This window comes from Hydrogenophaga sp. BPS33 (assembly GCF_009859475.1).
In the GTDB taxonomy this organism is placed as follows: Bacteria; Pseudomonadota; Gammaproteobacteria; order Burkholderiales; family Burkholderiaceae_C; genus Hydrogenophaga.
Map to the genome: position 1 here is coordinate 5,757,501 of NZ_CP044549.1, position 112,093 is coordinate 5,869,593.

The 112,093-nt window shown below is 66.9% G+C and carries 104 protein-coding genes and 5 tRNA genes (2 of these 109 only partly in view); 42 read left to right on the top strand and 67 right to left on the bottom strand.

From position 1 onward, the window contains the following. Both abc-f and F9K07_RS26685 read left to right on the top strand, forming a co-directional pair. Nucleotides 1-1,109, top strand: the 3' portion of a protein-coding gene (gene abc-f, locus F9K07_RS26680) for a ribosomal protection-like ABC-F family protein (RefSeq protein WP_159596273.1). The gene continues 796 nt to the left of window position 1, outside the view; only the last 1,109 of its 1,905 coding nucleotides appear in the window; the start codon falls outside the window, past its left edge; its stop codon occupies nt 1,107-1,109. A gap of 52 nt (nt 1,110-1,161) precedes the next feature. After that, nucleotides 1,162-3,360 (top strand): PAS domain-containing hybrid sensor histidine kinase/response regulator, encoded by a 2,199-nt coding sequence (locus F9K07_RS26685; RefSeq protein ID WP_159596274.1) that lies wholly within the window; start codon nt 1,162-1,164, stop codon nt 3,358-3,360. 18 nt (nt 3,361-3,378) lie between these two features. Here F9K07_RS26685 and F9K07_RS26690 read toward each other — a convergent pair whose 3' ends face one another. After that, nucleotides 3,379-4,773, bottom strand: coding sequence for an aminotransferase-like domain-containing protein (locus tag F9K07_RS26690; RefSeq protein WP_159596275.1), 1,395 nt, complete (start codon nt 4,771-4,773; stop codon nt 3,379-3,381). 138 nt (nt 4,774-4,911) lie between these two features. Between F9K07_RS26690 and F9K07_RS26695 the strand changes: the two genes are divergently transcribed. The 12 genes from F9K07_RS26695 to F9K07_RS26750 all read left to right on the top strand — a co-directional run bounded on the left by F9K07_RS26695 (nt 4,912) and on the right by F9K07_RS26750 (nt 15,731). Next, entirely contained in the window at nt 4,912-5,526 is a 615-nt protein-coding gene (locus F9K07_RS26695) for a LysE family translocator (protein WP_159596276.1), read from the top strand. 61 nt (nt 5,527-5,587) lie between these two features. Then, entirely contained in the window at nt 5,588-6,553 is a 966-nt protein-coding gene (locus F9K07_RS26700; RefSeq protein WP_159596277.1) for a DMT family transporter, read from the top strand. Continuing rightward, nucleotides 6,550-7,764 carry an aminotransferase-like domain-containing protein gene (locus F9K07_RS26705; protein ID WP_159596278.1) on the top strand — a complete coding sequence of 405 codons (1,215 nt, stop codon included), beginning with the start codon at nt 6,550-6,552 and terminating at the stop codon, nt 7,762-7,764. The genes F9K07_RS26700 and F9K07_RS26705 overlap by 4 nt, the downstream gene beginning before the upstream one ends. A gap of 2 nt (nt 7,765-7,766) precedes the next feature. Further along, a complete protein-coding gene (locus F9K07_RS26710; RefSeq protein WP_159596279.1) occupies nt 7,767-8,381 on the top strand; it encodes a glutathione S-transferase in 615 nt (204 codons plus the stop codon). A 16-nt stretch (nt 8,382-8,397) separates the two neighbouring features. Then, nucleotides 8,398-9,252 carry a PhzF family phenazine biosynthesis protein gene (locus F9K07_RS26715; RefSeq protein WP_159596280.1) on the top strand — a complete coding sequence of 285 codons (855 nt, stop codon included), beginning with the start codon at nt 8,398-8,400 and terminating at the stop codon, nt 9,250-9,252. Continuing rightward, nucleotides 9,249-9,725, top strand: coding sequence for a cupin domain-containing protein (locus F9K07_RS26720; protein ID WP_236581587.1), 477 nt, complete (start codon nt 9,249-9,251; stop codon nt 9,723-9,725). The genes F9K07_RS26715 and F9K07_RS26720 overlap by 4 nt, the downstream gene beginning before the upstream one ends. After that, complete coding sequence (locus tag F9K07_RS26725; RefSeq protein WP_159596281.1) at nt 9,718-10,416, top strand: VOC family protein; 699 nt, start codon at nt 9,718-9,720, stop codon at nt 10,414-10,416. Before F9K07_RS26720 ends, F9K07_RS26725 begins: the two co-directional genes overlap by 8 nt. After that, nucleotides 10,413-11,381: a threonine dehydratase gene (locus F9K07_RS26730; protein WP_159596282.1), complete on the top strand. Its 969-nt coding sequence runs from the start codon at nt 10,413-10,415 to the stop codon at nt 11,379-11,381. Before F9K07_RS26725 ends, F9K07_RS26730 begins: the two co-directional genes overlap by 4 nt. Before the next feature lie 108 nt (nt 11,382-11,489). After that, a complete protein-coding gene (locus tag F9K07_RS26735; protein WP_159597124.1) occupies nt 11,490-12,188 on the top strand; it encodes a response regulator transcription factor in 699 nt (232 codons plus the stop codon). Then, nucleotides 12,185-13,558 (top strand): HAMP domain-containing sensor histidine kinase, encoded by a 1,374-nt coding sequence (locus tag F9K07_RS26740; RefSeq protein WP_159596283.1) that lies wholly within the window; start codon nt 12,185-12,187, stop codon nt 13,556-13,558. Before F9K07_RS26735 ends, F9K07_RS26740 begins: the two co-directional genes overlap by 4 nt. A gap of 152 nt (nt 13,559-13,710) precedes the next feature. Next, nucleotides 13,711-14,196 carry a tripartite tricarboxylate transporter TctB family protein gene (locus F9K07_RS26745; protein ID WP_159596284.1) on the top strand — a complete coding sequence of 162 codons (486 nt, stop codon included), beginning with the start codon at nt 13,711-13,713 and terminating at the stop codon, nt 14,194-14,196. 23 nt (nt 14,197-14,219) lie between these two features. Then, nucleotides 14,220-15,731: a tripartite tricarboxylate transporter permease gene (locus tag F9K07_RS26750; RefSeq protein ID WP_159596285.1), complete on the top strand. Its 1,512-nt coding sequence runs from the start codon at nt 14,220-14,222 to the stop codon at nt 15,729-15,731. Nucleotides 15,732-16,036: 305 nt separating this feature from the next. On the opposite strand, the gene F9K07_RS26755 is transcribed toward F9K07_RS26750, so the two are convergent. Continuing rightward, a complete protein-coding gene (locus tag F9K07_RS26755) occupies nt 16,037-18,337 on the bottom strand; it encodes a hybrid sensor histidine kinase/response regulator (protein ID WP_159596286.1) in 2,301 nt (766 codons plus the stop codon). Between the two features lie 191 nt (nt 18,338-18,528). Between F9K07_RS26755 and F9K07_RS26760 the strand changes: the two genes are divergently transcribed. Then, on the top strand, nt 18,529-19,215 hold the full coding sequence (locus F9K07_RS26760; RefSeq protein ID WP_159596287.1) for a histidine phosphatase family protein: 687 nt from the start codon (nt 18,529-18,531) through the stop codon (nt 19,213-19,215). A gap of 20 nt (nt 19,216-19,235) precedes the next feature. On the opposite strand, the gene F9K07_RS26765 is transcribed toward F9K07_RS26760, so the two are convergent. Together F9K07_RS26765 and F9K07_RS26770 are read right to left on the bottom strand one after the other, a co-directional pair. Next, nucleotides 19,236-20,087 (bottom strand): creatininase family protein, encoded by an 852-nt coding sequence (locus F9K07_RS26765; protein WP_159596288.1) that lies wholly within the window; start codon nt 20,085-20,087, stop codon nt 19,236-19,238. A 38-nt stretch (nt 20,088-20,125) separates the two neighbouring features. Further along, nucleotides 20,126-21,349 (bottom strand): SAM-dependent methyltransferase, encoded by a 1,224-nt coding sequence (locus tag F9K07_RS26770; RefSeq protein WP_159596289.1) that lies wholly within the window; start codon nt 21,347-21,349, stop codon nt 20,126-20,128. A 246-nt stretch (nt 21,350-21,595) separates the two neighbouring features. Between F9K07_RS26770 and F9K07_RS26775 the strand changes: the two genes are divergently transcribed. The 3 genes from F9K07_RS26775 (at nt 21,596) to priA (ending at nt 27,682) form a co-directional block, all read left to right on the top strand. After that, complete coding sequence (locus F9K07_RS26775) at nt 21,596-23,782, top strand: protein-disulfide reductase DsbD family protein (protein WP_201451484.1); 2,187 nt, start codon at nt 21,596-21,598, stop codon at nt 23,780-23,782. Between the two features lie 213 nt (nt 23,783-23,995). Continuing rightward, complete coding sequence (hemE, locus tag F9K07_RS26780) at nt 23,996-25,099, top strand: uroporphyrinogen decarboxylase (RefSeq protein ID WP_159596291.1); 1,104 nt, start codon at nt 23,996-23,998, stop codon at nt 25,097-25,099. Between the two features lie 444 nt (nt 25,100-25,543). Continuing rightward, on the top strand, nt 25,544-27,682 hold the full coding sequence (gene priA / locus F9K07_RS26785; protein ID WP_159596292.1) for a replication restart helicase PriA: 2,139 nt from the start codon (nt 25,544-25,546) through the stop codon (nt 27,680-27,682). A 126-nt stretch (nt 27,683-27,808) separates the two neighbouring features. Here the strand turns inward: priA and F9K07_RS26790 are convergent, their stop codons facing one another. Both F9K07_RS26790 and F9K07_RS26795 read right to left on the bottom strand, forming a co-directional pair. Further along, nucleotides 27,809-28,222 (bottom strand): hypothetical protein, encoded by a 414-nt coding sequence (locus F9K07_RS26790; RefSeq protein ID WP_159596293.1) that lies wholly within the window; start codon nt 28,220-28,222, stop codon nt 27,809-27,811. Next, complete coding sequence (locus tag F9K07_RS26795; protein ID WP_159596294.1) at nt 28,219-28,722, bottom strand: GAF domain-containing protein; 504 nt, start codon at nt 28,720-28,722, stop codon at nt 28,219-28,221. The genes F9K07_RS26790 and F9K07_RS26795 overlap by 4 nt, the downstream gene beginning before the upstream one ends. 141 nt (nt 28,723-28,863) lie before the next feature. On the opposite strand from F9K07_RS26795, the gene F9K07_RS26800 reads away from it, so the two are divergent. Next, nucleotides 28,864-29,832, top strand: a complete 969-nt coding sequence (locus F9K07_RS26800; protein ID WP_236581589.1) for an MBL fold metallo-hydrolase — start codon at nt 28,864-28,866, stop codon at nt 29,830-29,832. Here the strand turns inward: F9K07_RS26800 and F9K07_RS26805 are convergent, their stop codons facing one another. Beyond that, nucleotides 29,833-30,840: a porin gene (locus F9K07_RS26805; RefSeq protein ID WP_159596295.1), complete on the bottom strand. Its 1,008-nt coding sequence runs from the start codon at nt 30,838-30,840 to the stop codon at nt 29,833-29,835. Between the two features lie 133 nt (nt 30,841-30,973). Continuing rightward, nucleotides 30,974-31,936, bottom strand: a complete 963-nt coding sequence (locus tag F9K07_RS26810; RefSeq protein WP_159596296.1) for an AEC family transporter — start codon at nt 31,934-31,936, stop codon at nt 30,974-30,976. Nucleotides 31,937-32,026: 90 nt separating this feature from the next. Here F9K07_RS26810 and F9K07_RS26815 point away from each other — a divergent pair, with 90 nt between their 5' ends. The 3 genes from F9K07_RS26815 to F9K07_RS26825 all read left to right on the top strand — a co-directional run bounded on the left by F9K07_RS26815 (nt 32,027) and on the right by F9K07_RS26825 (nt 35,470). Beyond that, nucleotides 32,027-34,099 (top strand): ATP-dependent helicase, encoded by a 2,073-nt coding sequence (locus F9K07_RS26815; RefSeq protein WP_159596297.1) that lies wholly within the window; start codon nt 32,027-32,029, stop codon nt 34,097-34,099. Next, the gene (locus F9K07_RS26820; protein WP_159596298.1) at nt 34,096-34,608 is read left to right on the top strand and encodes a hypothetical protein; all 513 of its coding nucleotides are present in this window, start codon (nt 34,096-34,098) and stop codon (nt 34,606-34,608) included. Before F9K07_RS26815 ends, F9K07_RS26820 begins: the two co-directional genes overlap by 4 nt. Nucleotides 34,609-34,723: 115 nt before the next feature. Continuing rightward, a complete protein-coding gene (locus F9K07_RS26825; protein ID WP_159596299.1) occupies nt 34,724-35,470 on the top strand; it encodes a tectonin domain-containing protein in 747 nt (248 codons plus the stop codon). A gap of 13 nt (nt 35,471-35,483) precedes the next feature. Here the strand turns inward: F9K07_RS26825 and F9K07_RS26830 are convergent, their stop codons facing one another. From F9K07_RS26830 to F9K07_RS26975, 30 genes are all read right to left on the bottom strand, one after another. Continuing rightward, complete coding sequence (locus F9K07_RS26830) at nt 35,484-35,876, bottom strand: hypothetical protein (protein ID WP_159596300.1); 393 nt, start codon at nt 35,874-35,876, stop codon at nt 35,484-35,486. A gap of 99 nt (nt 35,877-35,975) precedes the next feature. Continuing rightward, nucleotides 35,976-36,051 (bottom strand) — tRNA-Phe (locus tag F9K07_RS26835). A gap of 58 nt (nt 36,052-36,109) precedes the next feature. Next, nucleotides 36,110-36,805: a response regulator gene (locus F9K07_RS26840; RefSeq protein ID WP_159596301.1), complete on the bottom strand. Its 696-nt coding sequence runs from the start codon at nt 36,803-36,805 to the stop codon at nt 36,110-36,112. A gap of 31 nt (nt 36,806-36,836) precedes the next feature. After that, nucleotides 36,837-39,125 (bottom strand): ATP-binding protein, encoded by a 2,289-nt coding sequence (locus F9K07_RS26845; RefSeq protein ID WP_159596302.1) that lies wholly within the window; start codon nt 39,123-39,125, stop codon nt 36,837-36,839. A 17-nt stretch (nt 39,126-39,142) separates the two neighbouring features. Beyond that, complete coding sequence (locus F9K07_RS26850) at nt 39,143-39,853, bottom strand: DUF4390 domain-containing protein (RefSeq protein ID WP_159596303.1); 711 nt, start codon at nt 39,851-39,853, stop codon at nt 39,143-39,145. A gap of 4 nt (nt 39,854-39,857) precedes the next feature. After that, complete coding sequence (gene rsmB / locus F9K07_RS26855) at nt 39,858-41,219, bottom strand: 16S rRNA (cytosine(967)-C(5))-methyltransferase RsmB (RefSeq protein ID WP_159596304.1); 1,362 nt, start codon at nt 41,217-41,219, stop codon at nt 39,858-39,860. A gap of 78 nt (nt 41,220-41,297) precedes the next feature. After that, nucleotides 41,298-42,368 (bottom strand): M48 family metalloprotease, encoded by a 1,071-nt coding sequence (locus F9K07_RS26860; RefSeq protein WP_159596305.1) that lies wholly within the window; start codon nt 42,366-42,368, stop codon nt 41,298-41,300. Between the two features lie 42 nt (nt 42,369-42,410). Continuing rightward, the gene (locus F9K07_RS26865) at nt 42,411-43,004 is read right to left on the bottom strand and encodes a LemA family protein (RefSeq protein ID WP_159596306.1); all 594 of its coding nucleotides are present in this window, start codon (nt 43,002-43,004) and stop codon (nt 42,411-42,413) included. Between the two features lie 186 nt (nt 43,005-43,190). After that, nucleotides 43,191-47,405, bottom strand: coding sequence for a DNA-directed RNA polymerase subunit beta' (rpoC, locus tag F9K07_RS26870; protein WP_159596307.1), 4,215 nt, complete (start codon nt 47,403-47,405; stop codon nt 43,191-43,193). 26 nt (nt 47,406-47,431) lie between these two features. After that, nucleotides 47,432-51,556, bottom strand: a complete 4,125-nt coding sequence (rpoB, locus tag F9K07_RS26875; RefSeq protein WP_159596308.1) for a DNA-directed RNA polymerase subunit beta — start codon at nt 51,554-51,556, stop codon at nt 47,432-47,434. A 306-nt stretch (nt 51,557-51,862) separates the two neighbouring features. Next, complete coding sequence (gene rplL, locus F9K07_RS26880) at nt 51,863-52,243, bottom strand: 50S ribosomal protein L7/L12 (RefSeq protein ID WP_159596309.1); 381 nt, start codon at nt 52,241-52,243, stop codon at nt 51,863-51,865. Nucleotides 52,244-52,286: 43 nt separating this feature from the next. Beyond that, nucleotides 52,287-52,814 carry a 50S ribosomal protein L10 gene (gene rplJ / locus F9K07_RS26885; RefSeq protein ID WP_159596310.1) on the bottom strand — a complete coding sequence of 176 codons (528 nt, stop codon included), beginning with the start codon at nt 52,812-52,814 and terminating at the stop codon, nt 52,287-52,289. 266 nt (nt 52,815-53,080) lie between these two features. Beyond that, nucleotides 53,081-53,776 carry a 50S ribosomal protein L1 gene (rplA, locus tag F9K07_RS26890; RefSeq protein ID WP_137922450.1) on the bottom strand — a complete coding sequence of 232 codons (696 nt, stop codon included), beginning with the start codon at nt 53,774-53,776 and terminating at the stop codon, nt 53,081-53,083. Then, nucleotides 53,777-54,208 carry a 50S ribosomal protein L11 gene (gene rplK / locus F9K07_RS26895; RefSeq protein WP_137922451.1) on the bottom strand — a complete coding sequence of 144 codons (432 nt, stop codon included), beginning with the start codon at nt 54,206-54,208 and terminating at the stop codon, nt 53,777-53,779. Between the two features lie 114 nt (nt 54,209-54,322). Beyond that, nucleotides 54,323-54,886, bottom strand: a complete 564-nt coding sequence (gene nusG, locus F9K07_RS26900; protein WP_201451485.1) for a transcription termination/antitermination protein NusG — start codon at nt 54,884-54,886, stop codon at nt 54,323-54,325. After that, entirely contained in the window at nt 54,886-55,269 is a 384-nt protein-coding gene (secE, locus tag F9K07_RS26905; RefSeq protein ID WP_137922453.1) for a preprotein translocase subunit SecE, read from the bottom strand. The genes nusG and secE overlap by 1 nt, the downstream gene beginning before the upstream one ends. A 158-nt stretch (nt 55,270-55,427) precedes the next feature. Next, nucleotides 55,428-55,503 (bottom strand) — tRNA-Trp (locus tag F9K07_RS26910). Nucleotides 55,504-55,585: 82 nt separating this feature from the next. After that, nucleotides 55,586-56,776 (bottom strand): elongation factor Tu, encoded by a 1,191-nt coding sequence (gene tuf / locus F9K07_RS26915; RefSeq protein ID WP_159589020.1) that lies wholly within the window; start codon nt 56,774-56,776, stop codon nt 55,586-55,588. A gap of 49 nt (nt 56,777-56,825) precedes the next feature. Continuing rightward, a tRNA-Thr gene (locus tag F9K07_RS26920) sits at nt 56,826-56,900 on the bottom strand. A 75-nt stretch (nt 56,901-56,975) separates the two neighbouring features. Continuing rightward, a tRNA-Gly gene (locus F9K07_RS26925) sits at nt 56,976-57,049 on the bottom strand. 77 nt (nt 57,050-57,126) lie between these two features. Further along, a tRNA-Tyr gene (locus F9K07_RS26930) sits at nt 57,127-57,212 on the bottom strand. Between the two features lie 70 nt (nt 57,213-57,282). Continuing rightward, nucleotides 57,283-58,014 carry a uracil-DNA glycosylase gene (locus tag F9K07_RS26935; RefSeq protein ID WP_159596312.1) on the bottom strand — a complete coding sequence of 244 codons (732 nt, stop codon included), beginning with the start codon at nt 58,012-58,014 and terminating at the stop codon, nt 57,283-57,285. A 7-nt stretch (nt 58,015-58,021) separates the two neighbouring features. After that, a complete protein-coding gene (gene trpC / locus F9K07_RS26940; protein ID WP_159596313.1) occupies nt 58,022-58,822 on the bottom strand; it encodes an indole-3-glycerol phosphate synthase TrpC in 801 nt (266 codons plus the stop codon). Nucleotides 58,823-58,836: 14 nt separating this feature from the next. Continuing rightward, on the bottom strand, nt 58,837-59,889 hold the full coding sequence (gene trpD / locus F9K07_RS26945; RefSeq protein ID WP_159596314.1) for an anthranilate phosphoribosyltransferase: 1,053 nt from the start codon (nt 59,887-59,889) through the stop codon (nt 58,837-58,839). A 15-nt stretch (nt 59,890-59,904) separates the two neighbouring features. Continuing rightward, nucleotides 59,905-60,543 (bottom strand): LysE family translocator, encoded by a 639-nt coding sequence (locus tag F9K07_RS26950; RefSeq protein ID WP_159596315.1) that lies wholly within the window; start codon nt 60,541-60,543, stop codon nt 59,905-59,907. 13 nt (nt 60,544-60,556) lie between these two features. Continuing rightward, nucleotides 60,557-61,630: a low-specificity L-threonine aldolase gene (gene ltaE, locus F9K07_RS26955; RefSeq protein WP_159596316.1), complete on the bottom strand. Its 1,074-nt coding sequence runs from the start codon at nt 61,628-61,630 to the stop codon at nt 60,557-60,559. Further along, the gene (locus F9K07_RS26960) at nt 61,627-62,235 is read right to left on the bottom strand and encodes an aminodeoxychorismate/anthranilate synthase component II (protein ID WP_159596317.1); all 609 of its coding nucleotides are present in this window, start codon (nt 62,233-62,235) and stop codon (nt 61,627-61,629) included. The genes ltaE and F9K07_RS26960 overlap by 4 nt, the downstream gene beginning before the upstream one ends. After that, complete coding sequence (gene trpE, locus F9K07_RS26965) at nt 62,232-63,731, bottom strand: anthranilate synthase component I (protein ID WP_159596318.1); 1,500 nt, start codon at nt 63,729-63,731, stop codon at nt 62,232-62,234. The genes F9K07_RS26960 and trpE overlap by 4 nt, the downstream gene beginning before the upstream one ends. 277 nt (nt 63,732-64,008) lie before the next feature. After that, a complete protein-coding gene (gph, locus tag F9K07_RS26970) occupies nt 64,009-64,686 on the bottom strand; it encodes a phosphoglycolate phosphatase (RefSeq protein ID WP_159596319.1) in 678 nt (225 codons plus the stop codon). Nucleotides 64,687-64,716: 30 nt separating this feature from the next. After that, nucleotides 64,717-65,568, bottom strand: coding sequence for a LysR substrate-binding domain-containing protein (locus F9K07_RS26975; protein WP_159596320.1), 852 nt, complete (start codon nt 65,566-65,568; stop codon nt 64,717-64,719). A gap of 99 nt (nt 65,569-65,667) precedes the next feature. On the opposite strand from F9K07_RS26975, the gene F9K07_RS26980 reads away from it, so the two are divergent. From F9K07_RS26980 to F9K07_RS26995, 4 genes are read left to right on the top strand one after another with little or no spacing between them, the layout of a single operon-like run. Beyond that, entirely contained in the window at nt 65,668-67,290 is a 1,623-nt protein-coding gene (locus F9K07_RS26980) for an AMP-binding protein (RefSeq protein ID WP_159596321.1), read from the top strand. 34 nt (nt 67,291-67,324) lie between these two features. Continuing rightward, nucleotides 67,325-68,116, top strand: coding sequence for a citryl-CoA lyase (locus tag F9K07_RS26985; RefSeq protein WP_159596322.1), 792 nt, complete (start codon nt 67,325-67,327; stop codon nt 68,114-68,116). 45 nt (nt 68,117-68,161) lie between these two features. Beyond that, a complete protein-coding gene (locus tag F9K07_RS26990; RefSeq protein ID WP_159596323.1) occupies nt 68,162-69,133 on the top strand; it encodes a tripartite tricarboxylate transporter substrate binding protein in 972 nt (323 codons plus the stop codon). Nucleotides 69,134-69,135: 2 nt separating this feature from the next. Next, nucleotides 69,136-69,972, top strand: coding sequence for a nitroreductase family protein (locus tag F9K07_RS26995; protein WP_159596324.1), 837 nt, complete (start codon nt 69,136-69,138; stop codon nt 69,970-69,972). Between the two features lie 22 nt (nt 69,973-69,994). Here the strand turns inward: F9K07_RS26995 and F9K07_RS27000 are convergent, their stop codons facing one another. The 5 genes from F9K07_RS27000 to F9K07_RS27020 form a co-directional block, all read right to left on the bottom strand. Continuing rightward, nucleotides 69,995-70,795 carry an amino acid ABC transporter permease gene (locus F9K07_RS27000; RefSeq protein ID WP_159596325.1) on the bottom strand — a complete coding sequence of 267 codons (801 nt, stop codon included), beginning with the start codon at nt 70,793-70,795 and terminating at the stop codon, nt 69,995-69,997. Next, nucleotides 70,792-71,454 (bottom strand): amino acid ABC transporter permease, encoded by a 663-nt coding sequence (locus F9K07_RS27005; protein ID WP_159596326.1) that lies wholly within the window; start codon nt 71,452-71,454, stop codon nt 70,792-70,794. Before F9K07_RS27005 ends, F9K07_RS27000 begins: the two co-directional genes overlap by 4 nt. A 15-nt stretch (nt 71,455-71,469) precedes the next feature. Further along, on the bottom strand, nt 71,470-72,372 hold the full coding sequence (locus tag F9K07_RS27010; RefSeq protein ID WP_159596327.1) for a glutamate ABC transporter substrate-binding protein: 903 nt from the start codon (nt 72,370-72,372) through the stop codon (nt 71,470-71,472). A gap of 164 nt (nt 72,373-72,536) precedes the next feature. Next, nucleotides 72,537-72,905, bottom strand: a complete 369-nt coding sequence (locus tag F9K07_RS27015) for a DUF1428 domain-containing protein (protein WP_159596328.1) — start codon at nt 72,903-72,905, stop codon at nt 72,537-72,539. Between the two features lie 129 nt (nt 72,906-73,034). Continuing rightward, on the bottom strand, nt 73,035-73,307 hold the full coding sequence (locus tag F9K07_RS27020; protein WP_159596329.1) for a 2Fe-2S iron-sulfur cluster-binding protein: 273 nt from the start codon (nt 73,305-73,307) through the stop codon (nt 73,035-73,037). 63 nt (nt 73,308-73,370) lie between these two features. On the opposite strand from F9K07_RS27020, the gene F9K07_RS27025 reads away from it, so the two are divergent. Next, nucleotides 73,371-73,718 (top strand): hypothetical protein, encoded by a 348-nt coding sequence (locus F9K07_RS27025; RefSeq protein ID WP_159596330.1) that lies wholly within the window; start codon nt 73,371-73,373, stop codon nt 73,716-73,718. A gap of 38 nt (nt 73,719-73,756) precedes the next feature. Here F9K07_RS27025 and rpe read toward each other — a convergent pair whose 3' ends face one another. Then, on the bottom strand, nt 73,757-74,446 hold the full coding sequence (gene rpe / locus F9K07_RS27030; protein WP_159596331.1) for a ribulose-phosphate 3-epimerase: 690 nt from the start codon (nt 74,444-74,446) through the stop codon (nt 73,757-73,759). Between the two features lie 98 nt (nt 74,447-74,544). Between rpe and apaG the strand changes: the two genes are divergently transcribed. From apaG to thiL, 3 genes are read left to right on the top strand one after another with little or no spacing between them, the layout of a single operon-like run. Beyond that, nucleotides 74,545-74,940 carry a Co2+/Mg2+ efflux protein ApaG gene (gene apaG, locus F9K07_RS27035; RefSeq protein ID WP_159596332.1) on the top strand — a complete coding sequence of 132 codons (396 nt, stop codon included), beginning with the start codon at nt 74,545-74,547 and terminating at the stop codon, nt 74,938-74,940. Nucleotides 74,941-74,981: 41 nt separating this feature from the next. Continuing rightward, nucleotides 74,982-77,018 carry a site-specific recombinase gene (locus F9K07_RS27040; RefSeq protein WP_159596333.1) on the top strand — a complete coding sequence of 679 codons (2,037 nt, stop codon included), beginning with the start codon at nt 74,982-74,984 and terminating at the stop codon, nt 77,016-77,018. Beyond that, nucleotides 77,011-77,988, top strand: coding sequence for a thiamine-phosphate kinase (gene thiL, locus F9K07_RS27045; protein WP_159596334.1), 978 nt, complete (start codon nt 77,011-77,013; stop codon nt 77,986-77,988). Before F9K07_RS27040 ends, thiL begins: the two co-directional genes overlap by 8 nt. Before the next feature lie 18 nt (nt 77,989-78,006). Here thiL and F9K07_RS27050 read toward each other — a convergent pair whose 3' ends face one another. Beyond that, the gene (locus F9K07_RS27050) at nt 78,007-79,575 is read right to left on the bottom strand and encodes a hypothetical protein (protein WP_159596335.1); all 1,569 of its coding nucleotides are present in this window, start codon (nt 79,573-79,575) and stop codon (nt 78,007-78,009) included. A 97-nt stretch (nt 79,576-79,672) separates the two neighbouring features. On the opposite strand from F9K07_RS27050, the gene F9K07_RS31985 reads away from it, so the two are divergent. From F9K07_RS31985 to F9K07_RS27065, 4 genes are read left to right on the top strand one after another with little or no spacing between them, the layout of a single operon-like run. Beyond that, a complete protein-coding gene (locus F9K07_RS31985; RefSeq protein WP_236581590.1) occupies nt 79,673-80,200 on the top strand; it encodes a phosphatidylglycerophosphatase A family protein in 528 nt (175 codons plus the stop codon). After that, complete coding sequence (locus F9K07_RS31990; RefSeq protein WP_442907356.1) at nt 80,197-80,685, top strand: CinA family protein; 489 nt, start codon at nt 80,197-80,199, stop codon at nt 80,683-80,685. Before F9K07_RS31985 ends, F9K07_RS31990 begins: the two co-directional genes overlap by 4 nt. Before the next feature lie 6 nt (nt 80,686-80,691). Further along, nucleotides 80,692-81,843, top strand: a complete 1,152-nt coding sequence (locus F9K07_RS27060) for a DNA alkylation repair protein (protein ID WP_159596337.1) — start codon at nt 80,692-80,694, stop codon at nt 81,841-81,843. A gap of 28 nt (nt 81,844-81,871) precedes the next feature. Next, a complete protein-coding gene (locus F9K07_RS27065) occupies nt 81,872-82,543 on the top strand; it encodes a glutathione S-transferase family protein (RefSeq protein ID WP_159596338.1) in 672 nt (223 codons plus the stop codon). Nucleotides 82,544-82,616: 73 nt separating this feature from the next. Here the strand turns inward: F9K07_RS27065 and F9K07_RS27070 are convergent, their stop codons facing one another. The 4 genes from F9K07_RS27070 to F9K07_RS27085 form a co-directional block, all read right to left on the bottom strand. Continuing rightward, the gene (locus F9K07_RS27070) at nt 82,617-84,839 is read right to left on the bottom strand and encodes a xanthine dehydrogenase family protein molybdopterin-binding subunit (protein WP_236582074.1); all 2,223 of its coding nucleotides are present in this window, start codon (nt 84,837-84,839) and stop codon (nt 82,617-82,619) included. A 54-nt stretch (nt 84,840-84,893) separates the two neighbouring features. Beyond that, entirely contained in the window at nt 84,894-85,355 is a 462-nt protein-coding gene (locus tag F9K07_RS27075) for a (2Fe-2S)-binding protein (RefSeq protein ID WP_159596340.1), read from the bottom strand. A gap of 90 nt (nt 85,356-85,445) precedes the next feature. After that, nucleotides 85,446-86,018 carry a TetR/AcrR family transcriptional regulator gene (locus F9K07_RS27080; RefSeq protein ID WP_159596341.1) on the bottom strand — a complete coding sequence of 191 codons (573 nt, stop codon included), beginning with the start codon at nt 86,016-86,018 and terminating at the stop codon, nt 85,446-85,448. A 55-nt stretch (nt 86,019-86,073) separates the two neighbouring features. Further along, the gene (locus tag F9K07_RS27085; protein WP_159596342.1) at nt 86,074-86,880 is read right to left on the bottom strand and encodes a YecA/YgfB family protein; all 807 of its coding nucleotides are present in this window, start codon (nt 86,878-86,880) and stop codon (nt 86,074-86,076) included. 66 nt (nt 86,881-86,946) lie between these two features. On the opposite strand from F9K07_RS27085, the gene F9K07_RS27090 reads away from it, so the two are divergent. Further along, nucleotides 86,947-88,566 carry an FMN-binding glutamate synthase family protein gene (locus F9K07_RS27090; protein WP_159596343.1) on the top strand — a complete coding sequence of 540 codons (1,620 nt, stop codon included), beginning with the start codon at nt 86,947-86,949 and terminating at the stop codon, nt 88,564-88,566. 19 nt (nt 88,567-88,585) lie between these two features. On the opposite strand, the gene F9K07_RS27095 is transcribed toward F9K07_RS27090, so the two are convergent. The 12 genes from F9K07_RS27095 to F9K07_RS27150 all read right to left on the bottom strand — a co-directional run bounded on the left by F9K07_RS27095 (nt 88,586) and on the right by F9K07_RS27150 (nt 99,595). Continuing rightward, complete coding sequence (locus F9K07_RS27095) at nt 88,586-88,942, bottom strand: GFA family protein (RefSeq protein WP_159597126.1); 357 nt, start codon at nt 88,940-88,942, stop codon at nt 88,586-88,588. Between the two features lie 70 nt (nt 88,943-89,012). After that, complete coding sequence (locus tag F9K07_RS27100) at nt 89,013-89,402, bottom strand: DUF488 domain-containing protein (protein WP_159596344.1); 390 nt, start codon at nt 89,400-89,402, stop codon at nt 89,013-89,015. Between the two features lie 36 nt (nt 89,403-89,438). Continuing rightward, nucleotides 89,439-90,569: a toxin-antitoxin system YwqK family antitoxin gene (locus F9K07_RS27105; protein ID WP_159596345.1), complete on the bottom strand. Its 1,131-nt coding sequence runs from the start codon at nt 90,567-90,569 to the stop codon at nt 89,439-89,441. Continuing rightward, on the bottom strand, nt 90,562-90,990 hold the full coding sequence (locus F9K07_RS27110; RefSeq protein ID WP_236581591.1) for a putative toxin-antitoxin system toxin component, PIN family: 429 nt from the start codon (nt 90,988-90,990) through the stop codon (nt 90,562-90,564). Before F9K07_RS27110 ends, F9K07_RS27105 begins: the two co-directional genes overlap by 8 nt. A gap of 5 nt (nt 90,991-90,995) precedes the next feature. After that, on the bottom strand, nt 90,996-92,327 hold the full coding sequence (locus tag F9K07_RS27115; protein ID WP_159596346.1) for a THUMP domain-containing class I SAM-dependent RNA methyltransferase: 1,332 nt from the start codon (nt 92,325-92,327) through the stop codon (nt 90,996-90,998). Beyond that, the gene (rpoN, locus tag F9K07_RS27120) at nt 92,324-93,964 is read right to left on the bottom strand and encodes an RNA polymerase factor sigma-54 (RefSeq protein WP_159596347.1); all 1,641 of its coding nucleotides are present in this window, start codon (nt 93,962-93,964) and stop codon (nt 92,324-92,326) included. Before rpoN ends, F9K07_RS27115 begins: the two co-directional genes overlap by 4 nt. A 10-nt stretch (nt 93,965-93,974) precedes the next feature. Beyond that, a complete protein-coding gene (lptB, locus tag F9K07_RS27125) occupies nt 93,975-94,715 on the bottom strand; it encodes an LPS export ABC transporter ATP-binding protein (protein ID WP_159597128.1) in 741 nt (246 codons plus the stop codon). Nucleotides 94,716-94,771: 56 nt separating this feature from the next. Beyond that, nucleotides 94,772-95,404, bottom strand: coding sequence for a lipopolysaccharide transport periplasmic protein LptA (lptA, locus tag F9K07_RS27130; protein WP_236581612.1), 633 nt, complete (start codon nt 95,402-95,404; stop codon nt 94,772-94,774). Nucleotides 95,405-95,558: 154 nt separating this feature from the next. Further along, complete coding sequence (locus tag F9K07_RS27135; RefSeq protein ID WP_159596349.1) at nt 95,559-96,203, bottom strand: thiol:disulfide interchange protein DsbA/DsbL; 645 nt, start codon at nt 96,201-96,203, stop codon at nt 95,559-95,561. A 72-nt stretch (nt 96,204-96,275) separates the two neighbouring features. Then, on the bottom strand, nt 96,276-96,977 hold the full coding sequence (locus F9K07_RS27140; protein ID WP_159596350.1) for an SPOR domain-containing protein: 702 nt from the start codon (nt 96,975-96,977) through the stop codon (nt 96,276-96,278). Nucleotides 96,978-96,991: 14 nt separating this feature from the next. Further along, nucleotides 96,992-98,665 carry an arginine--tRNA ligase gene (argS, locus tag F9K07_RS27145; protein ID WP_159596351.1) on the bottom strand — a complete coding sequence of 558 codons (1,674 nt, stop codon included), beginning with the start codon at nt 98,663-98,665 and terminating at the stop codon, nt 96,992-96,994. 12 nt (nt 98,666-98,677) lie between these two features. Beyond that, entirely contained in the window at nt 98,678-99,595 is a 918-nt protein-coding gene (locus tag F9K07_RS27150; protein WP_159596352.1) for an HTH-type transcriptional regulator ArgP, read from the bottom strand. Nucleotides 99,596-99,712: 117 nt separating this feature from the next. On the opposite strand from F9K07_RS27150, the gene F9K07_RS27155 reads away from it, so the two are divergent. The 3 genes from F9K07_RS27155 to F9K07_RS27165 are packed head-to-tail and all read left to right on the top strand — an operon-like array spanning nt 99,713 to nt 102,841. Further along, complete coding sequence (locus F9K07_RS27155; RefSeq protein WP_159596353.1) at nt 99,713-100,342, top strand: LysE/ArgO family amino acid transporter; 630 nt, start codon at nt 99,713-99,715, stop codon at nt 100,340-100,342. A 16-nt stretch (nt 100,343-100,358) separates the two neighbouring features. Next, nucleotides 100,359-102,029, top strand: a complete 1,671-nt coding sequence (locus F9K07_RS27160; RefSeq protein WP_159596354.1) for a flavin monoamine oxidase family protein — start codon at nt 100,359-100,361, stop codon at nt 102,027-102,029. 5 nt (nt 102,030-102,034) lie between these two features. Then, nucleotides 102,035-102,841 (top strand): carbon-nitrogen hydrolase family protein, encoded by an 807-nt coding sequence (locus F9K07_RS27165; RefSeq protein WP_159596355.1) that lies wholly within the window; start codon nt 102,035-102,037, stop codon nt 102,839-102,841. On the opposite strand, the gene F9K07_RS27170 is transcribed toward F9K07_RS27165, so the two are convergent. Together F9K07_RS27170 and F9K07_RS27175 are read right to left on the bottom strand one after the other, a co-directional pair. Beyond that, nucleotides 102,820-103,347 carry a GNAT family N-acetyltransferase gene (locus F9K07_RS27170; RefSeq protein WP_159596356.1) on the bottom strand — a complete coding sequence of 176 codons (528 nt, stop codon included), beginning with the start codon at nt 103,345-103,347 and terminating at the stop codon, nt 102,820-102,822. The two genes, F9K07_RS27165 and F9K07_RS27170, sit on opposite strands and share 22 nt — an antisense overlap. Nucleotides 103,348-103,363: 16 nt before the next feature. Then, nucleotides 103,364-104,002 (bottom strand): LysE family translocator, encoded by a 639-nt coding sequence (locus F9K07_RS27175; protein WP_159596357.1) that lies wholly within the window; start codon nt 104,000-104,002, stop codon nt 103,364-103,366. Between the two features lie 169 nt (nt 104,003-104,171). Here F9K07_RS27175 and F9K07_RS27180 point away from each other — a divergent pair, with 169 nt between their 5' ends. Beyond that, nucleotides 104,172-104,939, top strand: coding sequence for an SDR family oxidoreductase (locus F9K07_RS27180; RefSeq protein WP_159596358.1), 768 nt, complete (start codon nt 104,172-104,174; stop codon nt 104,937-104,939). Between the two features lie 6 nt (nt 104,940-104,945). Here F9K07_RS27180 and F9K07_RS27185 read toward each other — a convergent pair whose 3' ends face one another. The 3 genes from F9K07_RS27185 to trxA form a co-directional block, all read right to left on the bottom strand. Next, nucleotides 104,946-106,109 (bottom strand): HPP family protein, encoded by a 1,164-nt coding sequence (locus tag F9K07_RS27185; protein ID WP_159596359.1) that lies wholly within the window; start codon nt 106,107-106,109, stop codon nt 104,946-104,948. 14 nt (nt 106,110-106,123) lie between these two features. Then, on the bottom strand, nt 106,124-107,722 hold the full coding sequence (locus F9K07_RS27190) for an MFS transporter (RefSeq protein ID WP_159596360.1): 1,599 nt from the start codon (nt 107,720-107,722) through the stop codon (nt 106,124-106,126). A gap of 193 nt (nt 107,723-107,915) precedes the next feature. Next, complete coding sequence (gene trxA, locus F9K07_RS27195) at nt 107,916-108,827, bottom strand: thioredoxin (RefSeq protein ID WP_159596361.1); 912 nt, start codon at nt 108,825-108,827, stop codon at nt 107,916-107,918. A 113-nt stretch (nt 108,828-108,940) separates the two neighbouring features. On the opposite strand from trxA, the gene purE reads away from it, so the two are divergent. Genes purE through F9K07_RS27210 form a run of 3 tightly spaced genes read left to right on the top strand, consistent with a single transcriptional unit; the run spans nt 108,941 to nt 111,688 of the window. Then, nucleotides 108,941-109,429 carry a 5-(carboxyamino)imidazole ribonucleotide mutase gene (gene purE, locus F9K07_RS27200; protein WP_159596362.1) on the top strand — a complete coding sequence of 163 codons (489 nt, stop codon included), beginning with the start codon at nt 108,941-108,943 and terminating at the stop codon, nt 109,427-109,429. After that, complete coding sequence (locus tag F9K07_RS27205) at nt 109,426-110,667, top strand: 5-(carboxyamino)imidazole ribonucleotide synthase (protein ID WP_159596363.1); 1,242 nt, start codon at nt 109,426-109,428, stop codon at nt 110,665-110,667. The genes purE and F9K07_RS27205 overlap by 4 nt, the downstream gene beginning before the upstream one ends. Nucleotides 110,668-110,680: 13 nt before the next feature. Beyond that, the gene (locus tag F9K07_RS27210) at nt 110,681-111,688 is read left to right on the top strand and encodes an L-threonylcarbamoyladenylate synthase (RefSeq protein ID WP_442907454.1); all 1,008 of its coding nucleotides are present in this window, start codon (nt 110,681-110,683) and stop codon (nt 111,686-111,688) included. A 24-nt stretch (nt 111,689-111,712) separates the two neighbouring features. Here F9K07_RS27210 and F9K07_RS27215 read toward each other — a convergent pair whose 3' ends face one another. Next, nucleotides 111,713-112,093, bottom strand: partial view of an SGNH/GDSL hydrolase family protein gene (locus F9K07_RS27215; protein ID WP_159596365.1) — the final stretch only. 723 nt of this gene lie beyond the right edge of the window; 381 of the gene's 1,104 nt are visible here — the last part of the coding sequence; its start codon lies off the right edge, out of view — the gene reads right to left on this strand; the stop codon is at nt 111,713-111,715.

The window sequence follows — 112,093 nt, forward strand, 5'->3', positions numbered from 1 at the left end:
CGCGACGCACCCGCGCCCAAGGGCGCATCACGCGCCTTGAGCGCCTGCGCGAACAACGGGCCAACAGGCGCGATGCCATCGGCAGCGTGAAACTGGAGGTGGCGAGCGGTCAGGCCAGCGGCAAGATCGTGGCGGAACTGGACAAGGTCACGCAGTCGTTTATCTCGCCAGACGGCAACCTGCGCACGGTCGTCAGCAACTTCTCCGCCACGATCCTGCGCGGCGACAAGATTGGACTTATCGGCCCGAACGGCGCCGGAAAAACCACCTTGCTCAAGATCATCCTGGGTCAATTGACACCCACCAGCGGCACGGTCCGCCAGGGCAGCAAGATCAGCGTGGCGTATTTCGATCAGATGCGCGACCAGCTCAATCTGGACGCGACGCTGGAGGATTTCATCAGTCCAGGCAGCGAGTGGATCGAAATCGGGAGCAAGCGCACCCATGTCAAGAGCTATCTCAGCGATTTCCTGTTTTCACCTGCCCGGGCCAATGCGCCGGTGCGCACGCTCTCGGGTGGCGAGCGCAACCGCCTGCTGCTGGCGCGCCTGTTTGCACGACCAGCCAATGTCCTGGTGCTGGACGAGCCGACGAACGACCTGGACATCGAGACCCTGGAACTCCTGGAAGACCTGCTTCAACAATATGAGGGAACGGTGTTTCTGGTCAGCCATGACCGGCGCTTCCTGGACAACGTGGTCACCAGCACGCTGGTGTCTGAAGGCGAGGGGCGTTGGCGCGAGTATGTGGGCGACGTGCAGGACTGGTTGACGCAGTCGGCGCGCGCGGCTGCGCTTCAGCGTGATCGCGAGACGCCTGCGCCGGCGGTTGCCGCCAAACCCATCTCGCCAGCGACACCCAGCGGCACGCCACCGCCCCGCGGCAGCAAAAAGAAGCTCAGTTACAAGGAGCAGCGCGAGTTTGACGCGCTGCCTCAATTGCTGGCTGCCCTGGAAAGCGAACAAATCAATATCAGCAAGGCGCTGGAAGATGGCAGCTTATTTCACAGCAATCCCGAACGAGCCACTCAACTTGGCGCCCGACATGCCGAAGTGGAGGAAGAATGGCTGCTGGCTCTTGAACGCTGGGAAGCGCTGGGTGGAGCCTGACCTCACGCCTTGATCGCGCCCCGCGACCTTCGTTTCTCATTTCACACACCCCATGACGCCCGATCGTCTTGCCTTTGATCTGCAGCGAACGCTCGACGAGCTTCAGGCGGAGCGCGAGCGTACGCAAAAGCTCATGGGTGAGCTGGAACTCCAGCGCCGCGAGCTCGATGGCCTGCGCGAAGAAACCCATCGCGAGTCGCACGGTCGTTCATTGGCCGAAGACGCTCTGGACGAGGCCCGCGACCGGCTGCAATTGGCGGTCGACGCAGCCGGGCTTGCGCTGTGGGAATGGCAGCCTCCGGCCTTGGAGGTCTTCCTGACGGCCCGCTGGGGAGAGCTTTTGGGTGACATTTCCGCCGATGGTCACTGGGCCGTGTCCGCCTTGTACGACCGTCTCCACCCGGAGGATCTGGAATCGCTTCGCGGGGAGATGCTGGCGCTGCTGGAAGGACGCAGTCAGCGCTCGGTGGTGCAGCATCGGGTGCGCGCGGCCGAGGGCTGGATCTGGGTGGAGACGCATGGCATGGTGGCCGAGCACGACGCCCAGGGGCGGCCGCTTCGGTTCATGGGCACCGTCGCCGACATTCGCGAGCGCAAGCGCCTGGAGCAAGACAGCTCGCGTGCTCGCGAGCTGTCCGCACAGGCCAGCCGTGCCAAAAGCGAATTTCTGGCCAATGTCAGCCACGAGGTGCGCACGCCGCTGAACGCGCTTATGGGTTTGACGCGCATGCTGATGGATTCGCCGCTCAGCGCCGAGCAAGCCCAGTGGCTCACGTTGATGGACACGTCGGCCCACGCGCTGGCCCAGTTGCTCAACGATATTCTCGATCTCTCGCGCATCGAGGCTGGCAAGCTCGACATCGAGCATGCCCGCTTCGATTTGCACCAGGTGCTGGAGCAAGTCGTATCCAACCACGCAGAAGAGGCGCGCGCCAAACCGCTGGACGTGCGTGTCAATCTGTCACCCGCGCTGCCTCAATGGGTGATGGGCGATGCGGCGCGATTGCGCCAGGTGATGAACCAGTTGCTCTCCAATGCCGTGAAGTTCACGCCGGCCGGCGGCCGGGTCGATGTGAAGGCAAGTGCGGAACATCCGCAGGGCGATGCGCCGTACCAATTGGAGGTTCAGGTTCGCGACACGGGCGAAGGCATTCCGCGCCACCAGCAAGCCGCGATTTTCGAAGCGTTCACACAGGCCGATGCCTCCACGACGCGCGAGCACGGCGGCAGCGGCCTGGGCCTGGCCATCTCAGCGCGTCTGGCCGCGCTCATGGGAGGTGCGATTGCGCTGGACAGCGAGCCCGGTCATGGCAGTACGTTCACGTTGTCGCTGCCGCTTCGCGACGTGCCCACGTTGGACAACGGACCCCAGAGCGCTTCGGCCGAGTTGATGGAAGTGGCGCAGGCCGGGCCTCGCTACGTGGGTCTGGTGGTGCTGCTGGCCGAGGACCACCCGGTCAACGAGTTGATGATGCGCCAGCTGTTGCTGCGCCTGGGTTGCACGGTGCGCGTGGCACGCGGTGGCGTGCATGCCGTGGCGCAGTGGGAACAGGGCGGCATCGACCTGGTGTTGATGGATGTGCAGATGCCAGGCATGAGCGGCTTGCAGGCGACGCAGGAAATTCGCAGCATCGAGGCACGGCGCAAGCTGCCGCGCACGCCCATCGTGGCCGTCACGGCCAATGCCATGCCGGGCGACCGCGCGGCCTGCCTCGCGGCCGGCATGGACGGGTACACGCCCAAGCCAGTGAGTCCACAAGCCTTGATCCATGAAATGGACCGCGTGCTGCAAGGAGCCGATGACACGAACGCACCGGAGCCAGCGCTCGACGTGCAACTGCCACCCGTGCCCGAGGCCAGCCCGGTACAAGCTGCGACGCGCCAGGCGCCACTGGACATCGAGAAGCTGCTGCGCCGCCTCGATGGTGACGAGGAAACCCTGGGTCAGCTCGCCCAGGCCATGCGGGTCGACCTCGCGTCGCGCCAGCACCGCATGCGGCGCGCGCTCAACGAGCGCGACAGCGCGGCGGCTGTCGCCCATGCCCACGGTCTGAAGGGGTCGCTGGCCAGCATGACGGCCGAACGCGGCGCGCGTCTGGCCAAGGGCCTGGAGCTGGCTGCGCGGGCGGGCGACTGGAATTTGTTCGCGCGCGCCTTGCCCCTTATGCAGGCGGAGGCCAAGCAGATCGATCTGGCTCTGGCCGAGGTGTTGGACGCGCAGGCTCGCGATCTGTTCGATTCGCGCCGATAGGCAAGCTGCGCAAAGCCGCTACATCTGCTCCTTCAAGCGCGCGAACACGCGCCAGAATGCCGCGTCCTGCGTGGTCGCAAAGTTGATGCGCATCAGCGTGCTTGGCGCCCGCGCGGCGTGGAACAGCGCGCCGGGCGCGATGAGGTAGCCCTCGTCCAGCATGCGCTGGGCCAAGATGTCGGTATCCACACCGGTGTCCACCCAACCAAACAGCCCGACGGGTTCAGCGGCAAAGGTGCAGCCCGCGCCCAGCGCCAGCTTCACACTCCGCGCGCGTGCCACATCGAGGCGCGTGCGAATGCGTTCGGCGTGCCGGCGCAATTGGCCCTGCTCGATGCACAGCGCCAATGCTTTCTCCAACAAGGCGGGCGTGGTCAAGGTGCTGAGCAGCTTGGTGTCCAGCAAGGGCTCCACCAACCCCGGGGGCGCTGCCAGGTAGCCGATGCGCCAGTTGGGCGCCAGGATCTTGGCGAACCCGCTCACGTAGACCGTGCGCTGCAGGCCATCAAGTGCGGTCAGGCGGGTGGCGTGCTCGGGAGCGATGTGGCTGTAGGTGTCGTCTTCGACGATGTGGAAGTTGTGCTGGTTGGCCAGTTGCAGGAGGCGGTGTGCGCCGCCGGGCGTCAGGCAGTAGCCGGTCGGGTTGTGGAACACGCTCACGCTGACGTACAGCTTGGGTTTGTGCGCCTCGCAGTACTTCGCCATCACCTCCAGATCGGGGCCGTCGGCGCGTCGCGGCACCGGCAGGATGCGCATGCCCAGCGCGGCCAGGCGGGCAAACTCCATCGCCCAGCCCGGCTCCTCCACCATCACCGGGTCGCCCGCTCGCAGCAAGGTGCGGCTCACGATGTCCAGCGCGTGCGTGGCACCCACGGTGGTGATGATGTGGTCGGGATCGGTGTGCACATTGAGTGTGGCGAGCCGCTGCGCCAGCACACGGCGCAAGCCGACGTCTCCCAGCGGCTCGCCGTACTGGAGCGAAAAGTCCTGCAACGCACGCGTGTGGGTGACCTTGCGCACCGCCGCCGGCATGAAGGTGGACTCGAGCCAATCGGGCGGAAACACGCCCATGCCAGGGTGGGGCTTGTTGTTGACCTTGTGGAACATGCCGCGCATCAGCGCGGCAGCGTTGACCGGCGCGTCCCCCACGCGGGAGGTGGTCTTGGCGCCAGCGCCGCGCGCGGCCCTTTCGCGCACGTAGAAACCACGGTTCTTGCGCGCCTCCACCAGGCCTTGGGCCAGCAACTGGTCGTAGGCTGCCACCACCGTCGATGGGCTCACCTGGTTTTGCTCGGCGCATTGGCGCACCGATGGCAAGCGCTCACCCGGTGCAAGCAGGCGGCTGCGGATGCGGTCGGCGAACCGGGCCGCAAGCTGCTCGGTCAGCGATTGGGTGGGGGTCTTCAACAACATGGTGGCGACTTTCCAGCCGATCTGTATGGCCAGTACAAACCATACAGTTTGATAACTGAGCTGCCAAACTGTATTGGTCGTGTACTGACACCGAAGACTACATTGATCGTCCGACTTTCACAAGCCATCCCATTCACCATGAGCACCTCCGAGCTGACCGCCCTGCTGCTGTTCTGCACCGCCATGAGCTTTTCGCCGGGGCCGAACAACACACTGGCCACCGCGCTCGCGGCCAACCGTGGTCTGCGGCACGCGCTGCGCTTCTGCATAGCGGTGCCCACCGGCTGGACCTTGCTCATGCTTGTCACCGGGCTCGGCCTGGGCACCTTGGTGCTGAGCGTCCCCGTGCTGCGCTGGGGTGTGAAGTTACTGGGTGTGGTCTACATGCTGTGGCTGGCGTGGAAGCTGGTGGGGTCGGCGCAACTGGTCGATGCCGGCCACGTGCGGCTCGACGTCACGTTTGCCCAAGGCGTGGGCTTGCAGTTTCTCAACATTAAGGCCTGGATGCTGGCGCTCACCCTGAGCGCGGGCTGGATCGTCAACGCCGCCGGCCAGCCAGCGCCGAACCCGGGCGAGCGCCTGGCCATCGTCTGCGCCGCGATGGTGCTGTTCGCCTTCACGAGCAACTTCGCCTATGCGCTAACGGGCTCCCTGCTGCGGCAATGGCTGTCGCACGGCACGCGCCTGCGCTGGTTCAACCGCGTGCTGGCCGCGGTGCTGGTGTTCACTGCCCTGTGGATGCTGACCGTATGAGCGCCGCCCGGCCGTTCCGAAGGCGCTCAGCCCCGCAGTGCGCAGCACGGAGGGCAGTCCCATGAACACCGTGCCCGTCCTGGCGCCACAGCGCTGGCTGGAGCGCCCCGCCAACAAGGGCTTGTTGCTCGGCTTGCTCGGCGTGGCGCTGTTCGCGCTCACACTGCCCATGACGCGGCTGGCTGTCGGCACGGTGGACGCGCCGCAGATGTCGGGCGTGTTCGTGGCCGTGGGCCGCGCCGTCGTGGCGGCCGGGCTGTCCATCGTTTTCCTGCTCGCCACGCACGCCCCGCTGCCCCGGCGCGAAGACCTGTTGCCCCTGGCCATCACCTCGGCGGGCGTCGTGTTCGGCTTTCCTCTGTTCACCTCGGTGGCCATGCGCTATGTGGAGGCGGTGCACGCCAGCGTGATCGTGGGTGTGCTGCCGCTGGCCACGGCCGCGGTCGCGGCATTGCTGCACCGCCAGCGCCCGTCCGGCGGTTTCTGGCTGTGCGCGGCCCTGGGCAGCGCCATGGTGGTGGGCTTCGCGGTGCTGCGATCGGGCAGCGCGGGCCTCGCGCTGCACCCCGCCGATGCGCTCCTGCTCGCCGCCATGCTGTGCGCTGCCGTCGGCTACGCTTACGGCGCACGCATGTCGCAGCGCATGCGCGCCGAGCACGTGATCTGCTGGGCGCTGGTGATCGCGCTGCCGATCACACTCCCATTGGCCTTCGCCACGCGCCCGCAGGCCGCGCTGCAGGCCTCGGCCTGGTGGGGCTTTGCCTACACCGCGGTGTTCTCGATGTGGATCGGCTTCTTCGCCTGGTACCGCGGCCTGGCACTGGGGGGCACGGTGCGCGTGAGTCAGGTGCAACTGGTGCAACCCTTTCTGGGCATGTTGTTCGCGGTTCCCCTGTTGGGCGAACGGCTGGACGCTGTCACACTGGGTTTTGCCGTTGCGGTGATCGCTACGGTGTTCATTGGCAAGAAAATGCCCGTGCATGCCACCAGCCCCCGCATCGAAGACGTTGAAACGGAGACCTCATGAAACCCAACGACCTACCCCATCCCACGGACACCGGCTGGACCCTGGCCCGCCGCGCCGAGCGCATGAACCCCTCGGTGATCCGCGAGATTCTCAAGGTCACCGAGAAGCCGGGCATCATCAGTTTCGCTGGCGGCCTGCCCTCGCCCAAGACCTTTCCCGTCACCGCGTTCTCCGAGGCCTGTGCCAAGGTGCTGCGCGAAGACGGGCAGGCCGCGTTGCAATACGCCGCCAGTGAAGGCTACGGCCCCCTGCGCGAAGCGGTCGCCGCGCACTTGCCCTGGGCGGTGGACCCGGCACAGGTGCTCATCACCACCGGCAGCCAGCAGGGCCTGGACCTGGTGGCCAAGGTGCTGATCGACACCGACAGCCGCGTGCTGGTGGAAACGCCCACCTACCTCGGCGCCTTGCAGGCCTTCACGCCAATGGAGCCGCGGATCGAAGCCGTGGGCAGCGATGCCGAAGGCATCGACGTGGCCGACCTCGTGCGCCGGGCAGGCACCGGCGTGGACCGCGCCCGCTTCCTGTATGTGTTGCCCAACTTCCAGAACCCGACCGGGCGCAGCATGAGCGAGGCGCGCCGCGCCGCCCTGGTGGCCAGCGCGGCCGCGCACGGCGTGCCGATCGTGGAAGACAACCCCTACGGCGACCTGTGGTTCGACGAGCAGCCGCCACTGCCCTTGAGTGCGCGCAACCCCGAAGGCTGCATCTACCTCGGCTCGTTCTCCAAGGTGCTGGCGCCCGGCTTGCGGCTGGGCTACATCGTGGCGCCCACGGCCATCTTTCCCAAGCTGCTGCAAGCCAAGCAGGCCGCCGATCTGCACAGCCCCGGCTTCAACCAGCGCATGGTGGCCGAGGTCCTCAAGGACGGTTTCCTGGACCGCCACGTGCCCACCATCCGCACGCTGTACAAGAACCAATGCGCGGCCATGCTGGCCTGCCTCACGAAGGAGATGGCCGGTCTGGACGTGCAGTGGAACTCGCCCGACGGCGGCATGTTCCTCTGGCTGCGCTTGCCCGCAGGCATGAACGCGGTCGACCTGCTGCCGCGCGCGGTGGACAAGGGTGTGGCCTTTGTGCCCGGCGCCGCGTTCTTCGCCGACGCACCCGACCACCGCACCATGCGCCTGAGCTTCGTCACCGCCAGCGTGGAGCAGATCCACATCGGCATCGCCGCGCTGGCCCAGGCCATCCGCGAACAACAAGGATCCTGAGCGTGCTGCACCTGTGGGGACGCCTGAGTTCGATCAACGTGCGCAAGGTGGTGCTGTGCGCTCAAGTGCTCGGGCTCGACCTGCCGCGCACCGATGCGGGCCTGGCGCATGGCGTAGTGGACACACCCGGCTACCGAGCGCAGAACCCCAACGGCCTGGTCCCCCTGCTGCAGGATGGTGACTTCACGCTCTGGGAATCGAACGCCATCGTGCGCTACCTGTGCGCAGGGCAAGACCGTCTGTACCCACGGAACCTGCGGCAGCGCTTCGATGCCGAGCGCTGGATGGACTGGCAGCAAACCACGCTCAACCCTGCGGGAAGCCCCGCCTTCAAACAGTGGATCCGCACGCCTGCCGAGCAGCGCGATGCCACCGTCATCGCGCAATCCGTCGCCGCCACCGAACCGCTGTTCGCCCTGCTCGACGAGCACCTCTCGCGCCAGGCCTTCATGGCCGGCGACGAACTCGGCATGGCCGACATTCCGATCGCCTGCGAGGTGCACCGCTGGTGGGGCCTGCCGCAAGCGCGCCCGGCGCGGCCTCACCTTGAACGCTGGTACGCCGGCTGGCTGGCGCTGCCCGCGAGCCGGGGCGTGCTCGACCTGCCTTTGTCCTGACCCTCGGAGCAAGCCCATGGCCCAACGCCCCTTCCAACAAGTCGATGTCTTCACCGACACCCCCTACCTGGGCAACCCGCTGGGCGTGGTGCTCGATGGCAGCGGCCTGGACACCGAGGCCATGCAGCGCTTCACCGACTGGACCAACCTCTCGGAGTGCACCTTTCTGCTGCCGCCCACCGACGAAGGCCGCGCCGCGGGTGCCGACTACCGCGTGCGCATCTTCTGCCCAGGGCGCGAACTGCCCTTCGCCGGTCACCCCACGCTGGGCAGTTGCCATGCCTGGCTGCGGGCCGGCGGACGGGCTCGCGCCGACACGCATGTGGTGCAGGAATGTGGTGTGGGCCTGGTGCACATCCGGCGCCAGGGCCCCCAGCTTGCATTCGCAGCCCCGCCACTGCGCCGCGGCGGCCCGCTGGACGAAGCCGACTTGGCGCTGATCGCGCGCGGCCTCGGCCTGTCGCGCGACGACATCGTCGCGCACGCCTGGTGCGACAACGGCCCGGCCTGGCGCGGCGTGATGCTGCGTTCGGCCGAGCAGGTGCTGGCCGTGCGCCCCGACGCGCAGGCGCTGGCGGGTCTGGAGATCGGCCTTGTCGGACCCCACCCGGCAGGCACCGACACCGCCTTTGAAGTGCGCGCCTTTTTCCCCGGCAACCAAGCGCTGGCCGAAGACCCGGTGACCGGTAGCCTCAACGCCGCGATCGCGCAATGGCTGATGGGCGCAGGCATGGCGCCGGAACGCTACGTGGCCGCGCAGGGCACGGTGCTGGCGCGCGCGGGTCGCGTATACGTCGAACGCGACGCCGGCGGCACGATCTGGATCGGCGGTGCCAGCGTCACCTGCATCGACGGAAAGGTGTCGCTGTGAAGCCCGCACCCACATCCATCACCGCGGCGCAGGCGCCTGTGCGCACCAAACCCTCCAACTACCCGGAGCCCTTTGCCTCGCGCATGGCCGGGCGTCACAAGCAACCACTGGGCGACCTGTTCGGCCTGTGCAACTTCGGCGTCAACCTCACGCGCCTCTCGCCCGGCGCCGTGTCGGCCTTGCGGCATGCGCACACCCGGCAGGACGAGTTCGTCTACATCCTCGAAGGCCATCCCACGCTGCACACCGACGAAGGCCTGCGGCCGCTGGCGCCTGGCGACTGCGCGGGCTTCGCGGCGGGCAGCGGCAACGGGCACCGCTTGATCAACGAAACCGATCGGGACGTGGTGTACCTTGAAATCGGCGACCGAACCGCCGGTGACCAGGCGAGCTACCCCGACGACGACCTCCAGGCGATCAGCGTCGACGGCCAGTGGCGCTTCGCCCACAAGAACGGCACGCCCTATGGCTGACGCGCGCGCCCGCCTCGACCACCTGGTGGTGGCCGCGCGCACCCTCGACGAGGGCGTGGTCTGGTGCGAAACCACGCTGGGCGTCACGCCGGGTCTGGGCGGGGCGCATCCGCTGTTCGGCACGCACAACCGCCTGATCAAGCTGGATGGCAGCGGCTCGCCTGCGAGCTACCTGGAAATCATCGCCATCCACCCCAAGGCAACGCCCACCCGCGCAGCGCACCAGCGCCGCTGGTTCGACCTGGACGATCCGGCCATGAAAGCGCGCCTCGTGCAGCATGGACCGCAGCTGGTGCATTGGGTGGCCAGCGTGCCGAACATCGGCCATGCGGTGGCTTCGCTGCGGGCGATCGGCATCCAGCGCGGCCCGGCGGTGAGCGCCTCGCGCCAGACCCCGCAGGGCCTGCTGCAATGGCACATCAGCGTGCGCGACGATGGCCAGCGCCTGTACAACGGTGCGCTGCCCACGTTGATCCAGTGGGTCGGCGCTCACCCCACCACACACATGCCCCACAGCGGCGTGTCGCTGCGCCGCCTTCGGCTGCACCATGCGGGCGCGGCCGGTCTGCGCGCGGCCCTGCAGGCGCTGGAGCTCGATGGGGGGCCTAGCGTGTGCGACGGTCCGGCCGGGATCACCGCCGAGCTCGAAACGCCGTCGCGCGGTCGCGTCACCTTGCTCTCGCCGCCATGAACCACGCCCTGCCCACCCTGCACGAGATCGAGGCCGCCGCCCAGGTGGTCTACCACGCATTCGCGCCCACGCCGCAATACCGCTGGGCCACGCTCAGTGCAAGGCTGGGCGCCGAATGTTGGGTCAAGCACGAGAACCACACGCCCGTGGGCGCTTTCAAGGTGCGCGGCGGCCTCACCTACTTCGACCGATTGCGGCAACGCGGCGAGCTGCCACGCGAAGTGATCAGCGCCACGCGCGGCAACCACGGCCAGAGCATCGGATTGGCCGCGCACGCGCACGGCGTGCCCTGCACCATCGTCGTGCCGCACGGCAACTCGGTGGAGAAAAACGCCGCCATGCGCGCGCTCGGGGTCACGTTGATCGAACACGGCAGCGATTTCCAGGAAAGCCGCGAACACGCGATGCACCTCGCTCAGGAGCGTGGCGCGCACATGGTGCCGAGTTACCACGCCGACCTGGTGCGCGGCGTGAGCACCTATTGGTGGGAATACCTGCGTGCGGTGCCCAAGCTGGACGTGGTCTACGTGCCGATCGGACAAGGCTCGGGCGCCTGCTCCGCGGTCGCGGCCAAGCTGGCGCTGCGCCACCCGGTGCGCATCGTCGGCGTGGTCAGCGCGCACGCCACCACCTACGCCGATTCGCTGGCCGCCGGCCGCGTGGTGGAAGCGCCCGTCACCACGGTGCTGGCCGATGGCATGGCATGCCGCGTGGCCGACGCCGAAGCGCTGGAGATCCTGCAGGCGCACCTGGACCACGTCGTGCAGGTGAGCGACGACGCCGTGGCCCAAGCCATGCGCATGTTGTTCGCCGACACGCACAACGTGGCCGAAGGCGCCGGCGCGGCCAGTTTCGCGGCCGCCTGGCAGGAGCGCGCGTCGCTCAAGGGTGCGGTCGTCGGCACCGTGCTCAGCGGGGGCAATGTGGACAGCCGCACGATGGCCCAGGTTCTGGCGCAAGCGTGATGTCCAAGGCCCACCGCAGCGCGAACGGTGTGCCCGCGCCGCCGCATCGATAATGCGGCGCATGACCGCCCCAACCACAAGGACACCCGCCTGATGGAAGCCACCTCGATGTGGCGCTGCCTGGTGGTGGAAGACGACGCGGACAACGCGCGCTACATCGCCAACGGCTTTCGCGGGCTCGGCCATGTGGTCGTGATCTGCCGCGATGGCATGGAGGCGCTCGGCCGCGCCACCAGCGAACAGTGGGACCTGATCATCCTGGACCGCATGCTGCCCAACGGGGTCGACGGCCTGTCCATCCTCTCCACCCTGCGCGGCCTGGGCAAGAAGACACCGGTGCTGGTGCTCAGTGCCCTGAGTGCGCTGGACGAGCGCGTGCGTGGGCTCAAGGCCGGCGGTGACGACTACCTCACCAAGCCCTTCGCCTTCTCCGAACTTGCCGCGCGCGCCGAAGCCCTGGTGCGCCGCTCGCGCCCGGGCCCGGAGGTGCGCACGCTGCAGGTGGCCGACCTCAAGCTCGACCTCACGAGCCGGCACGTGGAGCGCGGTGGCCGCCCGATCGCGCTGCAGCCGCGCGAGTTCCGCCTGCTCGCCTACCTGATGAGCCACCCCGGCCAGGTGCTCACGCGCACCATGCTGCTCGAGGCCGTGTGGGACTACCAGTTCGACCCACAGACCAATGTGATCGACGTGCAGGTGAGCCGCCTGCGCGGCAAGCTCGATGTGGGCGGCGCCCCACCGCTGATCCACACCGTGCGAGGCATCGGCTACCGCATCCAGGTGGGCGACAGCACCGGCGAACCATGATCGAGAAGCTGCGCCGCCTCTGGCGCTCGGTTGGCTTCCGGCTCGCGTTCTACTATGGTTTTCTGGTCGCCATCACCATGCTGGCCGCGCTGGGCATCGTCTATCTGCAGACGGTGGGCGTGCTGCACCAGCGCATGGCGCGCCAGGTGGAGATCACCGGACAGCAGTTGATGGCGAGCGTCTCCGAAGGAGGCATCGAGGCGCTCGGCGAGGTGATCTCCAACGCGCTGGCCGATGGCCACAACACGGACAGCGAGATCTACCTGCTGCTCGACCGCGAAGGGCACAAACGGGTCGGTAACCTCGACCATGCACCCGCGCCGATCGCATGGCAGGGCGAGATGCAGCGCCGCGTGCTGCGCGATGGTCGCAGCGTGGAGGCCTTCCTCGTGGCACACAAGCTGCCCGACGGCGGTACGTTGGTCGTAGGACAGGATCTGCGTGACCAGGAAATGATCGAATCGCTGGTGGCCAGCGCGAGCGCGGCCGCGGGCATCGTCGCCGTGCTGCTGCTGATCGGCGGCACCTTCGTGTTCCGACAGGAGCTTGAGCGCAGCGTAGGCGCGGTGCGTCTGACGGCCACTCGCATCGCCACCGGTGGCAAGTTGCAGGAGCGTGTGGCCGAGTCCGGCGAAGACGACGAGTTCGCCCTGCTCAACCGCGAAATCAACACCATGCTCGACCGCATCGAGTCGCTCATGGACGGCGTGCGCCACGTCTCCAACACCATCGCCCACAACCTGCGCACGCCCCTCACGCGCATCCTCGTGCGCTTGCGCAACGCGGAACAGGCGGACACCAACCCCGCACAGCGCAGCGAAGCCATCGGTGCGGCGATCCGCGACATCGAAGAGTTGACCTCGGTGTTCGAAAAACTGCTGCGCATCGCCGAAGCGGAAGCAGGTGCACGCAGGCGCAGCTTCACGCGCATTTCGCTCGATGCGATCGCCACCGACGTGATGGAACTCTATGAAGCCGTGGCCGAAGAGCAAGGAGCCACCCTGTTGCGCGAACCGGCCGATGTGGTGGCGCTGCCCGGCGACCGCGACCTTCTGGCCGGCGCCATTGCCAACCTGCTCGACAACGCGCTGAAGTACGCGGGTCCTGGCGCGGCGATCCGCATCGGCACGCAGGAGACCCCGGGTGGCGTGATGCTGACGGTGCAGGACAACGGGCCCGGTGTACCCGAGGAGGAACTGGCGCGCCTGGGCGCGCGCTTTCACCGCCTGCACCATGCCGATGCGCCGGGCCACGGTCTTGGCCTGGCCAGCGTGCAGGCCGTGGCCACCTTGCACGGCGGCCGCTTGCGCTTCGAGGACGCCGCCCCGGGCCTGCGGGCGGTGATCGAGCTGCCTCGGCCGGGCCGCTGACGCGCCCACCCGAGCGCGCCCCGCATTGCCAAACGGCAATGTTTTGGTCACCCACGCCAACGAACTCCTTTTCTACCATCGCCTGCGCACATCTTGTGCCGTCGCCGGGCTGCGCTCATGGCCCGGTGGTCAACGAAGATTCAGGAGATACCGTGAAAATCAAGAGTCAGAGAGACTTCTACTCGGGCGTGCTCTTCAGCGCGTTCGGCGTGGCCTACGCCTGGGGCGCCACCACCTACACCGTCGGTATCGGCGCCCGCATGGGGCCGGGCTACTTCCCGCTCGTGGTGGGGGTTCTCATCGCCATCATGGGCGCGGTGATCACCATCAAGGCCATGATGGTCGACACGGAGGACGGCGAACCGATCGGGCGCATTGCGTGGCGACCGCTGGTCTTCATCATCGGCGCGAACGTGGTCTTCGGCGTGTTGCTCGCCGGCCTGCCCAGCTGGGGCATCCCGCACATGGGCCTGATCGTCGCGATCTATGCGCTCACCTTCATCGCCAGCCTGGCCGGTGACCAGTTCAAGTTCAAGGAAGTGGCCGTGCTCGCCACCGTGCTCGCCATCGGCAGCTACGGCGCCTTCGAACTCGCGCTCAAGCTGAACTTCCCGATCTGGCCCGCCTTCATCGGCTGAAGCTCCACGAACAGAAAAACACCATGGATCTGATCACCAATCTCTCGATCGGCTTCGGCGTCGCCTTCACGGCGCAGAACCTCGTCTACGCCTTTGTCGGCTGTCTGCTGGGCACCTTGATCGGCGTGCTGCCCGGCATCGGGCCGGTGGCCACCATCGCCATGCTGCTGCCCGCGACCTACGGTCTGCCGCCAGTGGCCGCCCTGATCATGCTGGCCGGCATCTACTACGGCGCACAGTACGGTGGCTCGACCACCGCCATTCTGGTCAACCTGCCGGGCGAATCTTCGTCCGTGGTCACCGTGATCGACGGCTACCAGATGGCGCGCAAGGGAAGGGCTGGGCCCGCCCTGGCCGCGGCCGGCCTGGGCTCGTTCTTCGCCGGTTGTGCCGGCACCCTGATCCTGGCGGCCTTTGCGCCGCCGCTGACCGAGGTCGCCCTCAAGTTCGGACCCGCCGAATACTTCTCCTTGATGGTGCTGGGCCTCATCGGCGCGGTGGTGCTGGCGTCGGGCTCGCTGCTCAAGGCGGTCACCATGATTCTGCTGGGGCTGGCGTTCGGCCTGGTCGGCACGGACGTGAACTCGGGCGTGGCGCGCTACAGCTTCGACATACCGGAACTCACCGATGGCATCAGTTTCATCGCCATCGCCATGGGCGTGTTCGGCTACGGCGAAATCATCGCCAACCTGGCCACACCGTCGGACCAGCGCGAGGTCTTCACCTCCAAGGTCAAGGGTCTGATGCCGACCAAGGAAGACTTCAAGCACATGATGCCCGCCGTGCTGCGCGGCACCGCGCTGGGATCGTGCCTGGGCATCCTGCCCGGCGGTGGCGCGCTCATGTCGGCCTTCGCGTCGTACACGATCGAGAAGAAGATCAAGCTCAAGCCGGGCGAACTGCCCTTCGGCACGGGCAACATCCGCGGCGTGGCGGGCCCCGAGTCGGCCAACAACGCGGGTGCGCAAACCTCCTTCATTCCGCTGCTGACGCTGGGCATCCCACCCAACGCGGTGATGGCGCTGATGGTGGGTGCGATGACGATCCACAACATCCAGCCCGGCCCGCAGGTGATGACCAGCAACCCCGAACTGTTCTGGGGCCTGATCGCCTCGATGTGGATCGGCAACCTGATGCTGATCGTGCTCAACCTGCCGATGATCGGCTTGTGGATCAAGCTGCTGACCATCCCCTACAAGTGGCTGTTCCCAGCCATCGTGCTGTTCTGTGCGGTCGGGGTCTACTCGGAGAACAACAACAGCTTCGAAATCTGGATGGTCGCGATCTTCGGTGTGATCGGCTACCTGTTCCACAAGCTCAAGTGCGAACCCGCCCCGCTGCTGCTGGGCTTGATCCTGGGCCCGATGATGGAGGAGTACCTGCGCCGCACGCTGCTCATCTCGCGCGGCGACTGGAGCGTGCTGGTCACGCGTCCGATGTCGGCCACGCTGCTCGCCCTGGCGGTCCTGCTGCTGGTGGTGGTGCTCATGCCTTCGGTGAAAGCCAAGCGCGAAGAGGCCTTCGTGGAGGAGTGACGCTCCCCCTGCGCCGGAGAACTTGCGACGCCCCCCTGCGCCGCTGCGCGGCTTCCCCCCTCCGTGGCGCGCCTGTCGGCGCTTCGAGGGGGGACGATGCCAGAGGCCCGGCAAAGCCGGTTCCTCGGCATCTCTGGACGAAGGCACGCGCGCCGGAGAAGAGACTGCGACGAGCGAGGGGGAGTTTTCCAGGGGCACCGAGGGTCCGGCTCCGCCGGCCCAAGATGCCGTCCCCCCCTCGAAGCGCCGAAGGCGCGCAACAGAGGGGGGAAGCCGCGTCAGCGGCGCAGGGGGGTGCTCTTTGCCTATCCAGCCTTGATCAGGCGCGCCACCACTTCGCAGAAAGCCTCGACCGCATCGGTCTTGAACACGACCTCGCGCACGCCAGCGGCCTTGGCTTCGGCCTGCAGTTCGTCGGTGATGTAGCCCGAGGCCACGGCCACCGGCAGTTGGGGATTGATCTTCAACACCTCGCGCGCCACGTCCAGGCCCGACATGCCCGGCATGTTGTAGTCGGTCAGCAGCAGTTGAAATGCGTGCGGAGACTCTCGCACTGCGTCCACCGCCGCGCGTTGCTCGAGGAAGGCCGTGACGCGGTAGCCCCTGCGCTCCAACAGCCGGCGCACGAGAAATACGAGTGTGTCATCGTCGTCCAGGTACAGGATGTGGGCTTGCTCCGCGGGCGTGGCGTCGGCCATGGGGGGGGTCTCCGGTAAGGCGGTTGCAGGCTCGTCGGGTGCGCGAGCGACCATTGTGACGACATCGTGCGGCGGTGCAAGCACCGCACCGGGCGCCGCCGGAAAAAACAAGGTGAATGTGGTGCCCTGGGCGAGCTGACTGCGCACTTCGATCGCGCCGCCGTGCATCTGCACGATGCCCAGCACCACCGGCAGACCCAGGCCCGTGCCCTGCCCCACCACCTTGGTGGTGAAGAAGGGTTCGAAGATGCGGGAGCGCACGTCTTCGGGCATACCGCAGCCGTTGTCACCCACTTCCAGACGCACCACGTCCACGCCGGCTTCGACGCAGGCCTTGGCCACCTCGGGAGGGACGCGCGAATCGTGGTTGGGCAGGCAGTCGAGCAGGCATTGCACTTTGCCTGGCCGACCTCCGAGCGCGTGAACCGCGTTGGTCCCCAGGTTGATCAGCACCTGGCCCAGTTGCGTGGCGTCGGCCAGGATGGTGGGCGTGTTCGGGTGGCAATCGTGCAGCAGTTGCACCTGCGGCGGTACGGCTGAGCGCATGAGGCTCCAGGTCTCGACCACGATGGCGGCCACATCGACATGGGTACGCTCGACCGGCTGCTGTCGGCTGAACGCCAGGATCTGCCGCACCAGGTCCCGGCCGCGGCGCGCGGCGGTGCTGATCTCGTTCAGGCTCGCGCAAGCCGACGCATTGCCGCTCACATCCTCGCGGGCCAATTCCGCATTGCCCAGAATGGTCGCCAGAATGTTGTTGAAGTCGTGCGCCACGCCACCGGCCAGCGTGCCCAGCGCTTCCATCTTCTGAGACTGTGCCAACTGCGACTGCAAGGCCTTCTGCTGGCTTTGAGCGCTCTTGAGCGAGGTAATGTCGATGAAGCTGAGCACCACGTGGCGCAAGCCGCCCTGTGCATCGTTCTCCGCATAGCCGTTGCACAGGGCCCAGTGCACGTCGCCCTCGCCACCATCGAACACCGGCACGCCCACCACCACGTTCTTCACAGCCATGCCGGTGGCGAGCACACGGTCGAACGGCAGCTCATGCCGGCGCATGCGCTGGCCGTCCTCGCGCAGCATGTGCGAACCCAGGCCGGTCAGCGGCGCGAGATCGGTCTCTTCTTCGTTCAGGCCGAAGAAGCGGCGCGCCGAGTGGTTGATGCGACGGACCGTGTGATCGGGTTGGAACACGACCACGCCGGCCCCCAGGTTGTCGATCAGCGAACGGGAATCAGCCTCGCGCGCCAAAAGATCCAGCCGCGCCCGATCGCCCTCCCAGCGCAACCGGTAGCCCACCAGGGCGCCGTACAGCGCCGCCCGCAGCAGCCCAACCAGCAGGAAGAAGAACAGCATCACCGGGAGCACGTGCACCAGCGGCAGGCCGGCCACCGGAGCTGCCACCGCAAACATCAGCATCGCGACGAACTCCACGGCGGTGAGCAACTTGAGCGCCTGCAGTTCGGGCACACGCCGCTGCGGGTCGGCCCGCACCATGTCCCGAAAGGCCAGCGCCATCACACCGAGCACGGTGAACGCCAGCACGCCCTGGCGTGCCTGGGCCGAATCCCACACCAGGATGAATGCCACGTGCAAGGCCACGATGAGCAAGGCGGCTTCGAATACGCGCCCCACAGGTCGGGGCAGTTGCAGATGGCTGCGCAGCCCCATCCAGGCGAACACGGGGCCCATGGTCAGGGCGGCGTTGCCCAGGGCGCCGAACCAGAGATCCGTCGGACTGCTGCGCAGCCACAAGCCCAACGAACCCGCGATCGACAGGCATGCCGCCAATACCCACCAACCCGGTCCGCCAATGTTGGGATAGCGGCGCAACAGCCCCCAGAAGGCCAGCGCGACAAGCACATCGACACCCAAGCGCATCGCGAGCAGTGTGTGCGAATCAAACAGCATGGGCGCAGCGCAGAGCAAACATACTGGACATTGGAGCATGCGCCCGATTGGGCGAGCGCGGGAAAAGACCGGCAAAGCCAAGCGAATTCCATGGACCATTCGGTGCATGCAGACACCTGCGCGACTGCGCCGGCCCGCCCAGTCGCTGTCGGGACAAAGCGCCCAGCGCGCCAGACCAGACAATGCCGCGCATGGGAACTCTCTATTTGGTGCGCCACGGCCAAGCCTCGTTCGGTGCCGAAGACTACGACCAGCTCAGCGAGCTGGGCCACCGCCAGAGCGTGCAGCTGGGGCGGTACTGGGCCGCGCGCGGCACGGTGTTCGACACGGTGATCACCGGCGCGATGCGCCGCCACGCACAAACCTGGGCCGGCATCGCCGAAGGTGCTGGCGGTCTGGCGCATGCGCCGCTCGCGCGCCCCGGGCTCAACGAGTACGACAGCGAAGCGGTGATCCGCGCCATCCATCCCCACCCGCTGGAGCGGCCGGGTTCGGCGGCGCAGACGCCCGAGCTCTACCGGCAACACTTCCGTCTGCTGCGCGATGGCCTCACCCAGTGGATGGCCGGCACCCTGACCCCGCAAGGCATGCCCAGTTACAACGACTTCGTGCGCGGGGTGCGCGAGGTGCTCGACCATGTGCGCGCCCAACACCAGGGCCACAACGTGCTGCTGGTCTCCAGCGGTGGTCCGATCGCCACCGCCGTGGGCCAGGTGCTCGGCATGAGCCCGGAAGCGACGATCGAGCTCAATCTGCGCATCCGCAACTGCGCGGTGACCGAATTGCAGTTCAACCCGAAGCGGTATGCCTTGCTGACCTTCAACACGCTGCCGCACCTGGACAGCGACGAGTTCAAGGACTGGTTGACGTATGCCTGAACGGGGCGGCTGATGCCGTTTTAGCGCTCGCGCGAGCCCGCCTGGTAGGCGGTGCGCTCGCTCAGGGTGTCGGGCGGCAGGCGATCTATTTCGGCCAGCAATTGCGCCAGCGCGCGCCCGCTGGCCGCCAGCACCGCGCGGCCTTTTTCGGCGGTGGCTGCGCCCGCGTTGCCCACCGCGCCGGTGGCGTTGTAATCCTGCATCTGCCAGGCCAGCTTGGCGCTCTTGCCGTTGCCCAGAATCGGAAACTGCCGCGCGCGCTCCTGCGAGGTGGAGCGGAAATACTCGGCCTGCTGCATGCGCACGCGTTCGGGTGCCAGCGCGAGCATCAGCGAGGTTTCGATTTCGCCGGCGTGGATGCCGAAGCGGTGCTCCTCGGCGCTGAACAGGGCGTTCACGTCTCCACCCGCCTCATCGCGCAAGGGCAGATGAAACCAGTTCACGCTGTAGACCAGCATGCCCAGGCGCGCCCGCAGATCGCGCGCCACCAGGTCCAGCGCGCCCACCTGGCCTCCGTGCGCGTTGAACAGCACCAGCTTCTTCACCCCACTGGCCGCCACGCACTCGGCCAGTTCGGTCCACACGCGCAGCAGCGTTTCGATCTTGAGCGTGAGCGTGCCGGCAAAGCGCGTGTGCTCGGGACTGAAACCCACGGCCTGCGTGGGCAGAAACAGCACGGGCAGGTCGGCCGCGAGGTGCGGCAGGGCCGCATGCACCACGCCGTTCACGATGTCGGTGTCGACCGACAGCGGCAGGTGCGGGCCATGCTGCTCGGTGGCCGCGACCGGGAGCACGGCGATGGCGCGCGCAAGGTCGATCGAAGCGAAGTCGGCGGTGGAGAGTTGGGACCAGAAACGGACAGGCGCGGACATGCGCGCATCTTAGAGCCAGTTGCCGGCCTGCAAGAGCCCTAGCTGGCGTAGATGAATTTGCGCGACCAGGGCAGCCCTTGTGCGGGCTGCCCTGCGGCGCGGCAGATCACCTGGTAGATCGACACCTCGTCGTGTTCGAACGCCCAGGCGCAACCGGCCAGGTAGACGCGCCAGATGCGCCACTTCTTCTCGTCGACCAGGGGCTTGATCTGCGCGGTGCGCGCTTCGAAATTGTCGCTCCAGAGCTGCGTGGTGCGCATGTAGTGACGGCGCAGGCTTTCGATGTCGAAGGCCTCCAGACCACCTTCCTGCATGGTGCGCAGCACGGTGCCGATGTGGGGCAGTTCGCCTTGTGGAAACACGTACTTGTCGATGAAGGTGCCGCCGCCATGGCGCGTTTCACCGTCCTGTGCATCGGTGCTGGTGATGCCGTGGTTCAAGGCCCAGCCATCGGGCTTGAGCAGCGAGCGGACGTGTCCGAAATACGATTTCAGGTGATTCAGACCCACGTGCTCGAACATGCCGACGCTGGTGATGCGGTCAAACGGGCCGTCCTGCACGTCGCGGTAGTCCTGCAGGCGGATCTCGATGTGGTCTTCCAACCCCGCCGCCTTCACCCGCTCGGTCGCCAGTGCGTGCTGATTCTTCGACAGCGTCACGCCCACGCAACGCGCGCCGAACTTCTGCGCCGCGCGCAGCACCAGCGCCCCCCAGCCGCAGCCGATGTCGAGCAGCCGCTGCCCGGGTTGGAGCCGGATCTTGGTGAGGATATGGTCGATCTTCTTGACCTGCGCCTCGGCCAGGGTTTCGTCGCCATTCTCGAAGTAGCCGCAGGAATAGACCATGCGCTCGTCCAGCCACTGGGCGTAGAACTCGTTGGAAACGTCGTAGTGGTATTCGATCGCCTTGCTGTCGCTCTCGCGCGTGTGGCCAAAGCGCCGGCGCAGGCGGCCCAGCAGGCCGTTCTCGGGTTGGGCGTTCTCGGCCAGGCGGTGCGCCACGGCGAGGATGTCGGCCATGGAGCCGTCAACGTCGATCAGGCCTTCCACGTAGGCCTGGCCCAGGGTGTCCAGGCCCGGGTCGATCAGCAGGGGCAGGGCCGAGGAGTCGCGCACACGAATCTCCACCTGCGGCTCCTCGAACTCCCCCAGGGACAACGAAGACGCCCCGCGTTCACCCCAACTCAGGCGAACCGGCAGATTCACCCGCGTTTTCATGCGCTGTGCCCAAGGCGTCAAGGCCTTTTCCACGATCGATCCCATGCAATGCCCCTCCATGCTGGTCAACCACATCCCCAGCCCTCGGTTGTACCCAAACATGAAGCCCCTGTGAAGTCTGTGTGAAATGGGTCACAGCGCGCGCCAGCGCACAGACCGGCCGCGCCCGGCCTATAGTCGGGCGGCCTCGCCCAGGAACTTGGGCGCGGCCGGGCGGCTCTTACCGGGGCCCCGGCGGCCACCCTCCTCCGATCTCCCCCCAGCTCTTCCATGCGTTTTCTCGTTTTCCCCATGCTCCGCCACGCCCTCGGCGCGGCGTTGCTGGCGCTGTTGCCGCTGTCCCTTCTGGCGCAGGGCCTGTTGAGCGCCGCCCCCGCCGGCACCGTGGTGCAAAGCGATCAGGCGCGCGCCGAGCTGCTGGCCCATGCGCCCGAGGGCGCAGGCCCGGGCCAACCCGTCTGGGTCGGCCTGCAAATCACCCATGCCCCCGAATGGCACACCTATTGGAAGAACTCGGGCGACTCCGGACTGCCCACCGAGCTGCGCTGGACGCTGCCGCCCGGCGTGAGCGCGGGCGAGATCGCCTGGCCCACGCCGCGCAAGTTCCCGATCGGCAACCTGGCCAACTACGGCTACGACGGCACCGTGGTGCTGCCGGTGCTGCTCACCGTGGATCCCGGCTTCTCCGGCCGCCACATCGACGTGCAGCTCGACGCCTCCTGGCTGGTCTGCCGCAAGGAATGCATCCCGGAAGAAGGCCGCTTCGCGCTGCGCATCCCGGTGCAAGGGTCCACGGCACTCCACGGCACGGCCTTCGATGCCAGCTTCAAGGCTGCCCCGACCCACCAGGCCGCGCTGGACAGCCATGTCGAGCCCGCCCAGGATGTGTTGAAGGTATCGCTGGCCGGCCTGCCCAAGGTCTGGCGCGGCCAGACGCTGGAGTTCTTTCCGGAGCCGCCGGGCGTGATCGAACCCGGCGCGGCCTGGAAGCAGACCTGGGTCGGTGACCGCTGGAATGCCGAGGTGCCACTCTCGCCGCACCGCAGCGAAAGCCCCGCCCGGTTCGCGCTGGTAGTGGCGCGCGCCGCGCCCGCGGGCCACGGGCCCGGCAGTACGGGCGTGCGCATCGACGCACCGGTGCAAGGCACGTGGCCGGCCGCCGCGCCGCTGCCCGCGGCCGTGCCCGACGCGCTGCAGGCGGCGCTGGCCGAGAACGCCGCCAGCGCCGCAGCCAGCAGGACGGGCGACAGCGGCGCCACTCCACTCACGCTGGGCGCGATCCTGCTCGGTGCGCTCCTCGGTGGCCTCATCCTCAACCTCATGCCCTGCGTGTTCCCGGTGCTGGCCATCAAGGTGACGGCGTTCGCGAAACACGTCGACGACCGCCGGGGCCTGCGCGCCAACGGCGTGGCGTATGCCGTGGGCGTGGTGCTGTCCTTCGTCGCGCTGGGCGCGCTGCTGCTGGCGCTGCGCGCGGCGGGCGAACAGCTGGGCTGGGGGTTCCAGCTGCAGAGCCCGGTGGTGGTGGCGGCGCTGGCGGCGCTGTTCACGCTGATCGGACTGAACCTGGCCGGCCTGTTCGAATTCGGCCGCATCCTGCCCAGCCGCGTGGCCAGCCTGCAAGCCGGGAACCCCACGGTCGACGCCTTCCTCACCGGCATGCTGGCCACGGCCATTGCATCGCCCTGCACCGCACCCTTCATGGGCGCCTCGCTCGGCCTGGCGGTGGGCCTGCCTACCCCACAGGCACTGGCCGTGTTCGCCGTGCTCGGCCTGGGCATGGCACTTCCCTACCTGGTCGCCAGCTGGGTGCCGGCCGTGGCGCGCGCCTTGCCGCGCCCCGGTCCGTGGATGGAGGTCTTCCGCCGCTTCATGGCTTTTCCCATGTTCGCCACCGTGGTCTGGCTGGTGTGGGTGCTGGGGCAACAAAGCGGCATCGACGGTGCGGCCGCGCTGCTCATGCTGCTGCTGGTCCTGGCGCTGCTGGTGTGGTCGCTCGGCCTGCGCGGCAGGAGCCGCCAGGTGCTCGCCGGCCTGTCGGTGGTGGGCCTGCTCTGGCTGGGCTGGGCGGTGGGCCCGAACGTGACACGCCTGCAGGCCACGGTCCCCGGCCAAACCTTGGCGACGGCGGTCGAGGGCGTGAGCTGGCAAGCCTGGAGCCCGCAGGCCCAGGCCGACTTGCTCGCGCAGGGCCGCCCGGTGTTCGTGGACTTCACAGCCGCCTGGTGCGTGACCTGCCAGTACAACAAGCGCACCACCTTGGCCGACGAGTCCGTGCTGCGGCATTTCGCCGCCAAGAACGTGGCGCTGCTGCGTGCCGACTGGACCCGCCGCGACCCGGCCGTGACCGCCGCGCTGGCGCAGCTCAGCCGCAATGGCGTGCCGGTGTATGCGATCTACACACCGGCGCAGCCGATCCGCCTACTGTCCGAAGTGCTGACGGTTGACGAAGTTCTGGACGCGCTGACGGGGCTTTGAGCCTGCCAGCGGCCGGCGTCGGCCAGGGCGTGGTGTGGTGTGGTTGACGATCAACTCCACGCGCGACGACAGCGCCGACGACCAGACCCGCCCCAGCTCGGACGCTGGATGAGCGAGAAAGGCGCCAGCCCGGGAGCTTCTCCGGCCGAACCGCTTGGTATTTGGTGCACGGGATAATCCCCCGGATACTCCCTTCCCCGTCCCGAGACCGACATGCCCTTTGCTCCCCTGCAGAACGACACTTTTCTGCGCGCCTGCCTGCGCCAAGCCACCGACCACACGCCCGTCTGGCTCATGCGCCAGGCCGGGCGCTATCTGCCCGAGTACCGGGCCACGCGCGCGCAGGCCGGCAGCTTCATGGGGCTGGCAACCAACACCGACTACGCCACCGAAGTGACGCTGCAGCCGCTGGAGCGCTACGCACTGGATGCGGCCATCCTCTTCAGCGACATCCTCACCGTGCCCGACGCGATGGGCCTGGGCCTGTCGTTCGCGATCGGCGAAGGGCCGAAGTTCGCCAAAACGGTGCGCACCGAGTCCGACGTGGACAAGCTCGCCGTGCCCGACATGGACAAGCTGCGCTACGTGTTCAACGCGGTCACCTCGATCCGCAAGGCGCTCAACGGCCGCGTGCCGCTGATCGGCTTCTCGGGCAGCCCCTGGACGCTGGCCTGCTACATGGTCGAAGGCGGTGGCAGCGACGATTACCGCGCCGTGAAGTCGCTGATGTACGCGCGCCCCGACCTGATGCACCGCATCCTCGCGATCAATGCCGACGCCGTGGCCGCCTACCTGAACGAGCAGATCGAGGCCGGCGCGCAGGCGGTGATGGTGTTCGACAGCTGGGGCGGGGTGCTGGCCGATGGCAAGTTCCAGGACTTCAGCCTCGCCTACACCCAGCGCGTGCTGGCGCAGCTCAAGCGCGAGCACGAGGGCACGACGATTCCCCGCATCGTCTTCACCAAGGGCGGTGGCCTCTGGCTCGACGACATGAAAAACCTGGACTGCCATGCGCTCGGCCTGGACTGGACGGTGAACCTGGGCCGCGCACGCGCGCAAGTGGGTGAAGGGCCTGCCGGCAAGGCGCTGCAAGGCAACATCGATCCCAACGTGCTGTTCGCGCCGCCCGAGCGCATCGAGGCCGAGGTGGCCGCCGTTCTGGAGAGCTTCGGCACCCCGCACCAAGGCCCCGGCAATGGCCCCACCCACATCTTCAACCTGGGCCATGGCATCAGCCAGCACACCCCGCCCGAGCACGTGTCGGTGCTGGTGGATGCGGTTCATTCGCATTCCCGCCGGTTGCGCGTGGCCGTTTGAAGCGCTGCTTTTTTTGTAGCAATTGCGTCGCAGGACAGGCCAAAAGGCCTGTTCCCAGCGGCTTGTCAACCGGGACTTCTCGAACCCTCCCAACCTCGAAAAACGGCGATGTCCGGGGGCCATAGCACAGAATTCGCATAAAAAGTCAGTTGACACGATTTACTTATGCACAAATTTTCTGTTGCGGTGCGCCATGGCGAAGCCACCGAATCCACGTAGGACACCTCCTGCACAAGCAACGTAAGTCGTTGATTCATAAGGAATTTGGATTGTGCTTTTTTTGCAGGCAGTTTAAGAAAACCCTTGATTTGCAAGGCTTCCGGCGAGGCAAAAGCAAACTATCAACAAAGTTATCCACAGAATGTCTGGATATGTTTCGATGACCCGTCAAATCAACGACTTAGCGCGATTTCCGACAGTCGGGTTGAGGATTGGGCGCTAAGCATGGCTTTCTGGCCTAGCGTCGTCGTCGCCACGCCGGCCCACAGCGGGGTGGGAGCAGCCCTCACCTACCGAAGTGAGTTGTTGCTCGCGCCAGGCACCCTGGTGCGGGTGCCGCTGGGCGCACGTGAAGTGCTGGGCGTGGTGTGGGACTGCGCCACCGAACCGCCCGAAGGGCTGACCGAAGCGCAGACCAAATCGGTGGCCGGTGTGCTCGATGGCCTTGCGCCCCTGAACGCGCGGTGGCGGCAACTGGTGCGGTTTGCGGCGCAGTACTACCAGCGCAGCCTGGGCGAGGTGGCGTTGGCCGCGCTGCCGCCGCAGCTGCGCGACCTGGATGCGGTTCGGTTGGCGCGCCGGTTGAAAAAACAACAGAAGGCCGCGGCGGCGACTCCCGCTCCCGCCGAGGGCGCCACCCCAAGTGGCCACGATCTGAGCCACGAACAGGCCACCGCCCTGGGCGCGCTCGAAGCCGCCCATGCCCCGGTGCTGCTGTTCGGCGCCACCGGCAGCGGCAAAACCGAGGTCTACCTGCAAGCCACCGAACACGTGCTGCGAGCCGATGCCCAGACCCAGGTGCTGGTGATGGTGCCCGAGATCAACCTCACGCCCCAGCTGGAAGCGCGTTTTCGCGCGCGCTTCGAACCCCTGTTCGGCGCCGGTGCACTGGTCTGCCTGCACAGCGGCATGACGCCCGCCCAGCGCCTGGCGGGCTGGCTGGCGGCGCACACCGGACAGGCGCGCATCGTGCTGGGTACGCGCATGGCGGTGCTGGCCAGCCTGCCCGGCCTGCGCCTGATCGTGGTCGACGAGGAGCACGACCCGAGCTACAAGAGCCAGGAAGGCGCGCGGTACTCGGCGCGCGACCTGGCGGTGTACCGGGCCAAGGTGGAGACGGATGCCCTGCTGGCAGGCCAAGGTGCTACGGCCCCGCGCTGCCGCGTGGTGCTGGGCTCGGCCACACCGTCGCTGGAAACCTGGCACGCGGCGGACCAGGGCCGCTACCTGCGCCTGTCGATGCCCGCGCGCATCGGCGGCGGTGCCTTGCCGCGCCTGCGCCTGGTCGACATGAACCACCAGCCCAAGGGCGCGGTGCTGGCACCGCCCTTGGTGGCGGCCATGGCCGAGCGCATCGCGCGCGGTGAGCAGTGCATGGTGCTGCTGAACCGGCGCGGCTACGCCCCGGTGCTGGCCTGCTTCGATTGCGGCTGGAAAAGCGGCTGCCCGCACTGCAGCGCCTTTCGCGTCTTCCACAAACTCGACCGCACGCTGCGCTGCCACCACTGCGGCTTCACCGAACGCGTGCCGCGCGCCTGCCCCGAGTGCGGCAACCTGGACATCGCGCCCGTGGGCCGCGGCACCGAGCAACTGGAAGAGCAGCTTGCCAGCCTGCTGATCGACGTGAAGCGCCCCGACGGCGGGCCCGTGCGCGTGGCGCGCATCGATGCCGACTCGACCCGCCTCAAGGGCAGCCTGGAACAGCACCTCGCAACCATGCACAGCGGCGAGGTGGACGTACTGGTGGGCACGCAGATGATCGCCAAGGGGCACGACTTCCGCCGCATCACGCTGGTGGCCGCGCTCAACGCCGATTCGGGCTTGTACGCCAGCGACTACCGCGCGCCCGAGCGCCTGTTCGCGCTGCTGATGCAGGCCGGGGGACGCGCAGGCCGCGATGCTGCCTTCGTCGCCGACCAAGGCAGCGCCAGCGAGCTCTGGGTGCAGACCTGGTCACCGCAGCACCCGCTGTTCGCCGCGCTGCGCCAGCACGACTTTACGGCCTTCGCGGCGCAACAACTGAGCGAGCGCGAAGGTGCGGGCATGCCGCCATTTGCGCACCAGGCCCTGCTGCGCGCCGACGCGCGCACGCAGCAGGCGGCACAGGCCTACCTGAACGCCGCCGCGCAGGCCGCCGAAGGCCTGCCGCACCGCGACGAGATCACGCTCTACCCGGCCGTGCCGTTGACGATCCAGCGCGTGGCCAATGTGGAGCGCGCGCAGTTGCTGGTGGAAGCCACGTCGCGCGGCGCGCTGCAACGCTTTCTGAGCGCCTGGCAACCGGTGCTGCTGGGTTGCCGCGGCCTGCCCGAGGCGCGGGGGTTGGTGCGCTTCGCGGTGGACGTGGATCCGCTGTCGATATAGCGCTCCCCCTGCGCGCCTGACGGCGCTTCACCCCTGGAAGGGGGGACAACACCTGGGACCGGCAAAGCCGGATCCTCGGTGTTTCTGGATGCTGACCCTTCGCGCCGGAGAGGGCGTGGTTTTCTTCTATGCGGCGAGCGCTTCTGGCACGGGCCACAGCTGCTCCAGCGTGCGCACCACGTCGCGCAGGCGAAACGGCTGCAGCAACAGGCGGCGCACGTCCAGCTCCTTGAGACGCGTGGCCAGTGCGGCGTCGCAGGTGGGGGCCATCACGGCGACCGGAATGTCCGGCGCGCAGCGGTACCGGCCTTCACGCACGCGAGAGAGGAAATCCAGCGCCACCGGGCCTTCGGCCAGCGAGAGCAACAGGCCCTGGTCGACATTGGACTTCATCCAGCGCTCCGCGAGCGCAATGCTGGTCGCTTGCTGCAGCTGAACCAGTTGCAGTTCGCGACACACGGAAGCAACCGTTCCGCGCACCAGCCCGTCGGGCTCGACGAGCAGCACCTTCGGTTGCGATGAGGGCGCGGCGGCGCTCATGAAACCGCCTCCTCGCGGCGGAACAGTTCCTCCACCACCAGATCGCGCAACCCGCCGAGGATGGCCTCATCGAGACGGTCGAACTCGCGTGGGCGACGGTCCATGATGCACAGTGTGCCCACCACCTGCCCGTACGGCAGGCGCAGCAGGGCGCCCGCGTAGAAGCGGATGTAGGGTTGCCCCACCACCATCGGGTTGTCGGCGAAGCGCGGGTCCTTCAGCGCATCGGGCACCACCAGCGTCTTGGCCATGGTCACGGCATGGCCGCAGAAGGAGATGTCGCGCGGTGTCTCCTGCATGTCCAGCATGCCGAAGGACGACTTGAACCACTGCCGGTCCTGGTCCACCAGCGAAACCAGCGCGATCGGCACATTGAATTCCTTGGCCGCGAAGGCGGAGATGCGGTCGAAACGTTCCTCGGGCGGTGTGTCGAGGATCACAAGATCGCGCAGCGCACTCAGGCGCTTGGCTTCGTTGTGAGGCAGCGGTGCTTTGATCATGAGCGCTCCAACCAGTCACGCCGACGTTAGCGTTCTGATGACATCGGTTGCTATGAAAAAAGATTTAGGCCCATCGCGCGACCCGACAAATATAAGCAAACTACGATATAAGCTCGAACACGGCTTTTCATGGAGACACCTGTGCCACTGCTTTCCCTTCGCCACTGGTTGCTGCCCACCCTGCTGGCCCTCGCCGCTGCCGGCGCGGCCCTCGCCCAAACAGAAGACACGGGGCCGGCGATGCGCGCGCAGACCGTGGGCCCGCACAGCTACTACGTGGAAGGTCTCACCCAGCTGGGCTCGCCGAAGAACCAGAACTTCATCAGCAACGCGGGTTTCGTGGTCACGCCTGCGGGCGTGGTCGTGATCGACGCGCTGGGCTCGCCACGCCTGGCCGAGCGGCTCACCCAACAGATCCGCCAGGTCACCGACAAGCCGGTGACGCACGTCATCCTCACGCACTACCACGCAGACCACATTTACGGCCTGCAGCACTTCAAGCAACTCGGCGCGCAAATCGTGGCGCACAGCGCTTCGCGCGAGTACATCCAGTCCGACACGGCGCGCCTGCGCCTGCAAGCCTCGCGCACCGATCTCGCGCCGTGGATCGACGCGAACACCCGCATCGTGCCGGCCGACGTCTGGATCGACGGTCCCACCTCGATCCAGGTAGGTGGCGTGGTGTTCGACCTCGTGCCGGTCGGGCCGTCGCACACGCCGGAGGACATCGCGGTGTTCGTGCCCTCGGAGAAGGTGCTTTTCGCCGGCGACCTGTTCTTCAACGGCCGCCTGCCGTTCGTGGGCCAGGCCAACAGCAAGCAGTGGATCGAGTCGCTGGAGCGGCTGCTGACGTTCGACGCGCGCACGGTGGTGCCAGGCCACGGCGCGGCATCGACCGACCCGAAGAAGGACATCGGCATGACGCGCGACTATCTCCAGCACCTGCGCCAGACCATGGGCGCGGCGGTGAACGACTTCGTGCCTTTCGACGAGGCCTATGAGAAGACCGATTGGTCGGCCTTCTCAGGCGTTCCCATGTTCGGTCCGGCCAACCGAATGAACGCCTACAACACCTACCTGCTGCTGGAGCAGGAGGCATTGAAGCGTTGATCAGAAGCGGTGGCGCATGCCGATCGAATAGCCGCCGCCACTGGACAGGCCATCGAGCTTGTCGCGCATGACCACGGCGTACACATCGGTGCGGCGCGAGAGGTTGTGCACATAGCCCAGCGACACAGTGTTGCGGTCGGCCCCCACGCGCAGATCCATCGAGCTGTACTGGGCGATGAAGGCTCCCGCTCCCAAGGGAACCCGGACCCCCAGGCCGGTAATGTCGGTGCGGTTTTGGGTGGTGGTGTTCTTGATCTCGCCGTATTGCAGGAAGGCTTTGGCCACACCGAAGTCGTAGGACGCACCCAGCTGGGTGGTCTTGGTGTCCTCCAGCGGCGTGGCGGCGTCCTTCCTTGCGCTCTGGTGCACCAGGCTGGCGGCCAGCGGGCCACCGCTGTAGCTCAGACCCACGCTCCAGTTGCCCCCATTGCCCACACCGCCCACGGCGTTTTCCTTCGTGCTCATCGAGGTGCCGAAGCGCAAGCCACCGAAGCTCGGGCTTGAATAGGAGAGCGAGTCGTTCCAGCCGGTGTCACCGGTGACCGAGCCGGCACCCGAAGAGAAATAGTGGCGGATGCTAGGCGAATAGCCAAACGAATCGCCAAACGCGTTGAACAGCAACGTGGAGACGAACAGCTGCGTGGAGGTGCGGCCGAAGTTGATGGCACCGAGATCCTTGTGCGTCAGGCCCACGGACGTGGTGCGCGCAAAAGTGGCGTCACCGTTGAAACGGCCCTGAGCGCCGGTGTCGCCACGAAAGAATCCTTCGATCTTGAACTGCGCGGACAGACCACCGCCCAGATCTTCGGCGCCGCTGAAGCCATAGAAGCTGGTGGTCATCTTGCCGCTGTCCACCCCTGTGACAGAACGGCCGCCGGGCGCCTTGGTCGAGCCCAGACCCATGTCGATCGAACCGTAAATCTGCACCGCGCTTTGCGCTTGTGCACCAACAGCGGCAAGGCTCAACACGGCACCAGCGAGCAGGCTGCGTTGGAATGTTTTATCCATGAAAAGAAAACTCCTGAAGGGTTGCAAAAGGCGAAGTCAGGCCTTGGGCGTCCGATGGATCGAAGCCTTTGCGCCTGAACGCAACAGGAGCGTCGCAAAATCCGGGCCACATGCGTGGGCCGCGACGAAGGCATCAGGTGAGCACAGCCACCGCGCAGGAGAAAGTGAGGAACGCCGCGGCGGTGGTCACCAGGATGATGCGGGCGATGCGCCCGTTGTCCGCCCCGAATCGTTCGGCCAACAGCGACACGTTGCTCGCACTGGGCAAGGCGGCCACGAGCACCATCACCGTCAGCGCCGAGGACGACAAGTCCATGCCTGCGCGGATGGCGAGCCAACCCGCGGCGAACACCAGCAGCGGGTGCACGAAGAGCTTCATCAACGAAGCCGGCAGGTAGTCCGACAGCGGCATCGGATGGTTGGCCGTCATCTGCGCGCGCGCCAGCACCGCGCCGATGGTGAAGAGCGCCACCGGCGAAGCTGCATCCGCCAGCAGCCACACCGTTTGCTCCACCGGTTTGGGCAAGCGCAACGCCCATGCCGAAGCCAGCCCTCCGAGCAGGATGGCCCAGGGCATGGGATTGGCCACCACACCTCGAAGTGCCTTGCGGGCCGCGTCGAACATCGCCGAACGGCCATTGCCCTGCGTGCCATCCAGCCGCGAGAGCGCGATGCACAGCGAACTCGTGACCACCATGTCCACCACCATCGTGAGGATGACCGTGCCCGCCGCCGATGCGCCCAGCAAGGCCACGATGAGCGGAACACCCATGAAGCCCGAGTTGGGAAAGGCGGCCACCAGTGCGCCCATCGCGGCGTCGTTCCAGCGGATGCGCGCGTTCATCGTGAGCGCGATGCTGGCGCCCACGATGACCAGGCCGCAGAGCAGATAGAGAGCGGCCACGCGCATGTCCAGCAGTTGCGCGATCGGCGTGGTCGAGCCGAAGCGGTACAGCATGCAAGGCAGCGCGAAGAACAGAACAAAACCATTGAGCCCCGGGATGGCCTCCAGCGGCAGCATGCGCCGGCGCGCGGCCACGTAACCTGCCAGGACCAGCGCGAAGAAGGGGAAAGTGACGAGCAGGATTTGCAGCACGGGTGGGATTGTGTCAGGCCAGCCGGAGTGGGGCGAGCGCACCCTGCCGGTATGATTCAACGCTTTCGCCCGACGCCCCGCCCTGCCCCCATGTCCCACGGCCTGAACCTCGCCCAACTCGATGCCGTGAACCACTTGGCGGGCCCCTGTCTGGTGCTGGCGGGCGCGGGTTCGGGCAAGACGCGCGTCATCACGCACAAGATCGGGCGGTTGATCCAGGCGGGCCTGGCGGCCGACCGCATCGCCGCCATCACCTTCACCAACAAGGCCGCCGCTGAAATGCGCGAGCGCGCGGGCCAGCTGGTGGGACGCGACGCCAAGAAGGTGCTGATCTGCACGTTTCACGCGCTGGGCGTGCGCTTGCTGCGTGACGCTGGCGAAGTGCTGGGCCTGAAGAAGCAGTTCTCCATCCTCGATACCGACGACATCACCAGCCTGCTCAAGGACTGCGGCGGCACCACCGACGCGAACACCGCACGCGGCTGGCAATGGACCATCAGCGCCTGGAAGGGAGCGGGCATGACGGCCGATGAGGCGCTCGCCCAGGCCAAGGACGAAGACGAGCGCGTGGCGGCCATGATCATGGAGCGCTACCAGGAGCGTCTGGTAGCTTACCAGAGCGTGGACTTCGACGACCTCATCAGCCTGCCGCTCAAGCTGCTGCGCGACTTTGAGGATGTGCGCCTGCGCTGGCAACAGAAGATGGGCCACGTGCTGGTGGACGAATACCAGGACACCAACGCCACGCAGTACGAGTTGCTCAAGCTGCTGGTGGGCGGGCGCGCGCGCTTCACTGCAGTGGGCGACGACGACCAGTCCATCTACGGCTGGCGCGGCGCCACGCTGGACAACCTGAAGAAGCTGCCGCAGGATTTTCCCGAACTCAAGGTCATCAAGCTGGAGCAGAACTACCGCTCCACCAGCGCCATCCTGCGCGCGGCCAACAATGTGATCGGGCCCAACCCCAAGCTGTTCCCGAAGACCTTGTGGAGCGACCTGGGCGAAGGCGAGCCGGTGCGCGTGGTCGACGCCGACAACGAGGAGCACGAAGCCGAGCGCGCCGTGGCGCGCATCCAGAGCCTGCGCGCGAACTCGACGCACAAGGAGTGGCGCGACTTCGCCATCCTCTACCGCGCCAACCACATGGCACGCCCGTTCGAGCAGTCGCTGCGCCGCGCGCAGATTCCGTACAAGGTCTCGGGCGGCCAGAGCTTCTTCGACAAGGCCGAGATTCGCGACCTTTGCGCCTGGATGCGCCTGCTCGTGAACAACGACGATGACCCCGCGTTCGTGCGCGCGGCCACCACACCCAAGCGTGGCATCGGCCACACCACGCTGCAGCAGCTCGGTGCGTTCGCCACGCAATACAAGACCAGCCTGTTCGAAGCCCTGTTCGCCAACTCGCTGGGCACCGCCGTGCCGGCGCGTGGCGTGGCGAGCCTGCACGAATTCGGCCGCGCAGTGAACGAACTCGAGTACCGCGCGCGCCACACCGTCGGGCACGAGGCCGCACGCACCTTCCTGAGCGAGTGGCTCAAGGACATCGACTACGAAAAGCACCTCTACGACAGCGAGGAAAGCGAGAAGGTCGCGGCCGCGCGCTGGACCAACGTGCTGGAGTTCTGCGACTGGGTGGCCGGGCGCTGCGGCGGCAAGCTGGAAGACGACGCGGGCGTTCAGGTCGAGAGCGAACGCAAGAGCCTGCTGGAAGTGGTGCAGACCATCGCACTGATTTCGACCTTGAGCGAACGCGAGAAGGACGAGAACGTGGTGACCCTGTCCACGCTGCACGCCTCCAAGGGCCTGGAGTGGCCGCACGTGATGCTGGTCGGCGTGAACGAAGGTCTGCTGCCATTCAAGATGGACGAACAACCCGGCCAGAGCGACGCGCCGGCCGAGGACATGGCGCAGCGCCTGCAGGAAGAGCGGCGCTTGATGTACGTGGGCATCACGCGCGCGCAGCGCACGCTGGCCGTGAGCTGGCTCAAGCGGCGCAAGAAGGGCCGCGAGAGCGTGCCGGGCACGCCCAGCCGCTTCATCAAGGAAATGGCGTTGGACCAGGCCACCGTGAAGGAAGACCCGCGCGAGAAACTGCGCGCGCTGCGCGCCGAGTTTGCGAAAAGAGCAACGGAACAGAAGTCCGCACAGAGTCCCGCCCCATGAGCGTTTTTCCGCATGCCCTTGCGCCCATCTTCACGGCGCTTTCCATGGCGCTGAGCACCTTCCCGGCCGTCGCGCAGACCCCTCCCGCGGCCGCATGGGCTGCCACGGCATGTGCATCGCCCGACGAGATGAGCGCACCCCAGCTCTATGGTCTGTGGCAATTCCATCTGTGGCCGGTGCAAGGCGGCGACGAGGCCCGACCGGCGTCCAGCGGCGCGGCGCTGTTCGAAAAGCACCCCGAATACCCGGGCAGCGTGCGCGGCAACCTCAAGCGCAGCACCGCCGGCAACGATCGACAAGCCGTGGTGTCCGGCGATGTCTCCAACGGAGACGAGTTCAATCTCGACGAGTCGGCCGATGGTGTGGCGATGGACGCGGTCTGGGAAGGCCAGGTCACGCCCGGTACCTGCGGCCAGGAAATCCGCGGTATTCGCCGGCCTGCAGAAGGTGGCACGTCGAGCGACGTCCCCATGAGCTTCGTGCTGAAGAAGTCCCAAGGCTGGCGCTGAACGACCGGCCACATCGCCTATTGCGGCGCGATGAGCACGCGCCGGAGAATGCTGCGGCCACGGGCGCCCGAGGACCACGCCGCCCGCCCCTCTTCTCACCGCTCAGGCGTCCCCCATGAACCTGTTTTCCCCGCGATCGCTGGCACTTGCGCTGTGCCTGTTTCTCGCCGGCACCACTGGCGCACGCGCCCAGGACGCCCATGTGTGGGGTGTGAACGCCGGCGGTCAGTCATGGCACTGGGTCCAGGCCCAATGGCACGAGGCCCAGAGCGAGAACGCGTTGCGCCAGGTGTCGGTGGGTGCCGACGGCGCGGTGTGGGCGGTGGAGCGCTCGGGCGCGATCCTGCAACGCGAGCGCAATCGCTGGCACACCATGCCCGGCGCGGCCGTTCAGGTCAGCGTGGGCAGTGCGCAGCACGTGTGGGTGCTCAATGCCGACGAAGACATCTTTCGCTGGACCGGCGCGCAATGGCAACGCATACCCGGGCGGCTGGTGAACATCTCGGTCGCGGCCGATGGTAGCGTGTGGGGCGTGAACCGCTGGGGCAACGTGTTTCGCCGCGACGGCAGCCAATGGACCGCCATGCCGCCCGGGCCGATCCAGGTGTCCGTGGGCAGCGCGCAGCAGGTGTGGGGCGTGGAGGCACAAGGCACTGTCGTGCGCTGGGACGGCCACCAATGGAAGCGCGTGGGCGGCGAAATGGCCCAGGTCGCCGTCGCATCCGACGGCAGCGCGTGGGGTGTGAAGCCGTCGGGTGCGATCTACCGCCGCGGCCCCGGCGCATCAGACCAGTGGCAGCTGGTGCAAGGTTGGTTGGTGCAGGTGTCCACGGCACTGCGCGAGACCCGCGCAACACGCTAGGCGTTTGCGCCCCTCAAGCCGTCTGCGCCACCGAGCTCGTGCGCTTGTCGAGCCCGGCTTTCCACAAGTGGCAGAGCTGCTCCGGCACGTCGTTGTCAAAGCTCATGAGCGCGTCGGAGGGTTGGGCGAGTGCCGCAGCGGCCAGCATGCCACACACCCACGCTTGCCGGGCTTCATCCACGGGGCTGCCGAGCTCGTCCGCCAGCCGCGACAGCACCGCGTCTCGCGTCCGCTCGCACCCCAATACGTGCCATGCATAGTCGACCTCGTACCGCGCCACCGCATCCTTCAGGCTCTCGCCGTCCTGCCGCGCTTCCTCGGCCCAATCGGCCAGCGTGCGGGTCACGAGACCTCGAGCGAATTGCTTCTCGTCGTCCAGCGAGAAGGCCACGTTTTCAACTGCCATGGAATCTCCAAAAGGAAATGGGGCTTTGCGCCATCCGAGTGGAATGTGCAAGCCCGGAAACGAAAAAGCCCATCGCGATGGATGGGCTTCTGCGAAATTTGGTGGCCTGGGACGGAATCGAACCATCGACACGCGGATTTTCAATCCGCTGCTCTACCAACTGAGCTACCGGGCCTTTGGAAGAAGCGAGATTGTAGCAGCTTCCAGACACCCATTTCCCGGGTCGCGGTCGATCAGATCGCGCTGCGTTTGCTGCGCGCCAGATCGACGCCCAGCTGCTTGAGCTTGCGGTACAGATGGGTGCGCTCAAGCCCCGTTTTCTCCGCCACGCGCGTCATCGAACCCGACTCCTTGGCCAGGTGGTACTCGAAGTAGGCCTTCTCGAATTCGTCTCGCGCTTCGCGCAGCGGACCCTCGAGGTTGAACGACTGCATGCCCTGCGGCCCCAGGTCGATCAACGGCTCGGGCAACGTGCCGCCGGTCATCGCCGTTTCCACCGTGAGCTCCGTGGCCATCATGCTGCCCAGGCGCACCAGGCTCGGTGCGGGTTGCTGGGGTCTGGTCGACGGTTTGTTGAGACCCTGGTCCACCGCCTTGAGCAGCTTGGCCATGGTGATGGGTTTTTCCAGAAAGGCCGTCGCACCAATGCGCGTGGCTTCCACCGCGGTATCGATCGTGGCGTGGCCGCTCATCATGATCACCGGCATCGACAACAGGCCGCTGCTGGCCCATTCTTTGAGCAAGGTCACGCCATCGGTATCGGGCATCCAGATGTCGAGCAACACGAGGTCAGGCCGCAGCTGGGCACGTACCGAGCGCGCTTGCGCGGCGTTTTCAGCGAGTTCGACCGTGTGGCCCTCGTCGTTGAGAATCTCGGACAGCAGGTCTCGAATACCCAACTCATCGTCTACGACCAAAATAGTTGCCATGCGCGGAATGCTTCTCTCTGGGAAAGTGTTGTCAATTAGCAACTGCGAATGATAACGACACTTGAGCGCCGATGACCTTGCCTTCGGTCAAACGGTTGCTCAGATCGACACGCCCGCCATGCTCGTCCATGATTTTCTTGACCACAGCAAGACCCAGGCCTGTGCCTTTGACCTTGGTGGTGACGTAAGGCTCGAAGGCGCGCTTGAGGATGTGCTCGGCAAATCCCGGTCCCTGGTCGAGCACCGTCAGTCGAACCCATTGGCCGGAGTCCGAACGCCGCGTGCGCAACACCACCTGCGCACCCGGTATGCCGGCCATCGCGTCCTGCGCGTTCTGTACCAGGTTGTGCAAGGTCTGGCGCACCTGCTGAACATCGGCTTGCGCGGGTGGCAAGTCATCGGCGAGTTCGAGACGCACCGGCACCGCGGCGTTGTCGTAGAGCGTGACGATGTCGCGCACCAGCGCGTTCAGATCCACCGGTGCGAGCTGCGCGGCCGGCAGCCGTGCGTAGTCGCGGAATTCGTTGACCAGGCGCTTCATGGCATCGACCTGGTCCACGATGGTGCGCACGGATTTGTTCAGGATGGCTTGCTCGGGCGGCTGCACCTTGCCGTCGAGCTTCATCGCAAGGCGTTCGGCCGAGAGTTGTATGGGTGTGAGCGGGTTCTTGATCTCGTGCGCGAGGCGGCGCGCCACCTCGCCCCAGGCCTTGGCGCGTTGGGCCGACACCATTTCCGAGACATCGTCGAACACCAGCAGGCGTTCGTTGTTGGGCAATAGCGCACCGCGTGCGATCAGCGTGATGCCTTGTTCGAAAGGCGTGTTGTCGTTGGCGTTGAGTTCGAAGGACTGTTGCCAGTAACCGCCCTCATGCAGCGCCTGATCCGACAAGAAACGTTCGAACTGTTGCAACACGCCGGAGGCAAAGGCCTCCAGGCCCGGCACCTGCGCCAGCGGCTTGCCCAGGTGCAGTGCCAGCGGTGTGTGCAGAATGCGCGCCGCGCCAGGGTTCACGCTTTGCACGCTGCCGTCCTCATGGAGCACGACGACGCCCGCGGTCAGGTTGTCGAGAATGGTTTGCAGGTTGTCGCGCGCTGCGTCCACCTGTTCCATGCTTTGCTGAACGGCGGCGCGCGCATCGGCCAGATCCTGCGTCATGTGGGCAAAGGTGCGGGTCAGGCTGGCCAGTTCGTCGCGCGAGGTCATGGCGGTCTTGGGCGACAGGTTGCCCGCGGCCACCTCGCGCATGCCCTCGGCAAGCACCAGCAGCGGGCGCACCAGCTGGTTGCCCAGCAGCACCGCCAGCAGCACCGCACCGAACACGGCCAGGAACAACACCAGTGTGAGCGTGCCGATGTACATGCGGCGCAAGCCTTCGCGGGTGAGCGCGCGTTCCTGGTACTCGCGGTTGGCCACTTGCACGGCCAGCGCATCGGTCACCAGCGCTTCGGGCAAGGGCACTTCCACTTGCAGGTAGCGCGACTCGGCATTGAAGCCAAAACTGGGCGGGCTGACCAGGGCCAGCACCTTGATGCGCGGTGGGCTGGTGGCATTCGGCGTGGCGCGCTCGCCACCTTCGTCTTCCTCCAGGCCTTCGATCTGCGCCACCACGCGCGCACTGCGGGCGTTGCGCAACTGCGTGGCGCTGGGGCGCTCGGGATTGATGTCGAAACGGGAAGAGCCGGAGCTGCCCAGCGATTGGCCGCTGCCGCTCCAGAGCACAAGGTCGGTCACGCCCAGTTGTTCGCGCAGGCGCTCCAGGCCGAGCACCGCCGCCGAGTTGGGCAGGCGCGAGAGGCCATCGGCGGCGATGCGGGTCTTGTTGCTGAGGTCGGCCGCCAAGGTATCCAGCGTGGTGCGCCCCAGGTTCAGGCCGGCCGCCAGCGCGGATTCCACGCGCACATCGAACCAGCTTTCGATCGAGCGCGAGACGAACTGGTACGAGACGGTGTAGATCAGCAGCCCGGGCAAGACACCCACCAGGCCGATGATGGCGGCGAGCTTGATCAGCAGCCGGCTGCCAAACTTGCCGCGCTTGAGGCGCACGGCCAGGCGCAACGAGAACCACAGGATGACCAGCAGCAGGAAGGCGGCCACGGCCACATTGACGCCCACGAGCCAGGTGAAGTTCTGCTCGTAGAGGGCGCGGTTGTTCGTGGCCAGCGTGAGCAGGAACAGCAACACCATGCCGACGCCGGTCATGAACACGAGGCCAGCGCCAATGGCCCAGCGCACCGCCGCGGGCTTGGACTTGGGTGCGGTGGTGTGGACAGGGACCACGATCGGTTCCTGGCCGTCTCGGTCTTGCGCGCGGGACATGGCGATCCGTCGGTGGGTCAGCGCGTGGGTTCACGCACGGTGCTATCGCCACTGACTTCGGCGCTGTGCGCGCCTGGCACCGGCTCCGGCGACTTGTCGGCTTCGATGCGTTCGGGGACGGGCAAGGTCTGCCGCGTCTCGACCGTCCACTCGGGCTGGTTGCCCATGCCGATCTGGAACGGGCGCGGCAACAGGGAGAGGTCGAGTCGGAACGAGAACTCGAGTTCGTGGTCAGCGCCCGGCTCCAGTCGACTGGCATCGGCCAACTTCCAGCGCACCACCCGCCCCACGCCGGCCAGGGCTTCGTTCAGCGTGTCGAAGTTCTGGTGCAGCGCGTACTGCAGCCCCGCACCACCTGCAGCGGCAGCGGCGTCGTTGGACAGGCTCACGCGCCAGCGGCGTGTGAGTGGCTGATAGGCCAGGCGCATGGTGCGCGTGGCGCTGGCCACGCGTTTGTCGGCCCAGTACCAACGCGCGCGGTAAATGTCGGCATGCCACACGAAATAGAGGGGAACGGCCTTGTACAGGGCGTCTTCCACCTCGGTGGCGGGCTGCAGTTCCATGCGTGCCGAGAGGAACAGGGCCTCCGAGGTGCGCTGCAAGCTCAAGTGCTGCACCTGGGGCGCCTGGGCATGGGCGGGCCACAGGGCCAGCAACGACAGAACCCACACCGCACAGACCGCACGCAAAAGGCTCACGGTGCGCGCCTTGTGGTGGGTGCAGGGCATCGGATCAAGGCTGGACCTTGTCGAGGCGGGCATAGAAGAATCCGTCGTGTCCACCTGGAGGATTGTCGTTGAACTGCCCGTGCGGGGCAGCGTTGCCGGGCAGCAAATGCCCTGGCGAAGGGTGGTGGACCGCGTCACTGTGGCGCGCAAGGAACGCCTCGACCTGCCCTGCCCCCTCGGCACGGAACACGGAGCAGGTGGCGTACAGCAACCGCCCCCCCGGCTTGAGCAGCGGCCACAAGGCCTCGAGCAGGGCGCGCTGCGTGGTCACGAGGGCGTCCACATCGCTGGCGCGGCGCAGCCAACGCACGTCCGGATGCCGGCGAACGATGCCCGATGCGGTGCATGGGGCGTCGAGCAGGATCGCGTCGAACCGCTGTCCATCCCACCAGGTCTCGGGTTTTGCTGCATCGGCGCTGCGCACCTCTGCGAGCAGGCCCAGGCGGCGCAGCGTGTCTTCGATGCGTTCGCAACGGCTCGGATCGACGTCGATGGCCAACAGGCTCACGTCGGCGCTTTCCAGCACGTGCGCGGTCTTGCCCCCGGGTGCTGCGCAAGCGTCGAGCACGCGGTCGGCGCCATTCCAGGTGCGCCCTTCGAGCAGCAAGCCGGCGCTCATCTGGGCAGCGGCATCCTGCACGGAACAATGCCCATCGGCAAAACCGGGCAGGCGCTCGACCGGTTGGGGCGCCTGCAGCACCAGCCCGTCGCGGCCAAAAGGCGTGGAGGCCAGCCCCATCGCCTGCAAGCTTTGCTGGTAGACAGCGCGGTCCACCTTACGGCGGTTCACGCGCAAGGCCATCGGGCCGGGTTGGTTGCTGGCGCCGAGAATGGCCTGCCAATGCCCGGGGTGGTCGCGCTGCAGCCGCTCGATCCACCACAGCGGGTGGTTCCAGCGCGCCACCGGGTCGGCTTCGATCTCGGCGAGCAGGTCGACGCGTTCGCGCAGGAAACGCCGCAGGCAGGCGTTGACAAAGGAGGCCTGGCGCTCGGTCTGGCGCTCCTGCCGCGCCGCTTCGACGGCCTGGTTCACGAGCGTGTGAGCGGGATAGCGTGGCGCCTGATCGTGTTCAGGCTCCAGCAGCAGTGCCACCGCGCTGCTCAGCAAGGCGCGCACGGCGAGCGACGGCTTGCGCGGGGCAAGAAGACCCACTACGGCGCGCGCGGCACCCAGGTGGCGCAAGACATGGAAAGTCAAGGCCTGCACACCGGGGCGCAGTGCCGGTGGCAGCGCGGGCAACACATCGCTCAGGGACTGGCCCTGCTCGACCGCCAGCACGCACTGGGCGGTGTGACGCAGCTGGGTGGCCAGGGTCGGGCCCTTGGGGGTGGTGGGGGTCGAAGGCGGAGGGGCCGAGGCAGTCAAAGCGGTGGTCCGTGGCGACGGTCGTTCGGGATTCGAGAGGGAGAGTGTCACACACTGGCATCAGCGCCATCGACGTCGTCAGCTCAAGGTCCAGCCTGTCTCGGGATCGGCGACCGAGGCGGCGGGCTTGCCCGCCTGGGCGGGCGCCTCGTCGTCCTGGCGCAGAGGCAAGGGCCCCATGTCCCGACCATAGATGCGGCGGATGCGCGCGGCCAGCGGTGGATGTGAATCGAGCCAATGTTCGGCCTTGCCACCCCTGCCTTCGTTGGCCACCAGCAGCATGTGCTGCACGGACGAGCCCACGCGCTGCGGTACCACGCCGTCGCGCCGTTGCGTGAGCACTTTGCGCAGCACGCCGCCCAGCCCTTCGCGGCTGCGCGTCCACTGCACGGCGCGTGCGTCGGCCAGGTACTCGCGCTGGCGCGACACCGCGGCCTGTAAGGCATGGCCCGCCAGCCAGCCCAACCAGCCCGCGGCCATGATGGCCAAGCCGATCAAGGCTGCGGCCCTGCGGCGACCTTGATCGTCGGGATCGAACAGGGTCTGGCCCATGCGGTAGAGCATTTCCAGCCCGAAGACCATGCCCACCAGACGCATGTTCAAGCGCGTATCACCCTCCCCGATGTGGCTGAACTCGTGCGCCACAAGGCCCTGCAGTTCGTCGCGCGTCAGGCAATCCAACGCCCCCTGCGTCACGGCGACCACCGCATCGTCTTCGTTCCAGCCGGCGGCAAACGCGTTGATGCCCAGGTCGCGCGCGAGCACCATGGCTTGCGGGCGCTTCATGCCCGAAGAGATCGCCATCTCGTCGACGATGTTGCAAAAACGCTGCTCGTTGAAGTTCCCCGATGGCTGGGCCAGGCGCGCGCCCATCTGCTGCGCCAGTCTTTGCCCGCCACCATCGGCCAGGCGCGTGGTCTCGACCCACCACCCACCCAGCACGAACAGCAGCGTGACCACCGTGTTCACCACGAAGTAGTGGCGCGGATAGTTCATCTCGCCGGGCATCCAGAAGCCCCAGGTCAGCCCCCAGGCCAAGGCCAGCGCGGCGTTGACGGCCAGCACCAGAAGCAGCACCGTGAGGCCGAACGCCAACAAAAGCCGCCGGGTTTCGTTGCGGGCATTGCGTTGGAATTCGAAAAAGCGCATATCAGCGCGTCCGTCGACGCTGAAGGCCGGGCAAGGAGCGCATCACATCTGAATCCGCAGGGTCTCGCGTTCGGCTTCACTGGTCGTTGAAGCCAGCATGGCCTGCGGCTGAAAGCCGAACAGTCGCGCAATGATCAACGCAGGGAACTGGGCCGCCGCGTCGTTGAATTCGAGCACGTGGTCGTTGTAGGCCTGGCGCGCGAAACCCACGCGATTTTCCGTGCTGGTCAGTTCTTCGCTGAGTTCGCGCATGTTCTGGTCAGCCTTGAGTTCGGGGTAGTCCTCGACCACCGCGAACAGCTTGCCCATTGCGCCTCCCAGCAATTGCTCCGCACCCGCGAGTGCGCCCAGTGCCTGGGCGTTGAGCGGACTGCCCGCCGCGTTCTGCTCCGCGGTACGCGCCTGGTTGCGCGCGGCGATCACCGCTTCGAGCGTTTGTGCCTCGTGCGCGAGGTAACGGCGCGCCACCTCGACCAGGTTGGGAATCAAGTCGTAGCGGCGCTTGAGTTGCACGTCGATCTGGCCAAAGGAATTGGCAATCGCGTTTTTCAGCCGCACCAGGCGGTTGTACGCGCCGACGGCCCAGAAGAACACCACGAGACCCACGGCCAAAAAGACCCACAGCGAGACGGACATGTTCGCGACTCCTTGTTGTATGCAAGCCTGCCCCCTCGGCAGGCGCGGCCAATATACCGCGCACGATGCCTCGCACCCTGTACCTCACACCATGAAAAAAGCCCCCGGTCGGATAACCGGGGGCTTTTGATACGTCAGTGGGTGAGATACAACACCCCGCGCGCAGCGCCGCAGGGGTGGGCTCGATCACTCCGCTTCGTGCGTGCTGCTCGACGCGTCGGCCTGGTCCGCCGCCAGCGCGATGGCATCGGCCTCGGCGATGGCGCGGCGCTCGTCGTCGTCCATCTTTTCCTTGACCTTGCGCGCCTCGTGGTACGCCATGCCGGTACCGGCCGGGATCAGGCGACCCACGATCACGTTTTCCTTCAGGCCACGCAGCTCGTCGCGCTTGCCCATGATGGCAGCTTCGGTCAGCACACGGGTGGTTTCCTGGAAGGACGCCGCGGAGATGAACGAGTCGGTGGACAACGAGGCCTTGGTGATACCCAGCAACACGTTGGTGTAGGTCGGCGCGATCTTGCCATCGGCGTGCAACGCATCAATGGTATTCAGGATCTCCGAACGCTCGACCTGCTCGCCGGCGATGTAGTTGGAGTCACCCACGCTGTCGACGACGACACGGCGCAGCATCTGGCGAACGATCACCTCGATGTGCTTATCGTTGATCTTCACGCCCTGCAAGCGGTAGACATCCTGCACTTCATCGACGATGTAGCGCGAGAGTTCCTCGATGCCCAGCAGACGCAGGATGTCCTGCGGATCGGCCGGCCCGTCGACGATGCTTTCGCCCTTGTTGACCACCTGGCCTTCGTGCACCAGGATGTTCTTTTCCTTGGGGATGAGCTCGTCCCAGACCTTGCCGTCCGGATCGGTGATCTGCAGGCGAACCTTGCCCTTGGTCTCCTTGCCGAACGACACGGTACCGGTCATTTCGGCCAGCATGCCCTTGTCCTTCGGGCTGCGGGCTTCGAACAACTCGGCCACACGCGGCAGACCGCCGGTGATGTCGCGCGTCTTCTGGCCTTCGACCGGAATGCGCGCCAGCACCTCGCCGGGCCCCACGTCCTGGCCATCGCGCACCTGGATCAGCGCGCCGACCTGGAAGCCGATAGTCACCGAGTGGTCGGTGCCGGGGATCTTCACCTCGTTGCCGGAGGCATCGATCAGCTTGACCTGCGGACGCACGACCTTGGCCGCGCCGCGGCGCTTCGGATCGATCACCACCAGGGTGGACAAGCCGGTGACGTCGTCCACCTGCTTGGCCACCGTGAGGCCTTCCTCGACGTTCTCGAACTTCACCTGACCGGCGAACTCCGTGATGATCGGGCGCGTCAGCGGATCCCAGTTGGCCAGGATCGCGCCGGCCTTGATGGTCTGGTCGGCCTTGACCGACAGCACCGCACCGTACGGCACCTTGTGGCGCTCGCGCTCACGGCCGTGTTCGTCGTGGATGACGATTTCGCCCGAACGCGCGATCACGACCAGCTCACCTTTGGTGTTGGTCACGTAGCGCATGGTGGCGTTGAAGCCGATCAAACCGCTGGACTTGGCTTCCACGCTGGAGGCCACCGCCGCGCGCGACGCCGCACCACCGATGTGGAAGGTCCGCATGGTCAGCTGCGTGCCAGGCTCGCCGATCGACTGCGCGGCGATCACGCCAACCGCTTCGCCGATGTTCACCAGACCACCGCGGCCCAGGTCGCGGCCGTAGCACTTGGCGCAGATGCCGAAGCGCGTTTCGCAGGTCAGCGCGGTGCGCACCTTCACCTCGTCCACCGCGGCGGCTTCGAGCACGTCGAGCAGGTCTTCGTCCAGCAGCTCACCAGCCGGCACCAGCATCTGGCGGGTTTCGGGATGGATCACTTCCTCGGCCGTGGTACGGCCCAGCACGCGGTCGCGCAGCGATTCAATCACTTCACCACCTTCGACAATGGCGCGCATCAGCGTGCCATTGGAAGTACCGCAATCCTGGCTGTTGACCACCAGATCCTGCGTCACGTCCACCAGGCGGCGGGTGAGGTAGCCGGAGTTCGCCGTCTTCAACGCCGTGTCCGCCAGACCCTTGCGGGCGCCGTGGGTGGAGATGAAGTACTGCAACACGTTGAGGCCTTCACGGAAGTTCGCCGTGATGGGGGTCTCGATGATGGAGCCGTCGGGCTTGGCCATCAGGCCGCGCATGCCGGCCAGCTGGCGGATCTGCGCCGCAGAACCGCGAGCGCCGGAGTCGGCCATCATGTAGATGGAGTTGAACGACTCCTGGTCCACTTCCTTGCCGCTGCGGTCCGTGGTCTTCTGCTTGGCCAGCTGGGCCATCATGACCTTGGAGATCTCGTCACCGGCCTTGCCCCAGATGTCCACCACCTTGTTGTAGCGTTCGCCGGCGGTCACGAGACCGGAAGCGTACTGCTGAGCGATTTCCTTCACCTCGTTCTCGGCGCGGTCGATGATGGCCGGCTTCTCCTTGGGCACGAGCATGTCGTCCACGGCGATCGAGATGCCGGCACGCGTGGCCAGACGGAAGCCGTTTTGCAGCAGCTTGTCGGCGAACACCACGGTTTCCTTCAGGCCGCACTTGCGGAACGCAGCGTTGATCAGGCGCGAGATCTCCTTCTTCTTCAGCGCCTTGTTCAGCACCTCGAAGGGCAGTCCCTTGGGCAGGATCTCGGAGAGCAGCGCGCGGCCGACGGTCGTGTCCACCAGGGAGGTGGAGGCCACGAACTCACCGCTGGCCTTGTCCAGCGTGTGCTGGGTCAGGCGCACGGCGATCTTCGAGGTGATCTCGACCACACCGTTGTCCAGCGCGCGTTGCAACTCGGCCAGATCGGCGAAGTACATGCCTTCGCCCTTGGCGTTGATGCGCTCGCGGGTCGCGTAGTACAGACCCAGCACCACGTCTTGCGACGGCACGATAGAAGGTTCGCCGTTGGCCGGGAACAGGATGTTGTTCGAGGCCAGCATCAGCGTGCGGGCTTCGAGCTGCGCTTCCACGGACAACGGCACGTGCACGGCCATCTGGTCACCGTCGAAGTCGGCGTTGAAGGCCGCGCAGACCAATGGGTGCAGCTGGATCGCCTTGCCTTCGATCAGGATCGGCTCGAAGGCCTGGATGCCCAGGCGGTGCAGCGTCGGCGCACGGTTGAGCATCACTGGGTGTTCCTTGATCACTTCTTCAAGGATGTCCCACACCACCGGCGTGCCGGCTTCCACTTCCTTCTTCGCGGCCTTGATGGTGGTCGCGATGCCCATGGCTTCCAGGCGCGAGAAGATGAACGGCTTGAACAGTTCCAGCGCCATCAGCTTGGGCAGGCCGCACTGGTGCAGCTTGAGCGTCGGGCCCACCACGATGACCGAACGGCCGGAGTAGTCGACGCGCTTGCCCAGCAAGTTCTGGCGGAAGCGACCGCTCTTGCCCTTGATCATGTCGGCCAGCGACTTCAGCGCGCGCTTGTTGGCGCCCGTCATGGCCTTGCCACGGCGGCCGTTGTCCAGCAGCGAGTCGACCGCTTCCTGCAGCATACGCTTCTCGTTGCGCGCGATGATCTCGGGCGCCTTGAGTTCGAGCAGGCGACGCAAACGGCTGTTGCGGTTGATGACGCGGCGGTACAGGTCGTTCAGGTCAGAGGTCGCGAAGCGGCCGCCGTCCAGCGGCACCAGCGGACGCAGGTCCGGCGGCAACACGGGCAGCACGTCGAGCACCATCCATTCGGGCTTGATGCCGGACTTCTTGAAGGCTTCCAGCACCTTGAGGCGCTTGGCGTTCTTCTTGATCTTGAGCTCGGAGCCGGTCAGGTCGTTGCGCAGCTTCTCAATCTCGATGTCGAGATCGATGGCCTGCAGCAGTTCCTTGATGCCTTCGGCGCCCATCTTGGCAATGAACTCGTCGCCGAATTCCTTGCGCTTGGCGTCGTAGTCGTCCTCGCTCATGATCGCGAACTTCTTCAGCGGGGTCATGCCGGGATCGACCACCACATACGCTTCGAAGTACAGCACGCGCTCGATGTCGCGCAGGGTCATGTCCAGGATCAGGCCCAGACGCGATGGCAGCGACTTCAGGAACCAGATGTGGGCGCAGGGCGCAGCCAGATCGATGTGGCCCATGCGCTCGCGGCGCACCTTGGTCTGCGTGACTTCAACGCCGCACTTCTCGCAGATGACACCGCGGTGCTTGAGGCGCTTGTACTTGCCGCACAGGCATTCGTAGTCCTTGATCGGGCCAAAGATCTTGGCGCAGAACAGACCGTCGCGCTCGGGCTTGAACGTGCGGTAGTTGATGGTCTCGGGCTTCTTGACTTCACCGAAGGACCACGAGCGGATTTTTTCCGGCGACGCCAGGCCGATGCGGATGGCATCGAAATGCTCGTCGGGCGTGAATTGCTTGAACAGGTCGAGCAAGGATTTCATGGGTTGCTTTCCTTAAGTTCGGTGAATCAGGAACGTTCCAGCTCGATGTCGATACCGAGCGAGCGGATTTCCTTGACCAGCACGTTGAACGACTCGGGCATGCCCGCGTCGATCGTGTGCTCGCCCTTGACGATGGATTCGTACACCTTGGTGCGGCCCTGCACGTCGTCGGACTTGACGGTGAGCATTTCCTGCAGGATGTACGAAGCGCCGTAGGCTTCCAGCGCCCACACTTCCATCTCCCCGAAACGCTGGCCACCGAACTGCGCCTTGCCGCCCAGCGGTTGCTGGGTGACGAGGGAGTACGGGCCGGTGGAGCGGGCGTGCATCTTGTCGTCGACCAAGTGGTGCAGCTTCAGGAAGTGCATGTAGCCCACGGTGGTCTTGCGCTCGAAGGCGTCACCCGTGCGGCCGTCGTACAGCTGCGCCTGGGTGCGGGTCTCGGTCAGGCCCTTGAGTTGGGCGATGTCGTCCGGGTAGGCCAGCTTGAGCATCGCGCGGATCTCGTCTTCCGACGCACCGTCGAACACCGGGGTGGCGAACGGCACGCCGGTCTGCAAGTTCTCGGCCATCTCCAGCACTTCGGCGTCGCTCAGGTCGGCCAAGGTCTCCACCTTGCCGGCCGAGTTGTAGACCGTCTCCAGGAACTTGCGCAGCTCGGCCACCTTGCCTTCGGCCTGCAGCATGTCGCCGATGCGCTGGCCCAGGCCCTTGGCGGCCCAGCCCAGGTGGACTTCGAGCACCTGACCCACGTTCATGCGCGAAGGCACGCCCAGCGGGTTGAGCACGATGTCAGCAGGCGTGCCGTCGGCCATGTGCGGCATGTCTTCCACGGGCACGATCTTGGAGACCACACCCTTGTTGCCGTGGCGGCCGGCCATCTTGTCGCCGGGCTGCAGGCGGCGCTTGACGGCCAGGTAGACCTTGACCATCTTGAGCACGCCAGCGGGCAGCTCGTCACCTTGCGTGAGCTTCTTGCGCTTCTCTTCGAACGCCAGGTCGAAGCTGTGGCGCGTCTGCTCCATCGAGTTCTTGATCGACTCGAGCTGAGCGGCCACAGTGTCGTCGGCCGGGCGGATGTCGAACCAGTGGTACTTCTCGACGTCGTCCAGGTAGGCCTTGTCGATGGTCGTGCCCTTGGCCAGCTTCTTCGGGCCGCCGTTGGCGATCTTGCCCACCAGCAGCTTCTCGATCCGGTCGAACGCGTCGGCTTCCACGATGCGCAGCTGGTCGTTCAGATCCAGGCGGAAACGCTTGAGTTCGTCGTCGATGATCTGCTGGGCGCGCTTGTCGCGCGTGATGCCTTCGCGGGTGAACACCTGCACGTCGATCACGGTGCCTTGCGAGCCCTGGTCCACGCGCAGCGACGTGTCCTTCACGTCGGAAGCCTTCTCGCCGAAGATCGCGCGCAGCAGCTTTTCTTCCGGCGTCAGCGTGGTCTCGCCCTTGGGCGTGACCTTGCCCACCAGCACATCGCCCGGCAGCACTTCGGCACCCACGTAGATGATGCCGGAGTCGTCCAGACGGTTGAGCTGCTGCTCGGCCAGGTTGGGAATGTCGCGGGTGATTTCTTCCGCGCCCAGCTTGGTGTCGCGCGCCATCACGACCAGCTCCTCGATGTGGATCGAGGTGTAGCGGTCGTCGGCGACCACGCGTTCGGAGATCAGGATCGAGTCTTCGAAGTTGTAGCCGTTCCAGGGCATGAACGCGATCAGCATGTTCTGCCCGATCGAGATTTCCCCCAGGTCGGTCGACGCGCCATCGGCGATCACGTCACCCGCGGCCAGCTTGTCGCCCTTCTTGACGATCGGGCGCTGGTGGATATTGGTGTTCTGGTTGGAACGCTGGTACTTGATGAGGTTGTAGATGTCCACACCCACTTCACCGGCCACGGCCTCGGCGTCGTTCACGCGGATCACGATGCGGGTCGCGTCCACGTAGTCCACCACGCCGCCACGCTTGGCGGTCACCACGGTGCCGGAGTCGATCGCGGCAACGCGTTCGATGCCGGTGCCCACCAGCGGCTTCTCGGGGCGCAGCACAGGCACAGCCTGGCGCGACATGTTGGCGCCCATCAAGGCGCGGTTCGCGTCATCGTGCTCGAGGAACGGCACCAGCGAAGCGGCCACGGACACGATCTGCGCCGGGGACACGTCCATGTACTGGATGGTGTCGGACGGCGTGAGGATCGATTCGCCCTTTTCGCGCGCGGAGACCAGATCGCCGGTCAGACGGCCGTCAACGTCCAGCGCGGCGTTGGCCTGCGCAATCACGTACTTGCCTTCTTCGATCGCCGAGAGATAGTCGATCTGGTTCGTCACCTTGCCTTCGACCACGCGGCGGTACGGCGTTTCGATGAAGCCGTATTCGTTCAGACGCGCGTACAGCGCCAGCGAGTTGATCAGGCCAATGTTCGGACCTTCCGGCGTTTCGATTGGGCAGACGCGGCCGTAGTGGGTCACGTGCACGTCGCGCACCTCGAAGCCGGCGCGTTCGCGGGTCAGACCGCCCGGGCCCAGGGCAGAGACGCGGCGCTTGTGCGTGATCTCCGCGAGCGGGTTGGTCTGGTCCATGAACTGCGACAGCTGCGACGCGCCGAAGAACTCCTTGAGCGCCGCAGAAATCGGCTTGGAGTTGATCAGGTCGTGCGGCATCAGCGGCTCTTGCTCGGCCTGACCCAGACGCTCCTTCACGGCCTTCTCGATGCGGGCCAGACCGGTGCGGTACTGGTTCTCGGCGAGTTCACCCACGCAGCGCACGCGGCGATTGCCCAGGTGGTCGATGTCATCGACTTCACCGCGGCCATTGCGCAGGTCCACCAGGATCTTGACCACGGCCAGGATGTCGTCGTTGGACAGCACCATGGGGCCGGTGGATTCATCGCGGCCCACACGCGCGTTGAACTTCATGCGGCCCACGCGCGACAGGTCGTACGTGTCCGGGTTGTAGAACAGGCGGTGGAACAGGGCCTGCACGGCGTCTTCGGTTGGCGGCTCGCCGGGGCGCATCATGCGGTAGATGGCCACACGCGCGGCGAACTCGTCGGCCGTTTCATCGATGCGCAGGGTCTGCGAAATGTAGGCGCCCTGGTCCAGTTCGTTGGTGTACAGGCACTGCAGGTCCTGCACGCCGGCGGTGCGCAGCTTCTTCAGCAGGGCTTCGGTCAACTCTTCGTTGGCCTTGGCGATGATTTCACCGGTATCGGCATCCACGATGTTGCGCGCCACGACGCGACCGATCATGAAGTCTTCCGGCACGCTGATGTGCGTGGTGCCCGATTGTTCGAGTTCGCGGGTGTGGCGCACGGTGATGCGCTTGTCCTTGGCCACCACCACCTTGCCGCTCTTGTCGGTGATATCGAAACGGGCCACTTCGCCGCGCAGACGCTCGGGCACGAAGGCCATCTGCGCGCCGCTGTCCATGACGCGGAAGTGGTCGTTGACGAAGAAGTTGGCCAGGATGGTTTCCGGCGTCAGGCCAATGGCCTTGAGCAGGATGGTGACCGGCATCTTGCGGCGGCGGTCGACGCGGAAGAACAGCACGTCCTTCGGGTCGAATTCGAAATCGAGCCAGGAACCGCGATAGGGAATGATGCGAGCGGAGAACAGCAGCTTGCCCGAGCTGTGCGTCTTGCCCTTGTCGTGCTCGAAGAACACGCCCGGCGAACGGTGCAACTGAGACACGATCACGCGCTCGGTGCCGTTGATGATGAAAGAACCCTTGTCGGTCATCAGGGGCACTTCGCCCATGTAGACCTCCTGCTCCTTCACTTCCTTGATCACCTTGGATTGCGCGGTCGAGGACTCGCGGTCATAGATGATCAGCTGCACGCGCGCGCGCACGGCAGAAGCGAAAGTCAACCCCCGGGTCTGGCACTCGCGCACGTCGAACGCGGGCTTGGCCAGGTTGTATTCGACGAACTTCATCTCCACAAAACCGTTGTGGGAGACGATCGGGAAAGCTGCCTCGAAAGCCGCCTGCAGGCCTTCGTTGGTGCGTTTCTTCGGGGCGCTGTCGGCTTGCAGGAACGCGGTGTACGCGTCCTTCTGCATTTGCAGGAGGTAAGGAATCGCGAGCACGTTCTCGCGCGTACCAAAGCTCTTGCGGATGCGCTTGCGTTCGGTGTATGAGTAATTCGATGCTGAGGCCATGAGATCTCCGGGCTTGAGGTCTGCGGCGACTGTCTTGCCTACCCCGCGCTTCAGGCGAAGGGTGACATGCTTGGTGGCTGGCCTCTACCAACCATTGGCGGACGGCCCATGCGTTGCACACAGGCCCGAACCAAGTCGTCTTCTGCAGTCGGGGTCAGAAGACACTCAAAAATCGGTTCTTTTGCCGGCTTGCCGACGACCGCAAGGTCGGCAGGAGGTCGGAAAGGGCCGATTTTCGGGTGCGCTCTGAAAGCACCAAAGGCTGGAGGCCCTGTTCGAGCACTCCAGCCCCTGAAGGCGTCTGAATTACTTCAGCTCGGCCTTGGCACCGGCTTCCACCAGCTTCTTCACGGCAGCTTCGGCGTCAGCCTTGGCGATCGCTTCCTTGACGTTCTTCGGTGCGCCGTCGACCAGGTCCTTGGCTTCCTTGAGGCCCAGGCCGGTGATTTCGCGCACAGCCTTGATGACGGAGACCTTGTTCGCGCCGGCTTCGAGCAGCACGACGTTGAATTCGGTCTTCTCTTCAGCGGCTGCGGCAGCACCACCGCCGGCGCCGCCAGCAGCAGGAGCGGCCATGGCGGCAGCGCTCACACCAAACTTCTCTTCGATGGCTTTCACCAGCTCGTTGAGTTCCATGACCGACATGCTGTCCAGCGCGGTCAAAAATGCGTCTTTATCGAATGCCATTTTGATTTCCTAACAATTGATTGGAATGAAAGTGCCGCGCCGCTCAGGCAGCAGCCGCTTCTTCAGCTGCCGGAGCGGCAGCGCCTTCGCCTTTTTTGGCCGCCAGCGCGCCCAGCACAACGGCCGTGCGCGAAATGGGCGACATCAGCAAGCCACAGAGCTGCGCCAACAACACTTCCTTCGAAGGAATGCTGGCCAGCGTCTTCACGCCGTCGACATCCAGGGCCTTGCCTCCGTACACACCGCCGCGAATCACCAGCTTGTCGTTGGTTTTCGCGAACTCGGCCACCACCTTCGCGGCGGCCACGGCGTCTTCAGAGAAGCCATAGATCAGCGGGCCGGTCATCTGGTCAGCGGCCACTTCAAACGGGCTGCCAGCCACCGCACGGCGGGCCAGGGTGTTCTTCAACACACTCAGGCTCACACCATTGCTGCGGGCTGTCACGCGCAGTTTGTCCATGTTCGCGACCGTGATGCCACGGTATTCCGCCATCACGAGCGTTTGAGCTTTTGCGGCGAGGCTGGTCACTTCGGAAATGACCGCTTCTTTCTCACTGCGATTCAGACTCAAGGTCTACTCCTTAAATGTGCCTTCGGTCCGTTGGGACCTGAGGCACGCCTCATTGCAGCGATCAACTGTTTCGGAACGTGTTCCATCTGCAGCGGGATCGCCATCTGCGTTGGCTTGTCACTATTAAGTCCGGCAGCACCCCTGAGGGCTCCACCCGACACCAACGGTCTTGGATGGCCCCACAGACTGTTCTTCAACAGGTCTGCGGGCCCACCACACCCGGGCGGCCACAGCCACCCGAATTCTTCTTCGCCCTTACTCGGCGATCACGCCGAGATGGATTGCGTGTCCACGCGAACGCCGACACCCATGGTCGACGACACCGCCACCTTGCGCAGGTACACACCCTTGCTGGTCGCCGGCTTGGCCTTGGTCAGTGCGTCAAGCAGCGCCACCAGGTTACCCTGGAGCTTGTCGGTGTCGAACGAGCGACGGCCGATCGTGCCGTGCACGATACCGGCCTTGTCGACGCGGAACTGCACCTGACCCGCCTTGGCGTTGCGCACGGCTTGCGCCACGTCGGGCGTCACGGTGCCCACCTTCGGGTTGGGCATCAGGCCACGGGGGCCCAGCACCTGACCCAGGGTACCGACGATGCGCATGGCGTCCGGCGAGGCAATGACCACGTCGAAGTTCATGTTGCCAGCCTTGATGTCGGCGGCGAGGTCGTCCATGCCGACGATATCGGCACCGGCGGCCTTGGCTTCTTCGGCCTTGGCGCCTTGGGCGAACACGGCCACGCGCTTGGTCTTGCCGGTGCCATTGGGCATCACGACAGCGCCACGCACCACTTGGTCCGACTTCTTGGCATCCACGCCGAGCTGAACCGCCACGTCGATGGACTCATCGAATTTGGCGTTCGCACATTCCTTGATGATGGCCAGCGCGTCGGTCAAGCTGTACAGCTTGTTGCTGTCGACCTTGCCTTCGAAGGCTTTCTGTTTCTTGGTCAGCTTGGCCATTTACACGCCCTCCACAATCACGCCCATCGAGCGGGCCGAACCGGCGATGGTGCGCACAGCGGCGTCCACATCGGCAGCGGTCATGTCCTTCATCTTGGTCTTGGCGATCTCTTCGAGCTGGGCTCGGGTGATCTTGCCGACCTTGTTCTTGTTGGGCACCGAAGAGCCCTTGTCCAGCTTGATGGCCTTCTTGATCAGGGTCGTCGCGGGCGGCGTCTTGATGATGAAGGTGAAGCTCTTGTCCGCGAAAGCCGTGATCACCACGGGCAGCGGAAGACCTGGCTCGACGCCTTGGGTCTGGGCGTTGAACGCCTTGCAGAACTCCATGATGTTCAGGCCACGCTGACCCAGCGCCGGACCGATCGGAGGGGAAGGGTTGGCCTTACCAGCTGGCACTTGCAGCTTGATGAAGCCGACGATTTTTTTCGCCATTTTTTAGCTCCTGCGAGTGCAGACGGCTGCCATCGAGACAACCTCCTCGCGGTTGGGGACCCGGAAAGAACAATGGCACAGGTGTCGGGCCGACCCACCTGCGCCAGAAAAATCTCAGGTCTTCTCGACCTGGCTGAATTCCAGCTCCACCGGAGTGGCCCGACCGAAGATGGTCACCGACACGCGCATCTTGTTCTTCTCGTAGTTGACTTCTTCGACGGTGCCGTTGAAGTCGGTGAACGGACCTTCTTTGACGCGCACGTACTCGCCCACCACAAACTCGACCTTGTGACGCGGCTTGTCGGTACCTTCCTGCATCTGGTTGACGATCTTCTGAACGTCTTCCTCGGAAATCGGCGCCGGGCGGTTTTTCGCACCACCCACAAAGCCCGTCACCTTGTTGGTGTGCTTCACCAGGTGCCAGGTGTCATCGTCCATCACCATTTCCACCAGCACATAACCGGGGAAGAACTTTCGCTCAGTGGTGCGCTTCTGGCCGTTCTTCATCTCCACCACCTCTTCGGTAGGGACCAGGATGCGGCCGAATTTGTCTTGCATGCCGGCGCGGTTGATGCGCTCGACGATATTGCGCTCGGCCGCCTTCTCCATGCCGGAATAGGCATGAACCACGTACCAGCGCATGCCTTCAGCGGCCGCGAGACTCTGTTGTTCGGTCATCATTTTCTCCAGCCCAGAATCAGGTCGTAAAACACCCATTCGACCGTCTTGTCGGTCAGCCACAGGAACAGGGCCATCACGAACACGAAAGCGAACACATAGGCTGTCATCTGAATCGCCTCCTTGCGGGCAGGCCAGACCACCTTCTTGACTTCGCGCCAGGCGTCGCGACCAAAGGCGATCAGCTGCTTGCCCGATTCGGACACGGCAAACACCACCACCGCCGCCCCGAGCAACACGATCAGGGCTCCCCACTGCGCCAGCGCACCGCGCGACGACAGCAAATAGAACGCCACGAACGAGCCCAGCAACAGCGCGATCGCTGCCGCCAGCTTGGCTTTGTCGGCGCCGGTGTGCACGGTTTGAACTTCGGAAGTGGCCATGAGGATCCAGACAATTCGTATCAAAGGGCGCGCTCAAAACCCGAAAGCTTGAGACACGCAAGCCCACCAGAGGTCTTCGCGACTTCGGCGGGCTTGTCAACCACACAACAGGGTGGATTCAGGTTCCTGAGCTCAGGTTCCGGTGACGTCCTATCGGGTGGCAGGGGCAGTAGGAATCGAACCTACAACCTTCGGTTTTGGAGACCGACGCTCTGCCAATTGAGCTATACCCCTACTGGCTGCTGCCCCAAAAGGGCTTTAAATCCGCTGAGGCCGGGGCACATCGCTTTCGCGGGCGGCCCAGCCTCAAAACTCCTTACGCAATGATCTTGGCGACGACGCCGGCGCCGACGGTACGACCGCCTTCGCGGATGGCAAAACGCAGACCTTCCTCCATGGCGATCGGGGCGATCAGCTTGACCGTGATCGACACGTTGTCACCCGGCATCACCATTTCCTTGCCTTCGGGCAGCTCGATCGAGCCAGTCACGTCGGTCGTGCGGAAGTAGAACTGCGGGCGGTAGTTGTTGAAGAACGGCGTGTGACGGCCACCTTCGTCCTTGGACAGCACATACACCTCACCCGTGAAGTGCGTGTGCGGCTTGATCGAGCCGGGCTTGCACAGCACCTGGCCGCGCTGCACTTCTTCGCGCTTGGTGCCGCGCAGCAAGATACCGACGTTGTCGCCCGCCTGACCCTGGTCCAGCAGCTTGCGGAACATTTCCACGCCCGTGCAGGTGGTCTTCTGGGTGGTGGTGATACCGACGATTTCGATTTCCTCACCCACCTTGACCACACCGCGCTCGATACGACCGGTCACCACCGTGCCACGACCCGAGATCGAGAACACGTCTTCCACCGGCATCAGGAAGGCACCGTCCACCGCGCGCTCGGGCGTGGGGATATAGCTGTCCAACGCTTCGGCCAGCTTCATGATGGCCTCTTCGCCCAGCTTGCCCTTGTCACCTTCCAGGGCAAGCTTGGCCGAGCCGTGGATGATGGGGGTCGCATCGCCCGGGAATTCGTACTTGTCCAGCAGCTCGCGCACTTCCATTTCGACCAGCTCGAGCAGCTCGGCGTCGTCGACCATGTCGCACTTGTTGAGGAACACGATGATGTAAGGCACACCCACCTGACGGGCCAGCAGAATGTGCTCGCGGGTCTGGGGCATCGGGCCGTCAGCGGCCGAGCACACCAGGATGGCGCCATCCATCTGGGCAGCACCCGTGATCATGTTCTTCACATAGTCGGCGTGGCCGGGGCAGTCCACGTGGGCGTAGTGACGATTGGCCGTCTCGTACTCCACGTGCGCGGTGTTGATGGTGATGCCGCGAGCCTTTTCTTCGGGCGCCGCGTCGATCTGGTCGTAAGCCTTGGCGGCACCGCCGAATTTGGACGCCAGCACCGTCGTGATGGCCGCCGTCAACGTCGTCTTGCCGTGGTCAACGTGACCAATCGTGCCCACGTTCACGTGCGGCTTGGTCCGCTCAAATTTCTCTTTTGCCATTTTTCAGCTCCAAAACAAATTGCCGAAACAACCAGAACAAATACAAAACTGGTGCCCTTGGCGGGAATCGGACCCGCGACCTCTCCCTTACCAAGGGAGTGCTCTACCACTGAGCCACAAGGGCAAAGACACCCGGCAAACCAGGCACCTCTGAATACTCAAACGCCTATCAAAAACACATCCAACAACCGACAAGATCTGGAGCGGGAGACGGGAATCGAACCCGCGTCATCAGCTTGGAAGGCTGGGGTTCTACCATTGAACTACTCCCGCCCGAACAAACCAGCACCACATGGCGCCAATTCACAAGGGCGCGACTTTCCCATTCGCACACACATCTCATCAATCACTGGTGGAGGAGGCTGGATTCGAACCAGCGTACGCGTAAGCGGGCAGATTTACAGTCTGCTGCCTTTAACCACTCGGCCACCCCTCCATAGCGCAGCCCGCGATTATGCCACGGTTTTATGGCGCAACACGCCCACCCCGGCGCCGCTCTCCAGGAGTCACCACGCCACGGGCTTCAGCCCCCGCGCAGACAGCCAGGCATTGGCCTGCCCGAAATGTCCACACCCCACGAAGGGGACCGGGCCGCGCCGGGCGGACAACGGCGAAGGATGGTTGGCGCTGAGCACAAGATGGCGTTGAACATCGATCAAGGACGCTTTTTTCTGCGCATGGGCGCCCCAAAGCAGAAAAACCTTGGGGTCACCAGCCCCGTTGCAATGGCGGATCACGGCATCCGTCAGCGTCTCCCAGCCCCGGCCAGCGTGGCTGGCCGGCTGCCCATCTTCCACCGTCAGGCTGGTGTTGAGCAACAACACGCCCTGGCGCGCCCAGCGCACCAACGAGCCGCCCTCAGGCAGCGGCGCGGAAAGGTCGCGCCCCAATTCCTGCAGCATGTTGCGCAGGCTGGGCGGCACCTTGACGCCCGGCGCCACCGAAAACGCCAGGCCTTCGGCTTGCCCCGGTCCGTGATACGGGTCCTGACCCAGGAGAACCACGCGAACCGCCTCGGGCGGCGTGAGATCGAGGGCACGCAGCGGTTGGGGTGGATAGACCAGCGCGCCGTCCGCCAACCGCCCTTGCAGGAATTGCTGCAGACCCTTGCCCTGCGGCGACGCCCAGAAGCCGGACACCAGATCGGCCCACCCGGGCTGGACGGGCCAGTCCGATGGGTTGGCGGAGGTCAGGCGAGGGGCCGACGCGGGCTCCCCCCAATCGAAACCGGTCTGCACCACCGCCTCAGGCAAACAGTTCGGCCAACGCCAGGCCGGGCTCGGGCGCGCGCATGAAGGCCTCGCCCACCAGGAAGGCGTTGACGCCCGCGGCGCGCATCGTCTGCACGTCGGCACGGCCGAGAATGCCGGACTCGGTGATCAGCAGGCGGTCCGCGGGCACGTCGGGCAGCATGCCCAGCGTGGTCTGCAAGGTCACTTCGAAGGTGCGCAGGTTGCGGTTGTTGATACCCACCAGGCGGGTCTTGAGCTTGAGCGCGCGGTCCAGCTCGGCGCGGTCGTGTACCTCCACCAGCACGGCCATGTTCAGGTCCAGCGCCACCGCTTCCAGCTCGGCCATGCGGGCGTCGTCCAGGCACGCGGCGATGAGCAGGATGGCATCGGCCCCCATCGCGCGGGCCTCATAGACCTGATAGGGATCGACCATGAAGTCCTTGCGCAGCACGGGCAGGTCGCAACTGGCGCGGGCCTGTTTGAGAAAGTCGGGGCTGCCCTGGAAGAACTGGCGGTCGGTCAAAACCGACAAACAGGCCGCACTGACGAGACCATCGCCCTCGGCATAACTTTGCGCGATGTCGGCCGGAATGAAGTCTTCGCGCAACACGCCCTTGCTCGGGCTGGCCTTCTTCACTTCGGCAATCACGGCCGCCTGGCATTTGGCGATCTTGGCGCGCAAAGCGCCTTCGAAATCGCGCGTGAGCACGCGGCTTTCGGCATCGAAGCGGATCGCATCGAGCGGCTTCTTGCGCTGCGCCGCAGCGATCTCCTCGTGTTTGACGGTAACGATTTTCTGCAGGATGTCGCTCATGGCGGTTGTCCGGTTCAGGCCACGAAGGCCTTGAGTTGCTCGAGCTTGGCCAATGCCGCGCCACTGGCCAGCGTGCGCTGCGCCAGCGCGATGCCGGCGTCCATGTCGGACACCACGTTGGCGGCATACAGCGCCACCCCCGCATTGAGCGCCACGATGTCGCTTGCAGCCTTGAGGGAAGGGTTGTCACGGCCTTCCAGCACACCCACCAGCATCTGGCGCGAACCTTCGGGGGTTTCCACGCGCAACGCTCGGCTGCTGGCCATGGTCATGCCGAAGTCTTCGGGGTGGATTTCGTATTCGGTGATTTCGCCATCCTTGAGTTCGCCCACCAGGGTGGCCGCGCCCAGCGAGACTTCGTCCATGCCGTCACGGCCATACACCACGACCGCGTGCTCGGCGCCCAGGCGCTGCAGCGCGCGCACCTGGATGCCGACGAGGTCGGGGTGGAACACGCCCATGAGGATGTTGGGGGCGGACGCGGGGTTGGTGAGCGGCCCCAGGATGTTGAAGATGGTCTTGATACCGAGTTCGCGCCGCACCGGGGCTACGTTCTTCATGGCGGGGTGGTGGTTGGGCGCGAACATGAAGCCCACGCCGACCTGTTCGATGCAGCGCGCAATCGCTTCGGGTGACTGGTTGATGTTGACGCCCAGGCTCTCCAGCACGTCGGCGCTGCCGCTTTTGCTGGAAACGCTGCGCCCGCCGTGTTTGCTCACGCGCGCACCCGCCGCGGCGGCAACGAACATGGAACAGGTGGAGATGTTGAAGGTGTGCGAACCGTCGCCGCCGGTGCCCACGATGTCGACCAGGTGGGTCTTGTCGGCCACGTGCACCTTGGTGGAGAACTCGCGCATGACCTGGGCGGCGGCGGTGATTTCGCCGATGGTTTCCTTCTTCACGCGCAGGCCGGTGATGAGGGCGGCCATCATGACAGGCGACATTTCCCCGCTCATGATGAGGCGCATGAGGTGCAGCATCTCGTCGTGGAAGATTTCGCGGTGCTCGATGGTGCGCTGCAGGGCTTCCTGCGGGGTGATCTTGTGTGCGGTGGCGGGGTGCGTCATGGAGGTCTCCGGGCTTTATGGGGCGGGATTGTCGGTGAAGGCCAGCTTCAGGCCAAAGCCGATGAAGAGCAGGCCGGCGGCGCGGTCGAGCCAGTGCATGGCGCTGCGCACCCGTTGCACGCGGCGTGCGGCCCAGGCGGCCGCCCAGGCATACCCCAGCGTCACGGGCAGTGCGTTGACGCTGAACAGCAGGCCCAGCGCAAGAAATGCCAGCGTCTTGTGCTGGGTGGCGGGCGCGATGAACTGCGGCAGAAAGGCCAGAAAGAACAACGCGACCTTGGGATTGAGCACGTTGGTGAGAAAGCCTCGGCGGAACACGTGCCCCATGTCGTGCTCGGCGGGCGTGGCATCGGGCGACCAGCCCGGCGTGGCCGCGCGCAGCAAGCGCACGCCCATCCACAGCAGGTACGCCGCACCGATGACCTTGACCATGGTGAAGGCGGTGGCCGAGGTAGCGAGCAAGGCCCCCAACCCCACGGTGGCGATCGCCACGTGCACGAAGCAGCCGGCGAAGATGCCCAGCGCCGCCACCATGCCGGCGCGCACGCCATTGCGCAGCGAGTGGTTCACGATGTAGAGCACATCGGGGCCTGGCGTGAGGTTGAGCAACCAGCCGGCGACGATGAACAGCAGGAGTTGGGGCAGGTCGGGCACAAACGCTCCATCTTCAATAGACCGCCGAACCGCCAGCACGCGGCGTTGTAACCCGCGCTCCCGCCTCCTGCGTGAAGAACGCCCGGACGCTGGCCACCGCGCGGTCGATGCCCGCCGCGTCCACATCCAGGTGCGTCACGAAGCGCAGGCCGATCAGGCCCGTGGCCAGCACGCCGTCGTTGGCCAAGTGGGCCAGCAGATCCGGCCCGCGCCCATCGGCCACATCGACGAACACGATGTTGGTCTGCGCCGAGCGCACGCTCAGGCCGTCGATGCCGGCCAGCCCCTGGGCCAGGCGTTGCGCGAGCGCGTGGTCATCGGCCAGGCGGCGCACGTGGTGGTCCAGCGCGTGGTGCGCGGCCGCCGCCAGCAAGCCGGCCTGGCGCAGGCCGCCGCCGAGCATCTTGCGCCAGCGCAAGGCACGGGCGATGAACACACGCGAGCCGCACAGTGCCGAGCCCACGGGCGCGCCCAGGCCCTTGCTGAAGCAGATGGAAACGCTGTCGAAGCGGTCGACGATGGTGCGTACTGCAACATAAGGATCGCCACCGGCTGCGACCGCCGCATTGAATACACGCGCGCCGTCCAGGTGCACCGCCAGACCGTGCTCCCGCGCCAGGCCGGCTGCCCGGTCCAGGTACTCGGCGGGCATGACGTGGCCGTTCCAGGTGTTCTCCAGGCACAGCAGGCGTGTGCGGGCGAAGTGCGGGTCGTCGGGCTTGATCGCGCTGGAAATGTCGACCAGTTGCATCTGTCCGGTGGCATCCTGCGCCAGGGGTTGCGGCTGGATGCTGCCCAGCACCGCCGCGCCACCGCCTTCGTAGCGGTAGGTGTGTGCGTTCTGGCCGACGATGTATTCCTCGCCGCGCTCGCAGTGCGAGAGCATGGCGCACAGGTTGCTCTGCGTGCCGCTGGGCATGAAGAGCGCGGTTTCCTTGCCGGTGATGGCGGCGATGCGTTCCTGCAGCGCTACCACCGACGGGTCGTCGCCGAACACGTCGTCGCCCAGCGGCGCGGCCATCATGGCTTCGCGCATCGCCGCCGTCGGCTGCGTGACGGTGTCGCTGCGAAGGTCCACGGTCTTCATGACGCCTGCTCGAGAAAGTTCTTCAGCATCGCGTGGCCATGCTCGGTCAGGATGCTCTCCGGGTGGAACTGCACACCTTCGATGGCCAGGGTCTTGTGCTTCACACCCATGATCTCGCCATCGGGCGTCCAGGCCGTGACCTCCAGGCAGTCCGGGCAGCTCGCGCGCTCGATCGCCAGCGAGTGGTAACGGTTCACCACGAACTGCTCGGGCAGGTGGGCGAACACGCCCTGGCGCGTGGTGGTGATCTGCGAGGTCTTGCCGTGCATGAGTTCCTGGGCACGGATGATCTTGCCGCCGAAGGCCGCGCCAATGCTCTGGTGCCCCAGGCACACGCCCAGAATGGGCAGCTTGCCGGCGAAATGCTGGATCGCCGCCACGGATATGCCGGCTTCGGCGGGCGAGCACGGGCCGGGCGAAATCACCAGCCGGTCGAGCTGGCCGGCGTCCAGGCGCGCCTGGATCTGATCCACGGTGATCTCGTCGTTGCGGAACACGCTGACCTCGGCGCCCAACTCGCCGAAGTACTGCACGATGTTGTAGGTGAACGAGTCGTAGTTGTCGACCATGAGCACCTGCACGGGCTTGTTTTGCACGGGTTTCATTCCAGGCCCTCCTCGACCAGTTCGGCGGCGCGCAGCAAGGCCCTGGCCTTGTGCTCGGTTTCTCTCCATTCCATCTCGGGCACGGAGTCGGCCACCACGCCGGCAGCGGCCTGCACGTAGAGCGTCTCGTCCTTGATGATGCCGGTGCGGATCGCAATCGCCACGTCCATGTCGCCCGCGTAGCTGAGGTAGCCGCAGGCGCCGCCGTAGATGCCGCGCTTGGTGGGTTCGAGCTGGTCGATCAGCTCCATGGCATGCACCTTGGGCGCACCGGTGAGCGTGCCGGCCGGGAATGTGGCCTTGAGCACGTCCATGTTGGTCATGCCTTCGTTGAGTGTGCCTTCGACGTTGCTCACGATGTGCATCACGTGGCTGTAGCGCTCCACGGCAAAGGCCTCGGTGACTTTCACCGTGCCGGTCTTCGCAATGCGGCCGATGTCGTTGCGCGCCAGGTCGATCAGCATGACGTGCTCGGCGCGCTCCTTGGGATCGTTCACCAGTTCGATCTCGGTGGACTTGTCCAGCTCGGGCGTGGCGCCGCGCGGGCGCGTGCCGGCCAGGGGGCGGATGATGACCTTCTGCCCCTCGCCCGTCTGCTCCTGCCGCACCAGGATTTCGGGCGACGCGCCCACCACGTGGAAGTCGCCGAAGTGGTAGTAGTACATGTAGGGCGAGGGGTTGAGCGAACGCAGCGCGCGGTACAGGCTCAACGGCGACTCGGTGTAGCGCTTCTTGATGCGCTGACCCACCTGCACCTGCATGAAGTCGCCATTGGCAATCAGCTCCTTGGCGCGCTCCACGGCGGCCAGGTAGTCGGCCTTGGCGAAGTCGCGTTCGGGCGGATGGCTCTGCGTGGGCTTGACGATCGGGGCGCTCACCGAATACTTCAGCGCCTCGCGCAGACCGCGCAGGCGCTTCTTGGCATTGGCATACGCCTCGGGCTGGGCCGGGTCGGCGTAGACGATCAGGTAGAGCTTGCCCGAGAGGTTGTCGATCACCGCCAGCTCTTCGCACTGCAGCAGCAGGATGTCGGGGCAGCCCATGGTGTCGGGCGGGCAGGTGGCTTCGAGCTTCTTCTCGATATGGCGCACCGCGTCGTAGCCGAAATAACCGGCCAAACCGCCGCAGAAACGCGGCAGGCCGGGGCGCAGCGCGACCTTGAAGCGCTGCTGGTAGGCGGCGATGAAGTCCAGCGGATTGCCGTGGTCGGTCTCGATGACCACGCCATCGCGCACCACCTCGGTCTTGGCCTCGGCGCCAAAGCCGGTGCTGCGCAGCAGCGTGCGCGCGGGCAGGCCAATGAAGCTGTAGCGACCGAAGCGCTCGCCACCGACCACGGATTCGAGCAGAAAGCTGTGCTGGCCGTCGCCGCGTCCGTGCGCGAGCTTGAGGTAGAGCGAGAGCGGGGTTTCGAGGTCCGCGAAGGCTTCGACCATCAGCGGGATGCGGTTGTAGCCTTGCTGGGCCAGGCTCTTGAATTCCAGTTCGGTGATCATGTTCGTCGTTCTTTCCATCGGCCGCGCCTGCGGTCATCGACACGGGGTGCGCGGTTTTCGGGGACTGGGCGTCCGGTCAGGCGGGCTGCCGGGCTTGGGTGGGGGACAGTGGGGGCGGCTGAGCAATCAACGCGCGCGGACTGTGCAAACCCCGGGGAAGGTGCACGTTTACGCTGGCTTACGCCAGGGCCAGGCTCCCCGGCCATTGCGGCTCGGCAGACGTCCTGTGAAAGGTGTGCGTGGGTGGAACATGGAAGGCGCAGTGTAGCAAAGCGCTTCAGGCCCATTGGGCCAGGTCGGCCAGAGAGGTGATCAACCGGTCGTGCGGGGCCTGTTCGATCGGCTCGCCATGGTTGTAGCCATAGGTCACGAGCACCACCGGGCAGCCTGCGGCGCGGGCGGCCAGGCCGTCGTTCTGCGAATCGCCCACCATCAGCGTTCGGGCCGGCGCGGTGCCGAGGGCTTCGCAGGTCTTGATGAGGGGCAGAGGGTCGGGCTTGGTGCGCTCGAAGCTGTCGCCGCCGAACACGTGGCTGAAAAACCCACTCAGGCCCTTGGCCTGCAGCAACGGGCGCGCAAAGCTCAGCGGCTTGTTGGTCAGGCAGGCCAGCGGCAGACCGCGCGCGCGCAGCGCCGTGAGACCTTCGACCACACCGGGGTAGACCGCGCTGTGCTGGCCGTTGATGGCGAGGTAATGCGCCTGGTAGCGGGTCCAGGCATCGGCTTGCAGGGCGGCAGCGGCATCGGCGCTCAAGCCGCCGTGCAACAGCGCCGAGCGCAGCAGATGCGCAGACCCCTTGCCCACCATGTGTTCCAGGTGGGTCCGCGTAACGCCCGGGCGCCCCAGGTCTTTCAGGGTGGCGTTCACCGCGACGTCGAAGTCGCCGAGGGTGTCCACCATGGTGCCGTCGAGATCGATGATGGCGGCCTGGAGGGTCTGGTGGTGCAGAGGCATGGCGTTCGCAAGTCGGAGGGCTGCAGGATCTTAGCCGGCGCGCCGTTCGACCGATTCGAAGATCTGCCGCGCCAAGGGGCTGAGGTTGCGCGGGCCGAGGTACAGCCGAAAGCCCACGTCGGGCAGCTGCGGCAGGCGCTCGGCATTGCCCAGCACCCGCAGGTCGGGGCCCAGCATTTCGATGGAGCGCGCCATCACGCCCAGGCCTGCCCGCACCGCGGCCCGGATGCCTACCACGTTGGGCGCGGTGTAGTGGATGCGCCAGGGAATGTCGGCGCGGTCCAGGGCCTGGATCGCCACGCGGCGGAAATAGGTCCAGTCCTCGGCGACGATCAGCGGCAGCGGCTCGCGCGGTTCGTGCCGAAAGGTCGAGGCGGCCAGCCACACGATGGGCGAGGTGCGCAGCACGATCGAGCGCAGGTCCGGCTCGTCCAGAGCGATCGCAATGGTCAGATCGAGCTCCCCGTTGCGCAGGTCTTTCAGCAGATCGGGGCTGCGCCCGGTGTGGATCGCGATCTGCAGGTGCGGATAACGCTGCGCCAGTTGCGACAGCAAGTCGGGCAGGATGGATTCGGTCACGTCGTGCGGCGCACCCAGGCGGATCTGCCCGGCCGGGCTCAGGCCCGACAGCGCGGAGAGCATTTCGTCGTGCAGGGTGAGCATGCGGCGCGCATACACCAGCAGCTTCTGGCCCTCGGGTGTGAGCTGCACGCCCCGCCCCACACGCACGAACAGCGGGCGCCCCACCTGCTCGGCCAGCCGCTGCATCTGCTGCGTCACCGCCGCCTGGCTGCGCCGCACTTCCGCCGCCGCAGCTTGCATGGAATGGCGCTCCACGACGGTGACGAAGGTGCGCAGCAGGTCGTTGTCGATGTTTCTCATGATTCAGCAAATCTTATAGATCATTCAGACATTCGAAACCCATCAGTCCTTTCACACCCTTAAAGTGCCATCGTCAATTTAGAACAACCAAAGAGAGCGATGAGTGCCGTTGACCGAGAAGAGCGCCTGCCGCTCGATGTGCTGCGCGGATATCCCGCCCACGACCACACGCTGGACGGCCTGCTGCGCAGCCGTTGCGCGGTGCGCGCGCACCAGCCCATGCTGCTGGAAGGCGAACACGTCCTGAGCTGGAAAGCCTTCGCCACACAAGCCGACGCATTGGCCGCGGCGCTGCAGGGGCGTGGCATCGGCCATGGCGAGCGGGTGGCCATCGTCGCGCGCAACGGCAGCGGCCACGTGCTGCTGCTGTTCGCGCTGGCCCGGCTGGGTGCCGTGATGGTGCCGCTCAACCCCGAACTCGGCGTGCGCGAACTGCGCTACGCGCTGACCCATGCCGACGTGTCCGCCGTGGTGACCGAAGCGGCGCTGCTCGGCACGCTGCGGCAGGCGCTCGAAGGCCACGCCCGCCAACCTTGGCTGGCGCTGGTCGAGCCCACGCCCCAGGGCAACCTGCCCGATCTGTCGGCACTGATGGTGGGCGCCGTCGGCACCACGCTGCCCGCACCACCCACGGCCGACGCGCCCTGCGTGATGATCTTCACCTCCGGCACCACCGGTTTTCCCAAGGGCGTGATGCACAGCCAGCGCAACCTGCTGCTGGTGGGCGAGGCCAACATGGCGCGCATGCGCCTGCAGCCCGAGGACCGCTTGCTCATCGTGCTGCCCTTCTTCCACATCAACGCCCTCTTTTATTCGTTGGGCGGCATGCTGGCCAGCGGCTGCGCGCTGGTGGTGGTGGAAAAGTTCTCCGCCTCGCGCTTCTGGCACACGGTGGCCGACACCGGCACCACGGCGGTGAACATCATCGAAGCCATGGGGACCATCCTCAAGTCGCGCGACCGCGCCGAGTACCGGCCCGACCACCGCCTGCGCGTGGTCTACGGCGTGCGGCAGAACGCCCAGGCCGCGTTCCGCGAAGACTTCGGCGTGCCGCACCTGCTCACCGGCTTCGGCATGACCGAAATCCCCGGCGTCACCTGCAACCCCTACGGCGAACCCGCCAAGCCCGCCAGCATGGGCGTGCTCGCCCAGCACCCCGACCCGCAGCAAGCCTGGGCCGAATGCCGCATCGTCGACGACGAAGGCCGCGACCTCGGGCCCGACGAGGTGGGCGAGCTGTGGGTGCGCACGCCCGTGGCCATGCTGGGCTATTTCCGCGACCCCGAGCAGACCGCCGCCGCCTTCCACGGCGGCTGGCTCAAGACCGGCGACATGGTGCGGCGCGACGCCGACGGCTGGTTCTTCTACGCCTCGCGCAAGAAAGACATCATCCGCCGCCGCGGCGAGAACATCGCCGGAGCCGAGCTGGACATGACCATCGGCGCGCACCCCGCCGTGTACGAGACCGCCGCCATCGCCGTGCCCTCGGAGCTGGGCGAAGACGAGATCCTCGCCGCCGTGGTGCTCAAGCCCGGTGAACAACTGGACGCGCGCGCCGTTGCCGACTGGTGCCGCGAGCGCCTCGCGCCGCACAAGGTGCCGCGCTACGTGGCCTTCGTCGAAACCCTGCCCCACACCCCCACGCACAAGATCGCCAAGGCCCAGATGCGGCAAGACGCGGCGCTGCTCGCCGGCGCGACCGACCTGGCCGCCGGCCGCTGAACCTTTTCCATCCCCCGAACCGAGACCTCTACCCATGGCCAAACGCAAGCCGATGCGCACCGATATCGCGTGGAGCACCACCGACACCATCACCGTCAAAGGGCTCGACGTCTGCAAGGACATCCTGGGCAAGGTGTCGCTGGGCGACATGGCCTTCCTGGAAATGACCGACCGCCTCCCCTCGCCGCGCGAGTCCGTGGTGTTCAACGCCATCGCGGTGTGCCTGGTCGAGCACGGCCTCACGCCCAGCGCCCTGGTCACCCGCCTCACCATTGCCGGCGCGCCCGAAGCCATGCAGGCCGCTGTGGGCGCGGGCCTGTGCGGCCTGGGCAGCGTGTTCGTGGGCAGCATGGAAGACGCGGCGCGCCTGCTGCAAAAGGCGATGCCGCAGCCCGACCCCTCGGCCGACATCCAGGCCCTGGCCGTGGCGCTGGTGGACCGGGAAGTGGCCGCCGGCCGCAGCATTCCAGGTATCGGCCACCACATGCACAAGCCGGTCGACCCGCGCGCGCCCGCCCTGTTCCAGGTCGCGGCCGACAACGGCTTCTCCGGCCCTTATGTGGCGCTGATGAACGCCGTGGCCGCCGAGGCCGGCCGCCGCCTGGGCAAGAACCTGCCGGTCAACGCCACCGGCGCCATCGCGGCCATCGCCAGCGAATTGCGCCTGCCCTGGGAGATCGTGCGCGGCATCGGTGTGATGGCGCGCGCCATCGGCCTGGTCGCCCACGTGCTGGAAGAACTGCGCAACCCCCTGGCGCGCGAGATGAAGACCATGGTGGAAGACATGGCCACCGCGCATTTCCGCACCGCCCCCGGCGCCCATTGATCCTCATCGACCCTCATTGACATCATCAAACCAAGGAGACAACACATGACACCCCGCATCCGCCCCCTGCTGTTCGCCGCCCTGGCGCTGGCCTCGCTCGGCACGTTCGCTGCCGACCCGGGCTACCCGAACAAGCCCATCCGCATCGTCGTGCCCTTCGCCCCGGGCGGCAGCGGCGACTTCATCGTGCGCACCATGTCCGACCGCTTCGCCGCCGCCATCAAGCAGTCGGTGGTGGTCGAGAACCGGGGCGGCGGCAACACCATCACCGGCACCGAACACGTGGCGCGCTCCGCACCCGATGGATACACCCTGCTGTTCGCCAGCACCGCGCTGTCCACCAACCCTTCGCTGGTGCCCAACCTGAGCTACCGCACGCCGGAAGACTTCACGCCGGTGGGCCTGGTCATTACCTACCCGTTCGTGCTGGCGGCGCGCACGAACCTGGAGATCAACACCATTCCAGAACTCATCGCCTACGCCAAGAAGAACCCGGGCAAGCTCACGGTGTCGACATCGGGCGACGGCTCGGGCGCGCACCTGGCCACCGCTTTGCTGAAGGAAGCGGCCGACATCGACCTGATGACCATCCCCTACCGTGGTGCCGGCCCGGCCATGAACGACGTGGCCGCCGGCCACGTCGACATGACCTTCACCGGCATGTCGCAAGTCAAGCCCCACCTGGACAGCAAGCGCGTGAAGGTGCTGGCCACCTCCGGCCTGCAACGCATGCAGTCCGCGCCCGACGCCAAGACGATCGCCGAGCAAGGCCTGCCGGGCTTCAACGCGGTGGTGTGGTGGGGCCTGCTGGCGCCAGCGGGCACGCCCAAGGACGTGGTCGACAAGATCAACGCCGCCCTCAAGGTGAGCCTGGCCGACCCCGAGGTGGCCAAGCGCATGGCCATCATCGACGGCGACGTGCGCGTGTCCACGCCACAGGAGTTCGAGAAACTCATTCGCGACGAAGTGGTGCGTTGGAAGCGGCTGATCAAGCCGTCCGGCATGGCGGCGCGTTGAGCATGGCAATGACCACCGCCGACCTCCAGGCCCTGCTGCACGCGCGCTACGGCGCCGCCGCGCCCACACCGCAGACCGCTGCCGACAACCCCGTGATCCACGCGCTGCTGCAGCACCGCTCGGTGCGCAGCTATACGCCAGCGCCCGTGTCGGACGACGTGCTGCAGCTCATGCTGGCCGCCGCGCAATCGGCCTCCACCTCGTCCAACCTGCAGTGCTGGAGCGTGGTGGCTGTGCGCGATGCCGAGCGCAAGCAGCGGCTGTCCGCGTTGGCCGGTGACCAGCGCCACATCAAGGAGTGTCCGCTGTACCTGGTGTGGCTCGTCGACCTGGCGCGGCTGGAGACCACCGGCGAGCGCTTCGGGCTGCGCCGCGAGGCGCTGGACTACCTGGAAATGCTGATGGTGGGCGTGATCGATGCCACCCTGGCGGCGCAGAACGCCGCCGTGGCCGCCGAAGCGCAGGGCCTGGGCATCGTCTACATCGGTGGCATGCGCGACCGCCCGGAAGCCGTGGCCGCCGAACTCGGACTGCCGCCGCGCACCGCCGCCGTGTTCGGCATGTGCGTGGGCTACCCTGATCACGCGCGGCCCACGTCCATCAAGCCGCGCCTGCCGGGCACGGCCGTGCTGCACCACGAGCGCTACGACACCTCGGCCCACCTCGGCCCGGTCGACGACTACCTGCAGATCGCCAACGCCTTCTACCAGGCGCAGCAGATGAAGACCAACGGCAACTGGGCCGAACATTCGCTGCACCGCGTGCGCGGCCCCGAGGCCATGCGTGGCCGCGAACGGCTCGCCAGCGCGCTGCAGGCCTTGGGGTTTCCGTCGCGCTGAGGAGCCACCCGGCGACGGCGTGTCAATGCATCGGCCGGCCCAGCCGCTTGCTCGCCCCTGATATCGCGTAGTTCACAAGACAGTACAGCGCTGCCACCACCAGGTACACCGGCACCAGCGAGTTGTAGTTGGCGATGAGCACCTTGGCGTTCTGCATGAGTTCGCCGTAGGTGACGACATAGCCGAAGGTGGTGTCCTTCACCACGATGACCAGTTGTGCCACCAGCGCCGGAACGATGTAGCGCAGCGCCTGGGGAAAGACCACCGAGAAAAACACCTGCGCCTCGGTCAGCCCCAGGCTTCGCGCGGCCAGGGTCTGGCCACGGGGAACGGCGAGCACGCCCGCGCGGTACACCTCGGCCACCACCGCCGCGGTGCTCAGGCCCACGGGCAAGGTCAACATCCAATACGTGCTCAGCTTGATCCCCACCGACGGCAGCACCAGAAAACACACGTAGATCAGCAGCAGCGTCGGCGTGCCGCGCAGGAACTCGATGACCGCAATGCTCGGCCAGCGCACCAGCCGCAGCGGCGACAGACGCCCCACCAACAACACCAGCCCCAGCGTCAGCGCGATCACGGCGGCCATGGCCGCCGATGCCAACGTGCCCAGCAGGCCTTTGGCCAGAAAGGTCCAGGTCGACGGCCAGGTGAAGAATTCCCAGTGCCGCGCTTCGAGCTGCCCCGCCGAATGGAAACGCATCACGATGCCCGCCGCCAGCAGGAGCAGCACCACCGCCGCGACCACGCTCACCACCCGTATCAGCCTCTGGGCCTGGGGGCTGGGTGCGCCGAAAAGAATGTCGTCCACCGAACGGCTCATCGCAGTATCCGCACCTTCTTCTCCAGCGTGGCACCGGCCCAGGCGATGAGCAGGCCCGTGGCCACGTACATCGCGGCGGCCACCGCGAACGCGGGGATGCCGGCGGCGGAATCGGTGGCGATCTTGGACACCAGCGCAGTGAGCTCGCGCCCGGGAAACGGCACCTGCGACGCCAGCGAGGTCGACAGCATCAAGGCGATCAGCAGCGAGGTCATGGGCTGCACCACGGTGCGCAGCGCCTGCGGCAACACCACGGCGGTGATGATGCGCAGCGGCCGCATACCCAGGCTGAGCGCGGCCTCCGCCTGCCCGCCGGGAATGGTGTTGATGCCCGTGCGCAGGTAGTCCGCCGTGAACGCGGAGCAGACCAGCGCCAGGGTGAGCACCACGGCAGGCTCATAGTCGATCAGCACGTTGAGGTCGGGCAGCGCGAACACGATGAAGATCAACAATGCCACGCTCGGAATGTTGCGGAAGATCTCCACATAGACCGTCAGCACGAAACGCAGCGGCGGCAACGGCAACAGCCGAAGCACCGTGACCCCCATGCCCAGCAGGAAGCCGGGCACGAACGACAGCACCGTGAGCTTCCACGTCAACAAAAGGGCCTGTCCGAAGGCAGGCCCATGGTCGGTCAGAAGCCGGGAAACCTCGCCCATCGGTCCGGGAAGGCCTTAGGGAATCGCGGGCGGGGTGGGAACGGCGGTGCTGCCGGTGCGCTGGCCGATGGAGATGGTCCACAGCTTGGCCCAGGTGCCGTCGGCCTGCACCTTCTTCAGGAAGGCATTGACGAAGGCCACGCCGTCGGAACCCTTGGGCAGGCCGATGCCGTAGGGATCTTGCGCACCGAAGGGCGCGCCCGCCAGTTTCGAGTCACCCGTGCCCAGGCTCAAGGCGTTGAGCAGCAAGGTGTGGTCGGTCACATAGGCGTCCACGCGGCCTTGGCGCAGTCCGTCCAGGGCTTCCTGGTGCGTCTGGAATTCCTGCACGACTGCCTTGGGCGCGAACTGCGCCAGGATGGCCGGCCCGGTGGAGCCCGCCTGCGTGGCCACCTTCTTGCCGGCCAGATCGTTGTGCGATTGGATGGCGTTGTTGTTCGACTTCACCAGCACACCGGCCTGCGAGGTGTAGTAGGGGCCGGCGAACGAGATCTTCTCGGCGCGGGCGGGGGTGATGGAGTACGTGGCCAGCACCATGTCCACCTGGCCATTGATGAGCACCTGCTCGCGCGTGGACGAGTTCACCTGCGTGAACTGCACCTTGGACGCATCGCCCAGGATGTAGCGCGTGAGCAGCTGGGCCAGACCGGCGTCGAAGCCACGCGCCTTGCCGTCTTTCTCGTTGAGCAGCGAGAACAGGTTGGACGTTTGCGTGCCGCCCAGGCGCAGCGTGCCGGCCTGCTTGATCTTGGTGGCCCAGGTGCTGGATGCGATGGTGGCCGCATCGGCCACCGGGCCTTGGGCCACCAGCGCGTCGAACGCGGCGGCGTTGATAGGGGTGCCCTGGGCGAACAGCGAGCCACTGGCTACGACGGCAAAGGCCACCACGGTGGATTTCAGAAGGGATTTGATCGGCATGCGGTCCTCTTGGCTGGTGTTGGTCGTGGGTCAATATATAGCAACATCTCCATCAGCTCGGCGAGCCGATCGCGCACCTTGCTCGACAGGGAGAGGCATTGGGTGGTGCAGATGACGCTTGCGGCGAACGCAGCGAGGCGTCCAAACACCACCCGATTCCCGCATCACCCCTTCACTTCCACCACCTGCTCAAACCCACCAAAAATCATCCGTTTCCCATCGAACGGCATCGGCGGGTTGTCGGGGTTGGACGGATCCATGCGCGGGTCTTCCATCATCTTCTTCATGGCCGCGTCGCGCGTCGCTTTGTCGGGCCATTCGACCCACGAAAAGGCCACCGTCTCCTCGGCCTTCGCCTGCACGGCGCGGCGGAAATCGGTGACCTTACCGTCGGGCACGTCGTCGCCCCAGCCCTCGATCACACGGATCGCGCCCAGCTCGATGAACATCGGGTCGAACTGGCGGGCGTGTTCAAGGAACTTCTGCTTGTTGGCGGTGGGGACCGCGATCACGAAACCATCGATGTAAGACATATTCAGACTCCTGTTGGGTTGAACCATGCGAAGCGCCCACCATGAGCACCTCGTAAACACTCGACGAACGACCGCCAGCCAAATCGACATGACTCGCCTGGACGAGCATCCTTCATGGCTCGGTTTCAATCAAGCCCGGCTGAGGACCACATCCGCCGTGGCCCGCGCCACGCAGGGCAGGCAATAGCCCTCCTTCTTCTCCTCCGCGCTCAGCCCAGGCCAGGGGATTTCGTAGCGCACCTCGCCCTCCAGCAACCGAACCATGCAGGTGCGGCATGTTCCGTTGCGGCAGGACACCGGCCATGCAATGCCCGCGCGCGTCATCGCAGCGAACAGGCTGGCGTCGCTGTCGGCCTCGATGTCACTCGACTGGCCTTCGATCTGGAGTCGGAAGGTTTTCACGCACGCGGGAAATGGACTGGGCGAGGGACGAAGCGAGGGACGCAGCGGGCTTAGACTTTCCGCATGACCCTGGAATATTGGAAGTATGACGCCGGCTCCGACTCCGTCGCCTCGCTGGTGATTCCCGCCGCACTGGGCCGCCAGCGCACCTTCGACCTGGATGCAACCCTGCGCGTGCAAGTGCCGGCAGATGCGCCCGAGAGCTCGCACGAATTGGCCGTGGAGGTGGACGGCCGGCGTCTGTGGGCACGCCGCATTCCCAGCCAGAACCCTGGCGAGACCGACGGCCTGGAATACCACTGCCGCCTCACGGTCGAGGCGGATGCCGATTGCCGCGTGCGCGCGAAGGCGAGCTGCAAGGGCTCGCGGGTGCTGTCGCTGGTGGTGGAGGCGCGCGAAACGGCTTACTGAACGGACGTCCGTCGGTTCACACGGACGTGTCTACGCGATTACCCCAACGCCACCCGCATCTGATCGATCACCGCCCTGTAATCCGGCTTCCCGAAGATCGCGCTCCCCGCCACGAACGTATCGGCCCCCGCGTCCGCCACGCGCCGGATGTTGTCGGCCTTGATGCCGCCGTCCACTTCCAGGCGGATGTCCTTGCCGCTGGCCTCGATGCGTTTGCGCGCGTCTTCGATCTTGCGCAGCGCCGAGTCGATGAAGCTCTGGCCGCCGAAGCCGGGGTTCACGCTCATGATGAGGATCAGGTCGATGTCGTCGATGAGCCAGTCCAGCACGTCCAGCGGCGCGCCGGGGTTGAAGGTCAGGCCGGCCTTGCAGCCCTTGGCCTTGATGGCCTGCACGCTGCGGTGCACGTGGGCGCTGGCGTCGGGGTGGAAGCTCACCAGGTCGGCACCGGCGTCGATGAAGGCCCCGGCCAGCGCGTCCACCGGCTGGATCATCAGGTGCACGTCGATCGGCACCGGCGTGCCATCGGGCTTCTTGGCGTGCGGCTTGAGCGCCTGGCAGACCATGGGCCCGAAGGTGAGGTTGGGCACGTAGTGGTTGTCCATCACGTCGAAGTGGATCCAGTCAGCGCTGGCGGCAATGACGTTCTTCACCTCGTCGCCCAGGCGGGCGAAGTCGGCGGACAGGATGGAGGGAGCGATGCGGTAGGTGGGAGATGACTGGGGCATGGCAGGGCGCGCGGGCGTGGGGTGTGGAATTCGGATGACAAGACCCGCATTCTCGCAGGGCCGTTGCCCTGGCGTGGCCGCGCGGTAACATGCCGCCCATGCCGAAATACCTGTTCACCTGCGAGGTCGAACCGCAATACCTGAGCGAGCAGTCTTCGCCCGATGAAGACCAGTACGCGTTCGCCTACACGATCACCATCACCAATGCCGGCGAAATCACGGCACAGCTGATTTCGCGCCACTGGATCATCGACGACGCCAACGGCCACACCGAAGAGGTCAAGGGCCTGGGCGTGGTGGGCCACCAGCCGCTGCTGCGGCCCGGCGAATCGTTCCAGTACACCAGCGGCACGCGCCTGACCACGCCCAGCGGCAGCATGCGCGGCAGCTACTTCTGCGTGGCCGAAGACGGCGAGCGCTTCGACGCCACCGTGCCCGAGTTCCACTTGCTGGCGCCGGGTTCGGGTGAGGCTCCCGCGCGGGTGCTGCATTGAGGTTTCGGCTGTTCTCGCGCGGCCTCTCCCCCCAAGTCCGCATGACCACCGCCACACCCCTCGACACGTTGGAGCCGGACGCGCCGCTGGCCTTGCGCCACCTCTGGCTGATCAACGCCCTGCGCTGGGTGCGCGGCGATGAGAAAGACGTGCAGGCCAGCGTGCAGCGGGTGCGTGCCTTTGCCGATGCGGTGCAAGCCACGCCCGAGGCGCAGGCGCGCTGGCGCCGCTGGTGGCAGGCGTTCATCGGCACGGTGGACATCACCCCGCTGCTGGCCGACCACGGCTTCGCGCCGCGCACCGCCTTCCTGAGCGAGTTCGGCAACCGCCTGCGCAAGAAGGTGTTGCCCGGCACGCCCGAGACCACCGACATGGCCGAGCTGTTCGACCTGCTGCTGTCCTCGCGCTTCGACGTGCGCTGGCTCAAGGCGCTGGACAGCGAGACACTGCAGCGCCTGCGCAGCAGCCTGCTCGACCCCGCAGAAGCAGCGGTCGTCTCCACGGGCTCTGCCCACTTCTGGGAAGACGCGTTGATGGACGCGCTGGTCTACTGCGCGAGCCAGATCTGCGCCACCGGTTTCGCCTCCGAGATCCGGGGCCGCATGTCGCCTGAGGCCAAGGCCGGCCGCTCCTTTCACCAGTTGCCCGCCGATTTCGAGGGCCTGCGCCGCGCGGTGGACGCGCACGGCGCGCGCAGCCCGCAGGCCCTGGCTGCCGCCGACGCGCTGCGCGCCAGCCTGGACACCTGCCGCCACGCGGCCTACACCGTGTACTCGCATCTGGAGGAGCACGGCGTCTCGGTGGGCATCGTGTTCCGGCTGCGCCAGTTGCGCGAGCGCGTGGTGCGCATGAAGCAGTTGCTCGATTGCCTGCAGTCGGACAAGCCCGAGCGCGCCACCGCCGCGCTGCTGGCCGATCTGGCGCAGGTGGGCATCGACAACCGCAGCATCCGCGCGCTCGTCGCCAGCAGTTCACAGCTCACGGCCGCCAAGGTGGCCGAGCGCAGCGCGGAAAGCGGTGAGCACTACATCACCCGCAACGCGGCGGAATACCGCGGCATGCTGCGCAAGGCGGCCGGGGGCGGCGCCATCGTGGGGCTGACGGTGTGGGTCAAGTTCCTGATGGTGGGCCTGGGCCTCACCGCGTTCTGGGGCGGTTTCGCGAACGGGGTGAACTACGCCACCTCGTTCGTGGTGATCATGCTGCTGCACCTCACGCTGGCCACCAAGCAGCCCGCGGTGACGGCACCGGCCATGGTGGCCAAGCTGCGCGACATCAAGCAACCCGGCGCGGTGCGCCGCTTCGTCGACGAAGTGGCCAACCTGTTCCGCTCGCAGATCGCCTCCATCGTGGGCAACCTCGGCATGGTGGTGCCGGTGGTGGCGCTGATCAGCCTGCTGATGGTGTGGGCCAGCGGCCAGGCGATGGTGGACGAGCACAAGGCCCACGAGGTGCTCAGAAGCATCAGCTTGCTGGGGCCGCTGTTGCTGTATGCGGCCTTCACCGGTGTGCTGCTGTTCGCCTCCAGCATCATCGCGGGCTGGGTGGAGAACTGGTATGTGTTCCACAACCTCGACTCGGCCATGCAGCACAACCCGCGCTTCACCGCCGTGCTCGGGCGCGCGCGCGCCGCGCGCTGGGCGGCGTTCATGCGGCGCAACATCTCGGGCCTGGCGGCGAACATCTCGCTGGGTTTCATGCTCGGCCTGGTGCCGGCTTTCATGACCTTCTTCGGCATCGGGCTGGACGTGCGCCACGTCACCCTGTCCGCCGGCCAGGTGGCCGCCGCCGCGGTGGCGCTGGGCTGGGGCGTGTTCGCCGAGCCCGCGCTCTGGTGGGCCGTGGCCGGCGTGCTGCTGATCGGGCCGGTGAACCTGGGCGTGAGCTTCTACCTCGCCTTCCGCCTGGCCTTGCGCGCGCAGAACATCAGCGAAGTGAACCGCCAACTGATCCGCGCGGCCATCCAGCGCCGCATCCGCGCCGCGCCGCTGAGCTTCCTGCTGCCGCCGCGCAAGCCGGTGGTCGACCCCGAGGAGCCCCCCGCGCCCGGCGCGGCCGCGCCGCAGTCCCATGGGTGAATTCGAACTGATCCGCCGCTTCTTCCAGCGCGCGCCGTCGGCCGACGCGGGCGCGGGCTCGAACGCGGTGGTGCTGGGCATCGGTGACGACTGCGCGCTGCTGCAACCCAGCCCCGGCCACCAACTGGCCGTCTCCAGCGACATGCTGGTGGTGGGCCGGCATTTCTTTCCCGATGTGGACCCCGAAGCGCTGGGCCACAAGGCGCTGGCGGTGAACCTGAGCGACCTCGCCGCCATGGGCGCGCGCCCGCTGGGCTTCACGCTCGCGCTGGCCCTGCCCCATGCCGATGAAGACTGGCTGGCGGCGCTCGCGCGCGGCTTGTTCGCGCTGGCCGACGCGCACGCCTGCCCGCTGGTGGGCGGCGACACCACGCGCGGCCCGCTCAACATCTGCATCACCGTGTTCGGCGAAGTGCGGCCCGGCCAGGCGCTGCGGCGCGACGCCGCGCAGGTGGGCGACGAGTTGTACCTGAGTGGGCGCACCGGCGAGGCGCGGTTGGCGCTGGAACATGTGCGCCGCACCGCTTGGGCCGCCGAGGCCAAAGGGGCGGACCTGCGCGCGCGCCTGGATCGGCCGACGCCGCGCAACGCACTGGGCATGTTGCTGGCCGGCGCCGGTGCGCGCGCGGCCATCGACGTGAGCGACGGCCTGGCCGGCGACCTGGGCCACGTCCTGCGTGCCAGTCGCGTGGGCGCTGAAATTCCCCTGGCCACCCTGCCCTTGGCGCCCGCCCTGGAGTTCCTGCCGACGGCGCACGGGCTCGAATGCCTGCTGGCCGGCGGCGACGACTACGAACTGCTGTTCACCGCACCACCCGATGCGCGCAGCGCGATCGAAGCGGCATCGGCGGCCAGCCAGACACCGGTCACGCGCATCGGGCGCATCGTGGCGGGCACGGGCCTGCGGTTGCTGGACGCGAAAGGCAACACCGTGCGCTTTCACGCGCGCGGGTTCGACCATTTCGCCTGACCCCGCCACGGCGCGGGCTCACGCCAAGCCATCGGCGTTCAGCAAGGCCGCGCTGATCTCGCGCACGCGGCGCTGGCTCAGCTGCGTGGCGTCGATCCACACGAATCGTCCGGGCGGTGCGCCCGCCATATCGCTTTCGGCCACGGCGCGCTCAGTCTTGCGGTCGAACAGCAGCACCACGCGCTGCAAGCGTGGCGCGGCGGCGAGCACGCTCAACTCGTGCCGGCAGCCCCGGTTGTGCGCGCGAAACCCACGCAGGTCCATCAGCACCACATCGGACTGGCGCACCAGCGCGGCCAAGGCCTGCTGCCAGGTGCTGTCGAAGCAATAACACTCGTTGACGCGGTAGCGGCCATCGGGGTCGGGCTCCAGATCGAACTCGCGCAGGCGCGCCCACATCTGCTCTTCGTTGGCCATGAAGCGTTGCACCAGTCGGCCATCGAGAAAGGTGAACAGGTCGTCCGGGTCGAGGGTGCGGCTGAGCAGATCCGTCCCGGCGATGAGCAGGGTGTTGCCCGTCAGGCGCCAGCGCTCGACCACGCGGTCGAACAGGGCCTGCACACCGGCGTCCTGCTGGAACACGCGCAACACCAGCAGCGTGGGCGGTGCATCCGGCGGCCGCAGCCAGCCACGCAAGGCCCACCCGGCCAGCGGAATCCACAACCAGGGCAGGAACTGTGTCAGCGCGATCAAACCCGCGCCCTGCAAGGCGGGCAGGGCCGAAGCCGCCAACACCACCAGCCAATAGGCGCCGAGCAGGTACCAGAGATCGGAGAACCGCTTGGCGCGGTAGGCGGCGGCCAGCGTTCGCGCGATGGACCAGGCCGGCCAGGCCAGTAGCAGCCAGGGCGCCAGCACCAGCAGAAGAATGGCCGGGTAGGCGCCCACCGTGGTCACGAGCGAGACCAGCCAGCGCGGGGGATCGCCCACACCACTGACCAGGATCTGCAACACCGTGACCGACGCACCCGCGAGCAACAGGAAGATCGGCAACAGGTAGGGCGCGACCGCGCGAATGCGGCCGCTCGCGCCGATCAACAGCGTCACCGTGACCGGGATCAACACCAGGCCACCGAGCCAGCCGAGCGCGTCGGCCAGCGGCTGCGGCGACACCGAGCGCCAGGTGACGAGCGCAAGCATGGCCAACAGGTACAGCCCGATCGCGCCCAGCGTGCGCAGCCACGACCAGCGCCGCAACAAGCCCCAGGTCAGCGCCATCGGCCAGGCATAGATGGCGCCCAGGGTAAGCGCACGGTTCACGCTGAGCAGGGACGGATCGCCATACACGAACAGCAGCGCGAGCACCGCCTGTGTGAGGCCGATCAACAGGCTGAGCACACCGAGCAGCGCGAAGTAGCGCCCGCCCGCGCGCCGGTTGGCGGCAAAGTCGATCCGGGCCAGGGGCAAGGGCTGTGCGGCCTGTCCTGCACGCGCGGCAGCCGGCGGCGCGCGCGCGTCGTCGGGCGAAGGCGCGCGGCGCATCAGCGCCAGCATGCGACGGCGGTACGCACCCGACACGATCCACGATGCCACGGCAGTCAGCACCACGCCGAGCATCAATGCCGTGAGGATCGCACCGGTGTTCATCTGCCGCCTGCTCCCGCGCCAGGCACACGCCCGGTGAGGGCGCAGTATCGCGCCGCACCTGTCCAGCCACAAGCGCCACGCGGCAGATAATCCGCCCATGCCCGATACCGCCACCGATGCGCCCACCCTGCTCCGCCCGACCTGGCGCTTCCTGCTGGCCCATCCGGCCCACTTCATCGCGCTGGGTGCGGGCGCGGGCCTGAGCCGCCTCGCACCGGGCACCGCGGGCACCTTGTGGGCCTGGGTGGCGTTCCTGCTGCTGCAACGTCTCACGCCCACGCCCCTGGAATGGGCCCTGTTGATCGCGGTCTCCACGCTGCTCGGCTGGTGGGCCTGCACCGTCACCGCGCAACACATGCGCATCGCCGATTCGGGCCACATCGTGTGGGACGAGGTGGTGGCGTTCTGGCTCGTGCTGTGGCTGGTCTCGCCCACGGACTTCTGGGGCCAGCTGGCGGCCTTCCTGATCTTTCGAGCCTTCGACATGGTGAAGATCGGACCCATGGCCTGGGCCGACAAGACCTTCAAAGGCTTCGGGCCGCGCGGCGGCTTCGGCATTTTGTTGGACGACTTCGCGGCGGCGTTCTGTACGCTGCTGGTCATCGCACTGTGGAGAACCCTGTGAACCCGCAAGACACCCCTGCCCTGGTGGCGCAACTCGCACAAGAACTCAAGGCGCGCGGTCTGATGATGGCCACGGCAGAAAGCTGCACGGGCGGCCTGATCGCGGGCGCATGCACCGACGTGTCGGGCTCCAGCGACTGGTTCGAGCGCGGCTTCGTCACCTATTCCAATGCCGCCAAGCACGAGCTGATCGGCGTGCCCATGGCGCTGATCGATCGGCACGGCGCGGTGAGCGAACCGGTGGCGCGCGCCATGGCGGCGGGTGCGCTGGCGCATTCGTCCGCGCAGCTCGCCGTCTCGGTCACCGGCGTGGCCGGCCCCACTGGTGGCAGCGCGGAGAAGCCCGTGGGCACGGTGTGGTTCGGCTGGGCCACACCCGAGGGTGTGTTCACCGAACACCAGCGCTTCGACGGCGACCGCGCCGCCGTGCGCCAGGCCACCGTGCGGCACGCGCTGACCGGTCTGTTGCAACGCCTGCCCCGCTGACATCCCATGGAACCGTTCAAGAACCTCATCAACCGCGACACCGTGGCCCGCATGGGCCAGCATCTGCGCCGCGCCTGGCCGCGCTTCGACCACCGGCGCTTCGAAGCGCAAGCCGTCACCGGGCTGGAGGCGCTGGAGTTCAAGGCCCGCGCCATGCAGCTGGCCGACGCGCTGGAAGCCACCTTGCCGCCCGATTTCAACGCTGCCTGCGAGGTGCTCGAAGCCAGCCTGGCGCCAGCGCTCGCGATCGACGCGCAAGGCGAGCCGATGAAGCTGGGCGTTGCGGCCGACAGCGGCGTGGCCGGCTGGGCCCTGTGGGCCGCGGGCGAGTTCGTGGCGCGCCGGGGCGTGCAGGACGCGGCGTCTGCACAACGCGGCCTCGCCTGCCTGCACGCGATCACGCAGCGTTTCACGGCCGAGTTCGCGATCCGCCCGATCCTCCAGCGCCATCCCGACCTGGCGTTCGACACGCTCAAGGAATGGCTCACCGATCCCAGCGCGCACGTGCGCCGCCTGGTGAGCGAAGGCAGTCGCCCGCGCCTGCCGTGGGGCCTGCGGTTGCAGGCCTTGGTGGCCAACCCAGAGCCCACCTTGCCGCTGCTGCGCGCGCTGCAGGACGACCACAGCAGCTACGTGCGCCGCAGTGTGGCCAACCACCTGAACGACATTGCGAAGGACCACCCCGATCTGGTGGCCCGCTGGGTGCGCGAACACCTGATCGACGCGCCCGAGGCGCGCAGCGCCTTGCTGCGCCATGCCAGCCGCGGCCTCATCAAGCAAGGCCATGCGCCCACGATGGCGGCCTGGGGCCTGGCCAGCGGACTCAAAGGCGAGGTCGCTCTCACGCTGTCGGCCCAGCGCGCGGCGGTCGGCGGCGAGATCAGCCTGCGTGTGCAGTTGCGCTCCACCGCTCGCCAGCCGCAGCTGCTGGTGGTGGACTACGCCGTGCACCACGTGCGCGCCAACGGCAGCGCTTCGCCCAAGGTGTTCAAGGGCTGGAAGCTCACGCTTGCGCCCGGCGAAGCGCGCACGCTGGAGAAGCGCCACAGCCTCAAGCCGGTGACCACGCGCACGCTGTACCCGGGCACACACGTGGTCGATCTGCGTGTCAATGGCGTGGCGTTGGCCGAAGCGGCGTTCGACTTGAAGACCCTCTGAAAGCGTTCATTCCACCGGGAGAAATGCCATGCTGACCGTCCACCACCTCAACAACTCGCGTTCGCAGCGCGTGCTGTGGCTGCTCGAAGAACTGGGCGTGCCGTACCAGATCGAGCGCTACGAGCGCGACCCCAAGACCATGCTGGCGCCGCCTTCGCTGGTGAAAGTGCACCCCTTGGGCAAGTCGCCGGTGGTGACAGATGGCAAGGCCACGCTGGCCGAGTCGGGTGCGATCCTGGAGTACTTGGTGGAGCAATACGGCGAAGGCAAGTTCGCGCCCGAGCGCGGCACGCCGTCGTTCCTGCGCTATCGCTACTGGATGCACTTTGCGGAGGGTTCGCTGGCCACGCCGCTGTTGCTGCAACTGGTGTTCGACCAGGTCGAGCGCAAGAGCCCGCTGATCGTGCGGCCGATTGCCTTGGGCATCTCGTCGAAGATCAAGGGCTTGCTCGTCACACCCAACCTGAAGCGGCACTTCGATTACCTGGAGTCCGAACTCACCGAGCACGGCCCCTGGTTCGCCGGGCGCTCGTTCAGCGCCGCCGACGTGCAGATGAGCTTCGGCATCGAAGCGGCGGCCGCGCGTGGCCTGCTGAAGAACCGGCCCAAACTCGCGGACTGGTTGCGCCGCATCCATGAGCGGCCCGCATACCAGCGGGCGCTGGAGCAGGGTGGGCCGTTCGATCTGGGGACGTTTTAAGCGTTCTTTTCGAAAAGTGACGGACGGGCCGCCGGGCCGAGACCCGGCTCGCCACGAAAGAGAAAAGGCCACTTCAGACCAACTTGAACGGCAACTCCCGAGGCGTCTTCCCCGTCAAGCGCGCAATCGCATTCGCGAACGCCGGCGCCAGCGGCGGCACCCCAGGCTCGCCCATGCCCGTGGGCGCATCCGCACTCGGCACGATGTGCACCGCCACCACCGGCATGTCGGTGATGCGTGGCACCACGAAATCGCCGAAGTTGCTTTGCTCGACCACGCCATCCTTCAAGGTGATGGCCGCGCCCGGCAGGCACATCGACAGGCCCATCAGCGCCCCGCCCTGCACCTGCGCCTCCACGCTCTTCGGGTTCACCGCGAGGTTGCAGTGCACCCCTGCCGTCACCTGGTGCAGCTTGGGCGTGCCGTTGTCCACCGACGCCTCCACCACGTACGCCACCACCGAGTCGAACGACTCGTGCACCGCCACGCCCCAGGCACGGCCGGCGGGCAAGGTCTTCTTGCCATAGCCGCTCTTGTCCACCGCCAGCTGCAGCGCCGCGCGGTGCCGTGAGGCCTTGCCGTCCATGAGTTTCATGCGGTAGGCCACCGGGTCCTGCTTCGTGGCGCGCGCGATTTCGTCAATCAAAGTCTCCATGGCGTACGCGGTGTGGGTCGACCCCACGCTGCGCCACCACAGCACCGGCACATTGAGTTTGGGGTGGTGGGCCGAGAGGCGCATCGGCACGTCGTACGGCTTGCCCATGCCCTCCACCGCCGTTTCGTCCACGCCGTTCTTCACCATCATCGGCTCGAAGAAGGTGCCGGCCATGATGGACTGGCCGACGATGACGTGGTCCCACGCCAGCACCTTGCCTTGCGCGTCGAAGCCGATCTCGGCGCGGTGCACGTGCATGGGGCGGTAGTAGCCACCGCGCACATCGTCCTCGCGGCTCCACACCGTGCGCACCGGCGCGTTCAAGCCTGCGGCCTGCGCGGCCTTCGCGATGGTGCAGGCCTCGGTGACGAAGTCGCTGGCGAGCAGGCCACGGCGGCCGAAACCACCACCGGCCATCTGCACGTGCAGGGTCACCTGTTCCGGCTGGATGCCGAGCGTGCGCGCGGCAGCGGCCACGTCCAGCCCTGGCATCTGCGTGCCGGTCCACACCGTGGCCTTGGCTTGGGCGCCAGTGCCTTCGAGCTGCACCGTGCAGTTCAGCGGCTCCATGGGTGCGTGGGCGAGGTAGGGAAACACGAACTCGGCGCTGATCTTGTGCGGCGCGTTCGCCAGCGCCGACACGTCGGCGTTGGTCTTGATGTTCCCCGTCTTCGCCGCAAGGGCGCGGTAGCTGGCCAATTGCTGGGCGCTGTCCACTCTCTCGCGGCCGCTGTGATTCCACTGCACCTTCAAGGCATCGCGCCCTTGCTTCGCGGCCCAGTAGCCCGTGGCGACCACGGCCACGCCTTCGCCGCCGTTGTGCGTGGGCACGCGCAGCACCGCCTTCACACCGGGCACGGCGCGCGCGGCCGCATCGTCCACCGAAGCGACCTTGCCGCCGAACACCGGTGGGTGCTCGAACACCGCCGTGAGCATGCCGGGCAAGCGCACGTCCATGCCGAAAGCCTGCCGGCCGCTGGACTTGGCCTTCGCGTCCACGCGCGTGGTCGGCTTGCCGATGAGCTTGAAACGCGAAGGGTCCTTGAGGGTGACCTGTGTCGGCACGGGCTGCTGCATGGCCGCGTCGGCCAGTGCGCCGTAGCCAAGCTTCTTGCCGCCCGGGCCGATCACCACGCCACGCTCGGTCGCCAGCGACGACACCGGCACCTTCCACTGCTGCGCGGCGGCGGCCAGCAACATGGCGCGCGTGCGTGCGCCGAGTTCGCGGTACTGGGTGTAGGAGTTCTTGATCGCGGTCGAGCCGCCGGTGATCTGCATGCCGAAGGCCGGGTCGTTGTAGGCCGGCTCGGCGTTGCCGTGCACCGCCTGCACGCGGCTCCAGTCGGCATCGAGCTCTTCGGCCAGCACCATGGCCAGGCCGGTGTGGGAGCCCTGGCCGAATTCGAGGCGGTTGACGGTGACCGTGACCGCGCCGTCGCGCGCGATCTTCACGAACGCGGCGGGTTGCTGGTCGGGCTTGAGGCCGGTGGCAGCGGGCTTGGCGTCCTGTTGGGCGCTGGCCATGAGCGGAAAAGCGCCGAGCGCAAAGCCCGAAGCAGTGGCCAGCTTGAGAAAGCTGCGGCGGGCGATGCCATCACCGGTTTCGGGTTCGGCGACGCGGTGCGCCAGCGCGGGTGGCATCAGAGATGGAATCTGGTCGGAGGACAGGTGGGCGAGGTGCATGTTCGTTCTCCTTCAAGCCAAGGTGCGGGCCGCGTCTTTGATGGCGATGCGCACACGCGCATAGGTGCCGCAGCGGCAGATGTTGCCGGCCATGGCGGCGTCGATGTCGGCGTCGCTGGGTTTCTTGTTGGCCTTGAGCAGCGCGGTGGCGCTCATGATCTGGCCGCTCTGGCAGTAGCCGCACTGCGCCACGTCGGCCTTCACCCAGGCCTGGTGCACCGCCTTGCCGACCCGGTCGGTCTCCAGCGCCTCGATGGTGGTGATCTTCTGGCCCACCGCCGCCGAGATCGGCGTGACGCAAGAGCGGATGGCCGCCCCGTTCATGTGCACGGTGCACGCGCCGCACAAGGCCGCGCCGCAGCCGAACTTGGTGCCGGTCATGCCCAGCGTGTCGCGCAGGGCCCAGAGGATGGGCGTGGATTCGTCGGCGTCGACGCGAACGTCCTTGCCATTGATGTTGAGCGTGGTGGTCATCGTGGGTCTCTCCTGTTGGGGGAATTGGTTATATGAATGAACGTTCATTCGGTTTTAAAAGGCAAAGCGGGCTTCGAATCTTCGGTGGTCTCAAGCCTTGATCGCGTCCCAGCACATGCCGAAGGCCTGTGCCAAGGCCGCCTTTGTATCCGGCAGGTCGCCGCTGCGCAAGAGGGAAGCCGTGTCGCGCACCGAGCCGAAGAAAGTGGAGGCCAACAACAGCGTGGGCACGTTCTTCACGATCTGCTGCGCGCGTGCTTCATCGAAAAACCCCAGGCAACCGCTGGCAAAGCGCGCCGAGAACTGGCGCGAGGCCTCGCTGAACCAGGGGGAGTTGTAGTACTGGTCCATGAACACCGCCTCGGGCGCATGGGCCAGGCGGTGGCGCAGCAGACGCGTCCAGTTCTGCTCGATGCGGCGGCGAAACGGGGTGGCGGGGTCGAGGTCGGTGTCGATCAAGCCGACCAAGGCGCCCTTCACCTGCTCGTAGAGCGCGTTGAGCAGATCTTCCTTGGAGCGGTGGTAGACGTACAGCGTGCCGGTGGCAATGCCGGCTTCGCGCGCAATGCCGGCCATGGTGAGCCCGCTCAGCCCGACGCGCTCGACCAGGGCCAACGTGGCGCTGGCAATGGCTTGCTGCTTTTCGTCGTCCTTGGGTTTCATGAAGGCGCGATCTTAAGCGAATAATTATTCGCCCGTCAACCGCGTCCGTCGGGCATCAAGCCCCGTGGCACTTCTTGTATTTCTTGCCGCTGCCGCAAGGGCACGGGTCGTTGCGCCCTGGGGTCGCTTCCTTGCGCACCGGCTCCACGCGCGGCCCCAGGCTCTTGCCGATCTGGTGCAGGTCATATACCGCCCAGATCGCCGCGCCGAAGGCGTTGAGGCGGTCGTCGCTCACACTGGGCGGGCCGTCTTCCACGTGCATGTTCACCGTGGGCTTGTCGGTGTCGTCTTCGGTCAGCGCGACGATGCGCTCCAACGCCTCGTCGATCCAGGCGGCGGTGTCCTTGTCGCGGGGCGGCTCCCACTCCTCGCCCCAGTTCTCCACCACGAACATGAAGCCCAGCGCCCACACCTGCGCGTAGGCGGGCAGTTCCTGGTCCTGGAAGTCCGCGCGCTCCTCTTCGGACAAGGCGGCCACCGCGCCGCGCACATCCATCAGTTCGGGGTGGTAGCTGCGCTCGTCTTCCAACGTGTCCACCGGCGCGGCCAGCGAAGCCGCCACCTCGGCCTGCCGGCGCGACCACAGTTCCATGAAGCGCTCGTATTGCGCGGTGTTGCTGAAATGCGTGCCCTCGTCTTGCGGCGCGGTGGGCAGCGGTCCGGTGCCCAGCAGCACCGTCAGCCATTCGGCGGGCTCGATCGGGCGGCGCGTGCACAGCAGCGCGGCCATCGCACCTTCGCAGAATTCCCACTGCGGCACCTCGTCGCCGCGCGTGCGCAGGTCGTCCAGGATGGCGTCGAGCGCGTCGTAGTCTTCATAGTCCAGCGCATCGGGTGCGGACTCGGGGGTGGGTTCGGTCATGAAGCAAAAAGAGTGAGGTTTTATGATGCCCCGGAGTTTATTCCTCAAGGCTCCACGAAGACCCACATGCTCGACCGACTCAACGCCCTCTACCCCGTGCGCTACACGGCGCTGGCCCTGTGCGTGTTGATCACGCTGCTCAGCCTGTTCACGCTGGTGGCCTTTGGCATCGGCGGCGTGTCGTTCCTGGTGTTCGGCGCGTTGTCGTTGGTGGGCTTCTGGGATCTGCGGCAGATCAAAAGTTCGGTGCGGCGCAACTACCCGGTGATCGGAAATCTGCGCTTCATGCTGGAGAAGATCCGGCCCGAGATGCGCCAGTACTTCCTGGAGAGCGATACCGACGCCACACCTTTCTCGCGCAGCCAGCGCAGCCTGGTCTACGCGCGCGCCAAGGGCGAAACCGACAAGCGCCCCTTCGGATCGCAGCTGGACATGAGCGTCGACGGCCATGAGTGGCTCAACCACTCGCTGCAGCCCACCACCCTGGCCACGCACGACTTCCGCGTGCTGATCGGTGGCGATGCCTGCACCCAGGCCTACCACGCGAGCGTGTTCAACATCTCGGCCATGAGCTTCGGCGCGCTCTCGGCCAACGCCATCCAGGCGCTCAATGCGGGCGCGCAGCGCGGCCGCTTCGCGCACGACACCGGCGAAGGCTCCATTTCGGCCTGGCACCGCGTGCACCATGGCGATCTCATCTGGGAGATCGGCTCGGGCTACTTCGGCTGCCGCGACGAGACCGGGCGCTTCAGCCCCGAGCGTTTCCGGGCCAACGCCATCGACCCGCAGGTGAAGATGATCGAGATCAAGCTCAGCCAGGGCGCCAAGCCGGGCCATGGCGGCGTGCTGCCCGGGCCGAAGGTGACGCCCGAGATCGCGGCCGCGCGCGGCGTGCTGGTGGGCGCGGACTGCATCTCGCCCTCGTCGCACAGCGCGTTCGACACACCCATCGGGCTGATGCTGTTCATCGCCCAACTGCGCGAACTCTCGGGCGGCAAGCCGATCGGCTTCAAGCTCTGCATCGGCCACCCCTGGGAATGGTTCGCCATCGTCAAGGCCATGCTGGTCACCGGCGTGCGGCCCGACTTCATCGTGGTCGACGGCGCCGAGGGCGGTACGGGCGCGGCACCGCTGGAGTTCACCGACCACGTGGGCGCGCCGCTGCAGGAAGGCCTGCGCCTGGTGCACAACACGCTGGTGGGTGTGAACCTGCGCGAGCACATCAGAATCGGCTGCGCGGGCAAGATCGTGAGCGCGTTCGACATCGTGCGCGCCATGGCCATCGGCGCGGACTGGTGCAACAGCGCGCGCGGCTTCATGTTCGCCTTGGGCTGCATCCAGGCGCAGAGCTGCCACACCGGCCACTGCCCCACAGGCGTCACGACACAGGACCCGGTGCGCCAGCAGGCCCTGGTCATCCCCGACAAGGCCGACCGTGTCTACCACTTCCACCAGAGCACGCTGATGGCGCTGCAGGAGCTGGTGCAGGCCGCCGGCCTGCAACACCCGCGCGACATCACCTCGCACCACCTGGTGCGCCGCGTGAGCGAAAACGAAGTGCGCCTGCTGGCCAACCTGCTGCCGCTCACGCCACCGGGCGCGCTGCTGACCGACCTGGCCTCGCAGCATGCGGTGTTCACGACCTACTGGGAGCGGGCGAGCGCGAAGCGGTTCGGGTTGGCTTGAACGCCAGAGGCGCGGCGCATCAGCTCTCGCGCCCGTTGTATTCGGTCACTTTCACCGCACCCAGGTCCAGGCCCTCGATGCAGCGCAGGTTGATGGCCGCCATGGCGTTGCCCTTGGGATCGACCCCTTCGCCATACGGGTGGATGCCGCAGGTGGGGCAGAAGCGGTGCCGGATCACGTGCTTGTTGAAGGTGTAGGTCGCTGCGGCGCCTTCCGGGGTCTTGAGTTCGAGCCGCTCGCGCGGCACGAACCACAGCAAAGACCCCTTGCGCGAGCAGATCGAGCAATTGCAGGCCATCCCGCTGTCGATCTCGCCTTCGACCTCGAAGGCCACCTGGCCGCAGTGGCAACTGCCGCAATACCGTGTGCTGGGCATGAAGAACTCCCGTGAAGTGGACAAGCAGCCTTTCTACCAAAGCACACGCCGTCTGTGCACCACGTTGTCCTCAGGTTTCCATCTTTGCGCCCTTGTCCCGCAGCAGCTCGCGCAGCACCGAGCGGTGGCAGTGGGCCTCGTTCTCGCAATAACAACCGACGGAAAAATCCGTCTGGTGTGAGAGCGCGGCCAGCAATTCGAGGCTGCGCACCGCCTCGGGTTCGGCCATTTCGCTGCGGTACTTGCGCGTGAACGCGGTCCATTGCGCGGGCGTCTCGGCCGTCTGGCCGAGTTTCATGGTGTCCACGCTGGGCGCGAGGTTGGGGTACCACACGTCGTACCAGTTGCCGGACGCGAACTCGGCCTTGGGCACGCCGCGCGGCGGCCGGCGCACCGTCCCGATGCGCAGGCCCTCACCTTTTGCCCTCTCGCTGCCCAGCCGTACCACCCGAATCGCCATCGCCGTCTCCTCGCGTTGTCCTGAGTGCTTCGGACCTTAGGGGCCGATGCGCGAACCGTCTTCCAGGAATCGCTCCTCGCGTTCCAGTCCACCGTGCGCGTTGTAATGCTTGCGCCGTTGCAGCAGGCCACGCTCACCGCCATGCTCGTCTTCCCGCAGCAGCACACCGTCTTCGCTGAAGTATTTCTGCCAACCCAGGGGGCGGCCGTTGCGCTCCACGTTCACCGCGGCCAGCTGGCCGTTGTCCCAGAAGCGTTCGGTGGTGCGCGCCTGTTCGCGCCCGTCACGGCGCACCTGCACGCGCTGCTTGGGCTGCCCGTTCAGGTACCACTGCTGGATGCGCTGCTCATAGCCGTCGGCCCACATGGTTTCCTGCGTCATCTGGCCGCTCTCGTGCCATTCGCGCGCCGTGCCTTCGCGCCCGGCGCGGCTGTTGGCTTCGCTTTCGACGAACTCGGTCTCGCTGCGCGGCTTGCCCGTCGCGGGGTAGAAGGTGCGCCGGATGAGGCGGCCGTCCTTGCGCTCTTCGCTGCGCACCACGCGGCCTTCGCGGTCGAGCGCGCTCTGGCGCTGCATCTTGCCCGCGAGGTAGCTCACCGTGCCCGAGGGCTTGCCCGCTTCGCGGTACAGCGTGACCTCGCTCACCCGGCCGGCGTGGCCGCAGACCTCGCGGTCCTGCGGCACCACGCTGGTGGGCGTGCAACGCAGCTCGTTGAGCGTGCCGTCGGCCAGGTAGCCGATGGTGAGCACGGTGCGGCGCTCGTCGGCGAAGTGCAGTTCCTGCAGGTAGCCGGCTTCGGCGAATTGCTTCTGCACGCCGACATGGCTGCCGTTGTCCAGGTTCTCTTCCTTGCGCAGCGTGCCTTTGGAGTCGAAGCTGCGCGCCAGGCCGTGGCGGTTGCCCTTGTCGTTGACGCTGTACTCGCGCCGTTCGCCGTCGGCCAGCACCATCACCACCGGGCCGACGAAGCGGCCGTCGCGCAAGGTCTGCTCGCGCCGGCGCACCGAGCCGTCTTCGTCGGTGCAGCGCATCACCCCACTCTTGCCGGCGGTGGTGTGTCCGTTGTTCGGGTTCACGCTTTCGCCGTTGAGTTCGCAACGTGGAATGGCATGGGCGCTCGCGCACAGCAGCACCGCCACCAGGCCAGTGACAAGGCTTTTAGACATGGGCAGGGCTCCATTCGTGGCAAACAAGCACACCCACGCGGGCCAGGCGCCTGGCCATGCAAAGCACCGCGTCGTCCTTGCTGACCAGCGTGGCGCGGTGCTGCGCGGCGAGGTCGATGAACTTCTGGTCGTCCGCGTCCTTGCAGGTGAACGCGGCCTTGGGCGCGTCGGGCACGAGGCGGGTGCAGCGGTCGAAGGCGTCGAGCACTGCTTGCGCCGGCTTGTCTTGCGCGACGAGGCGGCGGGCGATCTGCGGGTAGGCCAGCACGCGCACGAGTTCTTCGCGCATGGCGGCGGTCACGATCCATTCACCCGTCGCGCGCTCCACGGCTTCGCGCAGCGCGGCGGTGGCCGGGTCTTGAAAGACGAAGAGATCGAGTGCGATGTTGGTGTCGAGCACCAGGGCAGTGGACGTCTCCACCGTGCTCAAGCCTCAGGGGCGAGCCGCGGTTTGCGCGGGGTCAAATCGAAACGGAACAGCCTACACTCGATCGGCCCATTCCACAGCGGCACGCGGCGCGATTCCTTGAAGCGCATCTTGCCGGGCAGCTTGAGGTCGGGCGTGAGCAGCCAGGCGCTCCAGCCCGCGTAATGGGTTTTCCAGTGCGCGGCGAGTTGGGTGAAGAACTCGCTGCCGTCCCCGCCATCGGCCATCTGCGCGCTCTCGCGGCCTTGGCCCGGGCTGGCCGGTGGCGTGGCGCCAACGGTGAAGGTGCGGGGTGCGCGGGGCGCCATGCGCTGCGCGCGGTCCTGCGAACGCTCGCCGGCCACGCCGGCCGCCGCGATGCGCTCGCCGTAGGGCGGGTTGAGCAACAGCACGCCCGGGCGAGATGTGGGTGGCGTGCGCTGCAACGCGTCACCGCCTCGCAGCTCCACCGCATGCGCCACGCCCGCGCGCTCGGCGTTGCGTTGCGCGAAGTCGACCATGCGGAACGACACATCGCTGCCAAAGACGATGGGCGCATGGCCTTGCGGCCAGTCGCGCTGCTGTTGCACCGCGTCGGCCTTGATGGCCTGCCACACGTGTGGCTGGAACGGCAACAGCTTTTCGAACGCGAAGCGGCGGCCCGAGCCGGGCGCGATGCGCAGCGCGATCTGTGCGGCTTCGATCACCACGGTGCCGCTGCCGCAGCAGGGGTCATAAAGCGGCGCGATACCGTCCAGCGTGGGCGCGGCGCCCGCGTCCCAACCGGTGGCCGCGATCATGGCCGCAGCCAAGGTTTCCTTCAGCGGCGCATCGCCCTTGTCTTCACGCCAGCCGCGCTTGAACAGTGGCTCGCCGGAGGTGTCGATGTAGAGACTGACGGTGTCGGTGGTGAGGTGCACGTAGAGGCGCACGTCGGGCCAGCTGGTGTTCACGCTGGGCCGTTCGCCGCGCTTGGCGCGAAAGCGGTCGCACACCGCATCCTTCACCTTGAGCGCCGCGAAATTGAGCGAGGTCAGCGGACTGTGCTGCGCGGTGATCTCGACCTTGATGGTTTCCTTGGGTGTGAACCAGATCTCCCAGGCCACTTCCGAGGCGGCCTTGTAGAGGTCTTGCTCGCTGCGGTACTCACCGTACCAGAGCTGCACCAGCACGCGCTGTGCGAGACGGCTGTGCAGGTTCAGGCGCATCGCATCGCGCCACGAGGCGTTGAGCGCCACACCGCCGCGTGCCTTGTAGGGCGGCTGGGTGTCGCCGGTGATGCGCTGCACCTCGGCGGCGAGATAGTCCTCCACGCCCGCGGCGCAGGGAAGGAAGACCTGCAATTGGTTCAAAGCGACTTTCTCAAATTGGCGGGCGCGATGCGCAGCGCCTCGCGGTACTTGGCCACGGTGCGGCGCGCGCACTCGATGCCCTGCTCGCGCAACAGGTCGGAGAGCTGGTTGTCCGACAGCGGCTTGGTCGGTTCCTCGGCCGAGATGAACTGTTTGAGCAAGGCGCGCACCGCCGTGCTCGACGCATTGCCCCCCGTCTCCGTGCCGAGCGAGGAGCCGAAGAAATACTTGAGTTCGTAGGTGCCGAACGGCGTGGCCATGTACTTCGCCGTGGTCACGCGGCTGATGGTGGACTCGTGCAGGCCCAGCTCGTCGGCGATCTCGCGCAGCACCAGCGGGCGCATGGCGAGTTCGCCGTGCATGAAGAAGTTGCGCTGGCGCTCGACGATGGCGCTGGAGACGCGCAGGATGGTGTCGAAGCGCTGCTGGATGTTCTTGATGAACCAGCGCGCCTCCTGCAGGCGCTGCTGCATCGCCGCGTGGCCGGCTTCGCCACCGCTGTCGCGCCCGCCCCGGTTTTGCCGCATGGCGTTGGCGTAGACATCGTGCACGCGCAGCCGTGGCATTACGTCCGGGTTGAGGATGACCTTGAAACCGCGCCCGGCGTGCGTGACGATCACGTCGGGCACGACCACGTTGCGCTCCACATCGATGAAACGGCGGCCTGGCTTGGGCTCCAGGCGGGCGATGAGCGCGAGCGCGCCGCGCGCGGTCTCGTCGTCGATGCCGCAAAGATTGCACAGGCGCTTGATGTCGCGCTTGGCCATGAGCTCCAGCGGCTGGCCACAGATGGCCAGCGCGGCGCGCGCCTCGGGGGTGTTGCGCAGCTCCAGGATCTGCAGCCGCAGGCATTCGGCCAGGTCGCGCGCGCCCACGCCGGTGGGGTCCATGTGCTGCAGCAGTTGCAGCGCCATGGCCAGGCGCTGCTCCAGCACTTCGATCTCTTCAAAGCCGGCCGGCGAATCGTCACCACCGACCCGGCGCGAACGGTCCGACATGTGCCACCAGGCCGTGGCCAGATCGCTCAGGCTGTCCACCAGGTAGCCGTCTTCGTTGAGCGACTCGATCAGGAAGTACAACGCGGCACTGTCTTCGTCGGACAGGCGCAGGCAACGCGCCTGTTCGTGCAGATGGTCCTGCAGGCTCACCGGCACGCGCGCAAGATCGGCGGCGGTCGCCGTGTCGTCGCCATCGCTGTTGCTGCCGTTGTTGCGCGCGGGCGCGTCGCCGCCCCATTCGCCGTCGTCGGGCGACATCTCCACCGTGCCGTCGCCTTCCCAGCTTTCCTCCACGGGGCTCGCGCCGTCGAGCTTGCCCTCCAGGCCTTCACCGTCGCCCGTATCGGCACTGGTGCTGCTGGTGGATTCGCCGCTGCTCGGCGGCGCGCTGGGCGGTTCGGCCAGTGCGGCGTCGGAAATCTGTTCACCCGCACTCACCGGTACATCGGACTGCTCCAGGCCGAAGGTTTCGCGCTCGGCCGTGTCTTCGGAACGTTCGAGAAACGGGTTTTCGTCGAGCATCTGCTCGACTTCCTGCGCCATCTCCAGCGTGGAGAGCTGCAGCAGGCGGATCGACTGCTGCAACTGAGGCGTGAGCGCCAGGTGCTGCGAAACCCGCAGTGAGAGGCCTTGTTTCATGATCGGCCGGTCACATCCGGAAGTGCTCGCCGAGGTACACGCGGCGCACGTCGGCGTTCTCCACGATCTCCTCGGGTGTGCCGCTGGTGAGCACGTGACCGTCGTTGATGATGTACGCGCGGTCGCAGATGCCCAGCGTCTCGCGCACATTGTGGTCGGTGATGAGCACGCCGATGCCGCGCGATTTGAGGAAGCCGATGATGCGCTGGATCTCGATCACGGCAATCGGGTCGATGCCGGCGAAGGGCTCGTCGAGCAGGATGAAGCGCGGGTCGGTGGCCAGCGCGCGCGCGATCTCGACGCGGCGGCGTTCGCCGCCCGACAACGCGGGCGCGGGCGAATCGCGCAAGTGGTCGACGTGCAGGTCCTGCAGCAGGGCATCGAGCCGGTTTTCGATCACCGCCGAACCCAGGGCCTTGCCGTGTTCGTCCACTTGCAGCTCCAGCACGGCGCGCACGTTCTCGGCGACGCTGAGCTTGCGAAAGATCGAGGCCTCCTGCGGCAGATAGCCCAGGCCCATGCGCGCCCGGCGGTGAATGGGCAGGCTTTCAATGGGCTGCTCGTCCAGCAGGATCTTGCCGGCGTCCGAGCGCAGCAGGCCCACGAGCATGTAGAACGAGGTGGTCTTGCCCGCCCCGTTGGGCCCGAGCAAACCCACCACCTCGCCTTTGAACACCGCGAGCGAGACGTCCTTGACCACCTTGCGGCTGCCATAGGACTTCTGCAGGCCCTGTGCCTCCAGGCGGCTGATGGCAGGACGGCTGGAACGGCCGACGGACGCGACCGCGTCACGAGGGAGCGGTGCCGTCACGGGCGCCCCTCTTCGATCCGCGGACTGGGTTTGAGCGAGGCCGGTGGCGCGGGCACCGGGCTGGGCGCGGCCTCGCCTTCCTTGGGCACAGGCGTGAGCATGGCGCGCACACGGCCCGTGGGATTGGCCGCCGTGCGGTTGGCGGGGCCACCGTCGACCGTAAAGACGTCGGTGGTGTTGTTGTAGACGATCACGTTGCCCGAGGTCTCGTCGTTGAGCTGCGTGCCCTTGAAACGCTTGAGCACCGCGTTGCCGGTGAATTTGACGGTATCGGCCTTGCTGTCGTAGTCGATGCGCTGGCCCGTGCCTTCGATGAACTCGTCCACGCCTTCGCGCTTTTGCCGGTAGAAGCCCGGATTGCCATGGACCACCCCGAACTGGTTGCCCTGCGCATCCTGCCGCACCTCGACCTGGTTGCCCCGGATGAGGATGGTGCCCTTGGTGATGACCACGTTGCCGGTGAACACACTGGTCTGGCGCGCGTCGTCGTAGCGCAAGGCATCGGCCTCGGCGTTGAGCGGCTGGTTGCGGTCGGCGGCTTCCGCCAGGGCCGATCCCGCGCTCCACACAGCGGCGTTGAGGACGGCGACCCAGGCGGCGGTGCGGAAGAAAGTGGTGTGGGCGGGCATGGAATATGAGGGCACGAAACTTGCATTCATTGTAGCGGCGCAAAGTGGCCGCGCCGGGCAAGCCCAAGCGTTTCCCCGATCACTTTGCGCGGTCTTGGGCGCCCCACGAACACAAGGCCCGCCAGGGACCTTTCCGTCACCCTGTCGGTGCGGCTCAACCCTTGGAGGGCAGTCCAGCGATGAGGGCGTTGGCCACCACCAGTGTGCGGGGCCCCTGGCCCTTGAGGGTGTAGCGCCCGCCCACGCCCAGGGACGGCGTGCCCTCGATTTCGTACGCGTCCTGCAGCGCGACCGCCTGCGCCGCCTTCTCGCCCGTGGGCCTGGCGTTGAAGGTCTCCACGAAGCGCTCACGGTCCACGCCTTGTTGGGCCACCCAGTCGACGATGGCCGACGGTGTCACCAGCGGCTGGCGCTCGGCGTGGAAGGCATGGAACACCTTGGCATGCAGCTTGTCGACCAGGCCCATGGCCTCCAGCGAGAAATACAGGCGCTGCATGGGCACGAACTGCGGACTGAAGGCCACCGGCATGCGCCGCACCACCACGTGCGAGGGTTTCTGCTCGATCCATTGTGCGAAAGCCGGCTCGAATTCGGCGCAGAAGATGCAGGAGTAAGCAAAGAACTCCAGCACTTCCACCTGTCCCATCGCGCTCTGCACCGGCACAGGCCGGGCCAGCTTGACGAAGTCCACGCCTTCCTGGGGGTTCACTCGCTGAGCATGGGCCGGCGTGAGCGTGAGCCCCGCGGCGGCGGTGCCGGCAGCGGCCAGCAAGGAACGTGAAAAATCGCGACGTTGCATGAATTCGAACTCCAGTGATGAGTCCGATTGGGGCCGGGCCCGCTGACGAAAGTTCCCAGGGCGCTCAGATTCTCAGCGCTGCACGCGCACGAGCGCGGCCTCCACGCCGTTGTTCTGCAGCTGCTCCTGCGTCATGTCGGCCATGGCTTTCTGATTGAACGGCCCCACGCGCACGCGGAACACGGTGCGCCCGCTCTGCTCGCGCTCGGTGATCTGCGCGTCGATGCCGATCATGGCCAGGCGTGCGCGCTGCGCTTGCGCGTCTTCCGGCGTGCGGAACGCGCCGGCCTGCACGAAGTAGGTGAACGGGTCGGCCCCGGCGGGCGCGGGCGGCGTGGTGGCCGCCGCCGTGGGCGCACTGGCCGCGGGTTTGGGCGGCTGCCCCATGCGGGACTGGACCAGATCGCCCAGCGGATCGGCGCTGCCCGCGGGCTTGGCCGGGGCCGTGGCAGCAGGCGTCGCGGCCTGTCCTTCTCCAGAAGGCGGCGCCACGATGGCGCCGGGCGCCTCGGGTGTCGGCAGGACCGGCGCGGGTGTGGGCGCAGTCGAAGCGCCGCCCAGCGAGCGGTTCGGGTTCCAGCCCTTGTTGCGCTCGGCCTCCAGCGCATCCTGATCGGCGTTGCGCGAGACGTTGCGGTCCACGAACGGGATCGGCACGCGCGTGACATAGACGGCGACCGCGAGCGCAACGCCCAGCCCCACCAGCAGGCCGATCACCAGGCCGATGAGTGTGCCGCCAGCGGTGCTGCGGGTCTTGGACGTTTTCTTTTTCATCGTTGGTTTCACCATCACATCTTCTGCGGAGCACCCACGCCCAACACAGCCAGGCCATTGTGCAATACCTGCGCCGTGGCCTTGACCAGCGCCAGGCGCGCCTTCTTGACCGCGTCATCATCCACCAGGATGCGTTCGGCGTCGTAGTAACTGTGGTAACTGGCCGCAAGCTCGCGCAGGTAGAAGGTGACGTCGTGCGGCGCGAAATCGCGGGCCGCGTCGCTCAGCATGGAGGGGTACTTGGCCAGCAGCAGCATCAGCGCCTGGGCCGGCGCGCTGTCGAGCGCGGACAGATCGGCATCGGCCAGCGTGGCCTGGTCACCACCCCACGCGGCCAGCACTGAACAGATGCGCGCATGCGCGTACTGCACGTAGTACACCGGGTTGTCGTTGTTCTTCTGCACCGCGAGGTCGACGTCGAAGGTGTATTCGGTATCGGGCTTGCGGCTGAGCAGGAAGAAGCGCACCGCGTCCTTGCTGGTCCATTCGATCAGATCGCGCAGCGTCACGTAGCTGCCGGCGCGCTTGCTGATCTTCACCTCTTCGCCGCCGCGCACCACGCGCACCATGGTGTGCAGCACGTAGTCGGGGTAGCCCTGGGGGATGCCCACGCCCGCGGCCTGCAGGCCGGCGCGCACGCGCGCGATCGTGCCGTGGTGGTCGGTGCCCTGGATGTTGATCACCTTGGTGAAGCCGCGCTCCCACTTGGCAATGTGGTACGCGACATCCGGCACGAAATAGGTGAACGAGCCGTCGGACTTGCGCATCACGCGGTCCTTGTCGTCGCCGTAGTCGGTGGACTTGAGCCAGAGCGCGCCATCCTGCTCGTAGGTCTTGCCGGCGTCGATGAGCTTTTGCACCGTGGCCGCCACGCGGCCGCTGGTGTACAGGCTGGACTCCAGGTAGTAATGGTCGAACTTCACCGCGAAGGCCTGCAGGTCCAGATCCTGCTCGTGGCGCAGGTAGGCCACGGCGAACTGGCGGATGCCGTCGAGGTCGTTCACATCACCGCTGGCGGTGAACTCGCGGTCGTCGGCCTTCACAGTCTGTTGGGCGAGGAAGTCGTTGGCGATGTCCTGGATGTAGTCGCCGTTGTACGCGGCCTCGGGCCAGCCCGCGTCGCCAGGCTTCACGCCCTGGGCGCGCAGTTGCGTGGAGTTGGCCAGGGTGCCGATCTGCACGCCCGCGTCGTTGTAATAGAACTCGCGGTGCACGTCCCAGCCCTGGGTGGCGTAGAGATTGCAGATCGCATCGCCCAGCGCGGCTTGTCGGCCATGGCCCACGTGCAGCGGCCCGGTGGGGTTGGCCGAGACGAATTCGACCATCAGACGCTGGCCGTTGGACGGCTGCACGCCGAACGCATCGCCGCCCTGCAGCACTTCGCGCACGATCTGCTGCTTGGCCTCGGGCTTGAGGCGGATGTTCAGAAAGCCGGGGCCGGCCAGGTCGATGTCGGACACCCAGCGCTGGTAGACCGGTTGCGCGAGCAACGCGGCGCGCAGGTTCTCGCCCAGCTGGCGCGGGTTGAGCTTGAGCGGCTTGGCCAGTTGCATGGCCGCGGTGCTGGCGAAGTCGCCATGGGCCGCCACCTTGGGCGACTCGAAGGCGGCCTTGGCGCCGGCACCAGGGGAAAGGGTCTCGAGCGCGGCGGCCAGGCCGTCGAGCAGTTCCTGTTTGATCTTGAGCATAGGGACGGGATTTTAGGTGGGGGCCAACTCGACAGGCCTCAGCCGCTCGCGCGCCGCCGCCTTCACCGCGGCGGTGAGCCGTTGGGCCGAGGGCGATTCGTGCGCCCAGTGCTGCCAGTACAGCGCCACGTCGACCGTCGCGCCGGGCAGGATCTCCTGCAATTCGGGTCGCTTCTGCAGGTGCTGCTCGGGCACCATGCCCCAGCCCAGGCCGAGCTCGATGGCGGTTTCGAATGCTTCCACGGCGGGCGCGAAATGGCGCGGGTAGTGCGGCTGGCGCAGGGCGAAGTGCTGCTCCAGAAAGGTGTCCTGCAGCGCGTCCTTGCGGTTGAAGATGATCGCCGGCTGCGACAGCAGCTTGTGCGGCGACACCGCGCCGCGCGGTGTGCGGCAGCGCTGCGCCACCGCCGCCGAGGCCACGCAGCGGTAGCGCATGACCCCCAGCGGCTCGGCCACGCAACCGCGCATGGCCGTGGACAAAGCCGTCACGCAGCCCATCACATCACCGCTTTTCAGCGCGCTGTGCGTGTGGTCCTGGTCGTCGATCATGATGTCGAGCAGCAGGTGGTGCCTTTGCACCAGCGCGGCCACGCCGGGCAGGAACCAGCCGGCCACCGAGTCGGCGTTGATCGCCACCGACAGGCTTTGCCAGCGCGCGCCGTCCTTCGCCGCACCACCGCCCTGCAGGCCGCCCAGCAGGTCGGCCTCCATCAGGCGCACCTGTTTCACATGCCCCAGCAGCGCCTGCCCAGCCGGCGTGGCGCGCACCTGCTTGCCGCGCACCAGCAGGCGCTGACCCAGCGTGTCTTCGAGCGACTTGATGCGCAGCGACACCGCCGCCAGCGTGAGCGACAGCGCCTTCGCGGCCGGGCCGAAGCCGCCGTGTTCGACCACGGCGGCCAGGGCTTCGAGTTGGCGGGCGTCCAGCATGGCTTGATTGATTATTTTTTAATCGAACTGAGTTTAAGTTAACTTGATTTAAATCACGCGGTTCTGCGCGCACACTGCCGGCCATTCACCCACCGCATTCGGTTCCCGGAGTTCCCCATGACCCTCACCTTCCCCACCTTCACCGCCGGCATGGTGCTGAGCATGTCGCTCATCATGGCCATCGGCCCGCAGAACGCGCACGTGCTGCGCGTGGGCCTGCAGCGCCAGCACCTGTGGCTCACGGTGCTCACCTGTGCGCTGGCCGACGTGGTGCTGATCGGCCTGGGGGTGCTCGGTCTGGCGCAACTCGGCGGCCTGTCGGACAAGCTGCTCGGCGCACTCGTGGGCGCAGGCGCGCTGTTTCTCGCCGTGTATGGGTGGAAGGCGTTTCAGCGCTTTCTGCGGCCGGGCGGTTTCGTGCTCGACGACGCGGGGCGTGTGTCGGCGCCACCGGTGTCGCGCCGCAAGGCGGTGCTGGCCGCACTCGCCTTCTCGTTCCTGAACCCCCATGCCTGGCTCGACACCGCCGTGCTCATCGGCACCGCGTCGCTCGCCTACGGCCAGGGCAGCACGGTCTTCGGCCTGGGCGCGGCCACGGGTTCGCTGGTGTGGTTCGTCTCGCTGGGCGCGGCGGCCTTCTGGCTGGGACGGCGCCTGAACTCCCTGCACGTGTGGCGCGCCCTGGATGGCCTGGTTGCGTTGATGATGTGGGGCACGGCTGTCTGGCTTGTCACCAGCCTGTTCTGAATCCGGAGGTTTCGCCATGCCCCTGCGCCGCGCCGACGCGCCCGTGACCCTGTTCGGTCCCGACTTCCCGTTCGCCTTCGACGACTGGATCGCCCACCCCAGCGGCCTGGGCGAACTGCCGACCGAGCGACTGGGGCAAGAGGTCGCCATCGTGGGCGCGGGCATGGCCGGCATGGTGGCGGCCTATGAATTGATGAAGCTGGGCTTGAAGCCGGTGCTGTACGAGGCCTCGCGCATGGGCGGTCGGCTGCGGTCACAAGCTTTCGAGGGTGGGCAAGGGGTGATCGCCGAACTCGGCGGCATGCGCTTTCCCGCGTCCAGCACCGCCTTCTTCCACTACGTGAGCCGGCTCGGCCTGCGGACCCAACCCTTCCCCAACCCGCTCACGCCCGCCGCCGGTTGCACGGTGATCGATCTCGAAGGCCGCACGCATTGGGCGCGCACGCTGGCTGATTTGCCGCCGCTGTATGCCGAGGTGGCCGAGGCCTGGGCACAGGCACTGGAGGAAGGCGCTGGCTTCAGCGGCCTGCAACAGGCGCTGCGCGAGCGCGATGCGGCCAGGCTCAAGGCGCTGTGGGACCGGATCGTGCCGCTGTGGGACGACCGCACCTTCTACGACTTCGTCGCCACCTCGAAGGCGTTCGCGCGGCTCTCCTTCCAGCACCGCGAGGTGTTCGGCCAGGTCGGCTTCGGCACGGGCGGCTGGGATTCGGACTTTCCCAACTCCATGCTGGAGATCCTGCGCGTGGTGCTGACCGGCTGCGACGAGAACCAGCACCTGATCGTGGGCGGTGTGCAGCAGGTGCCGCTGGGCCTGTGGCAACACGCGCCCGCCGCACACGAGATGCGCCACTGGCCCGCCGGCACCACGCTGGCCAGCCTGCACAGCGGCGCGCCGCGTTCGGGTGTGACGGCCATCGCCAGCGCGCCGAGCAACGAGTTCGCCGTCACCGACGTCTGGGGCAACTCACACAAGTACCCGGCCGTGCTGGTCACCTGCCAGAGCTGGCTGCTCACCACTCAGATCGCGGTGGAGGAATCGCTGTTCTCCCAGAAACACTGGATGGCGCTGGACCGCACGCGCTACATGCAATCGTCCAAGACCTTCGTGATGGTGGACCGCCCGTTCTGGAACGATCTCCGAGACAACGGCTGGCCGCAGATGGGCATGACGCTCACCGACCGGCTCACGCGCGGCACCTACCTGTTCGACAACGGCCCCGACAAACCCGGCGTGATCTGCCTGAGCTACGCCTGGATGAGCGACGCGCTCAAGATGCTGCCGCACAGCACGCAGCGGCGCGCGCAGCTCGCACTGGAAGCCCTGCGCAAGATCTACCCCGATGTGGACATCGCGCGCCACATCATCGGAGACCCGATCAGCATCTCGTGGGAAGCCGACCCGTACTTTCTCGGCGCGTTCAAAGGCGCCCTGCCCGGCCACTACCGCTACAACCACCGCATGTACAGCCATTTCATGCAAGACGGCTTTGCCGCCACCGAGCGCGGCATCTTCATCGCGGGCGATGACGTGTCGTTCACGCCCGCGTGGGTCGAGGGTGCGGTGCAGACGTCGCTCAACGCGGTGTGGGGCATCGTTCGGCACCTGGGCGGCCATTCGCACGCGGACAACCCCGGCCCGGGCGAGGTGTTTGCAGAACGTGGGCCGGTGGCATTGCCCGACTGACACGCATGACCGCCGACACCCTCACCCTCGCGCTCTGGCAGTGCGCCTACCCCGCCAACACCTTCGAGGCGCTGGCGCAACTCGACGCCACCGCCGCGCAGGCCCGCGCGCAAGGCGCCGACCTGCTGCTGTGCCCTGAGATGTCGCTCACCGGGTACCAGATCGGCGCGCAGCGCGTGGTGGCACTGGCCGAGCCCGCCGATGGCCCCTTGGCGCAGGCCGTGGCCGCGATCGCGCAACGCCATGGCATCGCCATCGTCTACGGCTACCCCGAACACCATGCCGACGCCCCGCCTTTCAACGCGGTGCAATGCATCGCCGCCGACGGCCAGCGGCTGGCGAACTACCGCAAGACACACCTCTTCGGCGACGTCGACCGCGCGCAGTTCAGCCCCGGCCCGCACGCGCCCGCGGTGTTCGAGTGCAAGGGCTGGCGCCTGGGCCTGCTGGTCTGCTACGACATCGAATTCCCCGAGCCCGCACGCGCGTTGGCACTGCAGGGCGCCGATGCGCTGCTCGTGCCCACGGCCAACATGATCGAGTTCGACGAGGTGCAGCGCGTGCTGCTGCCCGCGCGGGCGTTGGAGAACCGCGTGTTCGTCGCCTACGCCAATGCGTGCGGCATGGAAGGCGCCACGACCTACGGCGGTCTGAGCCTGGTGTGCGGCCCCCGGGGCGCGATGCTCCAGCACGCGGGGCGCGATGCGGCACTGGTGATCGCGCCGCTCTCCAGGGACGTGTTGAACGATGCCCGCGCGACCGCCCAATGGGATGGGCGGCGTGGCGACCTCTACGGCCGGCTGGTCCTTTGAGGGGGTGGCGTGCCCAAGGTGCGCTCCAGCGCCTGGGCCATGAGCGGCGAGCCTTCGCGCAGCGGCTGCGGCGCGCCCACCGGCACGAAGCCGTGAGCGGCATACAGGCGCGCCGCTGGCGAGTCGCCCACCGTCACGCCCAGACACACCCGCTCTACCCCCACGCTCGCCGCCCAATCGAGCGCTGCCCGCAACAGCACACCACCCGTGCCACGGCCACGCGAGGCGGGCGCGATCCACATCTGGAAGAGATGCGCCACGCTGCGTTGCTGCGCATCGCGCTTGCACCACACCAGGCCGCAGGGCGCCTGGCCGTCCAGCGCGAAGAGGGGCACGTCCGTGTCGTCGGCGGCCGCCTCCAAGCGCGAGCGCCAGAACGTGTCCGGCAGTGTGCGCTCGGACTCGAACGTGCTGCCGAACGCGTCGGGCGCATCCTGCAGCGCGCGCAGGCGCAGCGCGCGGTAGGCCGGCCAGTCGGAGGGTTCGATGCGGCGGACCGCCGTCATGCTGCGGAACCGATCGTCAGCGCGTGGGCCGCGAGCCCATGGCCGTGAGAATGCCCAGGCCGATGAACGACGTGCCCGCGAGCCGGTTGCCCCATCGCGCATGCCTGCCAGAGCGCCCCAGGCGCGGCGCGACGACGCTGGCCATCAGCACGTAGACGATGTCGGTGCAGCCGGCAATGGCCACGAACACCGCGCCCAGCGAAAGGCTCTGCCCCCATGCGCTGCCGTGCGCGTCCATGAACTGCGGCAAGAAGGCCGCGAAGAACAGGCTCGTCTTGGGGTTGAGCAAGGCCACCAGGAAGCCATCGCGAAAAACCTGGCGCAGCGGCTTCACGGGCACCTGCTGCGCGCCCTGTGCCTGTGGTGCAGGCGCGCGCCAAAGGCGAATGCCCAAGTACACCAGGTACGCGGCGCCCGCCCACTTCACCACGGTAAACGCGGCCGACGAGACGGCGAACAAGGCCGCCAGACCCAGCGCGGCCCCCACGGCATTGGCCAGGTTGCCCAGCGCCACGCCCAGCACGGAGGCCAGGCCGCATGCACGGCCTTGTGCGAGGGTACGGGCCACGATGTAGACCACGGCAGGGCCGGGTGTCAGGGCCAGCACCAGGCTGGCGCCCACGAAGGCAAGGAGCAAGGGGGTGTCGGGCAGCATGGGCGTTCTCCTGGTAGAAGGCGCCAGTATCGCTGCGCCATCGCAGAACGGGGAAATCCCATCACCTGCGCGACGCCACGCACGGATCGAACCACGTAATCTTCCATCTCCAAGCATCGCACCCCAGCGCGCCGCACGCACCTTCCATCTTCTTCAAAGGCACTTGCTCATGACCACTTCGCCTCGCGCTCCCCGCATCGCTCTCGTCACCGGTGCTGGCAGCGGCATCGGCCGCGCGGTCGCCCTCGCCTTGCTGCAGGACGGCTACCGTGTCGTGCTCGCCGGCCGCCGCGCCGAGCCGCTGAACGAGATGGTCGACGCGGCTAAGGCCGCCGGCCAGCAGGCGCTGGCAGTGCCCACCGACGTGCGCGACGAGAAAAGCGTCGAGGCGCTCTTCGCACGGACCGAACAGCACTTCGGCCGCCTCGACGTGCTGTTCAACAACGCCGGGGTCAATGCCCCCGCCGTGCCCATGGACGAGTTGCCGGTGGAGCTCTGGAAGGACGTGATCGACACCAACGTCACCGGCGTGTTCCTGTGCGCGCGCGCCGCCTTCGGCTTGATGCGCCGGCAGAACCCGCAGGGTGGCCGCATCATCAACAACGGCTCGATCTCGGCGCACGCCCCGCGCCCGTTCAGCAGCCCCTACACCGCCAGCAAGCACGCCGTGCTGGGCCTGACCAAGACCATGGCGCTCGACGGCCGCGAGTTCAACATCGTTGCCAGCCAGATCGACATCGGCAATGCCTTGACCGAACTCTCCTCGCGCATGACCCAAGGGGTGCGCCAGGCCAACGGCACGATGGCTACCGAGCCGATGATGGACGTGCAGCACGTGGCCGAGGCAGTGCGCTACATGGCCGGCCTGCCACTCTCCACCAATGTGCTGAACATGACGGTGATGGCCAGCCAGATGCCGTTCGTGGGGCGCGGCTGAGGGCGGTCAAGCCACCGGCTGGGCCGCGCGGTAGAGCGAACGCACCAGATCGGTCTGGGTGATGATCCCGCTCAAACGCCGCTCGGCGTCGATCACCGGGATGTGGTGGTGGCCGCCCTCCGAGAACAGCGGCACCAGCTCGGCCAGCTGTTTCTCTTCGCTGGCCACGCGCACCGTGCGCGTCATGATCTGGCCGACCACCTCGGGCTTGCCCGCCGCGTGCAAGCTACCGCCCCGGCGCATCAGCGCGCGCAAGCGGCTGCCAATGCCTTCGTGCTGGTCCAGGTCGGCGTGGCGCATGAAGTCGGCCACCGTCACGATGCCCACCACGTGCCGCGACTTGTCCACCACCGGCAGCGCCTTGATCTTCTCCTGCCGCATCTCTCGCCAGGCCTCGCGCAGCGGCGTACCGGGGCGTGCGGTGATCGGCTCGCGCGTCATGATGTCCTTGCAACGCAGGCTGCCGAAGTTGCGCTGGTAGGCCGCCGATTCGGCGTGGTGCAGAAGCTCCTGCAAGTCGTCGCGGCTGACGTCGAGCACTTGGTTGTAGTGCGCCAGCGCGGCGTCCAGGTCGGCTTCGGTGAAGCGCGCGGGCGGTGCTGCGGTCTGCGCACCGGGCGCCACCCACCCCTGCGCGTGCGGGTAGCGCCGCCCGGTCAGGCTGTTGTAGAGCACGCCCGCGAGCACCAGCAGCACCGAGTTGACCAGCATCGGAAACAGCGCGAAGTGGAAACTCGCCGCGCCCAGCGCCGCGAACAAGGCGGTGGCACCACCGGGCGGGTGCAGACAACGCAGCGAGAACATGAGCGCGATGGCCACCGCCACGGCCACCGAGCCCGCCCAGGCCGGGTCGCCGATCCACATCGCGCAGACCGTGCCCACCAGAGCGGACAGCGTGTTGCCTCCGATGACCGACCAAGGCTGCGCCAGCGGGCTCGCGGGCACCGCGAACACCAGCACGGCGCTGGCACCCAGCGGCGCGACCAGCCAGGGGCCGGCGGCCATCGGCCCGGCCCACCAGCGGCTGAGCAAGGCGGTGATCAACACGCCACAGCCCGCCCCCACGAAAGCGCGCCACCGCTCACGGGCATCGACTGCGACCGGCGCGGGCCAGAAACGGGTCAGGAATTGCGCTGCCTTGGAAGGGTACGCCAGCGGTTCGTTGCTCATGGTGGACAAGAAGCTCAGTGGGAGCGGACCGTCGTTTCCATCAGGCAACGCGTCACGCGCGGTGGCGACTCGCCCAGGTGGTAGGCCTGCTTGCGGTCGCGCAGCGCGGCGTCCGCGGCGGTGAGGCGGTCGAAACGGCGCAGGTGCTCGGTCCAGTTTTCGTCGACGTACGTCTCCACGAAACGGCCCGGCGCGCTGATGTCGTGCAGCAATTCCCAGGACAGTGCCCCGTGGCGCATGCGGCTGCGCCGACCTTCGCTGAGCATGAGCTGGCGGAATTCGTCGGCACGCGCCGGGTCGACGATGTATTCGATCATCACCGTGACGTGGCCGCTGGTCGGTGGCGTTTCGATGGAGGGCACGCGGAACAGGCGGTTGGGCGTGATGTCGTCGTGCACGCCCACATCGGGCATGAAGCGGCAGGCCAGCTGCATCGCCACCATGCCGCTCACCGAAGCAATGGCCAGGGTGATGGGCACATTGGTCCAGGTGGCGATCTGCCCCCACAGTGCGGCGCCCAGCGCGCTGGCGCCCATGATGGCCATCTGGTAGATCGACATGCCGCGCGCGCGCACCCAGTCGGGCAGGCCCAGCTGGATCGACACGCTCAAGGTATTGGCGGTGGTGATCCAGGCGGCCCCCCCGAAGAACAGCGCGGGCACCGCAATCCAGATGCTGTTGGTGTACGCCAGCGCGGCCATGGAAATCGCTTGCAGCGCCGCGCCGCGCAGCACCAGCGCATCGCGCTTGTAGCGGTGGCGCAAGCGGGGCAGGAAGAACGTGGCCAGGATGGCGCCCGCGCCCATGGAAGCCAGCAACAGGGTGAAGGTCCCCGCGCCGCCACCCTGCATGTTGCGCGCCACCAGCGCCAGCAGCGCGATCATCGCCGTGGAGTGGAAGAAGAAGATCGAGATGCGCAGCAGCACACCCTTGAGCAGGTAGGACTGGGTGACGTACTGCCAGCCCACGCGCATCGCCGTGCCCAGAGGCTCGCGGCCCAGCGGGTTCACCTTGCGCTCACGCTTCCAGCGCGTGACGATGACAGCGGCCGCGAGCGAGATCGCCGCGTTGAGCACGAACACATAGGCGCTGCCCGCACTGGCGATGATCGCCCCGGCCACCAGCGGGCCGATGATGCGCGAGGCGTTCATGGACACGCCGTTGAGCGCCAGCGCCTGCGGCAACTGGTGGCGCGGCACCAGCTCGGGCACGATGGCGGAGAACACCGGCCAGCGCAAGGCCAGGCCGACCCCGTTGGCAAAGATCAGGGCCAGCAGCACCGGCGGCGTGACCGCGCCCAGGAAGATCACCGCGCTCAGCACCAGCGCCACCACGGCCACCCAGAGCTGGGTGATGAGGAAATAGCGCTTGCGGTCCAGGCTGTCGGCGAGTGCGCCGCTGGGCAAGCCGAGCAGAAACACCGGCAGGGTGGAGGCGGTCTGCACCAGCGCGACCCAGATCGGCTTGGTGGTGAGCGAGGTCATCATCCAGGCCGCCGCCACGTCGTTCATCCACATGCAGATGTTGGCCATGAGCCAGGTGGTCCACAACATGCGGAACACGGGTATGCGCAAGGGAGCGATGGGAGAGAGACTGTCGTCGGCGCCGGACATGGCAGCACTGTAACGCCTGCCGCCCGACCCACGCCCGCGCTCAGGCTAGGGCCCGGCCGGTGGATTGAGGGGGAGTTGATCCAGAGGCATCAAGGGTACGCCTGCGCCGGCCCGAGATGCCGCCCCCCTCCAAGCGCCGAAGGCGCGCCAGTGAGGGGGGGAAGCCGCGTCAGCGGCGCAGGGGGAGTTCGAATCAGCTCAAGACGACACTGGACAAGCGGCGCCGGTAGGTCGCCACCGTGGGATCTTCCGGCGGCACCTGGCCTTCGGCCACTTTGGGCTTGGGCGGCTCGATCACGTCGAGGATCGCAATGAAGGTCTTGCGCGCCAGGTCTTCTTTCCAGCTTTTGTCGCGCATCAGGATCTCCAGCAGCTCGTCCATCGCTGCGGTCCATTGGCCAAAGGCCATGAGCAATTGCGCGAGCGCAAAGCGCGCGTCAAAGTCGCGCTTGTTGGTGGCAATGGCGGCTTGCAGTTCGGCGGCGCGTGCATCCGGGTCGGCCACCTCGGCCTGCGCATCGCGTGCCGCCATCCAGCGCTGCAGCGAATCGAGCCGCCGCACACCCGCGACCTTGGCGATCACGGGGGCGAAGGCCACCTTGGCATCGTCGTCCTGTCCCATTTCCAGCAACAGCTTGACCAGGTCGAAGCGCGCGTCGTCATTGTCCGGCTCGGCCTGCACGGCCTGCTGCATCTTCTGCAGCGCACCTTCGAGATCGCCCTGCGCCAGCGCGTCCTGCGCATTGGGCTCGGCAGCCTCATCGCCCTCGGGCGCCTCGCCCTCGGGCAGGTGCTTGTCCAGGAAGGCCTTGATCTGACCTTCGGGCAACGCCCCCATGAAGCCATCGACCGGCTGGCCATTCATGAGCAGCACGCAGGTGGGAATGCTGCGCACGCCGAAGGCGGCGGCCAATTGCTGCTCCTGGTCGGAGTCGATCTTCACCAACTTGAAGCGGCCCGCATAGTCGGCCTCCAGTTTCTCGAGCAGGGGACCGATGACCTTGCAAGGCCCGCACCACGGCGCCCAGAAATCCACCAGCACGGGGACGGTCATTGAGGCTTCGATGACCTCGGCTTCAAAGTTGGCGACGGTGACGTTGATCATGGGGCCCTGGGCAGCAAACGTAAAATCGACACTTTACCGGAGACGCCATGCTCTGCCATGCGCGCAACCGGTCCGGCCCCATTCCTGGGGCGCATCCGCCAAGAGGCACCTTCATGAACTCCATCCCAGTGGGTGTGCTCATGGGCTCCAGCAGCGACTGGGACACCATGCAGCACGCCGTGCAGATCCTGCAGGATTTCGGCGTTGCGCACGAAGCACGCGTGGTCTCCGCGCACCGCATGCCCGACGACATGTTCGCCTACGCCGAAACCGCAGCCGACCGCGGCCTCAAGGCCATCATCGCGGGTGCGGGCGGCGCCGCGCACCTGCCCGGCATGCTCGCGGCCAAGACCGTGGTACCGGTGCTCGGGGTGCCGGTGGCCAGCAAGCACCTCAGTGGCGTGGATTCGCTGCACAGCATCGTGCAGATGCCCAAGGGCATTCCGGTGGCCACCTTTGCCATCGGCGCGGCCGGCGCGGCCAATGCCGCCTTGTTCGCTGTCGCCCTGCTGGCCAGCCACGACCCGGCTCTGCGCCAGAAGCTCGAAGACTTTCGCGCACAACAGACGGCTGCGGCCCGCGCCATGACGCTCCCCGCATGACGCAGTCCAAACCCCTTCTCCCCGGCGGCCCCTCCGTCAATGGCCAGCAAGTCACCCTGGGCGTGATGGGCGGCGGCCAACTGGGCCGCATGTTCGTGCAGGCGGCGCAGGCCATGGGCTATTTCACCGTCGTGCTCGATCCCGACCCGGCCAGCCCCGCCGGCCTGATCAGCCACCACCACATCAAGACCGCCTACGACGACGAGCAAGGTCTGGCCCAGCTCGTTCAGCGCTGCGACGCGATCACAACCGAGTTCGAGAACGTGCCGGCCGCCGCGTTGGCCACGCTCGCGAAGCAGCGTGTGGTCGCGCCATCGGCCGATTGCGTGGCGGTCGCGCAGGACCGCGCCAAGGAAAAATCCCACTTCGAACAGTGCGCCTCCCTCAGCGGCGTGGCACCCGCGCCACACGCGATCATCACCACCGACGCGGCGCTCGCAGCCGTGCCAGCCGGTCTGCTGCCCGGCATCCTCAAGACCACGCGCATGGGCTACGACGGCAAAGGCCAGGTGCGCGTGTCCACGCGCGAGGAACTTGCCGCGGCCTGGGATGCGCTGGACAAAGTGCCCTGCGTGCTGGAAAAAATGCTCAAGCTGCGCGCCGAATGCTCGGTCATCGTGGCGCGAGGCGCCGACGGCCAGGTGGTTTGTTTCCCGGTGCAGAAGAACACGCACCACGACGGCATCCTCGCGCTGACCGAGGTCTTCGAGGGCGCCATGGACGCCACGCTGGCGCAACGCGCGCAGGCCAGCACCGTGGCCATTGCGAACCATCTGCGCTACGTGGGTGTCTTGTGCGTCGAGTACTTCGTGGTGGAGAACCCCGATGGCGCGCTCGACCTCGTGGTGAACGAAATGGCGCCGCGCCCGCACAACAGCGGTCACTACACGCAGAACGCGTGCGACCTCTCGCAGTTCGAAGCGCAGGTGCGCGCCCTTGCCGGCTTGCCGCTGCCCACGCCGCGTCAGCACAGCCCGGCCACCATGGTCAATCTGCTGGGCGACCTCTGGTTCGAACCCAATGCCACGCGCGCGCAGGCCAGCAGGCAACCGGTGTCGCCGCCCTGGGGGGCCGTGCTCGCCTTGCCCGGCACCCACCTGCACCTCTACGGCAAGCTCAGCGCACGGCCCGCTCGCAAGATGGGCCACCTCAACATCACCGGCGACAGCGTCGCGCAGGTGCGCGGGACCACAGCACAGGTATTGGCGCTGCTGGGCCTGCCCGCGCTCGAAGCCTGAGCACCCCATGCCGCTGCTGCTGAAAGCCGCCGACCCGTCGGCCATCGCCATCGCCGCGCAACGGCTGGCCGGTGGTTCGCTGGTCGGCATGCCGACCGAAACCGTGTATGGCCTCGCGGCCGATGCCGACAACGCCACGGCGGTGCACCGCATCTTCGAGGCCAAGGGCCGCCCGTCCGACCATCCGCTGATCGTGCACTTGGCACCGGGCGCTGGCGCGCACGGCTGGCGCGCGGGCGTGGACCACTATGCGCGCGAAGTGCCCGCCTTCGCGGCCGCGCTCATGCAGGCGTTCTGGCCCGGCCCGCTCACCGTGATCCTGCCGCGCCGCGCCGACGTGGCAGCGGTCGCGGCCGGCGGGCAAGACTCGGTCGGCCTGCGCTGCCCTTCGCACCCCGTGGCCCAGGCACTGCTGAGCGCCGCCGCTGCGCTGGGGGTGAGCGGTGTGGCGGCACCCAGCGCCAACCGCTTCGGTCGCGTGAGCCCCACCGCCGCCGCACACGTGGCCGAAGAATTCGCCGCCCTGGGCGAGGACGACCTGCTCATCCTTGACGGCGGCGCCAGCCGGGTGGGCATCGAGTCCACCATCGTCGACTGCACGCGCGCGCATCCGGTGCTGCTGCGCCCCGGCATGGTCACGGTCGCCCAGCTCGAAGCTGCCTGCGGCCAGCCGGTGCGCGAGCGCGACGAAGCCGCGCCGCGCGCCTCGGGCACGCTCGAATCGCATTACGCGCCGCGCGCCAGGGTGCGGCTGATGGACGCCCAACAATTGCGCGCGGCGTTCCAGGTGCTGGGCAGCGATGCGAAGCACATCGCGGTGTACGCCCGCAGCGCGATCGAACCTGCTCGCGGCGTGCCGCGCCGGCGCATGCCCGATGACGCCACCGCCGCCGCGCAGGAGCTGTTTGCCGTGCTGCGCGAGCTCGACGCTACCGGCGTGCGCCTGATCTGGGTGGAAACACCCCCCGACGACCCAGCCTGGGATGGCGTGCGCGATCGGCTGCAGCGCGCGGCCGCGTGAGCGGCCCACCTCCCCCGCTCCCGCCTACTTCCAGCCCTTGGCCTCCAAGGCCCGCAGCACCGCATCACCCATGAGTTCGTTGGTGCGCGGCGTGCCGTGGAAGTTGTCCGAGAACACGTAGGTTTTCCACCAATCAGGGCCACTTTCGCCGACCGGTGGTGCAGCGCTCAGCGAGGTATCGGTGCATGTGGCGATGCTGCCCGGACAGGCCGGCTTGGTGGTATTGGTCAGCCCATAGGCACCTGGCGAGCTCAGCCATTTGCCAAGTTCGGCGTGGAAGTCCACCACGACCACGCGGCTATGGACAGCCAGCCGGGCCTTGAGGCGGGTGTTGAACAGGCTGACCCAGCGGGCCGCAGCCAACTCGACGTCTGCAGCCCCGGCGGCATCAAGGATCTGCGCCAC

What these genes read in the sequence shown, in the direction of transcription:
- F9K07_RS27095 (WP_159597126.1), bottom strand. Translation starts at nt 88,942, where the DNA reads ATGCCCAGCACACGGTATTGCGGCAGTTGCCACTGCGGCCAGGTGGCC.
- priA (WP_159596292.1), top strand. Translation starts at nt 25,544, where the DNA reads ATGGCTTTCTGGCCTAGCGTCGTCGTCGCCACGCCGGCCCACAGCGGG.
- F9K07_RS26700 (WP_159596277.1), top strand. Translation starts at nt 5,588, where the DNA reads ATGAACACCGTGCCCGTCCTGGCGCCACAGCGCTGGCTGGAGCGCCCC.
- F9K07_RS27090 (WP_159596343.1), top strand. Translation starts at nt 86,947, where the DNA reads ATGCTCGACCGACTCAACGCCCTCTACCCCGTGCGCTACACGGCGCTG.
- F9K07_RS26695 (WP_159596276.1), top strand. Translation starts at nt 4,912, where the DNA reads ATGAGCACCTCCGAGCTGACCGCCCTGCTGCTGTTCTGCACCGCCATG.
- F9K07_RS26995 (WP_159596324.1), top strand. Translation starts at nt 69,136, where the DNA reads ATGGCAATGACCACCGCCGACCTCCAGGCCCTGCTGCACGCGCGCTAC.
- F9K07_RS26735 (WP_159597124.1), top strand. Translation starts at nt 11,490, where the DNA reads ATGTGGCGCTGCCTGGTGGTGGAAGACGACGCGGACAACGCGCGCTAC.
- F9K07_RS27140 (WP_159596350.1), bottom strand. Translation starts at nt 96,977, where the DNA reads ATGAAAAAGAAAACGTCCAAGACCCGCAGCACCGCTGGCGGCACACTC.
- F9K07_RS27000 (WP_159596325.1), bottom strand. Translation starts at nt 70,795, where the DNA reads ATGAGCCGTTCGGTGGACGACATTCTTTTCGGCGCACCCAGCCCCCAG.
- thiL (WP_159596334.1), top strand. Translation starts at nt 77,011, where the DNA reads ATGGGTGAATTCGAACTGATCCGCCGCTTCTTCCAGCGCGCGCCGTCG.
- F9K07_RS27040 (WP_159596333.1), top strand. Translation starts at nt 74,982, where the DNA reads ATGACCACCGCCACACCCCTCGACACGTTGGAGCCGGACGCGCCGCTG.
- F9K07_RS26860 (WP_159596305.1), bottom strand. Translation starts at nt 42,368, where the DNA reads ATGCGCTTTTTCGAATTCCAACGCAATGCCCGCAACGAAACCCGGCGG.
- F9K07_RS27150 (WP_159596352.1), bottom strand. Translation starts at nt 99,595, where the DNA reads ATGCTGGACGCCCGCCAACTCGAAGCCCTGGCCGCCGTGGTCGAACAC.
- rpoN (WP_159596347.1), bottom strand. Translation starts at nt 93,964, where the DNA reads ATGAAACAAGGCCTCTCACTGCGGGTTTCGCAGCACCTGGCGCTCACG.
- rplK (WP_137922451.1), bottom strand. Translation starts at nt 54,208, where the DNA reads ATGGCGAAAAAAATCGTCGGCTTCATCAAGCTGCAAGTGCCAGCTGGT.
- F9K07_RS26825 (WP_159596299.1), top strand. Translation starts at nt 34,724, where the DNA reads ATGAACCTGTTTTCCCCGCGATCGCTGGCACTTGCGCTGTGCCTGTTT.
- F9K07_RS26865 (WP_159596306.1), bottom strand. Translation starts at nt 43,004, where the DNA reads ATGTCCGTCTCGCTGTGGGTCTTTTTGGCCGTGGGTCTCGTGGTGTTC.
- F9K07_RS26815 (WP_159596297.1), top strand. Translation starts at nt 32,027, where the DNA reads ATGTCCCACGGCCTGAACCTCGCCCAACTCGATGCCGTGAACCACTTG.
- F9K07_RS27050 (WP_159596335.1), bottom strand. Translation starts at nt 79,575, where the DNA reads ATGAACACCGGTGCGATCCTCACGGCATTGATGCTCGGCGTGGTGCTG.
- argS (WP_159596351.1), bottom strand. Translation starts at nt 98,665, where the DNA reads ATGCTCAAGATCAAACAGGAACTGCTCGACGGCCTGGCCGCCGCGCTC.
- F9K07_RS27060 (WP_159596337.1), top strand. Translation starts at nt 80,692, where the DNA reads ATGGAACCGTTCAAGAACCTCATCAACCGCGACACCGTGGCCCGCATG.
- trpD (WP_159596314.1), bottom strand. Translation starts at nt 59,889, where the DNA reads ATGACGCACCCCGCCACCGCACACAAGATCACCCCGCAGGAAGCCCTG.
- F9K07_RS26980 (WP_159596321.1), top strand. Translation starts at nt 65,668, where the DNA reads ATGAGTGCCGTTGACCGAGAAGAGCGCCTGCCGCTCGATGTGCTGCGC.
- rpoC (WP_159596307.1), bottom strand. Translation starts at nt 47,405, where the DNA reads ATGAAATCCTTGCTCGACCTGTTCAAGCAATTCACGCCCGACGAGCAT.
- F9K07_RS27185 (WP_159596359.1), bottom strand. Translation starts at nt 106,109, where the DNA reads ATGAGCAACGAACCGCTGGCGTACCCTTCCAAGGCAGCGCAATTCCTG.
- F9K07_RS26725 (WP_159596281.1), top strand. Translation starts at nt 9,718, where the DNA reads ATGGCTGACGCGCGCGCCCGCCTCGACCACCTGGTGGTGGCCGCGCGC.
- F9K07_RS26690 (WP_159596275.1), bottom strand. Translation starts at nt 4,773, where the DNA reads ATGTTGTTGAAGACCCCCACCCAATCGCTGACCGAGCAGCTTGCGGCC.
- ltaE (WP_159596316.1), bottom strand. Translation starts at nt 61,630, where the DNA reads ATGAAGACCGTGGACCTTCGCAGCGACACCGTCACGCAGCCGACGGCG.
- F9K07_RS26795 (WP_159596294.1), bottom strand. Translation starts at nt 28,722, where the DNA reads ATGATCAAAGCACCGCTGCCTCACAACGAAGCCAAGCGCCTGAGTGCG.
- secE (WP_137922453.1), bottom strand. Translation starts at nt 55,269, where the DNA reads ATGGCCACTTCCGAAGTTCAAACCGTGCACACCGGCGCCGACAAAGCC.
- F9K07_RS26850 (WP_159596303.1), bottom strand. Translation starts at nt 39,853, where the DNA reads ATGCCCTGCACCCACCACAAGGCGCGCACCGTGAGCCTTTTGCGTGCG.
- purE (WP_159596362.1), top strand. Translation starts at nt 108,941, where the DNA reads ATGAACTCCATCCCAGTGGGTGTGCTCATGGGCTCCAGCAGCGACTGG.
- nusG (WP_201451485.1), bottom strand. Translation starts at nt 54,886, where the DNA reads ATGACCGAACAACAGAGTCTCGCGGCCGCTGAAGGCATGCGCTGGTAC.
- lptA (WP_236581612.1), bottom strand. Translation starts at nt 95,404, where the DNA reads ATGCCCGCCCACACCACTTTCTTCCGCACCGCCGCCTGGGTCGCCGTC.
- F9K07_RS26685 (WP_159596274.1), top strand. Translation starts at nt 1,162, where the DNA reads ATGACGCCCGATCGTCTTGCCTTTGATCTGCAGCGAACGCTCGACGAG.
- F9K07_RS26775 (WP_201451484.1), top strand. Translation starts at nt 21,596, where the DNA reads ATGCTCCGCCACGCCCTCGGCGCGGCGTTGCTGGCGCTGTTGCCGCTG.
- F9K07_RS26975 (WP_159596320.1), bottom strand. Translation starts at nt 65,568, where the DNA reads ATGAGAAACATCGACAACGACCTGCTGCGCACCTTCGTCACCGTCGTG.
- F9K07_RS26985 (WP_159596322.1), top strand. Translation starts at nt 67,325, where the DNA reads ATGGCCAAACGCAAGCCGATGCGCACCGATATCGCGTGGAGCACCACC.
- F9K07_RS27135 (WP_159596349.1), bottom strand. Translation starts at nt 96,203, where the DNA reads ATGCAACGTCGCGATTTTTCACGTTCCTTGCTGGCCGCTGCCGGCACC.
- F9K07_RS26990 (WP_159596323.1), top strand. Translation starts at nt 68,162, where the DNA reads ATGACACCCCGCATCCGCCCCCTGCTGTTCGCCGCCCTGGCGCTGGCC.
- F9K07_RS31985 (WP_236581590.1), top strand. Translation starts at nt 79,673, where the DNA reads ATGCCCGATACCGCCACCGATGCGCCCACCCTGCTCCGCCCGACCTGG.
- F9K07_RS26760 (WP_159596287.1), top strand. Translation starts at nt 18,529, where the DNA reads ATGGGAACTCTCTATTTGGTGCGCCACGGCCAAGCCTCGTTCGGTGCC.
- F9K07_RS27165 (WP_159596355.1), top strand. Translation starts at nt 102,035, where the DNA reads ATGACCGCCGACACCCTCACCCTCGCGCTCTGGCAGTGCGCCTACCCC.
- F9K07_RS26840 (WP_159596301.1), bottom strand. Translation starts at nt 36,805, where the DNA reads ATGGCAACTATTTTGGTCGTAGACGATGAGTTGGGTATTCGAGACCTG.
- F9K07_RS26805 (WP_159596295.1), bottom strand. Translation starts at nt 30,840, where the DNA reads ATGGATAAAACATTCCAACGCAGCCTGCTCGCTGGTGCCGTGTTGAGC.
- F9K07_RS26960 (WP_159596317.1), bottom strand. Translation starts at nt 62,235, where the DNA reads ATGAAACCCGTGCAAAACAAGCCCGTGCAGGTGCTCATGGTCGACAAC.
- F9K07_RS27080 (WP_159596341.1), bottom strand. Translation starts at nt 86,018, where the DNA reads ATGAAACCCAAGGACGACGAAAAGCAGCAAGCCATTGCCAGCGCCACG.
- rplL (WP_159596309.1), bottom strand. Translation starts at nt 52,243, where the DNA reads ATGGCATTCGATAAAGACGCATTTTTGACCGCGCTGGACAGCATGTCG.
- rplA (WP_137922450.1), bottom strand. Translation starts at nt 53,776, where the DNA reads ATGGCCAAGCTGACCAAGAAACAGAAAGCCTTCGAAGGCAAGGTCGAC.
- F9K07_RS26715 (WP_159596280.1), top strand. Translation starts at nt 8,398, where the DNA reads ATGGCCCAACGCCCCTTCCAACAAGTCGATGTCTTCACCGACACCCCC.
- F9K07_RS26790 (WP_159596293.1), bottom strand. Translation starts at nt 28,222, where the DNA reads ATGAGCGCCGCCGCGCCCTCATCGCAACCGAAGGTGCTGCTCGTCGAG.
- F9K07_RS27070 (WP_236582074.1), bottom strand. Translation starts at nt 84,839, where the DNA reads ATGCCACCCGCGCTGGCGCACCGCGTCGCCGAACCCGAAACCGGTGAT.
- gph (WP_159596319.1), bottom strand. Translation starts at nt 64,686, where the DNA reads ATGCCTCTGCACCACCAGACCCTCCAGGCCGCCATCATCGATCTCGAC.
- F9K07_RS26830 (WP_159596300.1), bottom strand. Translation starts at nt 35,876, where the DNA reads ATGGCAGTTGAAAACGTGGCCTTCTCGCTGGACGACGAGAAGCAATTC.
- F9K07_RS26750 (WP_159596285.1), top strand. Translation starts at nt 14,220, where the DNA reads ATGGATCTGATCACCAATCTCTCGATCGGCTTCGGCGTCGCCTTCACG.
- F9K07_RS27100 (WP_159596344.1), bottom strand. Translation starts at nt 89,402, where the DNA reads ATGGCGATTCGGGTGGTACGGCTGGGCAGCGAGAGGGCAAAAGGTGAG.
- tuf (WP_159589020.1), bottom strand. Translation starts at nt 56,776, where the DNA reads ATGGCAAAAGAGAAATTTGAGCGGACCAAGCCGCACGTGAACGTGGGC.
- F9K07_RS27105 (WP_159596345.1), bottom strand. Translation starts at nt 90,569, where the DNA reads ATGTCTAAAAGCCTTGTCACTGGCCTGGTGGCGGTGCTGCTGTGCGCG.
- F9K07_RS27205 (WP_159596363.1), top strand. Translation starts at nt 109,426, where the DNA reads ATGACGCAGTCCAAACCCCTTCTCCCCGGCGGCCCCTCCGTCAATGGC.
- F9K07_RS26740 (WP_159596283.1), top strand. Translation starts at nt 12,185, where the DNA reads ATGATCGAGAAGCTGCGCCGCCTCTGGCGCTCGGTTGGCTTCCGGCTC.
- F9K07_RS27175 (WP_159596357.1), bottom strand. Translation starts at nt 104,002, where the DNA reads ATGCTGCCCGACACCCCCTTGCTCCTTGCCTTCGTGGGCGCCAGCCTG.
- F9K07_RS27180 (WP_159596358.1), top strand. Translation starts at nt 104,172, where the DNA reads ATGACCACTTCGCCTCGCGCTCCCCGCATCGCTCTCGTCACCGGTGCT.
- trpE (WP_159596318.1), bottom strand. Translation starts at nt 63,731, where the DNA reads ATGATCACCGAACTGGAATTCAAGAGCCTGGCCCAGCAAGGCTACAAC.
- rpoB (WP_159596308.1), bottom strand. Translation starts at nt 51,556, where the DNA reads ATGGCCTCAGCATCGAATTACTCATACACCGAACGCAAGCGCATCCGC.
- F9K07_RS26755 (WP_159596286.1), bottom strand. Translation starts at nt 18,337, where the DNA reads ATGCTGTTTGATTCGCACACACTGCTCGCGATGCGCTTGGGTGTCGAT.
- F9K07_RS27010 (WP_159596327.1), bottom strand. Translation starts at nt 72,372, where the DNA reads ATGCCGATCAAATCCCTTCTGAAATCCACCGTGGTGGCCTTTGCCGTC.
- F9K07_RS27190 (WP_159596360.1), bottom strand. Translation starts at nt 107,722, where the DNA reads ATGTCCGGCGCCGACGACAGTCTCTCTCCCATCGCTCCCTTGCGCATA.
- hemE (WP_159596291.1), top strand. Translation starts at nt 23,996, where the DNA reads ATGCCCTTTGCTCCCCTGCAGAACGACACTTTTCTGCGCGCCTGCCTG.
- F9K07_RS26705 (WP_159596278.1), top strand. Translation starts at nt 6,550, where the DNA reads ATGAAACCCAACGACCTACCCCATCCCACGGACACCGGCTGGACCCTG.
- F9K07_RS26845 (WP_159596302.1), bottom strand. Translation starts at nt 39,125, where the DNA reads ATGTCCCGCGCGCAAGACCGAGACGGCCAGGAACCGATCGTGGTCCCT.
- rpe (WP_159596331.1), bottom strand. Translation starts at nt 74,446, where the DNA reads ATGCCCCAGTCATCTCCCACCTACCGCATCGCTCCCTCCATCCTGTCC.
- trxA (WP_159596361.1), bottom strand. Translation starts at nt 108,827, where the DNA reads ATGATCAACGTCACCGTCGCCAACTTTGAAGCCGAGGTCATCGAAGCC.
- F9K07_RS26820 (WP_159596298.1), top strand. Translation starts at nt 34,096, where the DNA reads ATGAGCGTTTTTCCGCATGCCCTTGCGCCCATCTTCACGGCGCTTTCC.
- F9K07_RS27085 (WP_159596342.1), bottom strand. Translation starts at nt 86,880, where the DNA reads ATGACCGAACCCACCCCCGAGTCCGCACCCGATGCGCTGGACTATGAA.
- F9K07_RS26770 (WP_159596289.1), bottom strand. Translation starts at nt 21,349, where the DNA reads ATGGGATCGATCGTGGAAAAGGCCTTGACGCCTTGGGCACAGCGCATG.
- F9K07_RS27025 (WP_159596330.1), top strand. Translation starts at nt 73,371, where the DNA reads ATGACCCTGGAATATTGGAAGTATGACGCCGGCTCCGACTCCGTCGCC.
- trpC (WP_159596313.1), bottom strand. Translation starts at nt 58,822, where the DNA reads ATGAGCGACATCCTGCAGAAAATCGTTACCGTCAAACACGAGGAGATC.
- F9K07_RS27155 (WP_159596353.1), top strand. Translation starts at nt 99,713, where the DNA reads ATGACCCTCACCTTCCCCACCTTCACCGCCGGCATGGTGCTGAGCATG.
- F9K07_RS27015 (WP_159596328.1), bottom strand. Translation starts at nt 72,905, where the DNA reads ATGTCTTACATCGATGGTTTCGTGATCGCGGTCCCCACCGCCAACAAG.
- F9K07_RS26730 (WP_159596282.1), top strand. Translation starts at nt 10,413, where the DNA reads ATGAACCACGCCCTGCCCACCCTGCACGAGATCGAGGCCGCCGCCCAG.
- F9K07_RS27075 (WP_159596340.1), bottom strand. Translation starts at nt 85,355, where the DNA reads ATGACCACCACGCTCAACATCAATGGCAAGGACGTTCGCGTCGACGCC.
- F9K07_RS27065 (WP_159596338.1), top strand. Translation starts at nt 81,872, where the DNA reads ATGCTGACCGTCCACCACCTCAACAACTCGCGTTCGCAGCGCGTGCTG.
- apaG (WP_159596332.1), top strand. Translation starts at nt 74,545, where the DNA reads ATGCCGAAATACCTGTTCACCTGCGAGGTCGAACCGCAATACCTGAGC.
- F9K07_RS27160 (WP_159596354.1), top strand. Translation starts at nt 100,359, where the DNA reads ATGCCCCTGCGCCGCGCCGACGCGCCCGTGACCCTGTTCGGTCCCGAC.
- F9K07_RS27170 (WP_159596356.1), bottom strand. Translation starts at nt 103,347, where the DNA reads ATGACGGCGGTCCGCCGCATCGAACCCTCCGACTGGCCGGCCTACCGC.
- F9K07_RS26765 (WP_159596288.1), bottom strand. Translation starts at nt 20,087, where the DNA reads ATGTCCGCGCCTGTCCGTTTCTGGTCCCAACTCTCCACCGCCGACTTC.
- F9K07_RS27005 (WP_159596326.1), bottom strand. Translation starts at nt 71,454, where the DNA reads ATGGGCGAGGTTTCCCGGCTTCTGACCGACCATGGGCCTGCCTTCGGA.